This window comes from Streptosporangium sp. OZ121 (assembly GCF_051918885.1).
Lineage (GTDB): Bacteria > Actinomycetota > Actinomycetes > Streptosporangiales > Streptosporangiaceae > Streptosporangium.
On the sequence record NZ_JBPXMC010000022.1, the window covers coordinates 1 to 113,293 of the forward strand.

Here is a 113,293-nt window from a genome sequence, read left to right on the forward strand (position 1 = left end):
CTCTTCGGGGCCCTTTCCGGGAGCGTTCCGGGGTCTGTTGCAGGACTCTCTTCGGGGCCTTCCCAACAGGAAACTCCAACGGGAGACTCCCGAGATCTCATCATTCCCCGGACCGGAGAAGTCCCCAGGGGTGTTCGGCCGTCAGGCGGCTCAGCGGCACATGAGCCTTCCCGCCGTCGCGATCGCCTGCCCGGCCGCCGGGGAGTTGAGCTGCACCACCACCTGGCGTCGGCCGTCCTCGCTGCTCATGGCGACCCCCGAGTATCCGTAGATCATCCCGGAGTGGTTCCACACCCGGGTGCCGCACGGCAGCCTGTCGGCGAAGACGCCCAGGCCGTCCGCGCGCTTCAGCGCGGCCCCGGCCCCCTCGAGTAATCGCCTCGGCGCCGATCCCTCGGCGGGTTCACCACCGGACACGGCCTGTTTCCCGCCGAACAGTGCCTCGTAGAAGGCGCCCACATCCCCCGCGGTCGACACCAGCCCGCCCGCGGACCAGAAGATCGAGGAGTTCACGATCGTCGCCCCGGGACCGTCGCCCTGCCTGCCCGTGGCGAGCCCGGGTGGCCGTAGATCCCGCGGCAGTTCGGTGTCGCGCAGTTTCAGGGGCTCGGTGACGCGCTCGCGGAGCACCTCGGCGTAACTCTGACCGGTGACCTTCTCGATGATGAGACCGAGAAGGATGAAGTTGCCGTTGGAGTAGCGGTTCACCCCGCTTCTGCCCGGTCTGCCGCCGTAGCCGAGCAACTCCCGCGGCGGCCAGTCGCGCGTGTACATGCCGCCGTCGACGATGGCGTCCATGAAGCGGGAGTCGGTGAGATAGTCCGGTATCCCGCTGGTGTGGTTGAGCAGTTGCTCCACGGTCACCCGGCCGGCACCGGGAAGAACCCCGGGAAGCAGCTCGCCGAGCGTGTCGCGGAGGGTCAGCCGCCGCTCGCGTACCAGCTGGAGCGTGATCGCCGCGGTGAACGTCTTGGTGATGCTCGCGATCCGGAAGCGGTGGTCGACCCGCATCGGGGTGCGCGTCGCCGGGTCGGCGAACCCGGCGGCGGCCTCCTGGACCTTTCCGTCGTCACGGACGTGCACGACGGCCCCCGGGGAACCGGCCGCCGCCACCAGGTCCTCCGCGATCGCCTGGAGGGCGTAGGCCGAGCCGGCCGGGCCCGGTTTCGTGGGGGGATCCGGCCGCTCGGAGGGGGGCGAAGGGAGCGCGGGGCTCGTCGCCGAGGGAGAGGCCGGCGGGGCGGCGCCGGGCGCCGGGGCGCAGGAGGTCAGCGCAATCACCAGTGAGATGGCTTTGAGCCCGGCCGCGCGCATCCGGCGTTTCCCTTCTCGTTCCTCGTGTTCCTCGCCGGGACCGTCACTTCTCCTTGAGCGCGGGAACCTCGAGCGCGGAAACCTCCGCCTCCGGGCGGGAAGGACGTCAAGACGCTACAAGCGACGCGGCGAATGGGAAAGCCCGCCTGGTGGGGCCCGGTCTTCGGATGGAGGTCCGGTGCCGGCCGGTTCCGGTCTCGCCGGTCGGCGAGACGCCCGGCGGCCCGCGCTACCCGAGGTGCCACCTGGTGTGTCAATCGATGTCTTCCGGTACGCCACCTGGTGTGTCACCCGAGGTCTCGCTCGATGCCGCTCGACGTGTCGCCCGATGGGTGAACCAACGGTTCTGCCGATTATGAGCGAAACTTTCCGCCTTCTCAGCCAAAGTGCCCGCTGAACAGGCCCCGTGACCGTTCGTGGCGAGGCGGCCCGCTCGTTGGTCGGCGGGCCCGTAGGTCCGGCTGAGGACGGGTGCCGAGGCGGACCGTCTGAGGGTGTTATCTGCTCATATCGTTACAAACCAAGTCTGTTGCTGCGCCCTGGGAGGCGGCCACCCCGATCCATCAGGGAAGATCCACCATTCGGCGGTGTCCCGGGGCCCGGTGGACGGGGTCGCGCACCGGGGTGACTTCGGTCGTTGGTGGTAGAAAGTTCAATTGATCATGACAAAACTTCTTCCAAAAATGTCAGAAGGCGCGTAACTTCCACGCCAAGTTCTCTGCACAACATCAAGAGAGCGCAGTGAGTCGGCCGGCGGCGTTCGCGGGCGGATCTCCTCGAAGAGGTGATCCGCCGGGCGGGGCCCCGACCTGCGGCGGAAAGGAGTCGGCGGTCACTCGGCCGAGGCATCGGGGATCACGGGGCTCCATCCACCCACACGGAGGCAGGAAACCATGAGTGCACACGAAGAAGAGATCGACGAGGTCGCGGGCGCGCTGCGCCGCAGGCTCGGACTGAACCGCCGCCAGTTCCTCGCGGCCACGACGGGAGTCACCGCGGTGGCCGCCGTCTCGGCGGTGGGCCCGCTCGCGTCGGCCGCGTACGCCTCCCCCGGCGGCGACCAGGAGCGAGGCCAGGGCCACGGTCACGGCGACCGGAACGCCCTGGTGCCCGAGGCCAAGCGGGGCATCATCCTCTACACGGTTCGTGACGTGATCTCCCGCGACCCGGCGGCGAACACGAGCCTGCCGGCGGGCTTCCGGCGCGTGTTCGAGGAGCTCTCGCGGATCGGCTACAAGCAGGTGGAGTTCGCCGGCTACCGCCAGCACGCGAACGCCGAGGGCGGAGCCGACCTGGAGACCGTCGAGGGTGCCAGGCTGCTGCGCCGGTGGCTCGACGACAACGGGCTCAAGGCCCAGGGCAACCACGGCTTCATCCCCGGCTCGTGGCCGCTCACCGAGGCCGACCTCGACCGCTTCAAGCGGACGCTGGAGATCGCCAACATCCTCGGCATGGAGCACGTGGGCACCGGCGGCGACCCGACCAACAGCGCCTACAAGGCGGACTGGGACCTCGCCGCCCAGAAGTGGAACGGTCTCGGCTCGATCGCGTCGGCCGCCGGGCTCAAGCTGTACACGCACAACCACGACGCGGCGTACGGCTTCCTCCTCGACGAGGGCCCGCTCGACGAACTCGGCCGGCCCACCCGCTCGTCGGGCATCAGGAAGCTGGAGTACTTCCTGCGGATCACCAGCCGCAGGCACGTCTATCTCGAGATGGACATCTTCTGGGCGCACGTGGCGCAGTACAAGCACCGCTCGTACGTCGCGCGCGACGGCTCCACCCGGGCCGACATCTTCGACCCGCTGAAGCTGGTACGACAGAACGAGAAGCGCTTCCCGCTGTTCCACGCCAAGGACGGGAAGGCCAACACGGCGACCGGCAACGGCTACGACATGGTGCCGTTCGGCACCGGTGACATCGACTACCGCGCCTTCTTCTCCAAGCTGGACATCGAGCGGCGCCACAACCCGATGTACGAGCAGGACAACGCGCCCGGAGGGGCCGAGGAGCCGGGCCGCTCGCTCCAGTACTCCGAGCTCAGCTACAAGAACCTGGCCGCCCTGCGCCGCCGCCGCTGAGAGCCCGGCGGACGACCGGGCGAACTCCTCAGAAGCCCCTCGAAGAGCACCTCGGAAAAGAACCCGGAGACGGGTTCGGCGGACCGCCACGTGATCGAAGCCGTTGCCGCGGCACGCGTGGCGGCCCGCCCTGTCCTGACACCCCCCTGAAGAAGAGGCTCAGGAAGTTGAAGCGTACCCGCGCCATGCTCGGTGGAGCACTGGCCGCCCTGCTGTTCCCCCTGGCGGTGCCCGGCACCGCCCCCGTACAGGCCGATGCCGACGTCCTGGCCGCGCCCACGGACTGGTCGAACTACGAGAAGATCACGCTGACCAAGAACGTCGGCGAGCCGATCGACCTGGCGGTCCTGCCCGACAAGCGGGTCCTGCACACCGCCCGCAACGGCGACATCCGCCTGACCGACGGCAGCACCGGCGTCACCAAGGTCATCAACACGATCCCCGTCTACGCGAACTCCGAGGACGGCCTCCAGACGATCGCGATCGACCCGGAGTTCGCCGAGAACAAGTGGGTCTACGTCTACTACGCGCCCAAGACGATGACGGCGCCGTACCCGGAGACGACTCCCACCGGGTCGGCGCCCAACTCGCTGCCCGCGGGCGCGGACGAGTCGTACTGGAACCAGTGGAAGGGCTACAACCAGTTGTCGCGGTTCAAGTGGACCGGTGACGCGCTGGACCTGTCCACCGAGCAGGTCATCATCAAGGTCGAGGCGCAGCGCGGGCAGTGCTGCCACGTCGCGGGCGACGTGGACTGGGACGCCGCGGGCAACCTCTACCTCGTCACCGGTGACAACACCCCCGCGGGCACGCCCGGGGCCAACGGCATGGCGCCCAACAACGACGCCCCCGGGATGAACCCCGGGCTCGACGCGCGGCGCGGCGCGGGCAACAGCAACGACCTGCGCGGCAAGATCCTGCGGATCACGGTGAAGGAGGACGGCACCTACACCGTCCCGGCCGGCAACCTGTTCCCGCCGGGAACGGCCAAGACGCGTCCTGAGATCTTCGTGACGGGCGTTCGGAACGCCTTCCGGATGGACGTCGACGACGTGACCGGTACGGTCTCCTGGGGTGACTACGGCCCCGACGCCGGGGCGGCCGACCCCGCCCGCGGGCCCCTGGGCTACGTCGAGTGGAACGTCACCCCCATCGACAAGCCGATGAACAGCGGCTGGCCCTACTGCACCGGGAACAACTTCAACTACAACGACTGGAACTTCGCGACCTCGACGCCGCGCGAGTGGTTCGACTGCGCGGGAGGGCCGACGAACACCTCCCGCTGGAACACCGGCGTCGACAAGCTGCCGGCCGCGACCCCGGCGGACCTCTACTACGGCGACAACAACACCCACCAGCCCGCGGAGTGGGCCGGGCTCACCGACTTCGAGCCGGCGGGCGGCCAGGGGCCGATGGGCGGCCCCGTCTACCACTACGACGCGGCGAACCCGTCGACGACGAAGTTCCCGGCGTACTGGGACAAGAAGTTCTTCTTCGGCGAGTTCTCCCAGGACTACCTCGCGGCGTTCACCGTGACGGGGTCGGACGGACCGGTGACCAAGCTCGAACACTTCCTGCCCAACAGCGCGCTGACCACGGCGGCGATGCCGATCACCGACAGCCCGATGGACATCGAGTTCGGTCCCGACGGGTCGCTGTACGTGCTCGACTACGGCGACGGCTTCTTCCGCGCGAACCCCGACGCGGGCCTCTACCGCATCGACTACGCCGAGGGGAACAAGACGCCGCAGGCGAGGATCGTCGCCAAGCCGACGTCGAGCAGCGCCGCGCCGCTGACCGTCGCGTTCAGCGCGGAGACGTCCACCGACGCCGAGCCGGGCGCGCTGCGCCACGAGTGGGACTTCGACGGCGACGGGACCTTCGACGCCACCGGCGTGACGGTCTCGCACACCTACCCCGCGCTCGGGCAGTACGCCGCCAGGCTCCGCGTGACCGACGCGCAGGGCAAGTTCGGGCTCACCTCGACCGAGATCACCGTGGGCAACACCGCGCCCGAGGTGACCATCCAGACGCCGGGCAACGGCTCCTTCTTCGACTGGGGCGACGCGGTGCCGTTCCAGATCAAGGTCTCCGACAAGGAGGACGGCGACACCCCGGTGTGCGGCCGGGTGCAGTGGACCTTCGGCCTCGGCCACGACGCGCACGCGCATCCGGAGACCCTCGGTTCTGGATGCTCGGGAGCCTGGCCGACACCCGCCGACGCCCCCGAGCACGGCGAGACCGAGAACATCTTCGGCGTCGTCGTGGTGAGCTACCGGGACAACGGTGCCGGTGACATCCCCGGAGCGCTCGGCGACGCCACGCTCATCCTCAACCCCAAGGAACTGCAGGCCGAGCACGCGGACGCGAGCAGCGGCGTCACCAGGGTGGAGGACGAGAGCGCGTCCGGCCTGGCGAAGATCACGTCGTTCGACGCCGGAGACTGGCTCGCGTACGACCCGGTGAACCTCGCCGGCGTCACCGGCGTGAGGACCCGCGCCTCCGGTTCGGGAACGCTGTCCCTGCGCTGGGACTCGGCGACGGCGGAGCCGTTCGCCACCGTCACCGTGCCCGCCGGATCGGGCTGGCAGAGCGTGGACACCTCGCTCACCGGCGCCCCGACGGGCAGCGGGAAGCTCTACGTCACCTCTACCGGCGGCGTGGAGGTCGACGGGTTCACCTTCCAGGGCGGCGGGGTCTCCGACGAGACGCCTCCGACCGTGTCGGCCACGCTCGCCCCGGCCGAGCCGGGCGGGGAGAACGGCTGGTACACCGGCAACGTCACGCTGACGGTCACCGCGACCGACAACGGCACGGTGGCGAGCCGCCAGTACTCGCTCAACGGCGGCACGACGTGGCTGAACGCCAACAACCCGGTCACCCTGACCGCCGACGGCACGGCCACCGTGCGCTACCGGGCGACCGACAACGCGGGCAACGTCTCGCAGGTCGGCACCGTCACGGCGAAGATCGACAAGACCGCCCCGGTCCTGACCGTGAGCGGGGTGCAGCCCGGAAAGTACGGCGACTCCGTGTCCGTCACGCCCGTCTTCTCGGCGGCCGACGCGACGTCGGGGGTGGCGAGCGTGACGGCGGCCGTCGGCGACCTGCAGGTGGTCTCCGGCAAGCCGCTCGCCCTGTCCAAGCTGGCGCTCGGCGCGCACACGCTGACCGTCACCGCGAAGGACCAGGCGGGACACGTCACGAAGCAGACCGTCGCGTTCGAGGTCACGACCTCCTTCGCCGACGTGCGGAATCTCCTCGACCGTTTCAAGGCGGAGGGCTCGGTGCGGGGCGTCCTGCTCGGCGTCCAGCTCGACCAGGCCAAAAAGCACGCGGAGGCGGGAAGGAAGCAGCTCGCGATCGCCTCGCTGGAGGTCTTCGTGACGCTCGCCCGCCTCAAGCTCTGGGTGCCCGACACCGCGGCGCGTGACGTGCTCGTCCGGGACGGGAAGGCGCTGATCGCGCAGTTGCGCGCCCCGGCCGGCGGATAACGCGACAAAGCGGCGCGGGGGGAGAGCCGGGCAGGCTCTCCCCCCGCGCTCGGTTCCGGACCCCGGTGGGTGATCCTCCGGGGTCCCGGTCCTCGCTGAGGTTCTGGCCGCCAGGAACGGGCGGCGCGTCCGGTGGGTCAGTGGGGGGCGAGGTCGAGATCCTTGATCCTGGGGTCGCCCTCGTCGGCGAAGTAGTGGTCGGGCTGGGTGGCGTCGACGCCGTCGGAGGACTTCATGGCGCGCGCGATGACCGTGCCGAGCGCGGCGACGGCCAGGTTGACCGCGAGCGCGAGGATGCCCGCGTAGATCGTCATCTTGGTGTCCAGGCCCAGCTTCTCCAGCGGGAACGCCGACCCGGCGAAGTGCAGCTTGCCGGTGGCCGGGTTGCCGATGTTGTAGAGCAGGAGCATCCCGGCCCCCATGCCGGCGACCCATCCGGCGATCAGGCCGCTGCGGTGGAACCAGCGGGTGTAGAGGCCGAGCGCCACCGAAGGGAGCGTCTGCAGGATGATGACGCCGCCGATGAGCTGCAGGTCGATGGAGAAGCCGGTGTCCAGGAACAGGATGCACAGCACCGCGCCGACCTTGACGAGCAGCGAGGTGATCTTCGAGACACGGGCCTCGTCGGCGTCGCTCGCGTCCGGCTTCAGGTACTCCTTGTAGATGTTGCGGGTGAACAGGTTCGCCGCGGCGATGGACATGATGGCCGCCGGGACCAGCGCGCCGATGCCGATCGCGGCGTATGCGACGCCGGCGAACCAGTCGGGGAACATCTTGTCGAACAGCTGCGGCACGATCGTGTTGTTGTCCTTGCCGATGGGCTGGATGCCGGCCGCGATGGCCATGAAGCCGAGCAGCGCGATCAGGCCGAGCAGCAGGCTGTAGGCGGGCAGCGCCGACATGTTCCGCTTGATCACGTCGCGGTTCTTGGAGGCGAGGATGCCGGTGATGCTGTGCGGGTACAGGAAGAGCGCCAGCGCCGACCCCAGGGCCAGCGTGACGTACTGCAGCTGGTTGTTGGCGTTGAGCAGGATGCCGTCGCCGGGCGCGGGACTGGCGGCGAACTTCTCCTGGGCGGCGTCGAAGATCCCCGACCAGCCGCCCTCGATCTGGGCGGGGATCGCGAAGATCGCGACCAGGATCACGATGTAGATCAGCGTGTCCTTGACGAACGCGATCAGCGCGGGGGCGCGCAGGCCCGACTGGTAGGTGTACGCGGCCAGGATCGCGAACGCGATGATGATCGGCAGATGGCCGGTGATGCCCATCGACTTCAGCACGGCCTCGATGCCGACGAGCTGGAGGGCGATGTAGGGCATCGTCGCGACGATGCCGGTGATCGCGACCAGCAGCGCGAGCGTGGGGGAGCCGAAGCGGGCCCGGACGAAGTCGGCCGGGGTCACGAAGCCGTGCACGTGCGAGACCGACCAGAGGCGGATCAGCACCAGGAAGACGATCGGATAGACCACGATCGTGTACGGGACCGCGAAGAAGCCCATCGCGCCCGCGCCCCAGAGCAGGGCGGGCACCGCCACGAAGGTGTAGGCGGTGTAGAGGTCGCCGCCGACCAGGAACCAGGTGACCCAAGGACCGAAGTTGCGGCCGCCGAGCCCCCACTCGTCGAGGCTTGCCAGGTTCTCCGGGCGGCGCCAGCGCGCGGCCACGAATCCCATGCCGCTGACCAGCAGGAACAGTGCGGAGAAGATGATGATTTCTGTCAGGTGAGCTTCCATCGGGTCACCGCCGCCGCTTCGTCATCTGGTACACGATCGTGGTGCATGTGACACCGACCGCGATGAAGGCGAGCTGGAGCCAGTAGAACATCGGAAAGCCGAAAAGCCGTGGCTCATCGGAATTGAAGAGAAACGGGAGCAAAGGTAGGATGATCGGCACGATGAGCAGCCAGTTCCATGGGCTGTGATCGCTCCGGTTCCCGTTTGGAGTGGTCAACGCGGTCTCCTTGAGCTGGAGAAAGGGTGTCCGGGCAGGACCGTCCCCTTCGGCTGACCGGCAGCGTAATTACACGGCCGTTTCATTCAGGTCACCGAGCGCCGAGCGGCACCGGCGGCGCGACGAACGGTAGCCCGGCTCCTTCGTCGAGGTCGCCGGCGAGGTCACGGGGGTCATGCCTCCAGGGTGGGCCCACTTCGCCGACGGGATCCCACCGGTCACCGAATTCCCGGCGCGGCTTCCTTGACATGATCGAGCAAGTCCTCGTAAAGGCGTGACGGGTGAAGGCGTGTCACACAGCGCACGACGTGTTGCCCGGCGCGAGACATGTCACACAGCGTCCCGAGCCGCCGGTCGCGGTCTCGCGCGGCGCCGCCGGTCGGGCCTCACGTGCTCCGCCGGTGCGCGGGCTCAGACGGTCCTGTCGGCGGCGGTCCTCGGCTCGTGCCGTACGTCCTCCGGCAGGCCGAGGTCCCTGGTCCAGGCGGCGAACTCCACCAGGATGCCGTCGGGGTCCTTGAAATAGATCGACCGGACGAACACGCCCTCTCCCATGGCGGGCGCTATGCCGAACTCGCTGTCGTCGTGGTTGAGGATCACCCCGACGTCCACACCCTTGGCGATGAGCTTGTCGCGGTACTCCTCGATCCGGTCCGGGGCGACGTCGAGGGCGATGTGGTTCATCGAGCCGACCGCGGAGAGCAGCTCACCCCGGTCGGGCAGGTTCTTGGGCGCCGAGACGCCGGGAACGCCCTCGGGCGCGTCGGGGAACCAGAAGAACGCCAGCGCGTTGCCGCCGCCGCAGTCGAAGAAGAAGTGCTGCCCCCAGCCCATCGGCAGCTCGATCGTCTTGATCAGGGGCATGCCCAGAACACCGGAGTAGAAGTCGACCGTCTGCTTCATGTCCGAGCACACCAGCGCGAGGTGGTTGATCCCGCGCAGCTCGAACTCGGTGTTGTCCGCCATGTTCTCCTCGCTCCCTCGGGTAATGAACTGCTTATCACAGGAGATGGGAAGGCCGGGCGGGCGGCCGCCGGGAGGCGGCGGCGCGACCTGCCCGTACCGCTCACGGCCGCTCGGACACTTCGGGCAGCCGATGGCTCTCGCCCCTGGCCAGGTAGACGACCCGGTCTCCGTGACCGCTCCGCTCGACGTGGTCGCGGAAGTCGGAGAGCGGTGAGCTGAAGGCGCCGTAGTCGTCGTAGTGCACCGGCAGCACGTGGCGCGGCTTGGTCAGACGCACCCACTCGGCCCCCTGCCGGCCGTCCATCGTCACCAGCAGGAGGCCCAGCAGCTTCGTGCCGCCCAGGTGGACGACGCCCACGTCGACGTCGGGGAAGCGCCGCGGGATGGCGTCCAGTTCCCTCGCCATGAGCGTGTCGCCGCTGATGTGCAGGCGCAGGCGCACGCGGCCGTCCGGGCCGGAGAACTCCAGCATGCTTCCCATGACGGGAGGCAGGAGGAGATCCACCAGGCCGGGGCCGTGGCGCGCGGGCAACGAGGTGATCTTCACCGAGCCGGCAGGGTTCCGGAGCTCGTGGTCATGCCAGGTGGCCACGCCGACCGCCCCGCCGAAGCCCTGCCGCTTCAGCTTCCGCGCCGCGTGCGGCGTGGTGACGATCGGTGTGCTGTGGTCCAGCCCCTTGCGGGCCACCCGGTCCCAGTGGTCGCCGTGCATGTGCGAGAGGAGAACGGCGTCGAGGGGCGGGAGCCGGTCGACGCTCAGCGCCGGTTCGGTCAGTCGCCTGGTGAACAACCCGTAGCCCAGGTAGGCGTGCTGGCCGCGGTGCAGGAAGTTGGGGTCGGTGAGGATGGTGAACCCGTTGTAGCGGATGAGCGTCGTGGCGTTCCCGATGAACAGCACACTCGCCGCCTCCTGGTCGGACATGCCGCGGTCCCCCGTGTCGGATCGGTGGAATGGTCGTCGTGCTCGAATCCGGCAGGCCGCGCATCCGGCCGTCCCGGAACCGTCACGCCTGCCGGTGCTCTCCGCCGGTGGCCGGACCCCCGTCCGGCGGGCCGGCGTACGGTCCTACCGTGGCGTCACCAGGCGACCTTCAGGGACGACAGGCCGTACACGAAGCTGAAGGAGCGGAAGTGCGCGTCGGGTTCGATCGCGCGCAGCTCGGGAAAGCGCCTGAGCAGCGCGGGGAAGGCGATGTGCATCTCCATCCGCGCCAGCGGCGCGCCCAGGCAGTGGTGCACGCCGTGGCCGAAGGCCAGGTGGCCGGGCGCCCCCCGGGTGATGTCCAGCACCCCCGGATCGGACAGGAACGCGGGATCGCGGTTGGCGGCGAGCAGCGCGCACATCACCAACTCGCCGGGCCCGATCCTGCGGCCGGCGATCTCGACCTCCGTGGTGGTCGTCCTGAAGGTGCTGGAGTGGACGATGCTGAGCCAGCGCAGCAGCTCCTCCACCGCGGCGTCGACGAGCTCGGGTTCCTTCCTGAGCAGTTCCAGCTGGTCGGGGTGGCGCAGCAGGGCCAGCGTGCCCAGCCCGAGCATGTTGGCGGTGGTCTCGTGACCGGCCACCAGCAGCAGGCCGCCGATGCCGATGAGCTCGTCCGTCGTCAGGTCGTCGTGCTCGCGCACCAGCGTGCCGAGCAGCTCCTCCCCGGGATCGGCCTGGGCGCGGGCGACCAGCTCGGCCATGTAGGCGCGCGATTCCCGCTGCGCCGCCCTGCGCTCCTCGAGGGGCGCCGACACGTCGAGCAACAGGCCGGTCCTGCGCTGGAAGTCCGCCCGGTCGGTGTACGGCACGCCCAGCAGCTCGCAGATCACCAGGGAGGGGATCGGCAGCGCGAACGACGACACCAGGTCGGCGGGGGAGCCCGCGCTCTCCATCGCGTCCAGGTGGTCTTCGACGATGCGCGTGATCCGCGGCTCCAGCCGGCGTATCCGGCGGAGCGTGAACTCCGGCGTCAGTATCCGGCGCAGCCGGGTGTGCTCGGGGGGATCGAAGGCGAGCAGGTTGCCCGCGCGGAGCACGGCGAGCTCCTCCTCGCTGCTCTGGTCGCCGGGCAGCTGGAACGTGGTCGTCCGGGCGTTGCTGAACCGTTCCGCGTCGCTCAGCACCGCGCGCACGTCCTCGTGGCGGGTCACCAGCCAGGCGTCGACGCCGGGCGGTGTCCTGACGAGCCTGACTCCCTCCCCGTCCCGCATCGCCTCCAGCTCCGGATCGGGATCGAACTCGGCTCGCCGCATGTGCAGCGGTGGCGTCGGAGACTCGCTCATGGGACCCCCTGGATGACTCGCCGTTCTGGCCACTCCGAAAAAACGCTAGCAACCCATCGATTGCGCACAAAGGACCCCGAGGGCCGCCCGAGGTCTGTGTTGTGTCACTGACCAGCAACTACTTGCTCCGGCGGCGTCGTGCGCCGTGAGGCCCCCGGCCTGGAACCGGGACGCCCGCCGCCGGTTTCCCGGCGGGGTCGCCGGACACCGCGGTGCCCTTCTCGTCCTTCCCGCCGGCCGTTCCACGCCGCGCCGCGCCACGGCCTTCCGCCCCGGTCCGTGTCCCTCGGCCGGCGTGACGCGAAAACATGACAGTAGATGTCCTGTTTTCGCGTCACGCTGGCCTCATGACAAGAACGCTGGAAGGAAAGGTCGCCCTGGTCGCGGGGGCGACGAGGGGGACCGGCCGGGGAATCGCGGTGGAGCTGGGCGCGGCCGGCGCCACGGTCTACTGCACCGGGAGGAGCACACGGGAGCGGCGCTCGGAGATGGACCGGCCGGAGACCATCGAGGAGACGGCCGAGCTGGTGACCCGCGGGGGCGGTCACGGCATCGCGGTCCAGGTCGACCACCTGGACCCGGAGCGGGTGCGCGCCCTGGTGGAACGGATCAGGAACGAGCAGGGCAGGCTCGACATCCTCGTCAACGACGTCTGGGGCGCCGACCCGCTCACCGAGTGGCACGTCCCCGTCTGGAAGCACTCCCTCGACGACGGCCTGCGCATCCTCCGGCTGGCGGTGGACACCCACCTGATCACCAGTCACCACGCCCTGCCCCTGCTGATCGAGAATCCCGGGGGCATGGTGATCGAGGTGACCGACGGCACCCTTGAGTACAACACCGTCAACTACCGGCTCTCGGCCTTCTACGACCTGGCCAAGATCTCGGTGAACCGCCTCGCGTTCAGCCAGGCCCACGAGCTGCGCCCGCACGGCTGCGCGGCGATCTCGCTGACCCCCGGCTGGCTCAGGTCGGAGAGCATGCTGGAGCTCTTCGGCGTCACCGAGGAGAACTGGCGGGACGCCACCGCCAGGCAGCCGCACTTCGTGATCTCCGAGACGCCCGCCTTCACCGGCCGCGCGGTCGTCGCCCTCGCCGCCGACGAGGACCGGATGCGCTGGTCGGGCCGGTCGGTGTCCAGCGGGCAGCTCGCCCAGGTGTACGGCTTCACCGACGTCGACGGCAGCAGGCCCGACGCCTGGCGCTACATCGAGGAGGTAGAGAGCAAGGGCAAACCCGCCGACGCCACCGGCTACCGCTGACCACCACCGGGACCGGCACCGCGACCCCGGGCCGGGGCCACCGGCAGGGAGAACCGGCTGAGATCCCCGGCCGGGCCCTCAGCCGGGCCCCCGGCCGGGGTCAGCGGCCTGGCGCGCCGGCGTCGCCGGGGTCGCCGGTGTCGCCGGTGTCGCCGGGGCCGGAGGTGCCAACAGGGCCGGCGGGGGAGCGGGGGGAGGCGTACAGGTCACGCAGGCGGGAGGCCGCTTCGGCGAGGCGGGCCCGGAGGCCGGGCGGGTCGACGACCTCGGCCTCCGGGCCGAAGCGGAGGATCTGGCTGTAGGCGACCTCCGGTGACTCGACCGGCAGGCGGAACGTGACCCACCCCTGCCCGTCGGGCTCGCCGGCGGAGGCCAGGGCGGAGCCGAGAGCGGCGGGGTCGGCGACGGCGGGGAGCGCGCGGCGCCCGGCGGGGCTGAGCCGTACGGTGACGTGCGCGGTGAGCAGGGACCCGGCGAACCGCGCCGCCCTCTCGCCCCAGAACGCGGCCAGGTCGAAGGTCTCGTCCCGCTCGAAGCGCAGGCCGGAGTGGATCTCGACCTCGTCGAAGCGGTCGACCCGGTAGATGGCGAACCGGGTCGCCAGGTACCAGACCCCCGCCTTCAGCACGAGCCCGTACGGCTCCAGGCGCCGCCGGGCGGCCCCGGCCTGCTCGGACCGCCCGCTCTCCCCGGCCCGTCCGTCACGCTCGGTCCGCCCGCCGCGTTCGGCCTGTCCGGTTCCCTCGGTCCGCCGGGTTTCGCCGGGCTGACGGGGCTGGCCGGGCTGGCCGGGTTGTCCAGGCTGGTTGGTCTGTTCACCCGGCCGGGTGCGCGTGGCACGCCGGTAGAGGGCGGTGACCGGGTGGTCACCCCACACCGCCCTGGCCAGGGGCGCCAGCGCCGCCGGTGGGGGTCGCTCGCTCGCGAACCAGCCGGGGGCGTCCAGGTGGAAGCGCTGAGCCGCGGTCGCGGGGGCGTCGCGGAGGCCGGGGGAGAGCGCGGCGGAGGCCTTCAGCCGCGCCGTGGCCGCCACCTCGCCCAGTCCCATCTCCCGCAGCGCCTCCGGCACGCCCGACAGGAAAAGCGCCTCCGCCTCGGCGCGGTCCAGTCCGGTGAGCCGGGTGCGGTACCCGTCCAGCAGCCGGTAGCCCCCGCCCCGCCCGCGGTCGGCGTACACCGGCACGCCGGCCTCCGACAGGGCCAGCACGTCGCGGTGGACGGTCCGCTCGGAGACCTCCAGCTCCCTGGAGAGCTCCGCCGCGGTCATCCCGCCCCGGGCCTGGAGCAGCAGGACCAACGACATCAACCTGGCCGCGCGCACCCTCCGACCCTAGCCCCGGCGCACCCGCGGCCGGGCGCGGGGCACGGGCGGGACCGGGGTGAGGCCGCCCGGGACGGCCGGAGGCGGCCGGGCGAGGGCGGAACGGGGCCGCCAGGGCGGGAGACCCGGTCCGGTCAGGAGGGGACGAGGGGCAGCACGACCGCGGACGGGTGGGACGGGTCGTGGAAGATCTCGTGGTCGGTCGTGACCATCGCGCTGCCCGTGCCCAGCGGCTCACCGGTGCCGAGGTTGCGGGCGATCCGGGGGTACGCGCCTCCGGCGACGTGCACGCGGATCCGGTGGCCGCGCCGGAAACGGTGCCCGATCGGCCACAGATCCACCCGGACCCGGCGGATCCCGTCGTCCCCGGCGGGCGGGTCACCGGGGACCAGGCGGCGCACGCCCTCGCACACGTTGTAGGAGGCGCCGTCCGGGTGCACGTCGCAGACCCGGACCACCACGTCGGCGTGCCCGGTGCCCGTGCGCACGTACAGGTCGGCGAAGACCGGGCCGATCATCTCCGTGTCCCGCCGCAGCTCCGGGCCGGTGTAGACGAGCACGTCGCGCCGGGCCTCCAGCCTGCGGTTGTCGCGCGGTTCCGAGTTGCCCAGCAGGACCGGGCCGCCCAGCGCGGGCGTCGGGTGCGCGGGGTCGTAGCGGAAGCGGTCGGGCTCGGCGCCGTGCGGGCCGCCGGCGCCGCCAGGGCCTTCGACCGCATGAGGAGCGTCAGGGGCGTCAACGGCATGAGGGGCGTCGGGGGCGTCGGGGGAGAGGGCGAAGCCGGGACGCAGGTGCCAGCGCTGCTCCCGCACGCCGGGCACCGGCCAGTCGGAGTGGTCGCGCCACTCGTCCGCGCCCGTCACGTACAGCCTGACCGGCTGCTCGCGCAGCCCCGACGGGTCGCCGAGCAGATGCGCGCGGAACCAGGCGAGGGCCTCGGCGTTGGCCACCCGGCCGTGCCGCACGTCCGCGTGGTACCAGGGGCCGATCGTCAGGTACGGGCGCCGCCCCGCGGCCCGCATCGCCGCGTAGTCCTTGATCTGCCAGGGCAGGAAGACGTCGTACCAGCCGCCGACCATGGTGACCGCGGCCTCCACCTCGCCCACGGAGGCGGAGAAGTCGCGCCTGCCCCAGTAGGCGGCGGGATCGGCGTGGTGGGTCAGCAGATCCTGGAAGAACGGCATGCCCCTGCCCGCCGACAGCGTGTCCAGCTCCCCGAGCGGGCGCCCCGACAGGGCCGCGCGACGCGTTCTGCGCGGGATGAACAGGGCGCTCGCCCCGCCGAACGGCCGCTCCATGGAGGCGGTCAGCGTGGTCCACATCAGCGACGACTCCAGCGCGAACGCCCCGCCCACGTAGGCGGCGTCCCGGAACTGGGAGGCGGTCACCGAGGTGGACATGGCCTTGAGGTCAGGCCCGGCGAACGGGGCGATCGCCCACTGCGCGTACCCCAGGTAGGAGGGGCCGTGCATGGCCAGGCTCCCGCCGTACCAGTCCTGGGCGCGCAGCCAGGCCAGCGTGGCCAGCCCGTCGTCGTGCTCGTCGCCGAGCGGGTCGAGCAGGCCGCCCGAGCCGAAGCCCCCCCGGCAGCTCTGTATCACGACCTGGAACCCGTGCTTGGCGAACCCGCGCCCGAAGGTCCGCCCGAACACGCCGCGCCTTCCGTACGGGGAGCGGATCAGGATCGTGGGCGGGCGCACGGCGCCGGCCGGCGCGTAGCGGTCGGCCAGCAGGGTGACCCCGTCGGGCATCGGTACCGGCAGGTCGCGCTCGACCGTGACCCGGTGGACGGCCATTCGCGGCCAAGTGATCGTCCCCATGTGCTCTCCTCGCGCAGCCCCGTGATTACCCACTGGTAACAGAACAAGGCTCGCGATGGCCAGGGCTCGCCGGTGTGAGGCTCGTCATCCTCCGGTCCCGCCGGCTCCGTACGGGCGCCCGCCCCCTGGAGATCTTCACGGATTCCCCGCCGGTACGGGACCGGCGCGGTGTCACGTTGCATGATCGCGGTCACCGCCGGTACTCTGGCCACATGCGAGACCCGATTACCCTTCAGTGGTGGCGCCGCTTCTAGGCGGCGCAGGTTTCGCATTCGCGAGCAGACAGGCGGCCGCCCAGGGAGGCGGCCTTTTCTGCGTCCGCTCCCTCTGGGCATCAGGGACATCAAAAGGGGCGATACCGCAGTGGAGACGAGCCGATATACCACCGCAGGCGGCATAGGGGTCGAGGTCACCGCGTCCGACGTGCCCGAGACGGTGCTTGAGGACGTCGTCACGACGCTCGGCGAGCGCCGTGGCGGAGTGCTCTCCTCCGGGATGGAGTATCCCGGCCGCTACAGCCGATGGCACCTCGCCTACGTCGACCCCTGCCTGGAGATCGTCGCCAGGGGGCGCAGGATCTCCGCCCGCGCGCTGAACGCCCGGGGCAGGGTGGTCCTGCCCGCCGTCGTGTCCTGCCTGCTGGCGGCGGGCAAGCCCGTCGAGGAGCCGACGGCCGACCTCGTCGAGGTCTACGTGGCGGAGTCGGAGGACATCCTCCCCGAGGAGATGCGCAGCCGCCGTCCCACGGTCTTCACCGCGATCCGCGAGGTCATCGCCGCGTTCAAGGGCGAGAACGAGCACCTGGGCCTGTACGGCTCCTTCGGCTACGACCTGGCCTTCCAGTTCGAGCCGATCAGGCAGGTCCTGACGCGGGCCGCGGACCAGCGCGACCTCGTGCTGCACCTGCCCGACCGGGTGATGGTTATCGACCGCAAGAGGGAGACCAGCAAGGAGTTCCGCTACGAGTTCACCGTGGACGGCGTCTCCACCCACGGGCTCGCCCGCGAGGGGGAGGTCGTGCCGCTGACCCCGCCGCCGTCCGAGCTCCCGGCCGACCCCGAGAGGGGCTCCTACGCCAAGGTGGTGGCGGCGGCCAAGGAGAAGTTCGTCCGCGGCGACCTGTTCGAGGTCGTTCCCGGCCAGGTCTTCCACGCGCCCTGCACCGACCCGGCCGCCTTCTACCGGGGGCTGCGCAAGGTCAACCCGGCGCCGTACGAGTTCCTGTTCAACCTCGGCGAGGGCGAGCACCTGGTCGGCGCCTCCCCGGAGATGTACGTCCGGGTCAGCGGCGACCGCGTCGAGACCTGTCCCATCTCCGGCACCATCGCCCGCGGCGGCAACCCCATCGAGGACGCCGACGCGATCCGGACCCTCCTGTCCAGCGTCAAGGAGGAGTCGGAGCTGACCATGTGCACCGACGTGGACCGCAACGACAAGTCCCGCATCTGCGTGCCGGGGACGGTCCAGGTGATCGGCCGCCGCCAGATCGAGATGTACTCCCGGCTCATCCACACCGTCGACCACATCGAGGGCCGGCTGCGTCCGGAGTTCGACGCCCTCGACGCCTTCCTCACCCACATGTGGGCCGTCACCGTCACCGGCGCCCCCAAGACCTGGGCGATGCAGTTCATCGAGGACCACGAGGCCACCACGCGGCGCTGGTACGGCGGGGCGGTCGGCTACATCGGCTTCGACGGCTCGATGAACACCGGCCTGACCCTGCGCACCGCGCAGATCCGCGGCGGGGTCGCCACCGTCAGGGCCGGGGCCACGCTGCTGTTCGACTCCGACCCCGAGGCCGAGGAGCGGGAGACCGAGCTCAAGGCCAGCGCCCTGCTGGGCGCCCTGGCCGCGGTCGGCGCGGCCCCGCAGGAGCGGGCCGAGGCCGAGGTGGCCGCCACGCCGCCGGGAGAGGGGATGAAGGTGCTGCTCGTCGACCACGAGGACTCCTTCGTCAACACCCTCGCCGACTACTTCCGCCAGCAGGGCGCCGAGGTCGTCACGCTCAGGCACGGCTTCCCCGTCACGATGATCGACGAGATCGCGCCCTCCCTGGTGGTCCTGTCGCCCGGCCCCGGCTGGCCGTCCGACTTCGGGCTGCCCGCCCTGGTCGACGCCCTCTACGAGCGCGACCTGCCGGTGTTCGGCGTCTGTCTCGGCCTGCAGGGCATGGTGGAGCAGGCGGGCGGCACCCTCGAACTGCTGTCCTATCCCGAGCACGGCAAGCGCGGCCAGGTGCGGCGGCTGGGCCCCAGCGCCCTGCTCGACGGGCTCCCCGAGGAGTTCACCGCCGCGCGCTATCACTCGCTCCACGCCAAGCGGCCGGGCGTCGCCGGGTTCACCGCCACCGCGCTCACCCCGGACGGCGCGGTGATGGCCATCGAGGACGTGGAGCGACGCCGTTTCGCGGTGCAGTTCCACCCCGAGTCGATCCTCACCGCCGAGGGGGGCTCGGGAGCGAAGATCATCGCCAACGTTCTTCGCCTCTGCCGCAGGAACGGGTAAAGAACCCGTACTTCGCGCCCGGCGGTCCCGCCGGGTGACCCTAGAGTTCTCCCCGTCGTGGAGACCGCCGGGCGTAACGGGCCAGGACCGGCCGGTACGCCCAGCGGCGGGGGAGGAGCGGGCATGAGGTCGGACGGCGTGCTGCCCGTCGAGTTGCCCGACGCCGTACGGGAGGCGCTGCTGGCGCCGCTGGTCGACCACAACTGCCGCGGCGTGCGCCGCGACGAGCTGACCCGGGCCCGGTTCGAGACGCTGCTCACCGACGCGGAGACCCCCGCGCCGCCGGGCACCACCCACTTCGACACCCCCGCGGGCGCCGCGGTCCGCCGCTGGTGCGCCCCCGTTCTCGGCCTCGCCCCGCACGTGCCGCCCGCCGTCTACCTGGCCCGCAGGGCGGAGCTCGGCGCGGCGGAGGTGAACCGGCGGCTGCTGGGCGCCGCGGGGATCTCCACCTTCCTGCTCGACGGGTCCGGCGACCCCGGCGATTCCGGCAGGGAGGGCTTCGGCGGCTTCGAGAAGGGCCCCGGCGATGCCGAGGTGCTGCCACCGGCCGGGATGGGGCACGCGGGCGGCGCGGACACCGCGCGGGTCGTCCACATCGAGCGGGCCGAGGAGGAGGTCGCCGGCACCGCCGTCTCGGGCGCCTCCTACATCTCCGCCCTCGCCCAGGAACTCGCCGAGCGGGCCGTCCGCGCCGTCGCGCTGAAGTCGGTCACCGCCCACCGCTCCGGCCGGCCCCTCGAGCCGGCCAGGCCGAGCCGGGGAGCGGTGATCGCGGCGGCCACCCGGCGGCTGGCCTGCCCGGGGGAGGGGCTCACCGACCAGGTGCTCCTGCGCCACCTGCTCTGGACGGCGATCGACGTGGCCAGGGAGTACGGGCGGCCGCTGCAGTTCCACACCGGCCTCGCCCGTCATGCCGGCGGTACGCGCCACGGCGCCCACCCGGGGCGCGCCGGCCGCGCCACCTCCGGCGGTCGCGGCGCGTACGGCGGCCACGAGACCTACCGGGGCGGCGGTCACGGCGGCTTCGGCACCGCCGGGGGCGCCGGAGGTCTCGGACCCTCCGGAGGCCTCGCCGGTTCGGGCTGGGGTCCCGGCTCCGGTCCGTACGGCGCGGGCCCGGCGCCGCTGGCCGGCTTCATCACGGCGACGCAGCCGATGGGCGTCCCCGTCGTCCTGCTGCACTGCCACCCGTTCCATCGCCAGGCGGCCTATCTGGCGGGTACCCTCCCGCACGTCTACGTCGACGTGGGAGCGGCCCTGACCCGCAGCGCCACGGGGTCGGCCGCGGTCATGGCGGAACTGCTGGAACTCGTGCCGTTCCACAAGCAGCTGTTCGGTTCCGGCGGCCACGGCGTGGCCGAGACCTGCCACCTCGGGGCCCTGCACTACCGGCGCGGCCTGGCCGGGGCACTCGCCGCGCGACTGGCCGACGGCGAGTGGAGCGCCGCGGACGCCGCCCGGGTGGCGCAGATGATCGGCTCGGGAAACGCCCGCCGGATATACCGATTGTGACGGGTGCCCATCTCCGGGACGGCTGAGCCCCTGGAATACGATGAGGCGACTGTTGGTGCGACGAGGGGGAGCCAGTTGACGGGCGATGGGGCAGAGGCACGTTTTCTTGATGACGTGACCGTGGAGTTGGTCAAGCACAGTGCCTCCGACACCGACGTGCTCTGGGCCGCGCGGGTGTCGACCGCGGGGGAGCAGTCCCTGGAGGAGATCGGCAAGGACCCCGAGCGCTCCAGGGGGCTGATCAACTTCCTGATGCGCGACCGGCACGGCAGCCCCTTCGAGCACAACTCGATGACCTTCCTCGTCAGCGCGCCGATCTTCGTCTTCCGCGAATTCCACCGCCACAGGGTCGGGTGGTGCCTCGCCGGTGATTCCGAGATCACGCTGGTGAGCGAGAAGGGGCACCTTCGCCGGCGGACGATCGAGGAGCTGTATCGGCTCTGGCACCACGGCGTCGAGGACACCCTGCCCCGCGCCGGTGGAGGAGTGTCATGGCACAAAAGAGCGGGAAAGTGGAACGCCCAGGTCAAGCACATGAATCGGCTGCGCTACCTGGGGTTGTACGACACGCGCGAAGCCGCTGAGCAGGCGGTGGCCGCCTTCAGGGCGGAGCATCCCTCCAAGCGGTTGCGAAAGCTCGATTCAGTCCGCCGTAATCACGTCCGCTGCTATGACGAGACGACCTTGCAGGCGTCACGAGCCAGGATCCTGGACGTCATGGAGTCCGGAGTCAAAGAGCTCATTCGCTTGACCACCGCGAGCGGGCGGGAGCTCAGGTGCTCGGTGGACCACGCGGTGCTCACTCCCGACGGATGGCGGAAAGCCGGGGAGCTGGGGGTCGGGGACGCGCTGATGGCCGGGACCGCCGTTTCCCGCCCCTCCCAGGCGTTGATCCCTCCGAGCCTGCGCACCGGAATCGGCGTCTGGACCTCCATGCAGCGATTGCGGCTCATCGGGGAGACCGACACGTGTCATCTCTGTTCCGGTGAGTTCGCGAGAGAGGACCTGGCGCTCGATCATGTCGTTCCTGTCGCCGCCGACCTGCTGAAGGCACTCGACGAGAGCAATCTCGCGCCCGCCTGCCTGCCCTGTCACCGCAAGAAGAGCAACGCGGAGCAGGCGCTGGCCAGGCGCGGGGGAAAGATCTCCGTGGCCACACCGGATGTGATCACTTCGATCGAGGACGGTGGCGAGGAAATGACCTACGACCTTTCCGTTGAAGGTCCCTGGCACAATTTCCTGGCCAACGGGATCGTCGTTCACAACTCATACAACGAGGAAAGTGGGCGTTACCGGGAGCTTCAGCCTAATTTCTACGTTCCGGGGGCGGAGCGGAAGCTGGTCCAGGAGGGCCGGCCGGGCAAGTACGTCTTCGCCGAGGGCAGTGCCGAGCAGCACAAGATCGTCACTGAGGCGATGGAGTCGTCGTACCGGCAGTCCTACGCCGCCTACCAGGAGATGCTGGAGGCCGGGATCGCCAGGGAGGTGGCCAGGGCGGTGCTGCCCGTCGGTCTCTTCTCCTCGATGTACGCCACCTGCAACGCCCGCTCGCTCATGCACTTCCTCTCCCTGCGCACCAAGAACGAGCAGGCCAGGGTGCCCTCTTTCCCGCAGCGCGAGATCGAGATGGTGGCGGAGAAGATGGAGGCGGCCTGGGCGGAGCTGATGCCCCTCACGCACGCGGCCTTCGTGGCCGCCGGCAGGGTCGCGCCCTGAGGAGCCGCCGGGCGCGCGGGCCGGAGAGTTTTCCACCCGCCGCCCCCTCGGTTCTCCTCGGTCCCCGTCTCCTGTCCCCGCCGCTGGGCCCGGTGTTTCTCGGGGGCGGTCAGCTCGTGGTCTCCTGGCGGCGGGAGAGGGCGGGCAGGACGAAGATCTCGGCGCCCGGGGGCAGCGCGCAGTCGAGGCCGCCGAGGTGCCGGGCGTTCTCGCCGCAGACGAACATGCTGATGTGGCGCCGGATGCACCCGTAGTCGTCGCGGAGCCGCTGCTCCAGGGACGGGTGGGTGCGGCGGAGCATGTCGAGGGCGGAGCCCAGTGTGGGGTGGCCGTCGTCGTGGTCGGCGATGGCGAAGACGCGGATCTCGGTGGTCTCGCCCGCCCAGTGCCGGAGCGTGGCGGGAAGCATGAAGGTCACGAGCGTGACGGGTCTGGCCATCGGCTCAGCGCACCGTGTCGCGAGGGGAGGGCACGGCCGGGCGGCCCGGACCGGCCGGGGGCAGGGGACGGGTGTCGTCCTGACCTCGGCGGAGCCGCCGCCGGTGGAGGGGACCGGGGACGGGCGCGTGCGGGCGGACGGCTCCGGCCGGAGAGCCGGACGGGTGACGATGGCGGCGGACGGGTCCGCGCGGGTGGCGGTCGAGAGGTGGGCACGGGCTGGGAGGGGGGCCGTCGTGCATGACCATCTCCTTTCGGATTGGGCCTCATGCTGCCATGCCACGCCGTGTCTCGCCGTGCTCTATGAAATTTGCGTGATCAGTTCGGGGCGTTAGTCCCGATTGTCGTTCAGAGCTCGCCCTGCACGATGTCCCGGTGGATGTGCGGCAGCGGCATCCCGCCCCGCTGGAGCCTGCGGACCGTCTCGTTGACCATGGCGGTCGGGCCGCAGACGTAGGCCTCGTGGCCGGCCCACGAGTGGAACCGCTCCATCACCTCGGCCACCTGACCCCGCATGCCGTCGTACCCCGGTTCGCCGGAGACCACGGGCAGTACCCGCAGCCACGGGAAGGCGGACTCCATCCGTACCAGGTCGGTCAGGTCGTAGAGTTCGGCGGCGGTGCGGGCCCCGTGGAGCAGGTGGACGTTGGGGCGGCGTCCGGAGCCGATCACGTGCTCCAGGATCGCCTTGATGGGGGCCAGGCCGGTGCCGCCCGCCACGCACAGGATGTCGCGGCCCGAGTCGGCGGGCACCATGGTGCCCATCGGAGGGCCCAGCATCAGGGTGTCGCCGATCCGGGTGTGCTGGACCAGCGCGGTGGAGACCCAGCCGCCGGTGATCGCGCGGACGTGCAGGCGGACGGTGTTGTCGTCCCTGGGCGCGTTCGCGATGGAGAACGTGCGCCAGACGCGCGGCCAGCGTGCGGTCTGCACGTTGACGTACTGGCCGGGCGTGTAGGGCAGCTCCTGGTCGAGCCGCAGGGTGATCACCGCGATGTCCGGCGTGCGGAGCTCGTGGTCGATCACCTCGGCCAGCCACCAGGCGGGCGACACGCCCGCGTCCGACTCGGCTGATTCGATCATGAGATTGGCGGCGGCCGTGTACGCGGCCACCCACGCCGCCTCTATCTCGCTGTTCCAGATCTCGGCGGCGAAGCGCCTGATCGTGGCGAGGAGCGCGTTGCCGACCGCGGTGTAGTGCTCGGCGAGGACCCCGTACTTGCGGTGGTCGCGACCGAGCTGGCCGAGGAACGACGCGAGGCTGCCGGGGCTGTCCAGGCTCCAGACGATCCTGGTCAGCGCGCTGAACAGGCGGTCGCGCTGGACGTCCATCGCCGGGGGGAACATCGCCCGCAGGTGCGGGCTCTCGGCGAACAGGCGCCCGTAGAAGTACGCCGCGGCCTTGTCCGCGACGGGTTCGACGAGGGCGAAACTTTCCTTGACGAGATGCGGATTCAACGACATTTAACGAACCCACCCTAATTGATCGGATCAAAGTCCGATCATGCAGATCCACCTCCCTGACGGCTCCGGGTGACGAGCGACCGGGAGCCCCGGCTCACCTGGCCACTCGAATTTGAGTCTTCCATCACCATGTAGACGTCACAACCGTTTCTCAGCAATATGGTGGGAAATCTAACTATCCGTAATTGAAAAGTTATTTTGCGTGACCAACTAATTCCCGGCGATCGGCGTAAGCGAATAATAATCACGTTCCATTTGAATTAAGAGTTCACTGGTGGTAAGCCCTACGGTCATGGCGGAGTTCCAGCTCGCCGGGGGTGTGAACCGTCCTCGCGGTGAGAGTTGGGGACTCCTGGCGAGACGACACTGATACCTCGAATGTGTGACATGACCGAAATGGAGTGCGCCATGATAGGGGAGCTGTTGGAGATGGGATCGGTGCTGTCCGAAACAGGTGGCGCCACCTCGCGCACGCCCCCTGGAGAACGCATGCCCCGACCCTTGATCGGTATCACCACCTACCTCGAGGCCGCCCGCTGGGGCGACTGGGTCAGGGAGGCCGTCCTGTCGCCGCCCTCCTACGCGCGGGCCGTCGAGAAGGCGGGCGGCGCCCCGGTGCTGCTGCCCCCGCTCAACCTCGGCGGGATCGACGACTACGTCGGCGGCCTGTCGGGCGTGATCCTCGCCGGAGGGGGTGAGCTCGACCCCTCCCTCTACGGGGCCGCCCGCGAGGAGCGCGTCAGGGACCCCCAGCCGCACCGCGACCGCTTCGAGCTGGCGCTGGCCCGCGCCGCCGTCAAGGCCGACCTGCCGCTGCTCGCCTCGGGGCGGGGCATGCACGTCCTGAACGTCGCCCAGGGCGGGACCCTGATCCCCTGGCTCCCCGAGGTGGTCGACCACGGCCGCCACGCCGCCGCCCAGGCGCACCGCATCCAGATCAGCGTCTCCAGCAAGCTGGGCAAGACGGTGGGCGACACGGCCGAGGTGACCGCGCCCCATCACCAGGCCGTCAAGCGGCTGGGCACCGGTCTGCTCGCCGTGGCCTGGGCCGACGACCAGATCGTCGAGGGCGTCGAGCTGCAGGGGCGCCGGTTCTGCGTCGGGGTGCAGTGGAATCCCGGACGCGCCGGGGACAACCGGCTCATCGAGGCCCTGGTCGAGGCGGCCCGGCGGTGACGTCCGGTGGCGACGGCCGGCGGTGAGGCCCGGTGGCGACGGCCGAGGCGGCTCGGTGCTGAGGCCGGGCGGTGACGGTGAGGCCCAGCGGTGGCGACGATGCCCGGCGGTGACGCGCGTCCGGTGTTCCGCGACGCTCGGGGGGCCGTCGCGCGCGGGGTCACGCCGTGCGGGGATCCGGCGGGTAAAGTGCCGATCATGCCGTTGCACCCGCAGGCCGAGGCCTACCTGAAACTCTTCCAGACGGACCTCGGTGCCCCTCTCTCCACGCTCACCCCCGACATGATCGCCGAGCTGCGGACCCTGGACGCCTTCGCCGAGCAGCGCGGTCCGATCATTCCCCTCCCGACGGTCAGGGACGAGGTCGTCGGGGGCGTACCGGTCCGGGTCTACCGGCCCGAGGAGGGCGACGGTCCCCTCCCCGCGATCGTCTACCTCCACGGCGGGGGCTGGGTCTTCGGGAGCGTCGAGCGCAACGACGCCCTCGGCCGCGACCTCGCGGTGCGCAACGGGGCGGTCGTGGTCTCGGTCGACTACCGGCTCGCGCCCCACCACCCCTTCCCCGCGGCGGCCGACGACGCGTGGAGCGTCGTGCAGGACGTCTTCGCCCGTCCCGGCGCCTACGGGATCGACCCGGGGCGCGTCGCGGTCTGCGGTGACAGCGCCGGGGGCAACCTCGCGGCCGTGGCCGCCTGGCAGGCCAGGGACGCCGGGCTCGAACTGGCCCATCAGCTGCTCGTCTACCCGGTGGCCGACGTCGCCATGGACACCGGGAGCTACCGTTCCTACGCCACCGGCTTCGGGCTCGGCGCGGAAGAGATGGCCTGGTTCGTCGCGCAGTACGGCGGTGACCCGGCCGACCCCCGGCTGGCTCCGGCCCGGCTGGCCGACAAGTCCGGCCTGGCTCCGGCGACGGTGATCGTCGCCGAGTGCGACCCCCTCTGCGACGAGGGCGAACAGTACGCCGCCCAGCTCGCCGCGGCCGGGGTGCCGGTCGAGGTCAGGAGATACGAGGGGGCCATCCACGGTTTCTTCGGCCTGCCGGGCTTCTTCGACCAGGCGACCGAGGCACGCGAGTACGCCGCGGCCCGTCTCGCGGAGGCCTTCCGGTAGCCGGCCCTTTCCGGCCGGTCGATATCCGCCCGGCGAGCGGAGCCTTCCCGCGGGGTGTCTCCCGCGGGGCGGGGTCCGTGCCGGACATCCGCCGGGGACGCCGCCCGGACCCGTACGGCGGCGGCCGACCCGAGGCGGCGGCGCCCGGTCAGAAGCGCCCGTGCAGGGCGGCCAGGCCGGGCTCGAAGACCTGGTCGACGACGAACCTCCGCACCTTCGCCGCGTCGCCGGTCTCGAAGGTGGCCGACCACTCGACGAACGCCCTCCCGCTGTCGGTGACGGGGGCGACCCGGTAGAGCGCCCGGTAGTCACGGACCGGCAGCGGGCTCTCCAGGATCTCGTACGTCGCCGAGCGCGAGGCGTCGTCGAGGGTGAGCAGCCGCTCCCTGAAGACTCCGCCGGGGCCATCCAGCCTGCGCACCGCGCCCGGCCGGGAGCGCTCGCCGTCCTCGATCTCGCAGCCGGTGATCCCCGGCAGCCACTCCGCCAGGTTGCCGAAATCCCTCAGGTACTCCCACACCTCGTCGGCGGAGGCGTTGATCACTGTGCTGGCGTACGCGGACATCGGCTACTCCTCGTGCTGGCCTGTCGCCGAGGGTGATGCCCGCGCGCGCCGCCGGGTAATCAGGGCCACCGGATGATCGGGTCAGAAGCTCCTGGGCAGCCCGAGCACCTGGGTGGCCAGGTAGTTGAGCAGGAGCTCCTCGGTGACCGGGGCGACCTTGCCGATGCGGGCGTCGGCCAGCAGGCGGGCCACCGGGTACTCCAGCGAGTAGGCCATGCCGCCGTGCGTCTGGAAGGCGTGGTCCGCCGCCTCCCACGCGGCCTGCGAGGCGGTCAGCTTGGCGATGTTGGCCTCGGTGCCGCAGGGCAGCTGCCTGTCGAACAGCCAGGCGGCCTTGTAGAGCATCAGCCTGGCCAGCTCGATCTTCGCCTTGACCTGGGCGAGGGGGAAGGCGATGGCCTGGTTGGCGCCGATCGGGCGGCCGAAGACCTCGCGCTCCTTGGCGTACTGCACGGCCACCCGCAGCGCCACCTCGGCGCCGCCGAGCGCGGAGGCGGCCAGCAGGACGCGCTCGGGGTTGAGGATGTCCCACAGCACCAGCGCGCCCTGGTCGACCTCGCCGACCACGTTCCTCTCCGGGACCCGGAGGTCGTCGACGAAGACCATGTTGGACGGGGTGGTGTTGGCGCCCAGCTTCGGGATCGGCTGGAAGGACAGCTGCCCGGCGGCGACCGCCTCGGGGACGTTCACCAGCAGGACGGTCAGGCCGTTGGAGCGGGGTTTGGCCTCGGCGGCCGGGATGGTCCGGGTGACCAGGAGCATCCAGGTGGCGCGCTGCACGCCGGTGATCCAGATCTTCTGGCCGTTGACGACGAACTCCGCGCCGTCGCGGCGGGCGAAGGTGGAGATGCCCAGGGCGTTGGACCCGGCGTCGGGCTCGGTCAGCGCGAAGCAGGTCTCCACCTCGCCGGTGGCCAGCTTGGGCAGCAGTTCGTCGCGCTGCCACCGGCTGCCGTGCCTGGACAGGGTCATCGCGCCGAACCCGGGGGTGAGCACGTAGGTGAACGCCGAGCCGCCGGCCGAGCCCGAGGCCGACAGGGTCTCGGTGGCCACGGCCAGCTCCAGCAGGCCCTGGCCGCCGCCGCCGTACTCCTCGGGCACGGCCAGGCCGAGCCAGCCGCCCTTGGCCAGGTCCTGCCAGACCTCCTCGGGCCAGCGTTTCTCGCTCTCGCACCGCTGCCAGTAGTCCAGGTCGTAGCGGGCGCAGATGTCGCCGATGCCGCGTTGCACGGCGAGGGCGCTCTCGGGGAGGGTGAAGTCCACGATGATCAACTCCATTCTGGCTGCGGGCGCAATCGTAGAACGTAGTTCGGTATCTTCGTGGCGTCCCGGCCCCCGGCCCGCGGGATCAGGTCTCCCGGGAGGGATCCAGCCGCGGCCTGCGCGCGTGGTAGACGAAGGCCGGCGGCACGTTGCCCCACACCGTCCGGCCCGTGACGACCTCCTCGAAGGTGTCGACCAGGCGCCTCCTGAAGCGCCGCGCCGGAGGAAGGCGCTTGGCGAAGCTGTAGGCGAAGGTGGTGAAGGCCGTGTGCGGGCCCATGATCCCGGTGACCGCGCCCAGCAGGCGGGCCTGGGTCTCCTCGGAGAAGGCGGCCCAGGGGAGCCCGCTCACGATCGCGTCGGCCTGGGGCAGGCCACGCTCCTGGAGCAGCTGGGGCAGCCGTACCGCGTCGTCGACCACGACGTCCACGCCCGGGTTCCTGGCGGCGAGGAACTCGGCCAGCTTCGGGTTGATCTCGACGGCGATGTGGTGCCCCCGGCCGCCCAGCCGGCGCTGGATCTCCGCCGTGAACGCGCCCGTGCCGGGGCCGAGCTCGACGATCACCGGGTCGCCCCGGTGCGGGACCGGCGAGGCCACCGTCTCGGCGAGCCGCCGCGAGCTCGGCGCCACCGCTCCGACGGTGCCCGGCGAGCGGATCCACTGCCCCAGGAAGAGCGTGGTGTCATTGGTCATGGTTTGAAGGGTAGAGGGTACGGAAGCGCGGGCAGTACGCCCCCTGGTCGATCTTGGCGGCTCAGAGCCCCTCCACGGGCAGGTAGACCCGGCCGCCCTCGCGGGAGAACTCCTCCGACTTCTCCCGCATCCCGGCCTCCAGGGCCTCGGCGCCGGTCAGGCCGCGTTCCTCGGCGAACCTGCGCACGTCATGGCTGATCCTCATCGAGCAGAACTTCGGACCGCACATCGAGCAGAAGTGCGCGGTCTTGGCCGGGGCGGCGGGCAGCGTCTCGTCGTGGAAGGACCTGGCGGTCTCGGGGTCCAGGGAGAGGGCGAACTGGTCCTCCCAGCGGAACTCGAACCGGGCGTCGGACAGCGCGTCGTCCCATGCCTGCGCGCCCGGGTGGCCCTTGGCGAGGTCGGCCGCGTGCGCCGCGATCTTGTAGGTGATCACGCCGGTCTTCACGTCGTCCCTGTCCGGCAGGCCCAGGTGCTCCTTGGGCGTGACGTAGCAGAGCATCGCCGTGCCGTACCAGCCGATCATCGCCGCGCCGATGGCCGAGGTGATGTGGTCGTAGCCGGGCGCGATGTCGGTCGTCAGCGGGCCGAGGGTGTAGAACGGGGCGTCGGCGCAGAGCTCGCGCTGCAGGTCGACGTTCTCCTTGATCTTGTGCATGGGGACGTGGCCGGGCCCCTCGACCATCACCTGGACGTCGTGCGCGTGAGCGATCCTCGTGAGCTCGCCCAGCGTCCTGAGCTCGGCGAACTGGGCCTCGTCGTTGGCGTCGGAGATCGATCCGGGGCGCAGGCCGTCGCCCAGCGAGAACGCCACGTCGTAGCGGGCCAGGATCTCGCAGATGTCGGCGAAGTGCTCGTAGAGGAAGCTCTCGCGGTGGTGCGCCAGGCACCAGGCCGCCATGATCGAGCCGCCCCGGGAGACGATCCCGGTCCTGCGCCGCGCGGTCAGCGGCACGTGGGCCAGGCGCACCCCCGCGTGGACGGTGAAGTAGTCCACGCCCTGCTCGCACTGCTCGATCAGGGTGTCCCGGTAGATCTCCCACGACAGGCGGGCCGCGTCGCCGCCCGCCTTCTCCAGCGCCTGGTAGAGCGGGACGGTCCCGATCGGCACCGGGGAGTTGCGGATGATCCACTCGCGGGTGGTGTGGATGTTGCGCCCGGTGGACAGGTCCATCACCGTGTCGGCGCCCCACCGGATCGCCCACGTCATCTTGTCCACCTCCTCCTCGATGGTGGAGGCGACGGCCGAGTTGCCGATGTTGGCGTTGATCTTCACGAGGAAGTTGCGGCCGATGACCATCGGCTCGCTCTCGGGGTGGTTGACGTTGGCCGGGATGATCGCCCGCCCGGCGGCCACCTCGGCGCGGACGAACTCCGGCGTCACGCCCTCGCGGACCGCGACGAACTCCATCTCCCGGGTGACCAGGCCGCGGCGGGCGTAGGCGAGCTGGGTGACCGGCGCCCCCGCCGCGCGCAGCGGCCGGTCGCCGCCGCCGGTGAAGACCGCGTCGAGGGAACGCAGGTCGCGGGCCCAGGCGTCGCGGTCGCGGTAGCCGTCGTCGCCGGGGGCGCCGGGCCGGCCGCCGTACCGGACCGTGTCGCCCCGCTCCAGGATCCACTCCTCGCGCGGGCGCGGCAGGCCGCGGGTGACGTCGGTGGTCACGGACGGGTCGGTGTAGGGGCCCGAGGTGTCGTACAGCGTGACCGCGGTCCCGTCGGTCAGGCGCACCTCGCGCATGGGGACGCGCAGGTCGCCCTGGTAGATCTTGGAGCTGGAAATACGCGCGTCGGTCATCGCGCAAACTCCCTTCGCCGGCATTACCCGGAGCAGGTTCTGGCGGTCGGCGGCTGTCTCGGCCGTCCTCTCAGCCCGGTTCTCCGGGCTCCCGCGTTGGTCGAACGGAACGATAACGCGTATCCCCCGCGCCCACCATCCACTCGGCCGCATCCGACGCAGTAGTGTCACCATCAGGTACGGGGAGGGAGATCAGCCGGTGAATCCGGAAGCATCGGGGGCCGAGGACCGAATCTGGACGGTCCCCAACGCGTTGAGCCTGGCCAGGCTTCTGGGGGTGCCGGTTTTCCTGTGGCTGGTGCTGGGCCCGAAGGCCGACGGCTGGGCCGTCGCCCTGCTGATGCTGGCGGGGTTCTCCGACTGGCTCGACGGCAAGATCGCCCGTGCCTGGAACCAGACCAGCAGGCTCGGCCGCCTGCTCGACCCGCTGGCCGACCGGCTCTACATCCTGGCCACCCTGTTCGGCCTCGCCATGCGCGAGATCATCCCCTGGTGGCTGGCGCTGGCCATCCCGCTGCGCGACGTGATGCTGCTGGGCATCCCGATCATCCTGCGCCGCCTCGGGTACGGTCCCGCGCTGCCCGTGCACTTCCTCGGCAAGGCCGCCACGGCCAACCTGCTCTACGCCTTCCCACTGCTCTTCCTGGCCCACCATCCCTCCTGGTACGGCGAGGTGGCGGGGATCGTCGGCTGGTCCCTGGCCATCTGGGGCACCGGCCTGTACTGGTGGTCCGGGGTGCTGTATTGGGTACAGGTGCGTCAGCTGACAAGCGAGGCCAAACGCCTTAAGAGGTGATCTGTGAAGGCCGTCGTCATGGCGGGCGGGGAGGGGACACGGCTCCGGCCGATGACCGCGAACCAGCCCAAACCTCTCCTACCCGTGATCAACCGGCCGATCATGGAGCATGTGCTTCGCCTGCTGAAACGGCACGGCTTCACCGAGACGGTGGTCACCGTGCAGTTCCTGGCCGCCCTGGTCCGCAACTACTTCGGCGACGGCGACGAGCTCGGCATGAGCCTGTACTACGCCACCGAGGACACGCCGCTCGGCACCGCGGGCAGCGTGAAGAACGCCGCCGACCGGCTCCGCGACGACCGCTTCCTGGTCATCTCCGGCGACGCGCTGACCGACATCGACCTGACCGACATGATCCGCTTTCACCGCGAGAACGGCGCGATGGTCACGATCGGGCTCAAGCGCGTCCCCAACCCGCTGGAGTTCGGCATCGTCATCGTCGACGACCAGGGCAGGGTGGAGCGCTTCCTGGAGAAGCCGACCTGGGGCCAGGTCTTCTCCGACACCGCCAACACCGGCATCTACGTGATGGAGCCCGAGGTCCTCGACGAGATCGCGGCAGGGGAGTCCGTCGACTGGTCGGGCGACGTGTTCCCCAGGCTGCTGGAGCGCGGCGCCCCGCTGTACGGCTACGTGGCCGACGGCTACTGGGAGGACGTCGGCACCCACGAGAGCTACCTCAAGGCCCAGGCCGACGTCCTGTCCGGCCGGGTCAAGGTCGACATCGACGCCTTCGAGGTCTCGCCGGGCGTCTGGGTCGCCGAGGGGGCCTCGGTCGACGCCGACGCCGTCCTCAAGGGCCCCCTCTACGTCGGCGACTACGCCAAGATCGAGGCGGGCGCCGAGCTGCGCGAGTACACCGTGCTGGGCAGCAACGCGGTGGTCAGGGAGGGGGCCTTCCTGCACCGCGCGGTCGTCCACGACAACGTCTACGTCGGGCCCAGCGCCCACCTGCGCGGCTGCGTGATCGGCAAGAACACGGACCTGATGACCGGCGCCAGGGTCGAGGAGGGCGCCGTCGTCGGCGACGAGTGCATCATCGAGGCCGAGGCGTACATCTCCTCCGGCGTCAAGATCTACCCGTTCAAGACCATCGAGGCCGGGGCGGTGATCAACAACAGCGTCATCTGGGAGCCGCGCGCCCAGCGCAACCTGTTCGGCCCCCGGGGGGTCTCGGGGCTGGTCAACGTCGAGATCACCCCCGAGCTGTGCGTACGGCTGGCCAGCGCCTACGCCACCACCCTGAAGAAGGGCGCCTCGGTCATCACCTCCCGCGACTCCTCCCGCGCCGCGCGGGCGCTGAAGCGGGCCGTGATCAGCGCCCTGAACGCCAGCGCGATCAACGTGCTCGACCTGGAGGCGTCCCCGCTCCCGGTGGCCCGCTTCCACACCGCCAGGGAGAACGCCGTCGGCGGCATCGCGCTGCGCACCACCCCCGGCGACCCGCAGAGCGTCGACATCGTCTTCATGGACGAGCACGGCGCGGACCTGTCCCCGGCGGCCCAGCGCAAGCTGGACCGGGTCTTCTCCCGGCAGGAGTTCCGCCGCGCCTTCCCCGGGGAGATCGCCGAGCTGAGCTTCCCCGCCCGGGCGGTGGAGGACTACACGCACGAGCTGCTGCGCCTGGTCGACATCAGCGGGGTGCGCGACGCCGACATGAAGGTCGTGGTCGACTGCGCCGGAGGCACCTCCTCGCTGGTGCTGCCCAGCCTGCTGGGCCGCGTCGGGGTGGACGTGCTGACCGTCAACAACCGGCTGGACGACGCCTCGCCCACCGAGACCCTCGCCGAGCGCCGCCGCGACCTGCAGCGCCTGGCGGAGCTCGTCAGCTCCTCCAGGGCGGCCTTCGGGGTGCGTTTCGACCCGGTGGGGGAGCGGGTCGCGCTGGTGGACGAGAAGGGCCAGCTGATCAGCGAGGAGCGCGCCCTGCTGGTGGTGCTCGACCTGGTCGCCGCCGAGCGGCGCGGCGGCAGGGTGGCGCTGCCGGTCACCACCACCCGGGTGGCCGAGCAGGTCTGCAGGTTCCACGGCGTCCAGGCCGAGTGGACCTCCACCGCGATCGACGCGCTCACCGCCGCCGCCAGGGGGCCAGAGATGATCTTCGCGGCCGACGGGCGCGGCGGTTTCATCGTGCCCGAGTTCGGCCCCACGGTGGACGGCCTGGCGGTCTTCCTGCGCCTGCTGGGCCTGGTCGCCAGGACCCGGCTCTCGCTCAGCCAGATCGACGCCAGGATCCCCGAGGCCAAGCTGCTGCGCCGGACCGTGCCGACCCCGTGGGCCGCCAAGGGCGCGGTGATGCGCTCGGTCATCGAGGCCGCCGAGCACTACCGCATCGACACCACCGACGGGGTGCGGGTCGTCGCCGAGGACGGCAGCTGGACCCTGGTGCTGCCCGACCCGGCGGAGGCGGTCACCCATCTGTGGGCCGAGGGGTTCGACGTCGACTCCGCGCAGACCCTGATCGAGCACTGGGCGCGGGTGGTCGAGGAGGCCGCGGGCGGCTGACGGGACCAGGCCCCGGCGGGCGCGCCGCAGGCGCGGGAAGGCGCCCGGACGGGGGCCGTGGGCCGAGCGGTTGCCACAAACACAGCGCGGCGCCATGGACCGGGGACAGTGCCCCACTGTAACTTTGTCACCGACCGTACCCGCGGTTCAGCGTCAACCTTGACCTTCGCGCCTCATCACTGTATGTTGCGGCATTCGCAGTCCGAGAAAACACTTGAGAAGCGAAGAAGCGAGGCGCGCATCACTGAGCACCGTTGCCGCGTCTTCGCGGTAGGAGGCCGAGCCGATCGATGCCGAGCGTCTACTGCACGCAGTGCGGTCATGCCAATCCTGAGGATGCCCGTTTCTGTTCACGATGCGGGTCGCCGCTTACCAAAGCCGAGACCCCCGGAGACAGCACATCGACGATCTCCCTCTCCGGGATCGAGGCCTACGAGGCGGAGACAGGTGAGACGCTTCTCGCCGAACGGCAGGCCGTCGAGCAGTTGCCCCCGGGCACCGCGCTGCTGGTCGCGATGCGCGGCCCCAACGCCGGCAGCCGGTTCCTGCTCGACAGCGACCTGACCACCGTGGGCCGTCACCCCGAGAGCGACATCTTCCTCGACGACATCACGGTCTCGCGCCGCCACGTGGAGTTCTACCGGCGCGGCGGCGGGGTCTTCACCGTCCGCGACGTCGGCAGCCTGAACGGCACGTACGTGAACCGCGAGCGCATCGAGGAGGTCCCGCTGTACGGCGGGGACGAGGTGCAGATCGGTAAGTTCCGCCTCGTCTTCCTCACCCGCGGCGCCGCTGGAGGATGATGAGCTCGCAGGCCGCTCGTGCGCACATGAGCATCGGGGAGGTGCTCGCTCTCCTGCAGGGCGAGTTCCCCGATGTCAGCATCTCCAAGATTCGTTTCCTGGAGGGCGAGGGGCTGATCGAGCCGGAGCGCAGTCCCTCCGGATACCGCAAGTTCACCTACGCCGACGTCGAGCGGCTCCGTTACATCCTCAGCGAGCAGCGTGACCGCTACCTGCCGCTGCGCGTCATCAAGGATCATCTGGAGGCGGCCGACCGCGAGGAGCGCCCGGCCGCCAGGCCGCGCGCGGTCCCCGACGACGCGCCCCCCGAGATCCGGCTCACCCGCGAGGAGCTGCTCGCCGCCGCCGAGCTCGACGAGGAGACCCTCGCCGAGCTGGAGGACTACGGCCTGCTGGCCGCCGTGGCCCGCTACTACGACGCCGAGGCGCTGGCCGTGGCCCGCAGCGTCGGAGCCCTGGCCGCCTTCGGCCTGCGGGCCCGCCACCTGCGGGCCGTCAAGGCCGCCGCGGAGCGCGAGGCCGGCCTGGTGGAGCAGGCCGTCGCCCCGCTCCTGCGCCGCCGCGCCCCCGGGGCCATCGACCAGGCCGACGAGACGGCCAGGGAGATCTCCGGCCTGCTGCTGGAATTGCACGCCTCTCTGCTGCGTTCCGGCGTTCGTGGGGCCCTGGGCCGGTGAGAACCTGACCAGGCACTCGTACCCCCACGAGTGTTACGTTGAACAAACCGGTCGGAATCCAGCGAAGACGGAGCAGCCCGTGTTGCAGATGGAGGTCGTGGGCGTTCGAGTTGAGATGCCCTCCAACCAGCCGATCGTCTTGCTGAAAGAGACGCATGGGGAGCGTTACCTACCTATCTGGATCGGCATGACGGAGGCCACGGCGATCGCCATGGCCCAGGCCGAGGAACCGCCACCCCGGCCGCTCACGCATGACCTGTTCCGTGACGTGCTCGAAGGGCTCGGCGTCCGGCTGAGCACGGTCAACATCGTCGCCCTGCGCGACGGCATCTTCTTCGCGGATCTCGTGTTCTCCAACGGGGTCGAGGTGAGCGCGCGTCCCTCGGACTCGATCGCCTTGGCACTTCGCACCGGCGCACGTATCTTCGCGAGTGAGGACGTGGTCCGGGAGGCGGGGGTGATCATCCCGGACGACCAGGAGGACGAGGTGGAGAAGTTCAGGGAGTTCCTTGACACGATCACGCCCGAGGACTTCGGCCGCGCGGGGTAGGAATTTCGGTGCATTTACGCTTCACGACGCGCCGGGTGGGGTCGTTGACTGGACTTGGCCCCAGTCCTACGGTGCAAGTGAAACCCGCGGTCGTGCGTAAACCCCCAGATCAGGCCGTGGGATGAGAGAAAGCCGGAGGTCCGCGTGGCGGTCAGCAGCGGCGAGGGTAGAAACGCCGATCAGGATGACCCGGAACGGCGCCAGTCGGCACGTCAGCGCGCGGGTGAAGAGGGTCTGCTGTTCGACGGGCAACCGGTGAAGGTGCCCGCCGACATCGGCTACCGGGGCCCCACGGCCTGTTCCGCGGCCGGCATCACCTACCGGCAACTCGACTACTGGGCGCGCACCGGCCTGGTCGAGCCCACCGTGCGAGCCGCCCACGGCTCCGGCTCCCAGCGGCTGTACGGCTTTCGCGACATCCTGGTCCTCAAGGTCGTCAAGCGGCTCCTCGACACCGGTGTCTCCCTCCAGCAGATCCGCATCGCCGTGCAGCACCTGCGCGACAGGGGCGTCAACGACCTGGCCGGGATCACCCTGATGAGCGACGGGGTGAGCGTCTACGAGTGCACCTCGCCCGACGAGGTCATCGACCTCCTCCAGGGCGGTCAGGGAGTCTTCGGCATAGCACTGGGACGGGTGTGGCAGGAGGTGGAGGGCTCCCTCGCGGATCTGCCCGGCGAACGCGCGGAGTCGAGCGGGGGCCCTTTAGGAGATCATCAGGCCGATGAGCTGGCCCGTCGTCGCAGAGCACGACGAACCGGGTAAACTCGGACCTGCCACTGACCCTGTGCGGGAGAGACCCCGACCACGATCGGGGCGCCGAAGGAGCAACCTCCCCGGAATCTCTCAGGCACCCGGTACCGCACGGACGAGGCAACTCTGGAAAGCAGGCGCGCTCGCCAGGCGCGACTCACCGACGGTGCAAGCCTCCCGACAAGGGCAGGTGAAGCTCTCAGGTCACGACCCCGCACGACGGTCGTGATGACAGAGGGGGAGACCAGGCATACGCCCGCGCCCAGCGCCGGTCTCCACCCCGTCCCGGGAGGCTTCACCAATGACCGACCTGTCCTCGCTCAGCGAACTCGGCTCTCCCGCTTTCGCGACCCGTCACATAGGGCCGGACGACGCCGGCCAGACCCGCATGCTGGAGGCGGTCGGATTCGCCTCCGTCGCCGACCTGGTCGCGGTGGCCGTGCCCGAGGCGATCCGTTCCTCGGAGCGGCTGAGCCTGCCCCCGGCGGCCGGGGAGTCCGAGGCTCTCGCCGAGCTGCGGGTCCTCGCCGGGCGCAACACCGTGCTCACCTCGATGATCGGCCTGGGGTACCACGACACGATCACCCCGGGCGTCATCCGCCGCAACCTCCTGGAGAACCCGGGCTGGTACACCGCGTACACGCCCTACCAGCCGGAGATCTCCCAGGGCCGCCTGGAAGCCCTGATCAACTTCCAGACCGTCGTCTCCGACCTGACCGCCCTCGACGTCGCCGGGGCCTCCCTGCTGGACGAGGCCACCGCCGCCGCCGAGGCGATGACCCTGGCCCGCCGCGCGGGCCGCAGCCCCTCGAAGGTGTTCGTGGTGGACGCCGACGCGCTGCCGCAGACCAAGGCGGTGCTGCGCACCCGCGCCGAGCCGCTCGGCATCGAGCTGGTCGAGAGCGACTTCACCGCCGAACTCCCCGAGTGCTTCGGGGTGCTCGTGCAGTATCCCGGCGCCAGCGGCAGGATCCGCGACTTCCGCGCCATCGCCGACGCCGCCCACGCGCGCGGCGCCCAGGTGGTCGCCGCCGCCGACCTGCTGGCCCTCACCCTGCTGGCCGCGCCCGGCGAGCTCGGCGCCGACATCGCGGTCGGCTCCTCGCAGCGCTTCGGCGTCCCCCTCGGCTTCGGCGGCCCGCACGCCGCCTACATGGCGGTCCGTGACGGCCTCCAGCGCCAGCTGCCCGGCCGCCTGGTGGGCGTCTCCCAGGACGCCGACCGGCGCCCCGCGTACCGGCTCGCGCTTCAGACCCGCGAGCAGCACATCCGCCGCGAGAAGGCCACCAGCAACATCTGCACCGCGCAGGTGCTGCTCGCCGTGATCGCCGGCATGTACGCCGTCTACCACGGCCCCGAGGGCCTGCGCAGGATCGGCCGTCGCACCCACCGGCACGCCGTCGTGCTCGCCGAGGGCCTGCGCCAGGGCGGCGTCGAGGTCGTGCACGACACCTTCTTCGACACCGTGCTCGCCAGGGTGCCCGGCCGCGCCGAGGCGGTCGTCGCCGCGGCCCGCGACAACGGGGTCAACCTGCGCCTGGTCGACGCCGACCACGTGGGCGTCACCTGCGACGAGAGGACCGAGCTCCTCCACCTGGAGCAGGTCCTGGCCGCCTTCGGGATCAGCGGCGCCGTGCTCGCCGACCTCGACGCCGCCGCGCACGACGCGCTGCCCGCCGCGCTGGCCCGGGTCAGCGACTACCTGACCCACCCGGTCTTCCACAGCCACCGCTCCGAGACGGCCATGCTGCGCTACCTGCGCAGGCTCCAGGACAAGGACATCGCGCTCGACCGGTCGATGATCCCGCTGGGCTCCTGCACCATGAAGCTCAACGCGACCACCGAGATGGAGCCGATCACCTGGCCGGAGTTCGCCGGGCTGCACCCCTACGCGCCCGAGGACCAGGCCGCGGGTTACGTCGAGCTGATCGGGCAGCTGGAACGCTGGCTGGCCGAGGTCACCGGCTACGACGCCGTGTCGCTCCAGCCGAACGCCGGCTCCCAGGGCGAGTTCGCCGGGCTCCTGGCGATCCGCGCCTACCACACCGCCCGCGGCGAGTCGGGCCGCGACGTCTGCCTGATCCCCTCCTCCGCGCACGGCACCAACGCCGCGAGCGCGGTGATGGCGGGCATGCGCGTGGCCGTGGTCGCCTGTGACGACCAGGGCAACGTGGACGTCGACGACCTCGTCGCGAAGATCGACAAGCACCGCGAGCAGCTCGCCGCGATCATGGTGACCTACCCGTCCACGCACGGCGTGTACGAGGAGACGATCGTGCGGATCTGCGAGCTGGTGCACGAGGCGGGCGGGCAGGTCTACGTCGACGGCGCCAACCTCAACGCGCTGGTCGGCCTGGCCAGGCCGGGGGAGTTCGGGGCGGACGTCTCCCACCTGAACCTGCACAAGACCTTCTGCATCCCGCACGGCGGCGGCGGTCCCGGCGTCGGCCCGGTCGCGGTCCGCGCCCACCTGGCCGACTACCTGCCCGGCCACCCGCTGCGCGAGGGAACCGCGGTCGGCCCGGTCTCGGCGGCCCCGTACGGCTCCGCGGGCATCCTGCCCATCTCCTGGGCCTACATCCGGATGATGGGCGCCGACGGGCTGAAGGCGGCCACCGAGCAGGCCATCCTGTCGGCCAACTACCTGGCCCGCAGGCTCAGCCCCCACTACCCGGTCCTCTACACCGGCCGCGGCGGCCTGGTCGCCCACGAGTGCATCGTGGACCTGCGCCAGATCACCAAGGAGACCGGGGTGACGGTCGACGACGTGGCCAAGCGCCTCATCGACTACGGCTTCCACGCCCCGACCATGTCCTTCCCGGTGGCCGGCACGCTGATGATCGAGCCGACCGAGAGCGAGGACCTGGCCGAGCTCGACCGGTTCTGCGAGGCGATGATCGCGATTCGCGAGGAGATCGCGAAGGTCGCCTCCGGGGCGTACGACAAGACCGACAACCCGCTGCGCAACGCCCCGCACACGGCCGACAGCCTCGTCGCCGACGAGTGGGGCCACCCCTACAGCCGCACCGAGGCGGCCTACCCGCTGCCGTCGGTGCGCGAGGGCAAGTACTGGTCGCCGGTCCGCCGCATCGACCAGGCCTACGGCGACCGCAACCTGGTCTGCTCCTGCCCTCCCCTGGAGGCGTACGAGGACTGATCGCCGCGGGGCCCCGCCGGGATCGGAGGCCCGCGCGACCCTCGATATTCGCGGGGAATGCGACAGGACGGGGGGCGCCCCGAGTCGTTAGGCTCGGGGCGTCTCCGTATCCGGAAGGATCCTGCATGCCTGAGGTGGACACCCGTCCCTTGGACACCGCGCGAAGACTGGCCGAGGCGGGCGACCTCGACGGCGCCGCCGCGATCTTCGCCGAGCTGGTCGCCGATCCCCACGAGCCCGACCGGGCCCAGGCGGCGGTGGGTCTCGCGGTGGTGCTGGAGGAGAGCGGGGACGTGGCGGGTTCCCGCGCGGCCGCGCGCACCGCGCTGGCGACCGGGCACCCGGAGTTCGCCGCCCAGGCCGCCTGCCTGCTCGCGGGGAGCTTCGAGCGGGAGGACCTGGCCGACCAGGCCCGCGCCGCCTGGCAGGCCGCGCTGGGCGTCGGCCATCCCGCCTACGTCCCGCTGGCGCACATGGCCCTCGCCAGGCTCGCCACAGGCGCGGAGGAGGCCGAGCGGTCGCTGCGTGACGCGCTGGCCACCGCCGACCCGGAGATCGCTCCTCGTGCCGCCCAGCGGCTGGCGGAGGCACTCCTGGAGGAGGGCGAGCCGGGGGAGGCCGCCCAGGTGCTCCTGGAGGCGCTCGCGGTGCCAGACGCGGCCGAGGTGCCGAGGCTGCGGGTGATGCTCGGCATCGCTCACCTGGAGCTGGCGTGCGCGGAGTTCTCCGCCGCGATCGAGGAGGGCGGCGACGTCGAGACCGGCGCGCTGGCCATCGAGCTCCTGGCCCGCACGCTCCCGCTCAGGGGCCGCGACGAGGACGCCGAGCGCGTGTGGCGCTACGGCCTGGACAGCGCCGACGAGGATCTCGCCGGCGAGGTCCGCCTCCGCCTCGACCGGGACCTCTGAACCCGGGGCGCGCGGCGCGCCTCCCGGCCTCCCGGGTGAAGGCGCGATGCTCGTCGTGCCCGTGGGAGACCTCGCACGGGCACCGGCCTTCCCGGCGGCCTGGCCTCGCGGATTCCGGGCCGCCCGAGGCGGGGCCGGGCGGGACTTCTGGCGGGTGTCAGTCGCGCTCCCGCCAGCGGCTCAGGGCGTGGGCGAAGTTGATCGCCACGATTCCACCCCAGGCCAGCAGCAGCCCGGCGGTGCCGGAGGTCTGCGCCGCGATGGCGGTCAGCGGGATCCCGATGCCCATCGAACCGAGGGCGATCGGGATCGAGCTGTTCGAGTTCTTGCGCGACTTGGCCTTCGGCGCCCCGGAGGCGTGCATCTCGGCGCGCACCCGGTGGGCGATGGTCGCGTCCAGGCGTGACACGAACGACTCGATGAGGGCGGCCTCGTACTCGGGGCCGAGGTCGCGCCGGGCCTCGACGGTGGCACGCATGTCCTGGCGGATATCTTGATAGTCCTGCACGCTTCGATTGTTCCTTCACACCGGCCGCCAGGCATCAGTCAATAGGAGGAGATCCGTGTCCACCTCCGAGTCCACCCCTCCCGACGGCGCGTCCGCGCCGGGATCCGGGTTCCCGGCGCGCGCGGTCCCGCCCGTGGAGATCGCGACCCCGCACGGCCCGGCGCTGGTGGAGATCGACGAGGTGGCCGCCCCGCGTTTCCTGCTGGTGCTCACCCACGGCTCGGCCGGGGGAGTGGACGCCCCCGACCTGCTGGCCGTGCGGGACGCCGCGACGGCGATCGGCGGGACGGTCGCGCGGGTGCTCCAGCCGTTCCGGATGCGCGGAGCCCGCGCGCCGGGGTCGGCGGTCAAGCAGGACGAGGCGTGGGAGACGCTGGTGGCCGGGCTGCGCGGGCGCTATCCGGGGCTGCCGCTGGCGCAGGGCGGGCGGAGCAACGGGGCCAGGGTCGCGTGCCGTACGGCCGGGAGGGTCGGGGCCCGCGCGGTCGTCGCGCTGGCGTTCCCGCTGCACCCGCCGGGGAAGCCGGAGCGGTCACGTGCCGGGGAGCTGCGCGCGGCGGGTGTGGACGTGCTGGTGGTGAACGGAGACCGTGACCCGTTCGGCGTGCCCGAGGCGGCGGACGTCGCGCGCCTGGTGGTGCTGCCGGGAGAGGGTCACGACCTCGGGAGGAATCCCGCCGGGGTGGGCGAGGTGGTCGCCGAGTGGCTCGACACGAGGATGCGGCCGGGCTCGGTGGACCCGCTCAGCGTGACCGGTCGGGTGTGACGGGCCTCAGACCACGCCGGCCAGCGGCCGGTGCGGCTCGATGACGGCACCGTCCGGGAGGAGCTCGCCGGTGTCGTCGAACAGCACCACACCGTTGCAGAGCAGGCTCCAGCCCTGCTCGGGGTGGGCCGCCATGGTGCGGGCGGCTTCGCGGTCCAGCGCGTCGGCGGACGGACAGGACGGCTCGTGCGGGCACATCGGCGTGCCTCCGGATCTCTCGTGTCGGCTCGCCCGGGTCACACCGGGCACGGGTGGGCATCGGACATCCGGCGGCACCGTCACCGATGGGTCTCCGTTCCCACGTATGACGGGGACGAGCATCTGAATGTTGATATATGGCCGTGCGGTCCCTAACAGAACGGGAGCCGCACATCAAGCAGATCAAGTGTGCGATCGATCGCACCTTGGCGACATAGCCCGTTAGGACTGTTTGAGAACTGGTAAGGGGTCAGTCCGTCAGGGCTTTATCAGGGGATGTGACCTATAACACAGCATGCCTCATATAAGGACATTCGACCAAGTGCGACACGCCGCCAGGCGGGTAAACGATCGGTTACAAGTTGCTGACGTGCGCCGACGCGGGTTTTCACACCCCTGACCGTCCCTTACCGGGTCCGATGCGCTCACCGCGCGCCCAGGCCGGCCAGGAGCGCGTCCAGCCCGTGCTCGAAGTCGGCGTCCGCCCCCGGGCTGCCGCCTCCCCTGGACGGGGGACGCCAGGGCTCGTCCTCGTCGCCCGGGTCGCCCGGGGGCTCTGCCCAGCCCGACTGCTGCACCTCCACCGCCACCGCGCCGAAGACATAGGCCCGAAGGGCCCGTACCGCGCCCGCGGCGTCGGCCAGTCCCGCGTCGGCCAGCTGGTCGATCTGCTCCCTGATGGCGATCGCCGCCCTGCCTCTCGGCGGCTTGGTCAGGGCCAGGGCCAGCACCCCGGGATGCTCCCTCAGCGCGGCCCGGCTCGCCCGGCACCAGGCCCTCGCGCTGTCCTGCCAGCTCCCGCCGGGCTCGGCGTGGACGGTGGTGACGTGCTCGGCCAGCGCGTCCATCAGGGCGTCCTTGCCGCGCGGCAGGTGGTGGTAGATGGCCATCGCCTCCACCTGGAGCGCGTCGCCCAGCCGCCGCATCGTCAGGCGCCGGAGGCCCTGGCCGTCGGCGATGTGGAGGGCGGCGTCGATGATGCGCTCCCTGGAGAGCGGGACGGGAGGTCGCTTGGCAGGCATGGGAGGCATCCTGTCACCCCTCACCTTACTGCGTAAAGGACGGCGCGCCGGTCAGGGCGAAGGTTCCCCGGCCCCGCCCTGCGGCGAGGCGGCCGACGGCGCCGCACGGTGAGACGTACGGCGGCGCCGTACAGTGAGGTGGCCCGCGGTGCCGCACGGTGAGGTGGCCGGCGGCGCGAACCGCTTCGCGGGAGGCCCGGTCCCTGAGTGTGTGGGGCGGGGGCGGACCGCGTAGGCTACGAGCGGTGATCTGCCGGAGGAGACCGGCGACCGGCGAGAGAGGGAAGAAGATGGCGTTTTTCCGACCGCGCGTGAGCCGGGAGGCGGAGGTTCGTCACCACGCTGACCAGGAGGTCGGGAAGAGCTTCCCCGAGCTTCTGGAGAAGGCGCGCGAGGCCGAGGCCGAGGTGCGCCGGGCGCAGGCCGCCGCGGCCCCCGTGCAGGAGCTGCGGGCCGCCGGGCTGGCCTTCGACAGGGCGCTCACCGAGGCCCTGCGCGCGGCCGAGGCCAATCAGCGCGCGACGTTCGGGATCAGGTCGTACGACGACAGGATCCGCCGCCGCAAGGGCAGGGCCACCCCGAAGGGCGCCGAGTGGACCGCCGAGGTCAACCGCCTGCGCACCCTTCGCGAGCAGAACCGGCTGACCGGCATTCCCAGGGTCCCGCGCCCGGTCGCCGCCTCGGCCCGCTGATCTCCGTTCCCGGACCTCGTCCCCGGTCCTCACCGGGGCTTTCGGCCGCGGGTGCCCGGGCGCGGGTCTGATCCGCTCACCGGTCTCCACCCGGGGACCCGGTTCGAACGGCCTCTCGCCGCTCGTCACGCGTTCCCGTGACGGGCGGTTTCGCCGTTCCGGAACGGGCTGAGGGGAGGCGGTGATTCGGCCCTGATGGCCGGTCGTCGCGGCCCGGCCTCCCAATGTGGCAGATTTTAGGTTAGGCTTCCCTAATAAGATGCTCCGCCTCGGTGGCCTCTCCGGCCACTCCCTCAACGCCGTGACCAGGCACTTCGCTGAGGTGCACGCAGTTATGTCATTTTCGTCTGCCTTTTTCTCGCACCCGGACGGCTTCTCGCACCCGGACGGCTTCTCGCACCCGGACGGCTTCTCGCACCCGGACGGCTTCTCGCGCCCGGACGGCTTCTCGCATCCGGCGGGGGACGAGGGCCGCCGATCCCTGGGTGCGCCGGCGGGAGACTCCCGCGCCGCCCGCCTGCCCGCCCGCGCGGGCGGGCAGGCGGGCAGGCCGGGAATCCCGGTGCCGGGCGAGTCCACACGGCCGGGTTCGCCACCCGGCACACCCATGCTGGAGGTATCCGATGACCAACCCCTTCGACGACGAGAACGCGTCCTTCCTGGTGCTGGTGAACGCCGAGGGGCAGCACTCGCTGTGGCCCGCGTTCGCCGACGTCCCCCCGGGGTGGGAGATCGTCCACGGTGAGGACTCCCGCGCCGGCTGCCTGGCCTACGTCGAAGGCTCCTGGACCGACATGCGCCCCAGAAGCCTCGTCGCCGAGATGGGCGGCTGACCTCCTTCGAGATCTTCGAGGGCCGGTACGGGGACCGTCGCCCCGGTTCCCGTACCGCGCCCCTCGGGGAGGGGCGCCTCGCGCTCCCACCGGTCCCTCCGGGGGGCACTCCCCGCGGGGGCCGGAACACGCCGAAGGGCGCCACCGCGGACCGGGAGGTCTCGCGGTGGCGCCCTTCGGAACGGCCGGACGGCTCAGGTGGCAGGTGAAACCGTGCCGGCCGGACGGCCGGTCAGCTGGCCCAGTCGAGCAGCGGGCGGGTGTTGCTGGGGTGGCGGAGCTTGGAGAGCGACTCCTTCTCCAGCTGGCGGATGCGCTCGCGCGTCAGGCCGAGATACTTGCCGATCTCGTCGAGGGTGTGCGGCTTGCCGTCGACGAGGCCGAAGCGCAGGGCCATGATCTTGGCCTCCCTGGGGGAGAGGTTGCCGAGCACGCCGCGCAGCTGCTCGCCCAGCAGCTGGCGGTCGACGACCTCCGACGCCTCGGGCGAGTCGACGTCCTCGATGAGGTCGCCGATGGTGGTCTCGCCGTCCTCGCCGATGGTGGCGTTGAGGCTGATCGGCTGGCGGCTGGTGCGCAGCAGCTCCTCGATCTGGTCGGGGGTCTTGTCGAGCTCGACGCCCAGCTCCTCCGGCGTGGGCTCGCGGCCCAGACGCTGGTGCATGTCACGCTCGACGCGCGACAGCTTGGAGAGCATCTCCAGCACGTGCACCGGAAGCCTGATGGTGCGGGCCGAGTCGGCGAAGCCGCGCTGGATGGCCTGGCGGATCCACCACATGGCGTAGGTGGAGAACTTGTAGCCCTTGGTGTAGTCGAACTTCTCCACCGCGCGGATCAGGCCCAGGTTTCCCTCCTGGACCACGTCGAGCAGGGCCATGCCCCGGTCGGTGTACTTCTTCGCCACGGAGACGACCAGGCGGAGGTTGGCCTCCAGCATGTGGTCCTTGGCCCGGCGGCCGTCCTCGGCGATCCACTCCAGGTCGTCGCGCGCGGCCGCGGACAGGCCCGGGTCGGCCTCCAGCTTGGACTCGGCGTACAGCCCGGCCTCGATGCGCTTGGCCAGCTCGACCTCCTGCGCGGCGGTGAGCAGGGTGCGACGGCCGATCGACTTCAGGTAGGTGTGCACCGAGTCGCCCATGACGGAGGACTGGTCGTCGAGGTCGAGGGTCGGCTCGACCTCCACCTCGGCCTCCTCCGGCGGGTTCCACTCGTCGTCGAGCTCCGCCGCGGCGTCCTTGGCGTCCTTCGCGGTGTTCTTCGCGGCCCCGGTCTTCCTGGTGGGCTTGGCGGTCTTGAGGTCGCCCGCGGGCTCCGCACCGGTCGTGGCGGCGTCCGGGGCGCCGGCCGTGGTCTCGGTCTTCGCCGCCCCCTTCCTCGCGGGCGCGGCCTTGGCCTTGCGGACGGGGGTCTTGCGGGTGCTCTTGGCGCCGGACGCGGACAGCGCGGGCTCGTTCTCGGCCGCCAGGCTGACGCCCGCCTCGGTGAGCTCGCGCAGGATCGACCTGCCCTCGGTCGGGCTGATGCCCGCCTCGGCGAAGGCGTGGCGCAGCTCCGCGAGTGAAAGGTGGCCCTGGACTCGCCCTCGGTCAAGGAGCTGGTCGAGGGTCGTCGGGGCCTCAGATGAGGTCGCCACGGCGGTTGGGGGCATGAGGACACCTCCTCCATCACGGAGTCGTCTGAATTTACGGTCTGCTGGTCTTGGGGTGGGGCGGTCTGGGGGCCGCTCGGCGCACCAGTACCAATAACCCCAGGCAAGAACTTTCTGTTCCCGACCGGGCCCGGAAAATATGAGGGGCGGACCGCCTTCCCGGCGATCCACCCGCACGTGGGCGCCCGAGAGGGCCTATTCGATCACTTCCACGGGGCCCTCTTGCGCCGGGTCCGCGGAGCCTTCGAGCACGGGGCCGTCGACCATGGGCATCGGGAAGGGCTCCGCCTCCTCGAGGCGGTTCTCGCTCCAGTACTCGACGACCTTCCGGGGGTCGGGGTTGACCTCCCTGGACACCACGAAGTCCTCAGCGGGAGGGACGGGCGTGGTCGGGGACGGCTCCGGGGAGGGCGTTCCCGGCTCGCTGGGGGCGACCGGCACCGGCTCGGCCGACGGTTTCTCCGTCTTCCCGATCCCGCCCGACGCGGCGGCCGCCGTCACGGAAATGCCGCCGGCGAGGACCAGGCTCACGATTCCAGCCGAGACCCATGTCTTGCGGGTGACGTTCATCGGGCTTGTCCTTCCTGCTTCGGCTACCTGTTGGACGTGTCACGGCACCTTCACGGTTCCCGATCACGACCATAACGGAGAGTTTCGAGATCCGGCTTGCCATTGGCCAAAAGTGGTATTTCGGTCACAACGATCAGGTCGGCGGGGGCCGCGTAGGCGGGTAGCCGCTCCTTGGCGAAGGCGCGCACCTCGGCCAGGGACGGCGGGGAGGGCGAGACGACGACGGCCACCACCCGCTCGCCCCACTCGGGGTCGGGACGGCCGACCACCACGGCGTCGACGATCGCGGGATGCTCGGCCACCACGGCGGCCACCGCCGCGGCGACGACCTTCTCGCCCCCGGTGTTGATGACGTCGTCGGCCCGCCCCAGCACGCGCAGCCGCCCGCCCTCCAGGACGCCCAGGTCCGAGGTGAGGAACCACTCGCCGTCGCGGGCGGCCTCGGTGAGGTCGGGGCGCAGCCGGTAGCCGGAGAACAGCACGGGCCCGCCCAGGCGGATCCGGCCGTCGTCGCCGACGTCGACCCCCACCCCGTCGAGGGGCGCGCCGTCGTAGACGCACCCGCCGCAGGTCTCGCTCATGCCGTACGTGGTGATCACCCTGGCCCCGGCCGCGCGGGCCTCGGCGAGCAGGCCGGGGGGAGCGGCGGCGCCGCCGAGCAGGATCGTCCTGAACGCCGACAGGCGCTGGAGACGCGCCGAACTCACCTGGAGCAGCCGGCGCAGCTGGGTCGGCACCAGCGAGACGTGGTCCGCGCCGCTGGAGAGCACGGCCTCGGGGGAGAACCCGTCGTGCACGATCGGCTCGGTCCCGCCCAGCAGCGACCTCACCAGGACCTGCAGGCCGGACACGTGGGAGGGGGGCAGGCAGCACAGCCAGCGCTCGCCCGCCCCGGCCTCCAGGCGCCGCAGCGAGGCCGAGGCGGAGGCGAGCAGGGCCTCGGCGGACAGCTGCGCGCCCTTGGGGGCGCCGGTCGAGCCGCTGGTGGCGATGACCACCGCGACCTCGGCGGGCACGCCGACGCCGCCCTCGCGGCGGACCCCGTCGACGTGGGTCGGGCGCAGCGCGTCGAGCGTCGCCCGCAGCGCGGGGGCGGGCAGGGCGGGGGAGAGGGGCAGTACGGCGGGACCGTGGCCGTCCAGTGCCGCGCCGACGGCCCGGAACAGCTCCGGGCCCGGCGCCGACACCACGGCGTGCAATTCCCGTTGCACGGAAAGCCACTCCTCTTGCACAGGAATGGTCATCACAGTCGTAAGGTTAGTGCCGAATGCCGGACAACAGCCGGGGTGGTCCCGGTAAAGCGGAGAGGGTGAAGCCATCGTGAGCACGGAGCGGGTCGAGCCGGGCGTGGACGAGCAGGTGGTGGCGGAGACGGCCTCCGAGCGCGAAGGCGCCGTCGACTGGAAGAGGTCCGGGCAGTACGAGGACATCGTCTACGAGACCGGCGAGGGCATCGCCAAGATCACGATCAACCGTCCGGAGCGGCACAACGCGTTCCGCCCGACGACGCTCTTCGAGCTCAAGGACGCCTTCAACGTCGCCCAGGAGGACGCCGAGGTCGGTGTGATCATCTTCACCGGCGCGGGCGACAGGGCCTTCTGCTCCGGGGGCGACCAGAAGATCCGCGGCGACGACGGCTACGTCGACAAGTCCACCCCGCACGTCGGCCGGCTCAACGTGCTCGACCTGCAGGTCCAGATCCGCCGCTGTCCCAAGCCGGTCATCGCCATGATCGCTGGTTACGCCATCGGCGGCGGCCACGTGCTGCACGTGTGCTGCGACCTGTCCATCGCCGCCGACAACGCGGTCTTCGGCCAGACCGGCCCCAAGGTCGGCTCCTTCGACGGCGGCTACGGCTCCTGGCTGCTGGCCGAGACCGTCGGCCTGAAGCGGGCCCGCGAGATCTGGTACCTCTGCCGCCAGTACGACGCGCAGAAGGCCCTCGACTGGGGTCTGGTCAACGCGGTCGTGCCGCTCGCCGAGCTCGAGACCGAGACGGTCAAGTGGGCCAGGGAGATGCTGGACAAGTCGCCGCTGGCCCTGCGCATGCTCAAGGGCGCGCTGAACGCGGTCACCGACGGCGCCGCGGGGATGCAGCAGTTCGCCGGTGACGCCACCCTGCTCTACTACATGAGCGAGGAGGCGCAGGAGGGGCGCAACGCGTTCAAGGAGAAGCGCTCCCCCGACTTCGGCAGGTTCCCGCGCCGTCCCTAGGGGCGGCCGGCGACAGGTTCCGGCGCGGCCGTGGGCGGCGAGGGCACAGGCGAGGGCACGGTGCCCCGCCGCTCCCGGGGGCAGCGGGGATCCGAACGGACTCGGTCCCCGGGCGCGCCGCCCCGCGCAGGCGAGGGCGCTTTCGCGCGCCTCAGGACGGACTCACCCCCGGGTGCGGAGATAAGGAGGCGGTGCGGTGAATCCCGCGACCGCGCTCGCGACGGTGCTGGTCGACGAGCTGGCCCGCTGCGGTCTGACGGACGTGGTGCTCGCACCGGGTTCGCGTTCGGCGCCGCTCGCCCTGGCCGTGCACGCCGACAGCCGCCTCCGGCTGCACGTGCGGGTGGACGAGCGCTCGGCCTCCCACCTGGCGGTGGGCCTGGCCCGCCGCAGCGATCGTCCGGTCGTCCTGATCTGCACCTCCGGCACCGCGGCGGCCAACTTCCACCCGGCCGTCATCGAGGCGCACGAGTCGGGGGTGCCGCTGCTGGTGCTCACCGCCGACCGCCCGCCCGAGCTGCGCGACACCGGTGCCAGCCAGACCGTCGACCAGATCAAGCTGTACGGCACGGCCGTCCGCTGGTTCAGCGAGATCGGCGTGCCCGAGGACCGTCCGGGCCAGGTCGCCTACTGGCGGTCGACGGCCTGCCGCGCCTACCAGCGCGCGATGGGCCCGTACGACCCGGGGCCCGTCCACCTCAACGTGGCCTTCCGCGAGCCGCTGATCCCGGACGGCGACCCGTCCTGGTCCGAGTCCCTGGAGGGCGACGCCGCGGGTCCGTGGGTGCGCGCCAGGGTGGGCTCCCCGCCGGTGGCGCTGCACCTGCCGCCGACCCGGCGGGGCGTGCTGGTCGTCGGCGACGGCGCGACCAACACCCGCAGGTACGTGGCGGCGGCGGGCATGGCCGGGTGGCCGATCCTGTCGGAGCCCAACGGCGGCGCCCGCTACGGCGACCACGCGATGTCGGCCTACCACTTCCTCCTGGGCACCCCGGAGTTCGCCGACCGGCACCGCCCCGACGTCGTGGTCACCCTGGGCCGCCCGGGCCTGTCCCGGCCGCTGCTCAACTGGCTGAGACACGCGGGCGAGCACATCGTGGTCGCGGCCGACATGACCCGCTGGCCCGACCCGACCCGCTCGGCCACCCAGGTGGCCCAGGTGGTGGAGATCCCGGTCGCCGCGGGCGACGATGTGTGGCTGCACTCCTGGCGCCGCGCCGAGACGGCGGCCAGGGCCGCGATCGACGAGGTGCTGGACGGGTCGGGGCTCAGCGAGCCGCGCCTGGCCCGCGACCTGGCGGAGGCGCTGCCCAACGGGGCGCTGCTGTTCTCCGGCTCCTCCATGCCGATCCGCGACCTCGACCAGGCGATGCGTCCCCGGCGGGGCCTGCGGATCATGGCCAACCGGGGGGCGGCCGGGATCGACGGCGTGGTGTCGTCGGCGATGGGCGCCGCCCTCGCCCACAACGGCCCCTCCTACGCCCTGATGGGCGACCTGACCTTCCTGCACGACCAGAACGGGCTGCTCCTCGGCTCCCGCGAGCCGCGCCCCGACCTCTGCCTGGTCGTGGTGAACAACGACGGCGGCGGGATCTTCTCGCTGCTGCCCCAGGCCGCGCTGCGCGACCCCTTCGAGCGGGTCTTCGGCACCTCGCACGGGGTGGACCTGGGCTACGTGGCCGCCGCCACCGGCACGCCGTACACCTTCGTGGACGAGCCGGGCCAGCTGGTCAAGGCGCTGCGCGGCGAGGGGCTGCGCATGGTCGAGGTGCGCAGCGACCGGGAGTCCAACGCGAGACTGCACGCCGTGATGCGCGACGCGGCCCACGCCGCCGTCCGCGACGCCATGGCGTGACGCGCGTTCCCGGGGACACGCCGTGACGCGTGCCCCCGGGATCACCCGGTACGGCCGGCCGTGACGGCACGCCGTGCCGCCGTCCGTGTCGCCGTCCGTGTCGCCGTCCGCGCCGGGGTCCGTGCCGTCGTACGGCGAGGTCACGTGACGTCGCGGCGGAGCGTCAGCGCGCGGGCGGCGAGCACGGTCACCGCGACGTAGCCCGCGAACAGCAGCCCGCCGGCCCAGACGGGCAGCAGCTCGCCGCCCAGGGGCATGCCGCTCAGGGCGCGGGCGGCCCCGGTCGGCAGCCACCTGCCCAGATCGGGCAGGAAGCTGACGAGCAGGTAGTCGGCGTACATGAACCAGGCCAGCGCCACCGCCACCGCCGCCACCTGGTTGCGGATCAGGGCTCCCAGGCCCACCCCGAGCAGGCCGTACAGGACGACCGCGAGCGCCGAGCCGAGCAGGACCGCGGGCACCCGGGGGGTCCAGGAGGGGTAACCGGCCAGGCCGAGCATGACCAGGCCCGCGGCCAGCGTGACCAGCGCCGAGACCGTGGCGATCACCAGGCCGATGATCGCGTACGCGGCCAGTTTCGCCGTCACCACCCGGTCCCGCCCGGGGCTGACCAGGAACTGCCAGGTGATCGTCTGGTGGCGGTTCTCCCCGGCCATGCCGAGAACGCCGAGCAGCAGGGTGAAGACGTAGGCCTGCTGGGTCATGCTGTAGACGTTCTCGATCTGCGCGTCGAGCGGCGTCCCGCCGCCCTGCCCCATGAAGAAGACCATCAGTCCCGCCCAGGCCGCGCACAGCGGGGGTGCCAGGGCGGCCAGGATCCAGGTGGTGCGGCTCGCGCGCGCCTTGAGCAGTTCGGCGCGGATCAGGCCGTTCACGCGGTCACCTCCATGTAGAGCTCCTCCAGGTCGGTCTCCGGGGTGAGCGGGCCCTGCCAGGCGAGGCGCCCCGCCCGTACGACGATCACGTGGTCGGCGATCTGCTGGATCTCGGCGAGCACGTGCGTGGAGACCAGGACCGTGCGCCCCTGGTGGGCGTAGGCCCGCAGGAAGCCCCGCAGCCAGCGCATGCCCGTCGGGTCCAGGCCGTTGGCGGGCTCGTCGAGGATGAGGATCTCCGGGTCTCCCAGCAGGGCGGAGGCCAGGGCGAGGCGCTGGCGCATGCCCAGGGAGAAGCCCCCCACCCTGCGGCCGGCCGAGGCGGTGAGGTCGACCTGTTCCAGCACGTGCTCCACGCGCTCCGCGTCCAGTCCCGCGGCGAGGCGGAGCGCCTCCAGGTGCGTGCGGGCGCTCAGCCCCGGGTGGAAGGCCGCGGCCTCCAGTACCGCGCCGACCGTGGCGACGGGACGCTCCAGGTCGCGGTAGGGTCCGCCGTCGATGGTCGCGGTGCCCTCGGTGGGCGTGACCAGGCCGAGGATCATGCGCAGGGTGGTGGTCTTGCCCGCCCCGTTGGGGCCGATGAAGGCCGTGAGTGTTCCCCGTTCCACCGTGAACGACAGGTCGTCGACGGCTCGTACCCCGCCGAACGACTTGCCGAGGTGGGTGACGCTGATTGCTGACATGCCCTCGACGATGGCCCCGGGGCGGGTGGGTACGCACGGTCCCGGGGGTGGAACCCGCGACGTCCACCCGGGGGGAGGGCGCGGCGGCCGGAGGGTGGAGACGATCTCCACCCCGGGGCCCATGGTCCGCCGCCGGGGCCGTGGATAACGTGGCGCCGTGACGTTTTTCCGCCGCCCCTCGGTGCGCTGTCTCCTCGCCGTCGCGCTGGCGGGATACGTGCTCTACTGGCCGGTGGCCGCCGCGGTCGAGACGGGCTGGCCGGGCCTGCTCACGGTGCTCCTCGTCTGCGCCGCCACCTCCGGCTGCTGCGCGTGGGCACTGCTGAGCCGGGACGCGCGGCGCAGCGCCTGGCTGCTCGCCGCCACCCTGACCGGCGGGCTCGCCCTGCACGCGATCAGTCACTTCAGCGGCATGGGGTTTCTGTACCTCGTCCTCTACGCCGCGCCGTTCAAGACCCGCTTCTGGACGGCGGTGCTCCTGGTCGCGGCCGACATCGCCGGAACGGCGGCCGTGTCCTTCCTGATCGGGCTGCAGGGCTGGGAGTTGATGGGCAACGTCCTGGGCCTCACCTACGGCGTCATTCTCGTCTTCCTGATGCGATACGTGAAGACGACCAGGGAGCACGCCGCGGCGCTCGCCGAGGCGCGGGCGGGCGAGGCCGTGCTGGCCGAGCGGGCGCGGCTGGCCAGGGAGGTCCACGACATCCTGGCGCACTCGCAGTCGGCGCAGATCGTCCACCTGGAGGGCGCGCGGCTGCTGCTGGAGCAGGGCGGGGACCCCGCGGCGGCCCTCGACCGGGTCAACCGCGCCGTGCGGCTGGCGCGCGCCGGGCTGGAGGAGACCCGCCGGGCGCTCGACGCGCTGCGCGGGCAGGAGCTTCCGCTGGCCGAGCGGCTGGAGCGGCTGGCGGTGGAGTTCCGGTCGGTGACGGGGGCGCCCTGCGCGGTCTCGGTCACCGGGGACCTCGGCTCGCTGGAGGCGGGGGCCAGGCTGGCGGTGGCCAGGACCGCGCAGGAGGCGCTGACGAACGCGCGCAAGCACGCGCCGGGCGCCGCGGTGTCGGTGGCGCTGCGCCGCGCCGGCGCGTGGTGCGAGCTGGAGGTGCGCGACACGGGCGGCCCGCCGGGCCCGCCGGCGTCGCGGGAAGGGGGGTACGGGCTGGTGGGGATGCGCGAGCGGGCCGAGCTGATCGGCGGTTCGCTGGCCGCGCGGCCGGGCGCGGAGGGCTTCGAGGTCCTGCTGCGGGTCCCGGCGTGAGCCGTCCACGGCGCGGCGCCGCCACGGGGGCGGGTGCCGCGCCGTGGACGGCTCACGCCGGTGCCGGTACGGTACGCCCCGACGCGCCGGTGCCGCGCGACCGCGAGGCCGTCCCGGCGCGGGAGCGGCGCGGGGACGGGCGGGCGGGTCCGAGGGACGAGGTGGTCGAGGTGGTCGTGCGGGTGCTGGTGGCCGACGACCAGACGGTGGTGCGCGAGGGTCTGGTGCTGCTGCTGGGATTGCTGCCCGGCGTCGAGGTCGTGGGGGCCGCGGCCGACGGGCGGGAGGCGGTCGAGCTGGCCGGCTCGCTCGGGCCCGACGTGGTCCTGATGGACCTGCGGATGCCCCGCATGGACGGGGTGGAGGCGACCCGCAGGATCAGGGCGGCCCACCCGGACGTCCACGTGGTGGTCCTGACGACGTACTCCGACGACGAGTCGATCTTCGCCGCGCTGGGCGCGGGGGCGCGGGGCTACCTGACCAAGGACACCGACGCCGAGTCCCTGGCCTCGGCCATCGCCACCGTGGTCGAGGGCGAGGCCCAGTTCGACCCCGCCGTCCAGCGGCGGCTGGCCGAGGCGGTGGCCGGGAGCCGCCGCGCGCCGGGCCTGCCGGACGGACTGACCCGCCGGGAGAGCGAGGTGCTGGGGCTGATAGCGGCGGGCCGCTCGAACGCGGAGATCGCCGGGGAGCTGTTCATCTCCGAGGCGACGGTCAAGACGCACATCAACAACCTCTTCGCCAAGGCGGGACTGCGCGACCGGGCCCAGGCGGTGACCTACGCCTTCCGGCACGGCCTGGGCCCGGGCTGACCGGGACCGGACACCGGCGCCGGGGACGGCGGGGACGGCGGGGACTGCCGGGTGATGACTGTCAGGTCTGGGGATGTGGGGACGCCGTCACGGGGTCAGGGTGGATCGCGTACGGATTCACCTCGCGGGTGCCCGTCGAAGGGAAGTGCCATGCGACCTGACGTCAGTTTGACCGGCCACGAGACGGTGGCGGGTTTCGGCGACTACGCCGAGGCACAACGTGCCGTGGACCGGCTGTCGGACCAGAAGTTCCCGGTCGAGCACACGATGATCGTCGGAGTCGGTCTCCGGCTCGTCGAGCAGGTGCTCGGGCGGCTGACCTATCTTCGCGCCGCGGGGATGGGCGCGGCGACCGGAGCCTGGTTCGGACTGCTGATCGGCCTGTTCTTCGCGATCTTCACTCCCGGGCGGTTCCCCTTCATCCTGGTCCTGTGGGGCCTGATCTGGGGCGCCATCGCCGGAGCGATCTTCGGACTGGTCGGCCACGCGCTCACCGGGGGCAAGCGCGACTTCCTCTCGTCGAGCGCGATCGTCGCCGACCGCTACGAGGTGCTGGTCGCGGCCCCACACGCCGCCGAGGCGCGCAGGCTGCTCGACGTGGGCACGTCCCAGCAGATGCACCAGCAGATCTGACCGGACCGGCTCTGACCGGCTCTGACCGGCGTTTCCCGGGCCGGACCCGCACGAACGGGGCGCGGACGGCGCGGGCGGCATCGCCCGCGCCGCCGTCCCGTGCCCGCCGCCGGGCCGCTCGTCCGGCCGGATTCACCGGGTCCTGGTTTTCACCGGGCCCCGATCTTCATCGGGCCGGGTCTTCGGCGGGTCCGATCGAGGCGCGCGACCACAGGACCCGGGGACGCCGGGATGTCGCGGGCGAGGCGGCGGTGCCGTCCGGCGAGCGCCGGGGGCCACAGCGCACAGGAGGGCAGCATGCCTAAAGCAGTCGGAATCGATCTGGGCACCACCAACTCGGTGATCGCCACGATGGAGGGCGACAAGCCCACGGTGATCCCCAACGCCGAGGGGGCGCGGACGACGCCCTCGGTCGTGGCGTTCACCGACAACGGTGAGCGCCTGGTCGGGCAACTGGCCCGCCGCCAGGCGATCCTCAACCCCAAGGGGACGATCTACTCGGCCAAGCGCTTCATCGGCCGCCGTCACGACGAGGTCGCCAGCGAGCTGACCGCCGTGTCGTTCGACGTCGTCCCCGGGCCCGACGGAGCCGTCCGCTTCAAGATCAACGAGAAGCTCTACGCGCCCGAGGAGATCGCCGCGGCCGTCCTGCGCAAGCTCGTGGACGACGCCTCGAAGTTCCTGGGGGAGAAGGTCACCGAGGCGGTCATCACCGTGCCCGCGTACTTCAACGACTCCCAGCGCCAGGCCACCAAGGACGCCGGGAAGATCGCCGGCCTGGAGGTCCTGCGGATCATCAACGAGCCGACCGCGGCGGCCCTCGCCTACGGCCTCGACCGCCAGGAGAGCGAGACCGTGCTCGTCTTCGACCTGGGCGGCGGCACCTTCGACGTCAGCGTCCTCGCCATCGGGGACGGCGTCGTGGAGGTACGGGCGACCGCGGGCGACTCCCACCTGGGCGGCGACGACTTCGACCGGCGCATCGTCGACCACCTCGCCGACGAGTTCCAGCGGGACAACGGCATCGACCTGCGCCAGGACCCGCAGGCCCTGCAGCGGCTGTTCGAGGCCGCGGAGAAGGCCAAGGTCGAGCTGTCGGCGGTCACCCAGACGCAGATCAGCCTGCCCTTCATCACCGCGGACGCCTCGGGCCCCAAGCACCTGAACACCACGCTCAGGCGCTCGACCTTCGAGGAGATCACCGCCGACCTGCTCGAACGGTGCAAGGGGCCCGTCCAGCAGGCCATGGCCGACGCCAAGCTCACCGCCGACGACATCGACGAGGTGATCCTGGTGGGCGGCTCGACCAGGATGCCCGCCGTGCAGAACCTGGTGCGCCGGATGACGGGCGGCAAGGAACCGAACATGACGGTCAACCCGGACGAGGTCGTGGCGCTGGGCGCCGCGGTCCAGGCCGCCGTCATCAAGGGCGAGCTGAGGGACGTCGTACTGCTCGACGTGACACCGCTCTCCCTCGGCATCGAGACGCTCGGCGGGGTGATGACGAAGGTCATCGAGCGGAACACCACCATCCCGGCCCGCCGTTCCGAGACGTTCAGCACCGCCGAGGACAACCAGAGCGCCGTGGACGTCGTCGTGCTGCAGGGCGAGCGCGAGCGCGCCGCCGACAACCGTCCCCTGGGCCGGTTCCGGCTGGAGAACATCCGGCCCGCCCCGCGCGGCGTGCCGCAGGTCGACGTGACCTTCGACGTCGACGCCAACGGCATCCTGAACGTCTCGGCCAAGGACAAGGACACCGGCGCCGAGCAGCGCATCACGATCAGCGAGAGCTCGAACCTGGACACGAGCGAGGTCGAGCGGATGGTCGCCGACTCCGAGCGGCACCGCGAGGAGGACCAGCGGATGCGGCAGGTGGTGGACGCGCGCAACGAGCTCGACAGCGCCGCCTACCAGGTGGAGCGCCGCCTGACGGAGCTGGGCGACTCGGTGGCCGTCCACGAGAGGGCGCGGGCCGACATGCTGGCGCACGACGCCCGCGACGCGATCAAGCAGGAGGCCCCGCTCGACCGGGTCCGCTCGCTCACCGCCGAACTCCAGCAGATCTACCACAGCCTCGGCGCGGCCGGCTCCGGCGCCCAGGGGACCCCGGGGCCACAGGGGGCCCAGGGGGCCGCGGGCGGCCCGGGAGCCGCGGGGGCGACCGGTTCCCCGGGCGGCCGGGACGACGACGTCATCGACGCGGAGTTCACGACCGATGAGTGAGACACCCGGGCGTGGCCGGCACGTCCCGCGCCGTGACGGGGAGCCGCGCGGCGGGTACGACCCGCCCGGCCGGGAGCCGTACGACCGGGAGGACGACCGGGAGCGGGACGCCGGCCGGGAGGCGCGAGCCCACGACGGGCTCCCCGACCGGCTCCCCGACCGGCCCCCCGACCGGCCCCCCGACCGGCCCCCGGACCGGCACGGAGCCCGGGGACCTCAGGGCGCCCAGGGGTCAGAGACCCGGCGCGGTGGTCAGGAGGCGCGTGACCAGGAGGCGCGTGACCAGAGGCCGGAGGTCAAGGAGGGGCGCGGGTACGCCCCGGACACCCCGGACGACCTCCAGGAGCGCGTCCTGGAGCTCCAGGCCACGGTGGCCGATCTCCAGGACCGCTGGCGGCGCGCCCTCGCCGACCTCGACAACCTGCGCAAGCGTGTCGGCAGGGACGCCGAGCGGACGCGGTCGGACGAGCGGGCGCGGGCCGCCGGGGAGTGGCTGCCCGTACTGGACAACCTGGACCGCGCCCTGGAGCACGCGGAGACCGATCCCGGCTCCATCGTCGCCGGGATGCGGGCGATCCGCGACCAGGCGCAAGAGGTGGTGTCCCGCCTCGGTTACGCGCGCCGCGACGACACCGGGACCGTGTTCGACCCGGCCAGGCACGAGGCGGTGGGCATGCTGTCGCGGGAGGGCGTTCCCGACGGCACGGTCCTGCAAGTGGTGCGGCCCGGCTACGGGGACGGCGAACAGTTGCTGCGGCCCGCGCTGGTCGTGGTGGCCAAGGGGGCATGATGCCCCCCGACCGGGACTTCTACGAGATCCTCGGCGTGCGGCGGGGGGCGAGCCAGGAGGACATCCAGCGCGCCTACCGCAAGCTGGCGCGGGCCAACCACCCCGACGTCAACAAGGACCCGTCCGCCGAGGACCGCTTCAAGGAGGTCTCCGAGGCCTACAGCGTGCTGTCCGATCCCGGGACCCGGCGCCGCTACGACGCGTTCGGGCCGGAGTTCCGCCAGGTGCCCGACGACGTGGACCCGGAGACGTGGGCACGCGCCGGAAGCCGCGCGGCGGGCGCGGGCGCGGGCCGGGGCGGGACCGGGGCCCGGGGCGGGGGCGCGGGTTTCGGCGGCTTCCAGGAGGGGGTCGACCTCGACGACCTCCTCGAAGGGCTGTTCTCCGGCAGGAGAGGCCGGTCCGGCGCGAGCTGGGGGCCGATACCCGGCGCCGACCAGGAGGCCGAGATCGTCCTGACCGTGGAGGAGGCCTACCGGGGCGGGCCTCGCTCCATCACCGTCGGTTCGCGCGGGCTGCGGATCGACATCCCGCCGGGCGTCGTCGACGGGCAGCGCATCAGGCTGGCCGGGCAGGGCGGCAGGGGCGGCGACGGGGCGCCCGCGGGCGACCTCTACCTGATCGTCAGGATCGCCCCGCACCCCCGCTACCGGATGGAGGGACGCGACCTCCACGTCCTGCTCCCGGTCACCCCGTGGGAGGCGGCGCTCGGCGCCCCCGTCGTGGTCGACACCCCCGGGGGCGAGGCCAAGGTCAAGGTGCCGTCGGGGACGTCCAGCGGCAGGCGGCTGCGGCTGCGCGGCCGGGGGATGCCCAGCCGCGGCGACAAGGCCGGTGACCTGTACGCCGAGGTGCGGATCATGGTCCCGGACCGGTTGTCGGAGGAGGAGCGGCGGCTGTTCGAGCAGCTCGCCGCGGTCTCCGCGTTCGACCCGAGGAGGCGGCGATGACCCATCCGTTCCCGGAGCGCGGGACGCCCCGTCCTGACCCGCGCCCCGCCCGCCCGCCGGCGGACCCGGCGGGCGGAGAACGCGCCGGGCCCGCCGCTGGCGAGGGCGCGGCCTCCCACCGGCGGGAGACCCGGGGAGAGACCCGGCGGGAGGTTCGGGAGGAGACCGCGCGGGAGACGGCCAGGACCTACCAGCTGGCCAGGCCCGAACGCCTGGATCTGGAGACGTTCGCCAGGGCGACGGGAACCCATCCCGAGCTGGTGCGGCGCCTCGTCGTGCTGGGCGTGCTCGACGCCTGGACCGACGCCTCCGGGCACCTGTGGCTCCCGCCCTCCCAGTTGCTCACCATGGCGCGCGTCCGGCGGCTGCGGGCCGGGTTCTCGATCAACTACGCGGCGATCGGCCTCGTGCTGGACCTGCTGGACCGCATCGCCGACCTGGAGGCCGCCCAGCGCGGTCGTTCCCGACCCATCGGAGGCTCGCCGTGGACATGAACCAGCTGACACAGAAGTCGCAGGAGGCGCTGCACGACGCGCAGACCAAGGCCCTGCGTTTCGGGCACACGGAGGTGGACGGCGAGCACCTGCTGCTGGCGCTGCTCGATCAGCCGGAGGGGCTGACACCCCGCCTGCTCTCGTACGCGAACGTCGACACCGACCGGCTCAGGAACGAGCTGGAGGCGGAGCTGGGCCGGCGCCCCCGGGTGAGCGGCCCCGGCGCCTCGCCCGGCCAGGTCTACGTGACGCAGCGGCTCTCGCGCCTGCTGGAGACGGCCAAGCGGGAGGCCGACCGGCTGAAGGACGAGTACGTGTCGGTGGAGCACCTGCTCATCGCCCTGATCGAGGAGGGCAGCTCGGCCTCGGCCGGGCGGCTGCTGCACGAGCAGGGACTGTCCAGGGACGGCTTCCTCAAGGCGCTCACCGCGATCCGCGGCAACCAGCGGGTGACGTCCGCGATGCCGGAGGTGGCGTACGAGGCGCTGGAGAAGTACGGGCGCGACCTGGTGGCGGACGCCCTCTCGGGCAAGCTCGACCCGGTCGTCGGGCGCGACGCCGAGATCCGCCGCGTCATCCAGATCCTGTCCCGCAAGACCAAGAACAACCCGGTCCTCGTCGGCGACCCCGGGGTGGGCAAGACCGCCATCGTGGAGGGCCTCGCCCTGCGGATCAGCCACGGGGACGTGCCGGAGGGGCTCAAGGGCAAGACGGTCTTCAGCCTCGACATGGGCTCGCTGGTGGCCGGGGCCAAGTACCGGGGGGAGTTCGAGGAGCGGCTCAAGGCGGTGCTCAACGAGGTCAAGGCCGCCGAGGGGCGGATCCTGCTCTTCGTCGACGAGATGCACACCGTGGTGGGCGCCGGAGCCGCCGAGGGCGCCATGGACGCGGGCAACATGCTCAAGCCCATGCTGGCCCGCGGCGAGCTGCACATGATCGGGGCGACGACCCTCGTCGAGTACCGCAAGCACGTCGAGAAGGACGCCGCCCTGGAGCGCCGGTTCCAGCCGGTGATGGTCGACGAGCCGTCGGTCGAGGACGCGGTGTCCATCCTGCGCGGCCTGCGCGAGCGCCTGGAGATCTTCCACGGGGTGAAGATCCAGGACAGCGCGCTGGTGGCGGCCGTCGTGCTGAGCCACCGCTACATCTCCGACCGCTTCCTGCCGGACAAGGCCATCGACCTGGTGGACGAGGCGTGCGCGATGCTCCGTACGGAGATCGACTCGATGCCCGCCGAGCTCGACGAGCTCACCCGCAGGGTGATGCGCCTGGAGATCGAGGAGGCCGCGCTCGCCAAGGAGGAGGACTCCGCGAGCGGGACCCGGCTGGAGGAACTGCGCAGGGAGCTCGCCGACCTGCACGCCGAGACCGACGCCATGCGGGCGCAGTGGGAGGCCGAGCGGCACGCCCTGCGCGCCGTCCAGGCCCTGCGCGCGGAGATGGAGCAGGTACGCGCGGACGCCGAGCGGGCCGAGCGCGACTACGACCTCAACCGTGCCGCGGAGCTGCGGCACGGCAGGCTGCCCGAGCTGCTGCGGCGACTGGAGGCCGAGGAGGAGCGGCTGTCCGCCAAGCAGGGCACGTCGCGCCTGCTGCGCGAGGTCGTCACCGACGAGGAGATCTCGATGATCGTCTCCCGGTGGACGGGCATCCCGGTGAGCCGGCTGCGCGAGGGCGAGCGCGAGAAGCTCCTGCGGCTCGACCAGATCCTGCACGAGCGGGTGATCGGCCAGGACGAGGCGGTACGGCTGGTGGCCGATGCCGTCATCCGGGCCCGCTCCGGCATCAAGGACCCGCGCCGCCCGATCGGGTCGTTCATCTTCCTGGGACCGACGGGCGTCGGCAAGACGGAGCTGGCCAAGGCGCTCGCGGAGGCGCTCTTCGACACCGAGGACAACATGATCCGCATCGACATGAGCGAGTACCAGGAGCGGCACACGGTCAGCCGCCTCGTCGGCGCGCCCCCCGGCTACGTCGGGTACGAGGAGGGCGGCCAGCTGACCGAGGCCGTGCGGCGCAAGCCGTACTCCGTGGTGCTCTTCGACGAGGTGGAGAAGGCGCACGCCGACGTCTTCAACACGCTGCTGCAGGTGCTCGACGACGGCAGGCTCACCGACGCGCAGGGCAGGACCGTCGACTTCCGCAACACCGTCCTGATCATGACCTCCAACCTCGGCTCCGTTTACCTCCTCGACGGCGTCACGTCGAGCGGGGAGATCAAGCCCGAGGCGCAGCAGCAGGTCATGGCCGAGCTGCGCGCCCACTTCCGCCCCGAGTTCCTCAACCGCGTCGACGACATCGTGATCTTCAAGCCGCTCACCCCCGAGGAGATCGAGCGCATCGTCGGCCTGATGTTCGTCGAGCTGCGCAACCGCCTCGACCAGCGGGGCATCCGGCTGGAGGTCACCGAGGCCGCGCTGAGGCACATCGCCGAGCGGGGCTACGACCCCGTGTACGGCGCCCGCCCGTTGCGCCGGTTCATCGCCAGGGAGGTCGAGACGCGCATCGGCCGCGCGCTCCTGTCGGGAGAGGCGGACGAGGGAGCCGTGGTCCTGGTGGACCTCGCCGGGGACGAGCTCGCCGTGACCTACGGATGAGGAGGGCCGGTAATGCCACTAAATATCGTGCGATGCCGGAACTGTGGGAAGAAGCGGACGCCGGCGGGTGCCGCGCCGCGCGCGTGGGCGGAGGGCGCGATCACGCCGGTAGGTGAGAGGAGCGGCTGAGATGGACGCGCTCACCGAGACTCCGGACCACCAGGGGGCGTTTCCCCGCCTGGACGAGGCGCAGATCGCCACGCTCGCGGCCCACGGTGTCCGCAGGCCGGTCCGGACGGGTGAGCTCCTGATCAAGGAGGGTGAGGAGCACCCGGAGTTCGTCGTCATCCTCACGGGCAAGGCGGCCGTCGTCGAGGACGAGCGGGTCCTGTGGATCCACGGGCCGGGCCGTTTCCTGGGCGAGCTCGGGGTGATCACCGGCCGGAGGGCGTGCCTGACGTCGGTGGTCTGCGAGGCGGGCGAGGTCCTGGCGGTCCCCGTCGAGCGGCTGAGGAGGATCGTCACCCGCGACCGCGGGATCGGGGACCTGATCCTGCGGGCCTACCTCATCCGCCGCCCGCCGCTCACCGCCGGCGGGACCGGGCTCAGGATCATCGGCTCCCGCTACTCGCCCGGCAGCCGGCGGCTGCGGGAGCTCGCCGCCAGGAACCGGCTGCCGCACCGCTGGATCGACCTGGAGGAGGACGGGGAGGCCGAGGCGCTCGTCCTCAACCTCGGCGTCGCGCCGGACGAGACCCCCGTGGTGATCCTGGGCGGGACCCGGGTCCTGCGCAACCCCTCCGACGCCGAGCTGGCCCGCGCGACCGGACTGCCCGCCCGGCCCGCGCCCGGGGACGTCCACGACCTCGTCATCGTGGGAGCCGGTCCCGCGGGCCTGGCCGCCGCGCTGTACGGGGCGTCGGAGGGGCTGGACACGGTGGTGCTGGACGCGGTCGAGGCCGGCGGGCAGGCGAGCACCTCCCCCCGCGTCGAGAACTACCTCGGCTTTCCCTCGGGCATCTCCGGCGGAGAGCTCGCCGAGCGGGCCGTCATCCAGTCCAGGAGGTCCGGCGCCCGCTTCGGCGTCCCGGCCGAGGCCGTGTCCCTGGGGCGGATGGACGGCCACTACGACGTCGGGCTCGGCGAGGGAGGGCCCGTCAGGGGCCGCACGATCGTCATCGCCACCGGGGCGCGCTACCGCAGGCTCGACGTGCCGCGCCTGGAGTCCTTCGAGGGCAACGGCGTCCACTACGCCGCGACCGTGGCCGAGGCCGGATCGTGCGGCGGCGGCCCGGTGGTGGTCGTGGGAGGGGGGAACTCCGCGGGACAGGCGACGATCCTCCTGGCCGGGTACGCCTCGTCGGTGCGCCTGGTCGTCCGCGGCGGCGACCTGGGAGAGCGCATGTCGCGCTACCTCACCGACCGGATCGGGGACCACCCCCGGGTGGAGGTGACGCTCGGCACCGAGGTGCGGGAGCTCATCGGCGCCCGCACGCTGGAGGCGGTCCTCGTCGAGAACCGCCGCACGGGGGAGCGGACGCTCCTGGAGACGCGCTCCCTGTTCGTCCTCATCGGCGCCGACCCCCGTACGGGCTGGCTCCCCTCCGCCGTCACCCTCGACGACCGGGGCTTCGTCGTCACCGGCTTCGACGGCGGCCTGCCCCTGGAGACGAGCCTGCCCGGGGTCTTCGCGGTGGGCGACGTCAGGAGCCGGTCGGTCAAGCGGGTCGCCTCGGCCGTGGGGGAGGGGGCGACGGTGGTCCGGCTGATCCACGAGCACGTCGCGCGGGAGATGCCCCAGCACACGTCCCGCATGGTCCGCAGCCTCGCCTGACGGGGCCGCTCCCGCCCGGCCGCGCCTCAAGGGCGGGCCTCAGAGCGGGCGCCGGTGGCCGTTCTCCTCCGCCGCGAGCCTGGCCAGCTCGACCCGCGAGCGAATGCCCAGCTTGCGGAAGACCTGCCGCAGGTGGAAGGCGACGGTGTGCTCGCTGATGAACATCTGCTCGGCGGCGTGCCGGTTCGTCAGCCCCTGGGAGACCAGGTCGCAGACGGCCTGCTCGGTGCCGGTCAGGCTGGCCCACCCCGACACGGGGTGGTCGGTCCTGGCCCAGTGGCGGCGTCGCTCGCCCAGCAGCCGCAGCCTTCCCCGTACCCGCGCCGCGTCCCGGGCGGCCTCCACGGCCCCGTAGCAGGCCAGCGCGGTCTTCAGGCTCTCCACGGCCAGGTCCCGGCAGCCGTCGCCCGCGCCGAGCAGCACGCCGAGATCCTCCGCGGCCGAACCCCTGGCCCAGGGGTCGGCGTGCCCGGCCACCGCGCGGCCCAGCGCCTCGCGGTCACCCTCCCGCAGCCCTCGCGCGTGGTCGGCGGACGCCGACGGGCCGGGCAGGGCGGGGTTGCGCCAGGCGATGTCCTCGGCCGCGCCGACCACCGCGTCGGCCCTGCGCAGGTCGTCCACCGCCATCGCCACCCGCACCAGCCACGCCGCGGACGTGGGCTCGCCGGTCAGCACCCCGACGTGCCTGGGCAGCGCGTCGTAGATCCCGCTGAGCGAGCTCATTCCGCCCGCCGCGCCGTCGCGCGCCTCGCTGATCCGCCCGGCCGTCAGTTCCGACCGCAGCCGGGCGCACGGCGGTATGCCGGGTGCCGACCTGACCAGGTCCCTCTTCATGTACCTGATGGCCCCCGGCAGGTCGCCCGACCGCAGCGACGCGGTGCCGAGCACCGACAGGGCCGAGGAGGCCAGGAGCGGGGCGTCCAGGGTCCCGGCGGCGGCCAGGCCGGCCTCCCCGTGCTCGACCGCGCCGCCGAGCCGGCCCGCGGCCAGGGCCAGCCGGGCGCGCAGGACGGGGATCTCGGCGGCCCAGGCGGGCTCGCCCTCGGCGTCGGCCTCCTCGGCGGCGCTCTCCGTCGCCGACTCCGCCTCGTCCAGCAGCCGCAGGTCGATCAGCATCGAGGCCAGCACCGCCCTCGGCTGCCGGTGCCGGCCGCGGGCCGGTCGCCCCACGGCCTCGCGCGCCAGGTCCAGCCCCCGCGAGAGCGCGCCCTCGTCCCAGGCGAGCAGGGCCAGGTCCACGAGCCTCCCCGTCCCGCCGCCGCGAGGCGCGAGGGGCCGGCGGGCCCCGGCGGCGCGCTCGACCTGCTCCCGCAGGGCCCGCCGCACCGGTGACGGCACCTCGTCGACGATCGACCGCCACACCAGCTCGTGCCGGAACGCCAGCTCGTCGCGGGTGGCCACGAGCACCCCGGCCGCCAGCGCCTCCTCCAGCGGGGGAAGCAGCGCGGCCGGGGTCTCGCCGAGCATCTCGGCCACGTACGCCGGTGTGAACGAGCGTCCGAGCACCGCGACGGCCTCCAGCAGGTACCGGGTCCTGGTGCCGAGCTCGTCCAGGCGCCGCCGGACGGCGGTGTGCAGGCGCAGGGGCAGCACCGCCCCGGCGGGGGTGATCCCGGCCAGCCGGGCGACGCCGTCCTCGACCACGATGGCGTCCTCCTCGCGCAGCCCGGTGAGAAGCTCGGCGAGCAGGAGCGGGTTGCCGCCGGCCTGGGCGGCCAGCGCCGCCAGCCCCTCCCCGGGGGCCGCGCCCAGGATGTCGGCGGAGATCTCGGCCACCGCCCCCTCGTCGAGGGGGCACAGCACGATCCGGGTGGCCCCCTCCTCCTCCAGCAGGTCGAACAGCCGTCCCGCCTCGCCGCGTCCCGGGGTGTCGCGGCAGGCCAGCAGCCACGCCACGGGGTAGGAGGCCAGCCGCGAGGGCATCGTCCGCAGGGCCATCACCGTGGCGGGATCGGCCCACTGGAGATCGTCCAGCACCACCAGCAGCGGCCCCGAGGCCAGCCGCCGCTCCAGCGAGGTCCGGACCTGCTCGGCCAGCCACAGCAGCAGCCCCGGCCCGTCGGGGAAGGCGCTCCTGGTCACGGGTATCGAGGCCGTCGGCGACTCCTCGAGCGCGGCCAGCAGCGGTCCCAGCGGGGTCAGCCGTCCCAGCTCGTCGGCCCGCCCGCTCGCCACCGCCGTGCCCCGCGCGGTCGCGACGCTCGCGGCCTCGGCGAGCAGCAGCGACTTTCCCGTCCCCGGTTCGCCCTCGACGAGCATGACGCTCCCGGTCGCGGACGCGACGCCTCCCAGCAGGGCGAGGACCGCCGCCCACTCATCTTTCCGGCCGCGCATAGTCTTGTCTCGGATCTGGGGTCATACGGCGGGCTTCCTGAGCAGTGATTACGCATATGACATCCCCAAGGGACGAATCATCACGCGTCGGGCACTGTCGCGCGCCGGTGGTTTGGGACAGATTTGACCTCGGAGATCCCCGCCGCCGCCCCACCGTCACCCGCCCCGCCGCCACCCCGCCGGAGCCCGGCCGGCGTGCTCTCCTCGCCCGGTCAGCGCTCGATGAGCGTGACCTCCAGGGAGTAGTGCGAGGCGCGGTAGACGTGGGAGCCGTGCTCGACGGCCCTGCCCTGGTCGTCGTAGGTGGTGCGGACCATCGTGAGCAGCGGGGCCCCGCGCCGCTCGCCGAGCAGCCTCGCCTCGGCCGCCGTGGCCGCCCGCGCCCCCATGCGCTGGTTCGCCACGCGCATCCGCACCCCCGCGGCGCGGAGCATCTCGTACAGCCCGCGCTCCTGGAGGCCCTCGGCGGTCAGCGGCGCGAGCCCGGAGGGCAGCCAGTTGTGCAGCAGGGCCAGCGGCTCCCCGGCGGCGTAGCGGATCCGCTCCAGGCGGAGCATCTCGGTGCCGGGCGCGACGCCGAGGACGGCGGCGACCTCCTCCTCCACCGGGGCCGGCCCCAGGACCAGCACCCTGGTGGCCGGCTCCTGGCCGGCCCTGCGCAGGTCGTCGTAGAGGCTGGTCAGCTCGACGGAACGCTTGACCTGGCCGTGCACCACCTGGGTGCCGACGCCCCGCTTGCGCACCAGCAGGCCCTTGTCGACCAGATACCGGATCGCCTGGCGGACGGTCGGACGCGACAGGCCCAGCCGGTCGGCGAGCAGGATCTCGTTGTCGAGCCGCGATCCCGGGGGCAGGTCGCCGCGGCGGATGGCCTCGGAGATCTGCTCGGCCACCTGGAAGTAGAGCGGGACCGGGCTGGACCGGTCGAGATCGATGGCGAGCTGCGCCGTCATTCGCCCTCCCGGTTGACACGCCGCGCCGTCAGGCTAGCGGACATCAGAATGTCTTGACAAAAACCGGCCAGGGCTCGTCGAGGTGCCCGGCGGACGCGTACGGGGCCGGTGTCCTCGTACAGGATGGGAGGCGGTTCGCGCACCGGGTTCGCGTCGCCGGGTGCGCCTCATCGGGCTCGTACCACCGGGCTCGTACCACCGGGCTCGCGTCACCGGATTCACGCGCCGGATTCGCGTCAATGGAGGAAGCATGGATCAGAGCACCGCAGCAGATCTCTCCGCCGTCGCGGTCGAGGCCGCCCGCGCGGTGGGCGACCGGCTCCGCGAGGCGTTCAGGTCGCGTCCCGCGGTCGAGACCAAGAGCGACTTCCACGATCCGGTGACCGAGCACGACCACGCCGCGGAGGCGACCATCCGGGAGGTCATCGAGAGGCGCGTCCCGGGAAGCACGATCATCGGCGAGGAGGGCGGCAGCATGGGCTCCGGCGAGATCCGCTGGTACGTCGACCCGATCGACGGGACCGCGAACTTCGCCGCCGGGCTGCCGTTCTTCTGCGTGTCGATCGCCGCCGCCGTCGGGGACGAGGTGGTCGCCGGGGTGGTGTACGACCCGGTGCGCGACGACGAGTTCCGGGCCGACCTGGGCGGGGCCTGGTGCAACGGCGCGCCGCTGCGCAGCTCCGGTGCCGCGAGCGACCGGGAGGGGATGCTGCTGACCAGCTATCCCACCCCCTGGGAGCTGGCCGAGGTCGGGGAGGAGGCGCTGCGCAGGTTCGGCAGGATGGTGGAGGCGTTCGCCTCCACGCGCCGTCCCGGCAGCACCGCGCTCAAGCTGGCGCACGTCGCGGGAGGGTGGGCGGACGTCGCCTACGGCAGTAGGGTCAGTCCGTGGGACATGGCGGCGGGGTCGCTGCTGATCCGCCAGGCGGGTGGCGTCTTCATCCCGCTGGACGGATCGGTCTTCGAGCCCGGCGGCTACCTCGCCCATGTCGGAGGCTTCGACCTGGCGGGGTCGGTCATGAGCGATCTGCTCCTCCGCGGCCGCCCGGCCTGAGCGCCGGTGGGCGGGCGGGGGCACGGACGTGCCGGCGCGGGAGACTCCCGCGCGGGCGGGTTCCGCGTGTCGGCCACCACATTACCTATTGATCCTGTAGGAAATACAGGTAAAATGATTGTCTCGCCGTACGAAGGAGCCGCCATGAGCCTGGAGCCGGAGGCCGAGAGCCCGCTGGCCGCCGCGGTCGGGGCCGCGCGCTGGATCCGTTCGGCGGCGGTGGACGACGAGCGGGGGCGCCACTGGCGGGCCAACCCCGACCCCCGGGGCCGGGCCGCCATGCCCGACCACCCCCTGTCGCTGTACTCGGGGGCGGCAGGGATCATCCTGTTCTTCCTGGAACTCGCCGCGGCCACCGGCGACGACGGCTATCTGGACGACGCCAGGGCCGGCGCCCGCTACCTCGCCGCCACCTGGCGGGAGCAGGCGGACCTCTCCCTCCACCACGGCCTGGCCGGAGTGATGTTCGCCCTGGCCGAGGCCGGATGGGCCACCGGCGAGGGGGCCTTCGAGGTCGAGGCCGGCGCCGTCGCCGACCGCATCGTGCGCAGCGCCCGCCCCATCGACGGCGGCCTGGGCTGGACCGGTGACCCCGCGCAGCGAGGCGACGGCGGGATCATCCTCGGCCTGCTGCACGCCGCGGGCATCCTGGGGGTGCCCGCCTACCAGGAGGCCGCCGTCGAGGCCGGCGCCCGCATCGCCACGCTCGTCGTCCCCGGCCACCGCTTCGGCGAGGGCGCCTGCGCGGACCTGCCGCTGGACGCGGTCACCCCGGGCTTCCTGTCCGGCACCGCCGGGACCGCCTTCCTGCTGGCCCGCCTGTACGGCGTGACCGGCGAGAGCGACTTCCTCGGCGCCTCCCGCAGGGGGGCCGACTTCGTCCGCGCGGTCAGCACCGTGACCGAGCGGTGCGCGCTGGTGCCGCACCACATCCCGCAGGGCCGCGACCTGCACTACCTGGGCTTCTGCTCCGGCTCGGCCGGGGTCGCCCGGATGTTCTACGAGCTGCACCGGGTGTCGGGCGACGCCGGAGACCTCGACTGGGCCGAGCGGCTGGCCAGGGGGATCGTCCGCAGCGGCGCCCCCGCCGGCCAGAGCGGCGGATCCTGGAACTCGGCCTGCCAGTGCTGCGGCACCGCCGGTCTGGTGGAACTGTTCGTCGGGCTCTGGGCGGCGACCGGCCATCGCCGGCACCTGGAGTTCGCCCGCACGCTGGGAGAGAACCTGACCGGCCGGGCCACCGGCCACGACGGCAGGGGCACCCGCTGGTACCAGGCCTACCGGCGGCTGCGCCCCTGGGAGGTCACCGCCGACACCGGCTACATGGTCGGCGCGGCGGGGATCGGGGCCGCCCTCCTGCACCTGGACGCCACCGCCCGCCCGCAGGAGGCCCGGCGGCTCGTCCTGCCCCCGGACAACCCGTTCCCGGCCATCCCGCTGCCGAGCGCGACGCTCCGCCGGTCCTGACGGTCGTGAAAGGCACGTCCCCGCACCCTGTACGGTCGGGCATCGAGGCCTCCACCGGGCCCGGCGCCACGGGCACGTCTCCCGGCGCCGCCCCGGCACTCCGGACCGTGTCATCCCCCGGTACGCCCGATCGTGCCGATCCGGCCGTGGAGGGGCGGCGGCCGCCGGCGCCCCTCGCGCCGGAGGAACGAAGGACGATGTGCCCTTTGGCCGTCAAGGGGTGACAAAGCTCGTGATGATGATTGGTGATTCTCCGTGAGTGCTACCCAAGGCTTGCCTAATCTCGGTGTCGTGACAATCGAGGATTTCCTTCCCGACCCCGCCCGTTCCACCGTCGCGATCGAACCGGCGCAGCCGGGTGCCGGCCACTGGGCCGGTGCCCCGAGCGCCGTGGCGAGCGACGGCCTGATCTACCTCGCCTACCGGCTGCGCCGCCCCGTCGGCGAGGGCCGAGGCTACGCCGTCGCCGTCGCCCGCTCCACCGACGGCGAGCGGTTCGAGATCCTGCTCACGATCGGCAGGGAGGAGATGGACACCGAGTCGCTGGAGCGGCCCACCCTGATCCGCACGCCCGAGGGGCGCTGGAGGCTCTACCTCAGCTGCGCCACCTACGACACCAAGCACTGGCGGGTCGAGGTGCTGGAGGCCGACGACCCGTCCGGCTTCCGGGCCTCGCAGCGGCGGGTCGTGCTGCCCGGCGACCCGAAGACCGGCGTCAAGGACCCGGTGATCGTGCTGCGGGACGACGTGTGGCACCTGTGGGCCTCCTGCCACCCGCTGGACGAGGCCGACGAGGCCGACCAGATGGTGACCGACTACGCCACCAGCGCCGACGGCCTGGAGTGGACCTGGCAGGGCACCGCGCTCAGTGGCCGTCCCGGCACCTGGGACGCCCGGGGCGCACGGGTGGCGGCGGTCCGCTTCCTCGGCGACAGGGTGGTGGCCTTCTACGACGGCAGGGCCACCGCGTCGGAGAACTACGAGGAGAAGACCGGTGTCGCGGCCGGCACCGACCCGGCGGAGCTGACCCCGCTCGGCACCGAGCCCGTCGCGGCCTCGCCGTACGCGGGCGGCGGCCTGCGTTACCTGGACATCGTGGACCTGCCGGGCGGCGGGCGGCGGCTCTACTACGAGTACACCCGCGCGGACGGGGCGCACGAGCTCCGCACCGAACTGCGCTGATCACGGCACGGCCGCCCCGGCGCCGGTCACGGCACGGCCGCTCCCGGACCGGCCCGTCCGCGCCCGGGGCCGGCCCGCCGGTCCCGGGAGATCGTCCGGTGACGCCCGGGATCGCCCGCTAGGCCTGGGGGCGGCCGTTGCGCGCCTGGCGCTGGCCGTTGGGGCGGACGCCCACCAGCCCGCCGGAGCGCTCGCGGGGACGAAGCCAGTCGCTGAAGTCCTCCCCGGTCACCCGCTGCAGCAGTGCCACGTCCTCGGTGAAGTAGGAGATCAGCTTCTCCCGCTGGTCCCAGGTCAGCGGCTGGCGGGAGCGGGCCCGCTCCTGCAGCCTGCGCTCCAGCGGGTCGGTCAGCGCCACGCTCATCCTCGCCGGCAGGAACCGCCCCACGGACGATCCCACGCGCAGCGCCCGCGACAGCACCCGGTGCCCGCGGGTCGGCTCCGGGTGGGCGGTCACGTTCTCCCGGGGGACCTCGGTGACCACGCCGGTCTCCACCCCGAGGAAACGGAAGATCCGGTCGAGGGTTTCTGCGGGGCGGTCGACCAGGTCGCGGTAGCGGTAGACGAGCACCTGCTCGCGAGGGAAGATAGTGAACAGGTGTTCGAGCTGTTCACCGTACCTGCCGAGCCCGCGATAGTGCCAGAACGGGGCCCAGCCCGCCCTGATCCGCCGCTCCTCCTCGGCGCAGGCCCGCACCATGTCGCCGATCGGTTCCAGCCCGGCCGACCACAGGTGCGTCCAGTTGGAGTGGGCGCGCTCCACCGGGTCGCGCAGCACCACGATGAGCCTGGCGTCGGGGATGGCGGCCCTGATGCGCCGCTGCGCCGCCAGGTCGTAGAGATAGAACGGGGTCGACTCGCCGGTGAGCGTTCCCGGTGGCGCCGCGTCGAACAGGGCCTCGTAGTCCTCGCGTCTCCAGACGTGTTCGCGGTAGGTCTGCGCGTCGCCCGGTCCTCCCCTGGTCGGCGGAGGGCCGTCGCTGAGGAAGAACTTCGGTTCCTTCACCGGGGACATGAACAATCCCGGGTGCCTGGCCAGCGCGGCGTGCAGGGCGGTGGTCCCGGACTTGGGGGCACCGATCGTGAGGAAATTCGGCAGGGGCATCGTTATTACCCTTAATCCCTACTGTGATTATTGGTAAATATAGCTCCTTCTCCGGCGAAGGCAAGTGCCCGGCCGTGCGATCGCCGTGGTCCGAAGTGCTTCCCCGTCGCGGGGATTCCAGTCGTCGGCGCCTATCTCCAGGTCGTGGATGCGAAGGGTGCTGTCCCGTTCGGGGAACGCTGAGTTCTTTTCCGCTATTTCATCGCTGGGAAAGAGTTTTGTCGCGTTATGAATAAACAGGATACTCGTGCCGTATTTCAGATTCGAGCCTCCCGCGTACCTTCGCCCTCGCTCTCCCGCGCCCGGTGCGGTGTGCCGGCACGGCCTCCCGCCCGTGCCGCCGTCAGGCGGCCTCCCGCGGTGCCGTGACATACCGCTACATGCCATGACGTGCCCTTACCGTGCCGCGCCGTGCCGGGGTGGGCGGCGCGGACGCGCCGTCGGGCCGCGCGGCGGGCCGTGCCGGCACGCCGCGCCGACGAGCGGCGAAAGCCCCGGCCGCGGCGGCCGCGAATGTCATGGTGCGAAGGGGAACCCCGGTGCATGCGCGCCGTCGCCGCGATTTCATAAGTCCTAATGTCACGACAAATCATTGACATGTAGGTAATGCGTTGGTTACAAACCAGGGGCGAGGGAGATCCGGCGAGGCGACGCGCGGAGGTACCGATGAAGTGGACGACAGGGCTGGTCGCGGTGGCCGTGCTGGGCATCTCCGCCCTGACCGGCTGTTCGGCGGGGCAGGCCGGGGGGCAGCCCTCCGGAGAGACGTCGGGCGCGGCGAGCGGCCCCGCCCCGGCGGCCGGCGGCGGCACCTTCGCCGTCGTCACCCACGCGAGCGCCGGGGACGCCTTCTGGGACGTGGTCAAGAACGGCGCCGAGGCGGCCGGGAAACGCTACGGCGTCACCGTGACCTACCAGGGCGACGGCGACCCGGCCAGGCAGTCCCAGCTCATCGACCAGGCCGTCAGCCAGAAGGTCGACGGCCTGGTGGTCTCCATGGCCAACCCGGACGCCCTGAAGGAGTCCGTCGGCAAGGCCGTGACCGCCGGGATCCCGGTGGTCACCATCAACTCCGGCGGCGACGTCTCCCGCGAGTTCGGCGCGATCACCCACGTCGGCCAGTCGGAGGACGTGGCGGGCCGGGGCGCGGGGGAGAAGCTCAAGGCCGAGGGGGTCACCAAGCTGCTCTGCGTGATCCACGAGGCCGGGAACGTCGGGCTCGACCAGCGCTGCAACGGCGCGACCCAGGGACTGGGCGGCACCGTCGAGCGGCTCCAGGTGGACGTGGGCAACCTCGCCGACGCCACCTCCAAGATCAAGGCGAGGCTCCAGTCGGACACCTCCCTCAACGGCGTCCTCACCCTGAACCCCGCGGTGGCCGTCGCCGCCCGCGACGCCATCGCCGACGGCGGCTCGAAGGCGAAGCTCGGCACCTTCGACCTGTCGGCCGACGTGGTCGCCGCCATCGAGGACGGCGAGATCCTGTTCGCGGTCGACCAGCAGCAGTACCTGCAGGGCTGGCTGCCGATCACGTTCCTGACCCTTCACAAGGAGAACCTCAACACCGTCGGTGGAGGGCTCCCGGTCAACACCGGTCCCGGCTTCGTCACCAGGGACAACGCCGCGAAGGTGGCCGAACTGGCCGAGAGCGGCACCCGGTGACGGTGGCGGACGAGCGGCTGGCCGGGACCGGGGTCGCCCGCAGGCTGCTGATCAGGCCGGAACTCGGCGCGGTCGTCGGCGCCCTCGTGGTCTTCGCGTTCTTCGCGGGGCAGTCGGAGGTCTTCCGCTCGGTCGAGGGCATGGCCAACTGGCTGGACCCGGCCTCCACCCTCGGGATCATGGCGGTGGCGATCGCGCTGCTGATGATCGGCGGCGAGTTCGACCTGTCGGCCGGCGTGCTCACCGGCACCGTCGGCCTGGTCACGGTGATCCTCGCCACCCGCTACGACCTGCCGGTGTGGGCGGCGATGCTCGCCGCCCTGGCCGTGGCGCTGCTCGTCGGCTTCCTCAACGGCCTGGTCGTGGTCCGCACCGGGCTGCCCAGCTTCATCGTCACCCTCGCCACCTTCCTGATGCTCCAGGGCGTCAACCTGGGCGTCACCAAGGCCCTCACCGGGACCGTGCAGGTCGGCGGCCTGCGCCGGGCCGAGGGATACGAGGAGGTGAGGGCGGTGCTCGCCGGGACGATCCCGGTCGGCGGGACCGATTTCCGGGTGGCGATCCTGTGGTGGCTGGCCGTCACCGCCCTGGCCACCTGGGTGCTCACCAGGACCAGGGCCGGAAACTGGATCTTCGCGGTGGGCGGTGACGAGCGGGCCGCCCGCGCGGTCGGGGTTCCCGCGGAACGGACGAAGATCGCGCTCTTCATGACCACCGCCGCGGCCGCCTGGCTGGTCGGCTCGATCATGGCGCTGCGCTTCACCTCGGTGCAGGCGGGCTCCGGCGTCGGCCAGGAATTCGTCTACATCATCGCGGCGGTCATCGGGGGTTGCCTGCTGACCGGCGGCTACGGCTCCGCGATCGGCGCCGCCGTCGGCGCGGTGATCTTCGGCATGGCGGACAAGGGCATCGTCTTCGCCGGCTGGGACGCCGACTGGTTCACGTTCTTCCTCGGCGCCATGCTGCTGCTGGCCACGCTCGCCAACCGGTTCGTCCGCCGGTACGCGGAGGAGGTGAAGCGGTGACGGGAGACGAGACCGTGACGGACCCTGAGGCGGTGGCGGGCCGCGGGAGCGGAACGGATCGTGAGGCGGTGGCGGATCGTGTGGCGGCGACGGGAGACGAGACCGTGACGGAGGACGGAACGGACACCCCGCCCCTGCTGGAGGTCCGCGACGTGGGCAAGACGTTCGGCGGCGTGATCGCGCTGCGAGACGTCTCCATGCGGGTGCGCGCCGGGGAGGTGAGCTGCGTCCTCGGCGACAACGGCGCGGGCAAGTCCACGCTGATCAAGATCCTCTCCGGCGTGCACGCCCCCGACTCCGGCTCGTACCTGGTGGACGGCGCCCCCGCCGCCTTCGCCAGCCCCCGTGACGCGCTCGACAAGGGCATCGCCACCGTCTACCAGGACCTGGCGATGATTCCGCTGATGTCGGTCTGGCGGAACTTCTTCCTCGGCTCCGAGCCCGTGCTCGGCCGGGGGCCGCTGCGCCGCTTCGACGTGGCGGGGGCGAAGCGGACGGTCCGGGAGGAGCTGCGTTCCATGGGCATCGACATCCGCGACGTCGACCAGCCCGTCGGCACCCTGTCCGGTGGCGAGCGCCAGTCCGTGGCCATCGCCCGCGCGGTCCACTTCGGCGCCCGCGTCCTCATCCTGGACGAGCCCACCTCCGCCCTGGGCGTCAAGCAGGCCGGCGTCGTGCTGCGCTACATCGCCCAGGCGCGCGACCGGGGCCTGGGCGTCGTCTTCATCACCCACAACCCGCACCACGCCCACCCGATCGGCGACCGCTTCCTGCTGCTGAACCGGGGGGCGAGCCTCGGCGAGTACGCCAAGGCGGACATCACCCCCGAGGAGCTCACCTCCCTGATGGCGGGGGGCGCCGAGCTGGAGCAGCTCGCCCACGAGCTGAGCCGGGGCGGCCCTCCGGCCGGGCCGGCGGCACCGCCACCCCGGTGAACCGCGCCACCACACCCGTGAACCGTGGCGAGCCGGTCGAGCCAGGTGAGCCGCTCAGAAGTCGAAGGACTCCACGTGGATGCGGCGGCCCGGGACGCCCGCGCGGCGCAGGGCGTGGCGTGCCGCGACCGTCATCCCGGCGGGGCCGCACAGGTAGACGTCGTGGACGGCCAGGCCGGGGATGAGGGTTCGCAGGGCGCGCCCGGTCAGCGGCACGCTCCGCCCGCCGGACGATCCGGTCAGCTCGTCCACGGTGTAGTGGATCGTGGCGCCGCGCGCGGCGGCGATGGCGTCCAGCTCGTGGCGGAGGATCAGCTCCTCGTCGCGGCGCGCCATGTAGACCAGGGTCACCTCGCCGGGCAGCGTCTCGAAGAGCGCGCGCAGCGGGCTGATGCCCACGCCGCCGCCCACCAGCAGCACCTGGGGCCTGCGGCGCCGCGCGGCGGTGAGGGCGCCGTAGGGACCCTCGGCCCACACCCGGGTGCCGGGCCGCAGCCCGGCCAGCGCGCGGCTGTGGTCGCCGACGCCCTTGACGGTGATCCGCAGGAATCGGGCGTTGGCGGGTGCCGACAGCGAGTAGGGGTTGGCCGTCCACCACATGCCGGGGGCGAGGAACCGCCACCGGAAGAACTGGCCGGGTTCCGCGCCCAGCTCGTCCAGGTGCTCGCCGGTCAGGTAGACCGACACCACGGAGGACGACTCCCGGCGCACCTCGGCGACCCGGAGCCCGTGGCGCAGGGCGCGGTGGACGGGGGTGAGGAAGCGGTACCAGACCAGCAGGGTGGCGACGGACACGTACAGCGCGTACCAGAACAGGCTCATGACGACGCCGCCGGCGAAGTCCGGGCCGGTGAGCTGGTGACCGAACCCGAGGAAGACGGCCGCGTAGGTGACGAAGTGCAGGTAGTGCCAGGTCTCGTACCGCATCCGGCGCCGCACCTCGCGCACCGAGACGACCGCGACGCCGACGAGCAGCAGGAGGGCGACCGTCGCCTCCAGCATGGCCGGGCCGTCCAGGACCAGCCCCGCGATCGCCTCCGGCGCGCCCGCGCCGGACCGCGCCACGTGGGCCGCGACGGCGAACAGCATGTGGGCCACCGACAGGACGACGGTGTGACGGCCGCCCGTCGCGTGCCAGCGGGCCAGCCGGTCGGTCCCGACCCCGCGGTCCAGCGCGGGAACGCGGGCCATCAGCCCCAGCAGGACGGCGCAGGCGTAGCCCGCGAGCAGGCCGGTGAGCCTGCCCGCCCAGGCCAGTGCCCCGGTGAGCCCGGAGACCGAGGTCAGGTCGGACCAGCACGTCGCGGTCGCCGCGACGGCTCCCGCGTAGACCAGGGCGAGGACCAGGGACGGCCGCGCCCGGCGCGCGGGCGGGCGGGCGGGGACCCTGCGCCGCCGGGTACGCGTGCCGGCGTGCGGGCGCGTACCGGAGTCGGGGGCGGCGCCTCTCACGGCTCCAGCCGGGTGAGCTGGCCGCCGTGGGTTTTCTCCAGGGCGGCGGCGAGCGCCCTGGTCTCCTGGTCGGCGCCGGATTTCTGCTCGCTCTTCGCGACCAGGACGGACTGCGTGAGGTATTCGCGCGCGTCCTTGGTGAAGAGCCGGTCGAACGCGGCGCCGTCGGCCCGCTTCAGGGCCGCGAAGTCGTCGGGAATCACCATGCCCGGGATGTCATGCCCCTCGTGCTCGTTGCTCTCCGGCACCCCGGACCGCCGCAGCAGGTCGCGCAGTTTCCGGAGTGTCGTACGGCGATCGGCGACGTGCTCCTCGGCGAACCGCTCGAGCCTCGGATCGGAGGCCTTGCCGGGGGCGAGTTCGAGCAGGCGTACCGCCTGCTCGGTCATCGGGATCATCAGTTGCAGCCACGCGATGTCCGTGGGGTTGAAGGAGCCCGACGCGCTTCCGGTCGGTGTGGGGAGCGCGGCGGGGCCGCTTCGCGCCGGCGGGTGGTTCGCGGCCGAATGGGTCTGGGGCTCGGCGGCGACACATCGCGAGACCAGCAGGACGGTGAGCACGACGAGTACCGACGCACCGACCGTGGACGCCTTCATGCCGCTCCTTCGCTCGCCGTCCCCGCGGTGAGGCGAGGCCCGGTATGCCGGGCCTCGCCCCGTTCAGGTCAGACGGTACGCTTCCGCCCGAAGACGGTCACCTGCCGTCTCAGGGGGTGCCGTCGGCGCCGCACTCGACGATCGGGCGGATGCGGTCGCGCACGCACGCCGGCACCGTGCTGAGCAGGACATACAGTCCTGAAGCGGTGTCACCACGCGCCTTCCCGGTGCCATCGTCGCGAGCCTCCTTCGCCGTCACGCCCGGCGCCGGGCGTGTTCTGCTCCTGCACAGGAGACCGGCGGGGGGACGGGCGACAACACAAACTTAAAAAAAGACCGGAGAAAAATTTTCGTTGTCCGTCTGACCTGCCGCCGGTCTCCATGGTGGGGGCTCGTCGGTCTTCCGCTATGAGGAGTTATGGAGAGAATCGTCCCTGCCCCGCGCCCGGCGTTGCGCGGGGACGACGAACCGTCGACGGCGACAGGAAGCGGAGTGCGATGCTCGGAACCGGTAGGGGCGGACCCGACTCGGCGATGGTGGCCGCCGCGCGCGACGGAGACCAGCAGGCGCTGGACGCCCTGGTGGCCGATTCCCTCCCGCTCGTCTACAACATCGTCGGCCGGGCGCTGAACGGCCACTCCGACGTCGACGACGTGGTCCAGGAGACGTTTCTCCGGGTCGTCCGTGCCCTGCCCGACCTGCGCGATCCGCAGGCGTACCGGTCCTGGCTGGTGGCCATCGCCGTTCGCCAGGTGCGCGACCACGAGCAGGACCGCAGGACCACCCAGCACCGCAGGGCCGACCTTGACACCGCCGAGGAGATGCCCGACCCCGCCTCCGACTTCGCCGCCGTGACCATCCTGCGGCTCGGCCTCACCGACCAGCGCCGCGAGGTCGCCGAGGCCACCCGCTGGCTGGACGGCGACGACCAGGCGCTCCTCGCCCTGTGGTGGCTGGAGGAGACCGGCGAGCTCGATCGCGCCGACCTCGCCGGAGCCCTCGGCCTGTCGGGACGCCACGCCGCCGTACGCGTCCAGCGGATGAAGGAGCAGGTCCAGACGGCGCGCACCATCGTGCGGGCGCTGCGCGCCGAGTCCGGATGCCCCGAGCTGCGCGCCCTCACCGCGAACTGGAACGGCACCCCCAGCCCGCTGTGGCGCAAGCGCTTCGCCCGGCACATCCGTGACTGCGCCGTCTGCCAGGGGCGCACGGCGGGCCTGCTGCCCATCGACCGCCTGCTCAGCGGGCTGCCGCTGCTGCCCCTGCCCGTCGGCTTCGCCCTGCACCACCTCCAGGCCGTTCCCCCCGCCGTCGAGGCGGTGGCGCACGCCACGACCTGGGGGGCGTCCCACGGTTCGCACGCCCTCGAGACGACGCGGCCGGGCCTGCTGGCCTCGCTGCCCCCGGCCCCGATCACGATCGGCGGCGCGGCGGCCGTCGTCGTCACGAGCGTCCTGATCTTCGGGCAGCTCACCGCCCCCGCCCCCGAGCCCGCCCCGCCGCTCGCCGTGCCCACGAGGACGGCCTCGCCGCCCTCGCCCCCGCCCCTGCCGTCGCCTCAGTCGGCGAGCGCCACGCCCGAGCCCTCCCCGTCTCCCACCCCCAGCCGCAAGAAGGCCACCCGCGCCCCTACCCCCACGCCGACCCGGACGCCGCCGCCCGCCTCCGTCGCGAGCTCCCCCAGGAAGGGCGTGGGCGTGTGGAAGATGCCCGGCCTCAGCACGGCCTTCGCGAAGTCCGGCGCGAGCTGGTACTACACCTGGTCCACGAGCCGCGAGGGGATCACCGGCCCCAGGGCCGACGGGTTCGTCCCGATGATCTGGGGAAAGGGCAGCGTCACCCCGGAGAACCTCGCCCAGGCCAGGAGCGCCGGACCCTACCTGCTCGCCTTCAACGAGCCCGACCTGCCCCAGCAGGCCAACATGACCGTGGAGGAGGCGCTGTCGCTCTGGCCGAAACTCATGTCCGCGGGCCGCGTGCTCAGCAGCCCCTCCGTCGCGTTCGGCGCCGACACCCCGGGCGGCTGGCTGGACCGCTTCATGGCCGGCGCCAAGGAGCGGGACTACCGCGTCGACTTCATCGCGCTGCACTGGTACGGGGCGGACTTCCGCACCCAGCCCGCGGTGAGCCAGCTCAAGTCGTACGTCCAGGCCGTGTACGAGCGCTACCGCAAGCCGATCTGGCTCACCGAGTACGCCCTCATCGACTTCTCGAACGGCACCCGCTATGCCAGTGACGCCCAGCAGGCCGCGTTCGTCACCGCCTCCACCAAGATGCTGGCCTCCCTGCCGTACGTGCGGCGCTACGCCTGGTTCGGCCTGCCCTCCTCCGACACCGAGCCCAACAGCGGGCTGTTCCGCCACGACGGGACCGTCACCCGCGCGGGCCGCGCCTTCCAGGCGGCCCGCTGACCGCCCTGTCCGGGGGCGGCCGGCGGGTGGATAGCCTTGCCGGGTGCCCGACCCGTACCTGACTCCGCAGGACATCACGGAACACGAGATCGAGATCAAGCGCTCCCGGTTCCTGTGCGCGGTCGGCCCGGCCTCCTCGGAGGAGGCGGCGAGGGAGTTCGTCGCCACGCGCAGGCGGCGCCACGGTGACGCCACGCACAACTGCTCGGCGTACGTGATCGGCGGCGACCGCCTGGTCCAGCGGGCCGACGACGACGGCGAGCCCGGCGGCACCGCCGGGACCCCGATGCTGGAGACCCTGCTGCGCCGGGGCGTCGCCGACGCGGTGGCGGTGGTCACCCGCTACTTCGGCGGGGTGAAGCTCGGCGCCGGGGGACTGGTCCGGGCGTACGGCTCGTCGGTCGGCAAGACGCTGGACCTCACGCAGCTGGTCGAGATGGTGCCCGCCAGGGTGATGACCGTGACCGTGGACCACGTCAGGGCCGGGCGGCTGGAGAACGACCTGCGCGCCTCGCCGTACGAGGTCAGGGAGGTCGTCTACGGAGAGGAGGTCGGCTTCCGCGTCGCGGTGCGCGAGCGGGACCTGCCCGCCTTCCCCGGCTGGGTCGCCACGCTGACCGCGGGACAGGCCGGGATCGAGCCGGGCGAGGCGATCCACCTCAGGGGCGCCTGACCCGCGCCTGGCCCGCGCCGGATTCACGCCCGGCTCTCGCCGGGTTTCTGCCCGACCCGTGCCCGATCCGCGCCGGGTTCGGGTGGGAACCGGGGATCCTTCCCCGGGAGGACCCCGGATACGCGCCGGCCCCGGGGGCGGCGAATGTGGGATGGGTCACACTCGGTGCTGGGCGACGGCGCCGATCGGCGGCCACGGCCGCCCGTCCCCGGGCCGTGAGGGGCCCGGCGGGCGGCACCACCGTCCCCGTCCTGACCTCTCGATATCTCGCTGACGTGCGGGAATCTCGGAAAACGCCCGGCCGTCACGGTCGCGCCGCGGGCGGCTGTGGTTTTCCGCAGCCGCGCTCTGCGGCGCGTGCCAGGCGAGGCGGGGAGCGTTCCGCATCCACACCGTACGCGGCTCTCCGTAGCCTTGTCCCTATGAGTTCACCGAATGTCGACGGGATCGCCGGATGGGCGATCAACCTTATGGAAACCCTGGGCGCGCCCGGGGCGGGGCTGGCGATCGCACTCGAGAACCTGTTCCCGCCCCTGCCCAGCGAGGTGATCCTGCCGCTGGCCGGGTTCACCGCGAGCAAGGGGGACATGGGGCTGTTCGACGCCGTGCTCTGGACGACCATCGGATCGGTGGTCGGCGCGCTGGCGCTGTACGCGGTCGGGGCCCTGCTGGGCCGGGAGCGCGTGGTGTTCATCGCCTCCAAGCTGCCGCTGGTCAGCGTATCCGACATCGAGAAGACCGAGGTGTGGTTCGCCAGGCACGGCAGGAAGACCGTCTTCTTCGGCCGGATGATCCCCATCTTCCGCAGCCTCATCTCGATCCCCGCGGGGGTCGAGCGCATGCCGATCCTGATCTTCACCCTCCTCACCACCCTGGGCAGCCTCATCTGGAACACGGCCTTCGTGATGGCGGGGTTCCTGCTCGGTGAGCAGTGGGATCTGGTCGAGCGCTACATGGGGGTGGTGTCGAAGGCGGTGCTGGGCATCGTGATCCTCGCCGTGGTGGTCTTCATCGTGGTGAGGCTGTCCGACCGGCGCAAGGGCAGGCACCACGCGTAGTCGTGGACGCGCCGAAGGGCCTGCCGGGTAGCGGCGGGGTCCGCGCCCCGGTCTCCTTCCCCGGCCGTTCCCCCTCCTGTCCCGGCGGGCCCTTTCCCGTTCGTGACACGCCCGCCGGCGTCGTCCGGGCCCGGCGGCCGGTGGGTGATCTGCCGGCACCGGTGATCAGGGTGGTCATCGCGACGTCCCCTCTTCGGAGGAAACGAGCTCGTCGATCAGGGCGAAGAAGGCCTGGATTCCCGGCAGGTTGCCGCCCTTGGCGCGGGAGGCCGCGAAGTCGGCCGGCGAGCGCCACTCCACGATGTCCAGCCATTCGCCGTCGGGCAGCTGTACGAGCCTGGCGCCCAGGAACCCGTCCCGGTCGGACTGGAAGTCCGCGATCATCCCGCTGCGGGCGGCCAGGAGGTCCGCCGCGCGCTCCGGGGAGACGCGGAACCTGGTGATCTCCACTGTCGTCGTCATACCATGACAATATGGTCAAAATTACAGACAGTCAAAATTGGTGACTAAATGGAAGGCGTGCGGTGTCCAGAAGCGAGCGCAAGCGGGAGCTGCCCGACCTGGGGATCCTGTCCGGCCGGACGCTGTTCAGCCTGCAGAAAGAGCTGTTCTCCCGGCTGTCGGAGCTGGGGCACGCGCAGGTCAGGCCGCGGCACGGGGCCGTGCTGGCCTACCTGGACGTGGAGGGCAGCCGGGCCTCCGACCTGGCCGCGCAGTCGGGCCAGCACAAGCAGGTGATCGGCAACCTGGTGGACGAGCTGGTGGCGCTCGGGTACGTGGAGCGGCGGCCGGATCCCGCCGACCGCAGGGCCAAGCTCGTCGTGCCCACCGAGCTGGGCCGCGACCACATGGTGAAGTCGGACGCCGTCCTCGTGGAGATGGAGGCCGAGCACGCGCGGGCGGTCGGCGAGGAGGCGTACGCGGAGTTCAAGCGCGTCTTCCGGCTGGTCGCCGAGCGCCAGGCCGGGACGAAGTGATCGTTGCCGGCCCCGCGGCGGGCCGGGAACCTCCTCCTGTGCCCGCCATCGCCGCCGGCGTGTTCCGGACGCCCCCGGATCAGGGCGACGCCGATCCGGCGCGCCGCCGGTAGCGCGAGCGGGCCAGGTCGTGGGCCGTGCGAAGCAGCTCCCGGACCGTCGTTTCCGTCCGCGGCCCCGGGTTCACCACGGCCAGCCAGCCCAGCGTGCCGTACACGGGGTGCGCCATCACGGAGTCGGCTTCGCTCGGGTCGGCCTCGTCCGTGGCCGCGTCGCGCGGCTGCCGGCCCGTCCAGCCGGTGAAGGCGTCCTTCCCGGCGGAGACGTTCAGCCGGAAGACGCCGGGACGGTTCAGCCGCGACAGCTCGTCGCCCGGGTAGTCCTTCGTCACGATCGTCGCGAAGGGCTGGGTCGCCGCCGGGACCTCGCCGTCGGGCGCGTAGTAGAAGAACGTGTCGCCCCAGCTGATCTCGGGTGAACCGTCGCCGCGGGCCGGCCGGAGGGTCACAACCCCGTCGAGGCCGGTGAGGAATTCGATGATCTCGTCGATACTCATGTGTTGTAGCGTGTCATTCACGTGCTTGTGGAGACTTTGTCCCGAACACGCCGAGGTGGACGGGTGAGAAGTCGCAAAACAGCTAGTATGCGGACGATCGATGTCGCGCGGCATGCCGGGTGCTCCGTCCAGCAGGTGCGCAATCTCGAGCGTGACGGGGTGCTGCCTCCGGCGGCGCGCACCGGCGCGGGATACCGGATCTACGACGAGGCGCATCTGCGTTCCGCGGTGGCCTATCGGGCCCTCGCGGACGGCGCGGGACCGGCCGAGGCCAGGAGGATCATGCGCGCGGCGCACGCCTATCCCGCCTCGGACCTGCTCGCCCTGCTCGACGCGGCACACGCCCGGCTCGACACCGAGCGGCGGGAACTCGAGCTGGCCCGGGAGGCCGCCGCGACGATCTCCGGGGAGTCGATCGGCGACGTACGCCCCTCGGACGTGATGGGCGTCTCCGAGCTGGCCGGCGCGCTCGGTGTGCGCCCCTCGACGTTGCGGCACTGGGACGCGGAAGGTCTCGTCGTGCCCCGGCGAACCTCCCCGGGAGGACCGCGACGGTACTTCCCGGACGATGTCCGGGACGCGCGGATCGTCCATCAGCTGCGCATGGCCGGCCATCGCGTCTCCTCGCTCCGGGCCCTGATGCCGGAGCTGCGAGGCGCCCGCCGCTGGGACGAGGTGATGGCCACGCTGGCCGCCAGGGACGCGAGCGTCGACGCCCGGTCGAGAGCCCTCCTCGACGGTGCCGCCGCACTCGGCGCCCTGCTTCCGCCGGCGGGGTGAGACCCGTGCTCGTGCGTCCCCGCGGCTTCCGGCAGGGTGTGGTTTTCCGCAGCCCCGAAACGGCCACGTACCCCATTCCGGCCATGTCCCGATCGTTTGTAGCCTCTGGGGCATGTCAGATGGGCCGGTTGGACCGATGGAAGGCCTCCGGGCGCCGGGTGCGGGGCCGGTGATCGCGCCGGTGCACCCGGCAGTCCCGGTGCCCGCGGGCGCCGGGCCGATCGAGCGGCACGGGGGCGGCATGCGTCCCGCCGCTGAGGGGCTGCGGCTGCTGTGCTCGGTGGTCCTCGGGGCGGTCACCGCCCTGCTCGGCGTCGTGTTCCTGCCGCTCGCGCTGCCGTTCGCCGGTCGTCCGGCCGTGCGGGGGGCGGCCCGGCGGCTGGCCGTGCTCGAAGCCCGCCGCCTGCGTCTCGATCCCGCCGCCCTCGGACTCGACGCGGACCGTCCGGACGGGCGGGAGTTGCGCTACCTGGCGGCCAGGGTGCCGGTGGGCGTGCTCGGCGGCCTGGTGGTCGCCCTGCTCGTCATCGGGGCCGGGGTGGCCGTCGTCCTCGCCTGGTTCTGGGGGAGGGGCCTGCCGGTCGACGGCATGGCGCCGAGCGTGCCACTGCTCGCCTACGCCTTCCTGGCCGGTCTCGTCCTGCTGTTCCTGGACCTGTCGGGCCTGGTGGGGGTGCACACGCTGGAGCGGCGGCTGGCCGTACGCATGCTCGGAGCCGATCCCACCGAGGCGCTGCGGCGCCGCATCGCCGAGCTGGCCGAGAGCCGCGCGGGCGTGCTGGCGGCCGTCGACTCCGAGCGGCGCAGGATCGAGCGGGACCTGCACGACGGGCTGCAGCAACGGCTGGTGGCGCTGTCCATGCTGGTCGGGCGGGCGCGCAGAGGACGCTCCGAACTGCTCGCGCAGGCGCACGAGGAGGCGCAGCAGGCGCTGGCCGAGCTCCGCGAGGTGGCCTGGCGGGTCTACCCGTCGGGGCTGGACGCCCTCGGGCTCGCCAACGCGCTGGCCGGGGTGGCCGAGCGCTCCGGCGTCCCGGTCAAGGTCGTCTGCGAGCTGTCCGCACGGCCGCCGACGGCGGTGGAGACGGCGTCGTACTTCGTGGTCAGCGAGGCGGTGACCAACGCGGCCAAGCACGCCCGCGCCACCACGATCACCGTCGAGGTTCGCGAACGCGACACAATGGTCGTCGTGCGGATACAGGACGACGGCGTGGGCGGGGCGAGCGCGGCGGGTGGCGGCCTGTCGGGGCTGGCGCGGCGGGTGGCCGCGCTGGACGGCGGCTTCCGCGTCGACAGCCCGCCCGGCGGGCCCACCGTGATCACCGCGGAGCTCCCGTGCGGGTGATCCTGGCCGAGGACTCGACCCTGCTGCGCGAGGGGCTGGTCCGGCTGCTGCTGGAGGAGGGCCACGAGGTGCCGGCCGCGGTCGGCGACGGCGAGGCGCTCGTCGCCGCGGTCGCCGAGCACCGGCCCGACGCGGTGGTCGCCGACGTGCGGATGCCGCCGACCCACACCGACGAGGGGCTGCGGGCGGTGCTGGAGATCCGGCGCCGCCACCCGGGGACGCGCGTGCTGGTCCTGTCGCAGTACGTCGAGAAGCGCTACGCCACCGAGCTGATGACCGGTGACGTGGACGGGGTGGGCTACCTGCTCAAGGACCGGGTGGCCCAGGTCGCCGACTTCCTCGACGCGCTCGACCGCGTCGGCGCGGGGGGAGCGGCCTTCGATCCGGAGGTGGTACGGCAGCTGCTGGCCAGGACCACCCACGCCGACCCGCTGAGCCGCCTCACCTCCCGCGAGCGCGAGGTGCTCGACCACATGGCGCAGGGCCTGACCAACGCCTCCACCGCCGAGCGGCTGCACGTCTCCCAGAGCGCCGTCGAGAAACACGTCAACGCGATCTTCGACAAGCTCGGCCTGCTGCACGTCACCGGCTACAGCCGCCGCGTCCTGGCCGTGCTGCGCTACCTCGGTTCCTGAGCTCGCGTTCCGGCCTCCGGCGGGGCGGCACGGCCCGCGATGCCCGGCGACCTCGGGTTCCCCACCGCCACGACAAGGTCCACGGTGCGCTTGGGCCCTCGCCGAACGTGCGAACGCCCGGCCCAAGGTGCGTTTCAGGGCGCTCCGCAACGTCGGCGAGTGCCCCGGGAAGATCGGTGGCATCGTCGACGCGGCGCTCGTACGGGCCGTCGCTCCTTGGTCAGGCGACCCTGATGTCTATCTGCGGGGAGTGCTTCGGGTCCATCCAGCGCAGCAGCCGCAGCAGTTCGTCGACCGGCAGGCTGACGCAGCCACTGGTGGGCCCGCCGTTGCTGACGTGGAGGAAGATCGCGCTACCCAGGTGAGGTGTGCGGTCCTCGGTGTTGTAGGCGATCACGGCGCCGTAGTCGTAGGCCGGGGGGTTCATCATGTCCTCGGGAGTGGTCCCCGGATCGGCGTGGCGGGCGTCCACCCATGTGTTGTAGAGGGGACTGGCGGAATCGTCGTTCCACTTGTCGTGGGAGAGCGCCTGCCGGTAGGGGAATCTCACACCGGGATCGGGTTTCACCCCGAACATGAAGTCGAACCCGTACGTGCCGGACGGGGTGCGCCCGTCGCCCTCCCGCTTCTGGCCCGGCGGGGCGATGCCGCTCTCCCCGACGTTCGCCGTCCACGGCCCGTACGCCCTCACCCAGCGGCCGTTCTTCGCGGTGTAGGCGACCAGCGTGGCAGTGCTCCTCTGGTAGGCGTCGGCCGTCACGGTGATGAGCTGCCGTCCCGGCGACGGGGGTGGCAGGGCGGCGGTGGTGGAGGCGGAGGCGGCACGGGCACCGAAAAGCCCGCCGAAAGCCATGACGAGTGCGAGCAGAGCGGCGCTCACGAGGGAGGCCGTTCTCAAGTCCGCGGGCGATCTCCGGTCAACGTTGTCCATACGTGCAGGTTAGCCAGGTGAGAGGCGTGCTCGGGTGGCTAAGGGCCAGGTCAGAGCCTTGCTCATGTTGGATGCCTCGCTCGCGCGGGACGTTCTCGGTCACGTCGTGCGGTGATGTCGACCCCGGCTCACATCCGGTCGGGGCTCATCGTCCTGTGCTCCCGCGCTGTCGAAACGGTCGCCGGTGGCTCCCACCGTGGCACGGCACCGGGAGATCTCGGCGCGAAGGCGTCATCGTCCGTTCTGGGAGAAGTGCTGGTAGTCCTTCGAGGTCGACCATGATCCGCCCCAGCCCCAGCCGATCTTCTCGAACGCGCGCACCACGTTGTCACCGGGGTTGATGACTCCTGGCCGATCCAGGGGACGCCGGACGTAGCCCTTCGCGTTCGGGGGATCGACGGTGCCGCCCGGATAAGGATGGATGTAGGGGTTCTCTCGGGTGTTGACATCGATTGCCAGGCCGTAGGCGTGTTGCGACCAGTTGCCGGTGGTCCCGACGCGCCGGCAGTTGAAGGCCGAGGTGTTGTCCGCCGCCATGGAGGCGTCGTCGCTGCCCTTGTAGACCTCCACCGGCTGCATCCGCCGAATGGGGAATCGCTGACCGTACAGCTTCCTGAAGACCGAGACGACCTGGTCGGCCACCGATTCGTTGATCACCATCTTTCCCGTATGGGGTCTGCCGTCGAAGCCCCAGTAGGTCATGCTGATCATCCTGAGGTCGTCGGGTTGCACCGGGCATCCCCGCCGCCAGGAATACCGGAGCTGGTCCGGGGACACCGGCGTCACCGTGGCGGTGAACGCCTGTGATGCGCCTGGGGCGGGGGTCGCCGTCGGGGACGCCTGCGAGGTGCCCGGGGCAGGAGTCACCGGCGGGGACGCCGCGACCGTCACCGCGGCGACGCCGGTCACGCTGAGTAGAGCGAGTGCCGCCGCGGCCGACGTGTGGCGTGGAATGAATGCCATCTCCCCAGACTAGAACCCTCGATCTGCCTGCTCTCATCCATACCCCGCCTTGACGAGGTGCCGGGAACCCGCGCGGACGGCGCCTACGAACCGTAAGGGGCGAAAGACGATCCGCGGGCTTCCCTGGCGGAGGAGAGGCCGCTGAGGCCGGTTACCGCAGCGCGGTTTTGGCCGACGCCGCTACGGGTTGTCGACGGTCGTGGGCATCGGCCGTGGCATCACAGCCCGGTCGAGACGATGCCGGATGTCGAAGTCGCCCGGTGGGAGAAAGGGCGCTTCGGGCTGGCACGCGTTCTTGTCGGTGCCACAGGGCATGATCGGCTGATGCCGGAGAACAGCGCTTCGATCGCGGCCTTCCGGGACGCTTCCGCCGCCTCCTTCGACGAGGAGGCCGACCACGGCCTTCGCGATCCAGGAGTCAGGGCCGCATGGGCGGAGCGTCTGCGGTCGTGGATGCCTGATCCGCCCGCCGACGTCCTGGACCTGGGGTGCGGCACCGGCTCGTTGTCCCTGGTGCTCGCTGAGCAGGACCATAGGCCGGTCGGGGTGGACCTCGCGCCGCTCATGGTCGAGCGGGCCCGGCGCAAGCTCGCGGAGGCCGGCTTCGACGCCGTGGTGATGGTGGGCGACGCGAGCGATCCGCCCTTGCCGGGGCGTGACAAGCCATGGGTGGTTCGATCACCGTCGTTCCGGATGCAGGGATCGGCGGTTAGGGTCGGGGAATGGCCGGCCGGCGATGGGTTCCCCCTGAGATCTGGTACGCCTCGTTGTCGACGGCGTATGCCGCGACGGGAGGATGGATCACCGACGCGTCGGATCGGATTCTCCTTGTCAAACCCAATTACCGGCCCTTCTGGCTCTTTCCCGGTGGAGCGCTCGACGCCGGCGAGTTTCCCCACGAAGGGTGCGCCCGCGAGATCCGTGAAGAGCTGGGAGTGGACCTCAAGGTGGGTCCGTTGCTGGTCGTCGACTGGGTTCCGGCCCGAGACGATCGGCCCCGCCCGCTCATGTACTTCCTGTTCGACTGCGGGGTCCTGAGCGAGGATCGAATCAAGCTGCAGCATGACGAGCTCGACGAGTACAGGTTCGTCTCGGTCGATGACGGCCTCACGATGGTGGACCGTGCCGCCGCACCTCGGCTCACGGCCGCTCTCCGGGCGCGCCGGACCGGACGTACCGAATATCTGCCCGCACCGGTTCTGGGTGACGGTACGCCGCCATGAAGTGTTCTTCTTCCGCGTGAAAAAGCGCGTCCGGCAAGCCGGCGAGGGGGACGGGTGAAGCCGGAGCGTCAGGGCCGGAGCGGGTCCTTGTCGGCGGGGGAGAGGTCGCTGGGCCAGAGCCGGTAGACGTTGAGGCGCGTCTCGTAGTACTTGTCCGTCTCCCCGACCCACTGCATGCCGATGCGCTTGGCCGTTCCCGCGCCGCGGTCGTTGTTCACCCGGACGACCGCGACGAGCTCGTGGGCGCCGATGGAGAACGCCCACGCGGCCAGGGCGCGGCCGGCCTCGGTGGCGTAGCCCTTCCCCCAGGCGTCGGGGGCGAGCTGCCAGCCGATCTCGATGTCCTCCTCGTCGGGCGGCAGGTATCGCAGGGAGAGGCCGCCGACGACTCGCTGGTCGGAGTTGCGGACGATCGCCCAGCGGCCCAGCGGGGGCGTGAGGGCGCTGCGGCTGCGGGTCCAGGACTCCAGCGTGGCGCGCATCGCCTGCTCGCCTTCGAGTTGCGTCATGGCCGGGGACAGCCACCGGGTGACCTCCGGGACGCCGTAGATGTCGAGGGCCTCAGCGGCGTCGTCGGGACTCCAGTCACGCACCGTGAGACGGGCGGTGGTCAGTAGGGCCATGTTTTCCTCTCCCTGACAGAGTTGACCGGCCGTACGGCGACGAGAGGCGCCGAGCTGGAGAAAATATCGTTTTCTTGCCGGAAATGTCCGATGTATTGCCCTTGTGAGAGTACGCCTATTCGCCGGGTGACGGCCAGGCCAGGCGGGAATCGACCGGCCCCGGGCCCCCGTGTCCCCGCGAGCGGTCACCCGCCGTGACCTCCCGACCTCTCCCAGAGGCGGGTCAGCGGTGCCGGCGCCCACCAGGCCCATCCGCCCAGCAGCCGCATGCCGGCCGGCAGCAGCAGGACCCGCACGATCGTCACGTCCACCACCACGGCGATCACCAGGCCGACACCGGCCATTTTCATGAAGGTGATGCCGGACGCCGCGAAACCGCCGACCACGACGCAGAGCAACAGGGCGGCGCTCGTGATGATCCCGGCGGTGCGCTGGAGCCCGACGGCCGTCGACTCGACGGGGTCGCCGGTCCTGACCCACTCCTCGCGGATCCGGGAGAGCAGGAACACCTCGTAGTCCATGGCCAGCCCGAAGGCGATGGCCACGATGAGCACCGGGAAGTTCACGTCGATCGCGCCGACCGGGACGAAGCCGAGGGTCCCGCTCAGCCAGCCGTCCTGGAAGATCAGCTTGATCGCGCCGAACGACGCCGAGAGCGACAGCAGGTTCAGCAGCACCGACTTCAGGGGCAGGACCACCGACCCGAACGCCACGAACAGCACGAGGAACGAGACCGCCGTGACGTACAGGGCCATCCACGGCAGCCGGGTGACCACCATGTCGACGATGTCGACCCGGGAGGCGGGCATCCCGGTCAGCAGGGCCGTCGTGCCGGGAGGCGGCGGGATCGCGCGCAGGTCCTCGACCATGGTGCGGGCCTCGCGGGACATCGGGTCGGCCGAGTAGCCCAGGGTCACCCGCGTGAGGTCGCCGTGGGTGCCGGTGACCGTGGCGTCGTCGACGTGGGGGACCTCGCCGAGCTCCCGCACGTAGCCGTCGGTGGCGGGACCTCCCCGCACCACCGCGGTCATCCTCCTGGTGGGGTCGGCGGGAAAACTCGCCGCGAGCTCCCGGGTCACCACGCGCGCGTCGGCGCCCGCGGGCAGCACCCACTCGGCCGGGCGGGCCCAGTTGACCCCCAGGAACGGCAGCCCGAGGCCGAGCAACGCCAGCACCACCCCCGCCGTGACGAGCCGGGGCCGCCGCATGACCCCGTGGGCCACGCGGTACCAGCGGTCGCCGGTGCGAGGCCGCCGGGGCGCGCGCGCTCGCAGCCGCAGGCCCGCGTACCGCAGTACGGCGGGCAGCACGGTCAGCGAGGCGAGCACCGCCATGAGGGTGACACCGGCCCCCGCGTAACCCATCGACCGCAGGAACCGGGACGGGAAGAGCGCCAGCCCGCCGAACGACAGGGCGACGGCCAGGCCGGAGAAGGCGATCGTCCGGCCCGCCGTGCCCATGGTCCGCTCGATCGCCTCGTCCACCCCGTACCCGTGCCGCAGTTCCTCGCGGTAGCGGCCGACCACGAGCAGCGCGTAGTCGATCGCGAGGCCCAGGCCCAGGATGGTGACCACCTGGATGGCGAAGGTGGAGATGTCGAGGAAAAGGGTCACCAGGCGCAACAGCGCGAGGGAGCCGAGGACCGCGCTGAAACCGACGAGCAGCGGCAGGGTCGCGGCGAGCAGGCTACGGAAGACGACGACCAGCAGGATCAGCAACAGCGGCACCGACAGCGCCTCCGCGACCAGGAGGTCCCGCATGGTCTGCCGGTTGACCTGGTCGGTCATCGAGGTCACCCCGCCGAAGCGCACCGTGAGCCCCGGGACCTCGAAGTCCTTCTGGATCGCGCGCAGCCGCAGGACCCTGGCCTGGTCGTCGCCGGAGTCGAACTGGACGCCCACGTAGGTCGCCCGCCTGTCACCGGAGACGAACCCGGCCGAGCCGGTCGACCAGTAGGAGTCCAGCCTGGTCACGCCGGCGCGCGGCACGGAGGCCAGGGCCCTCTTGACGGGCTCGGCGAAGGCGGGGTCGTCGACCGTGAGCGTCTCGCTGCGATAGAGGACCACGACGTCGTCGGCGTGGCGGCCGAGGGGGCCCGCCAGGAGCGCGTCGGCCGCGACCGACTCGCTTGCGGGGTCGTCGAATCCCGCGCCGCCCCCGAGCCTGCCGAACACGCCGGTGCCCCACACTCCGGCCAGCGTCGCGAACAGCAGGGTGCCGGCGACGATCCACAGCCGGCGCCGGACGGCGAATCTACCAAGAGCCGCGAACATCGCACTCCTTTTATGGATAGCGGTAAGCACTACTATCGATAGTGAAACTATCCATGAATGACGAAACGCTGGCAAGTGGATGCCCGGACCACGTTCCCGGCCGGTGGGACCGCGGCCCTGCGGAGCTCCGGTCACCGGCCGTCACCGGATGCGGCGAGTGGTGGTACTCATAGGGGGCGGAGAGCGAGGAGGATCATGCGGATCGGAGAGCTGAGCAGGCGGAGCGGGATCCCGGTCCCCACGATCAAGTTCTACATGCGCGAGGGGCTCGTCTCCCAGGGAGAGCGGACCGGTCCCAACCAGGCGCGTTACGACAGGGAGCACCTCAGGCGAATCAAGCTCGTCCGGGCGCTGGTCGAGGTCGGCGGGCTCTCCATCGCCGCCGCCCGCGAGGTCCTGCGGCTGATGGATTCCCAGGGCGCCGACCTCGACACCCTCGGCAAGGCGCAGTACGCCCTCACCCCCCGCAGGGAGCAGCCCGCGGCGGACGACGAGGCCGGGGAGTGGGCGGCGCGGCAGGTGGACGAGCTGATCGCCGAACGGGGATGGGCCGTCAAGTCCTCCAACCCGGCCAGGCGGACCCTCGCCGACGCTCTCGCGGCCCTCCACCGCCTCGGGCAGGACGACTTCCTGCCTCTCCTTCGGGAGTACACCGCGACGACCGAGCGGCTGGCCTCCGTCGAGGTCGACGCCCTCCTGGAGCGGCCCGATCTGATCAGCATGGCCGAGGCGGTCGTCGTCTGGACCGCCGTCGGCGACGCCGTCCTCGCCTCCCTCAGGCGCCTGGCCCACGAGGCGGAGACGACCAGGAGGCTGACCCCTCCCGGGGACGGGGACGCGCGGGAAGGGTGACCGGTCCCTCCGGGGCGGAAAACACCCGGCAGGGGTGTCCGGTCTCCCCGGAGCCGGAGACGCCTGGGGGTGACCGGCGTCAGCCCTCCAGGGCGTACTGCATCACGCGGAGCTTGGCCTGGGCCTCCGCGAGCTCGGAGGCGGGGTCGGAGTCGCCCATGATGCCGCAGCCGGCGAACAGGCGGGCTCTGGGGCCCTCGATCTGGGCGCAGCGCAGCGCGATGCCCCACTCCCCGTCACCACGCGCGTCGATCCAGCCGACCGGCCCGGCGTACCCGGCCCGGTCCATGCCCTCCAGCTCCCGGATGACGCCGAGTGCCGCCCCGGTGGGGGTGCCGCCGACGGCGGCGGTCGGGTGCATGGCCGCCACCACGTCCAGGACAGAGGCCCCGTCCGACAGGCGCCCGCTCACCGGGCTGGCCAGGTGCTGGACGTTGGAGAGCACCAGGAGCTCGGGCTCCTCGGGGATCTTCAGCTCGGCGCAGAGCGGGTCGAGCGCCTCGCGCACCGACGCGACCGCGCAGGCGTGCTCGTGGCGGTTCTTCTCCGAGGTGAACAGGGCCGTGCCGCGCGCCACGTCGTCGGCCTGGTCGGCGCCCCGCGCGATCGTGCCGGCCAGCACCAGGGACTCGATGGTCTCCCCGGTGCGCCGGACCAGCAGCTCGGGGGTGGCGCCGACCAGCCCGGCGCAGGAGAAGGTGTAGCACTCCGGGTAGCGCTCTGCCAGGCGGGCCAGCAGCAGCCGGACGTCGATCGGCCGCTCCGCGACGGCGGTCAGGTCGCGGGCCAGCACGGTCTTCTCCAGGTGGCCCGACCTGATCCGCCGGACGGCCCTGGCCACGGCGTGCTCCCACTCGGGCGCGGTCAGGCTGCCGTCGCCGTACCGGATCCTGCCCGGGGTGCGGAGCGGGGTGACCTCGTCGAGCCGCCGCTCGCCGACGGTGGTCAGCCAGGCGCGGCCGTCGCGGCGGGCGAGGATGGTCTGGGGGACGACGAGGACCGAGCCGCGGGCCTCCGGGTCGAAGGTGAACGAGCCGAAGGCGACGGGGCCCGAGCCGGGCGCCACCACGTCGTCGTCGACGTGCGCCTCGCCGAAGAGATCCGAGAGCCGGTCACGGGCCCAGTCGAAACGCCGGGGGCCGGGCGGCACGGCCAGGCGGATGGCCTCACCCCAGGCGACCAGGCCCTCCCCGTGCCTGACCCAGGCGTAGGGGGCGGTCTCCGGCAGTCGTGCGAACAGGTCACCGGGGTCGTCGACGGGGGTGGTCGTCACCACGAGAGGACGGGTTGATCCGAGCGCTACACTCACCCCCGCCACTCTATGCGGGAAACTGAACGTGTTCGACGGCGGTTCTCCCGTCAGCACACCCGCCACGCGGTGTCAAGAAAACCAAGGTACTCGGTCAACGGGCCGTACTGTCCTGGCCTGCGGTGATACATCCGAAGCAGACGCGATCTCTCAGCGGAGGTGTCATGCTTCGCACGACTGTGACAGCACTCACAGGGCTGGGCGCCCTCACGACCGCCTGGCTGGTCCCGGCCGGAACCGTCCAGGCGGCGCAACCCTGGCGGCCGGTGGTCATGGCCGCGCTCGGCGACTCCATCAGCGCCGGGTTCAACGCCTGCGGCTGGTACCTCACCTGTACCTCGCGCTCCTGGTCCACCGGTGACCACCAGAGCGTCCGGAGTCAGTACGTGAGGCTGCGCGCCCTGGACGCGGCCGTCGCCGGGCACAACGTGAACCTCGCCGTCCCCGGCTCCACCAGCGCCGACCTCGCCGGGCAGGTGGCCCGCGCGGTCGGCAGGCGTGCCGACTACGTGACGGTGCTGGTCGGCGCCCAGGACGCCTGCGTGTCCGAGGAGCGGCGGATGACCCCGGTGGCCGTCTACGAGCGGCGGGTGGCCGAGGCCCTGGCGCTGTTCCGGGCCGGGCGGCCCGGCGGCCGGGTGTTCGTGGCGAGCATCCCCGACATCAAGCGGCTGTGGCAGATCGGCAAGGGCAACCCGGTGGCGCGCGGGTTCTGGGCGGTGGGCCGGATCTGCCCCACCATGCTGGCGCGGCCCACCTCGACCTCGGCGGCCGACCGGGCGCGCCGCGACCGCGTGCGCGCCCGGGTGGCCGCCTACAACGTCGCGCTCGCCAGGGTCTGCGCGGCGTACGGCCCCGCCTGCCGGTTCGACGGCAACGAGGTGTTCAGGCAGCGGTTCACGGTCGGCCACCTCAGCAAGTGGGACTTCTTCCACCCCAACGCCGCGGGCCAGAAGCTGATCGCGGAGAAGACCTACGCGATGATGCGCGACTGGCTCACCGAGGACGCCACGGCACCCGTCCCCGCTCCCACCCCGGCCCCGGTGCCCGCCCTCTGACCCCGTCCCGTCCCGGCGCCGGCGGCTCAGAGCCAGCCGTTGTGCCGGGCGGCGCGGGCGGCCTCGATGCGGTTGCGGGTGCCGGTCTTGCCGATCGCGGCGGACAGGTAGTTGCGTACCGTGCTCTCCGACAGGTGCAGCCGCCGGGAGATGTCGGAGATCGTCGCGCCGTCGACCGCCGCGGCCAGCACGTCCCGCTCGCGATCGGTCAGCGGGCTGGCACCGGCGCTCAGCGCGGCGGCGGCCAGCGCGGGGTCGATCACCTTCTCGCCCGCCAGGGCCCGGCGGATCGCCGCGGCGAGCTCCTCCACGGGGCCGTCCTTGACCAGGAACCCCGCGGCGCCCGCCTCCATCGCCCGCCGCAGGTAGCCGGGCCTGCCGAACGTGGTCAGGATCAGCACCCGGCAACCCGGCAGCCGGTCCCGCAGCCCGGCCGCGGCGTCCAGGCCGCTGCTCCCCGGCATCTCGATGTCCAGCAGGGCGACGTCGGGACGCGCGGTGAGCGCGGCGGGCACGACCTCGTCGCCCCGGGTGACCGTGGCGACGACCTCGATGTCGTCCTCCAGGTCGAGGAGCAGGGCCAGCGCGCTGCGCATCATGCCCTGGTCCTCCGCCAGCAGCACCCTGATCAGGGGAGCGTCAGGAGCGCTCACGGGAGCGTCACCCTCAGCAGGAAACCGTCGCGGTCGCGGGTCTCCAGGGTCCCGCCGAGCGCGACGACCCGCTCGGTCAGGCCGCGCAGGCCGTTGCCGAAGGGGCTCCCGCCACGCCCCCGGCCGTCGTCGCGGATCTCCAGCATCGTTCCCTCCAGGGTGATCTCGCAGGTGCGGGCGGCGCTGTGGCGGACCACGTTGGTCACCCCCTCCCGCACGGCCCAGCCCAGCAGGGCGTCGGCCTCCGGTGCCGGCCGCTCCCCGGTGACGGTGACGGTGGCGGCGATGTCCGCGTCGGCCAGGACCGTACGCGCCGAGGCCAGCTCGGCGGCCAGCCCCCGGCCACGGTAACCGGTGACCGCGGCCCGCACCTCGGTCAGCGCCTTCCTGCCGACGGCCTCGATGTCGGCGGCCTGCCGCGCCGCCGCCTCGCCGTCGCGGGGGGCCAGCCGCCGTACGGCCTCAGCCTTGACCACCATCACCGACAGGGTGTGCCCGAGCAGGTCGTGCAGGTCGCGGGAGAACCGCAGCCGCTCCTCGGCCACCGCGGCGCGGGCCAGCTCCTCGCGGGTCTCCTGGAGCTCGGCGATCACGGAGAACAGTTTCAGGACGATGCTGACCACCAGGCCGCCGGTGGCCGTGCCCCAGGTGGCCAGGGAGATGCTCGCCCAGCTCGCCCCCGCGCGCCACATCACCACGACCAGCGCGAGCGTCAGGGTCGTGAGGAGGAGGTAGACGGACCTCCCGCGCAGCACGGCCCCGCAGGCGATGGTCATCAGCGGCGCGAGGTAGAACCAGTTGTGCGCGAACCCCGCCAGCAGCAGGAAGGCCACCACCAGCAGCCCGGCCAGCACCACGGCCGCCGCGCGCCGCCGGTCGCGGAAGGACAACCGGATGCACAGCACGTACAGGACGGCGAAGGCGGCGATCCCCAGCGCGGCGGGCGGCACCGGTCGCACCTGCCCCGCCACGAGGTCGCTGATCGGGGGGTAGACGAGCAGCAGCCACGGGTAGAAGGCGAGCTCGCCCGGCCCTCCCCGCCTGGCCCTCCCCGGCTCTCCCGGTTTCACCGTTTCAGGTCCTCCCCGGCCCGCCGCCTCCGGCGCCTCGGACTTCGCCGCCTCCGGCACCCCGGGTCTCCCCTGCCTCCCCTGCCGCGCCTCTCGCGGCCCTTCCGGCTTCCCGCTCACCCGGCCACTCCTATCACGCGGCTCACCCCACGCGCCCGGACCGGCGGTAGCCGTGTACCGCCAGGATCCCGAAGGCGACCAGCCAGCCGGTCAGCATCAGCGCCGTGCCAACCTCGGGTGCCTGCCCGAAGGCGACCTTCCGCGACAGGTCGGCGTAGCCGAAGCTCGGCGTCCACTCCGCGACGGCCCGCAACCAGGAGGGGAAGGCCTCGGCGGGCAGCCACAACCCTCCGATGACGGCCATCGACATGTTGGCCGCGATGTTGAGCACGGCGGCGGTCTGGCCGCTGAACAGGTAGCCGAAGGCCAGGCCGAGCAGGTTGAAGGGCAGCGAGCCGGCCCAGAGCAGGAGCACGATCGAGATCCACTGCCAGGTCTCCATCCGTACCCCGTTGAGCAGCGCCGCCGACAGGGACACCCCGATGATCACGGGCAGTACCACGAGCATGCCGGTGGCCGCCTTGCCCGCGACCACCCGTGCCGGGGCCAGCGGAGTGATCCGCAGCTGCCGCAGCCAGCCCGCCGACCTGTCCTCGGCGATGCCGCCGCCGTTGTTGAAGGCCGAGCCGATCGCGCCGAAGGCGGCCATGTTGACCATCAGGTAGAGGGCGGCCAGGACGCGGTCGTCGCCCGTCACGCCGAGGTTGGTGAAGAGGAGGTACATCGTCACGGGCATCGCGAAACCCATGATCACGTATCCCGGGTCGCGGAGGGTCCTGGTGAACTCCAGGCGGATGTAGCCGAGCATCACGCCTCCACCTCCGTCAGCGCCGTCGCCCCGGGGGCCGGCTCTGCCGGCTCTGTCAGCTCTGTCAGCGCGATGAAGGCGTCCTCGAGCGCGGCGGGGACGACTTCGAGGTCTCGTACGGCTCCCGCCGCCGCCAGCGCCACGACGGTGGCGTCGGCGTCGCGGGTACGCAGGTGGGCCCGCCCACCCCGGATCTCGGCCGAGACGACCCCGGGCAGGCGTTCCAGCGAGGCGGCCTCCCCGGTGGCGGTGACGCTGACCGTGGACAGCGCGACCAGGCGCTTGATCTCCCTGCTGGTACCGTCGGCCGCGATCCGGCCCCGGTCGATCACCACCACCCGGTCGGCGTACTCGTCGGCCTCCTCCAGGTAGTGGGTGGAGAACACGATCGTCTTGCCGCGCGCGGCGAACGCGCGCATGCTCTCCCAGAACTCCCGCCTGGCCCGCACGTCCAGCGCCGCGGTCGGCTCGTCCAGCAACATCAGGTCGGGGTCCCCGGCCAGCGCCAGCGCGAAGCGGACCCGTTGCGCCTGGCCGCCCGACAGCCGTTCCATCCTGCGGCCGGCCAGCCCTTCCAGCCCGGCGGTCGCCAGCACCTTCTCCAGCGGGAGTGGCGACCGGTAGGTCCCGGAGACGAAACCGACCAGCTCGCGGACCGTGGTCCGGGGAACGAGGCCGCCCTCCTGGGGCATCGCCGCCAGCCGCCCGCTCCGGACCGCGTTCTCGGGGGAGCCACCGAAGACGCGCACCGTCCCGGAGCCGGGGGCCAGCAGCCCGAGCAGCAGCCCGATCGTGGTCGATTTTCCCGCGCCGTTGGGGCCGAGCAGGGCGACGGTCTGCCCGGCGGGAATGTCGAGGCTGAGGCCGTCCACGGCGCGCACCGCCCCGAAACATTTGGTCACGTCCCTGAGGGACACCGCGTCGTTCGCGTCGTTCGTCATGGTGAAGACGCTACGGAGAGCACACGAACGACGACAGATCCATTGATCCGGAGCCGTCCGTGACAAATGTCCTGCGATCCCCGCGCCGCCCGATCCTCCGGCCCTCCCGGAGTCCGGAGGTGCCTCGCGGTGCCCCGCGGTGTACGGCGGTGTATCGCGGTGCCCCGCCCTCCTCTTCTCCCAGCCCGCCGGCTTCTCTCAGCCCCCCAGCGCGGCCAGCGCGGCGGCGGTCTCCTCCGGCCTGGAGACCATCGGCCAGTGCCCGGTCGGCACCGCGACGAAGCTCCACTCGGGCCCGGCGAGCGCGGAGAAGAAGGGGTGACCGGAGGCGATCATGGCGTGTACCTGCTCCAGCGGGAACGAGCAGGTGACGAGCGTCTTGGGCAGCGCGTCCGTGTCGCCCTTGAGCACCAGGGGCCGGGTCATCGTCCCGTACGGCTGCGGGGTCGCGCGGGAGGCGAGCCACTCCCGCTCGGCCTCGCCCAGTCCCTCCAGGCCGGCCCCGGCCTCCTCCTGCTCCTCCCAGGAGGGGAACGGGTAGCGCACCCCGTCGCCCCGCTCGGCGACCCGCCTCTCGATGAACGCCCGCCACTCGGGCTCGTGGAGGTCCAGGTGGGTCATTCCGTCGGCCGTCGGCCCGCTCTCGACGTAGACGATCCGGGCGACGCGCTCGGGGATCCGGTCGGCCGCGCCGGTGACCGGGGCGCCGGCCCCGCTGTGGGCGACGAGGATCACCTCGGTCAGGTCCGCGAAGACGATGGTGTTGACGATGTCCTGGATGTGGGTCTCCAGGTCGACCTCGGGGCCCGCCAGGTGAACCCTGTCGCCGAGGCCGGTGAGCGTGACCGGGTGGACGTCGTGCCCGGCCTCGCGCAGCGGCCCGGTGACCTTCTCCCAGGCCCACGCGCCGAGCCAGAAACCGGGGACCAGGACGTACGTGCTCATGATGTCTCTCCTCTGTTCGCCTGGTCTCACCCTAGAATCGAATCAGGACAGTATCGGTCCTGATTTTGAGGGGAATCCAGATGACCGCCGCCCGGGTGCTCGCGCTGCTGGAGTTGCTGCAGGCCGTCCCCGGCCTGACCGGCCCCGACCTCGCCGCCAGGCTGGAGGTGGACGAGCGCACGGTCCGCCGCTACGCGGTGAGGCTGTCGGAGCTCGGGGTGCCGGTCCAGGCCGAGCGGGGCCGCCACGGCGGTTACCGGCTGCTGCCCGGCTACAAGCTCCCGCCGCTCATGCTCACCGATGACGAGGCCACCGCCGTGGTGCTGGGGCTGCTGGCCGGGCGGCGGACCGGGCTGGCGGTGGGGGAGGCCGCGACCGAGAGCGCGCTGGCCAAGATCCAGCGGGTGCTCCCGCGCCCGCTGCGCGAGCGCGTCGACGCGGTGTCGGAGACGCTGGGCCACACCCGGAGCGCGCCGCCGAGGACGAGCACCCCGAAGGCGGGACCGCTGCTCGCCCTCGCCGGCGCCGCCCGGCGCCGGGTCACCGTCCGGCTGGCCTACCGCTCCTGGCGCGGCGACGCCTCCGAGCGCGATCTCGACCCGTACGGCATCGTCTTCCACTCCGGCCGCTGGTACGTCGCCGGGCTCGACCACGGCAGCGGGGAGATCAGGACGTTCCGGGTGGACCGGGTGGCGGGCGCCGTGCACACCGAACGGGGCTTCCAGGTGCCCGACGGCTTCGACCCGGTGGCCCACGTGGTCGGGTCACTGTCGGCGGTGCCCTACCGGTACGAGGTCAGGGTGCTGCTGGAGACCACCTTGGAGGAGGCCGCCGCGCGGATCCCCGCCGCCACGGCGACGCTGGCGGAGACCTCCGGCGGGGTGCTGCTGGACACCAGGGCCGAGCGGCTGGACGGGATGGCGCAGATGCTCGCCGGGCTCGGCTGGCCGTTCGTCGTGATCACTCCCGCCGAGTTGCGCGACGAGGTCAGGGCACTGGCCGCCCGCCTCGTCGCCTCCGCCGACGGCACCCCGCCCTGACCCCATCCTGAGCCCGGCCCTCGCCGGTCATCTTGGTTGTTTCGGCTGCAAGGTCGTAGCGTGCGCCTGGCCGCCGGCAGCCACGCGCGGGCTTCGCGCGGGTTCCGTGCCTCCTGGTCACGGCGAGTCGTGAAACAGCCGAATGTGGGCCGCGTGCCCGCCGATCCCGCCGATCGAACGGTGAAGAACCGCGCCTATCCTGTCCACATGCCGATCACGGACGAGGAACTGGCCGTCGCGGCAGCGCGATCGGGAGCCGCTGTCGTAAGAGCCATGTACGGTGCGTCGCTGGAGCGTTTCGAGAAAACCGCGACCGACTTCGCCACATCCGCTGACATCGACGCGGAGACCGCCGTTCTTGACGTCATCCGCGCCGCCCGGCCGGACGACGCCGTGACGGGCGAGGAGAGCGGACGCGCCGGCTCGGCCGGAGCGGAACGCATGTGGCTGGTCGACCCCTTGTGCGGCACGCTGAACTACGCCGCGCGCACCACGCTGGTCGCGGTGAACGTCGCCCTGCGCGTCGGCCGGGACCTCACGGTGGCCGCCTCGGCCGACCCGTTCGCCGACGAGGTGTTCTGGACGGACGGCGATCGCGCCCACGTCCGCCGCGGCGGCGTGGACGAGGAACTCGTGCCGTCGTCCGAGTCGCGGCTGGTGGACCTCAACCTCGACCCGCCGTTCCCGAACGAGCCGGGCTTCCGGGCGGTCCGGCTGCTCGCCGACCCCGGGTTCGCCGAGCGCTTCCACCCGCGCGTCCTGTCCACCACTCTGGCGCTGGCCTGGGTCGCCGCCGGCCGGCGAGCCGCGTACGTCACCGACGGCCATCCGCGGGACAACGTGCACTTCGCCGCCGGGATCGCGTTGTGCCAGGCCGCCGGGTGCGTGGTGACGGGCATCCACGGCCGGCCGCTGTACACCGGCGCGGGCGGGCTCGTCGCGGCGGCCGACCACGAGACGCACGCCGCACTGCTTGAAATGATCGGCGATCAGTCCCCCGCGGCTTTGTGACCACCGGTGGACCTTCTGCGTCACACGGTGATGCTCTAACGAGCGGTCGAGAGCGCGTCGAGTCGTTCCAGTGTCGCTGTCATGCTGACGATCCACACCCTGCCGTCGTCCATGTTCTTTCGAGTCTTTTCGGGGACACGGGAGCAGTCGTAGGTGTGCGTCACGGTTGTGGCGTTGGCTCCGTCTGGAGTCAGGGTGAACCCCCATCGATGGCCCCAGCGTGCGGACGAGCTTTCAGGAAGGGAGTCGGGGTGGCCGAGCCCCGCTTCCGGTTCCCAGGCCAGGCGTCGGTTCGTCTCGTACTCAACTATGTGGTTGATCATCTCGTAGTCACCGAGCTCCCGATAGTGCATCTTCACCGTGAACACGTCTCCGACACCGGAGACGACCTGAGGGGAAACAGCGCCGCGCAACATGCCGGAGCCATCGAGTTCGATGTGTTTGGCCGGGTCCGTCAGGATGTCGAAGATCCGGGACGCAGGCGCTGGGATTCGCCGTGACACCGAAACCGGTTCGATTTCACTCTCTGTCATCGCAATGTCCTCTGCATCATGTTTGACTTATATAAGTTTATGCTGAAATATTTATCGAGCACACGTTCTAGGCTTTCGGCGAATCTGGCGCCGGAGCCGCCGGCGAGCAGGCCGCCCCCGTGGCCGGGGGCATCCTCGTCTCTCACACCCCTGCCAGGAGTTCACCCGATGTCGCAGAAGATCACTACTTTCCTGATGTTCCAGGGCACCGCCGAGGAGGCATTGACGTTCTACACGTCGCTGTTCGACGACGCCGAGATCCTCGCCATCGCCCGCTACGGCCCCGAGGGGCCAGGCGTGGAGGGCAGCGTGCAGCACGCCACGTTCACGCTGGCGGGCCGGGAGTACATGGCCATCGACAGCAACGTGCAGCACGCCTTCGGCTTCACCCCGTCGATCTCGCTGTACGTGCAGTGCGAGTCGGAGGCGGAGATCGAGCGCCTGTACGCGGCGCTGTCGGAGAACGGCCAGCCGCTGATGCCGCTCGGCTCCTACGGCTTCAGCAAGCGCTTCGGCTGGACCAACGACCGCTTCGGCGTCTCCTGGCAGCTGAACCTCGCCTGATCCCCGCCCCCGCCCCCATCGTGACGGATCCCCGCCCCCGCAGCGGGATCCGTCACATGCGAGCACGTGGCCGTGCGTTCTCATGCGTTCTCGTACGTGCTCACGGCGTCGTCGCTCAGTTCTCCTTCGGTACCTCGTTCTCCCGCAGGACCTCGCGCAGCCGGGGTGCGAACCCGTCGGGGTCGTCGGCGAAGGCGATGTGGCCGCCGGGAAAGTACGTCGGCTTCGTACCGAGCGCCGCGGCGAGCGCGGTCGACGCGTGGTCGCAGAGCTGGCCTGCCGACTCCTCCCCGATACCGACCACGACGGAGCCCGGCCCGGCACGCAGGGCGGCGATGTCGGGCTCCCAGCGGGTGGTCGCGCGCATCTCGTGCAGGAACCAGAAGCGCTCGTCCGCGGCCTCCTGCGGATCGGGCTCGGCCGGCGCCTCCGCGGGACCGCCCGCCGGCTCCTGGGACTCGGGCATCGGGATGTTGGCGTTGATCATGAACTTGGCCCAGGCGCCCGCGACGTCGCCGGAGACGTAGGTGGCGACGATGTCCTCGACCGCGGCGTCGCGCTTCTCAGGGTCGTCGAGCAAACGGTTCAGCGGGGGCTCGTGCGCGATCACGATGCGCACCTGCTCGGGGTGGGCGACGGCGAGCGCGAGCGCGGTGACGGCGCCGCCGCTGGAACCGAAGACCGCGGCCGGACCGGCGTCGAGGTGGGTCAGGAGCCGGGAGAGGTCGTCGGCGCGCATCTGCGGGGTCGAGTCCTGGCCGGGTTCGTCGAGGGTACTGCGGTTGACGCCCCGGGGGTCGGTGGTGAGCACGGTGTGGTCGTCGGCGAGCAGGCCGGCCAGCGGCGCGAAGTGCGCGGCGTGCATCGGGGCGCCGACGAGCACCACGAGGGGCCCCTGACCCCGTACCTCGTAGTAGAGCGTGGCGTCGGGGACCTTGAGGTAATCGGCGGTGACGATCGTCGCGGGGTTCATGGCAATCTCCTGGAGCGGTCTGGGACAGCGCTGTGGTGCTCAGAGGGGAAGACTTCCGGCGTGAGGCAGAATCGTCGTTCGTGAGGAAGATTTCTTCGTGGTCAGTGGGCGAGGCGGCGGAAGACGCCGGGGACGCCGGCCCGGTCCGGGCGCGTGACGGTGAGGACGCCCTGACCCGGGCGCGTGGCGCGGGCCCGCGCCCGGAGCGTGGCGCGGAGACGGACGCGGACACGGAGACGGACGCGGACATGGACCCGGTGCGGGCGCGTGACGGTGAGGACGACCTGACCCGGGCGCGTGACGGGGACGACGCCGCGTTCACCCGCCTCGTGGAGCCGTTGCGCCGCGAGCTGCACGCCCACTGCTACCGCATGCTCGGCTCCGCCCACGACGCCGACGACGCCCTGCAGGACGCCCTGCTGCGGGCCTGGCGGGGACTCGCGCGCTTCGAGGGCCGCGGCTCGTTGCGCTCGTGGCTCTACACCGTGGCCACCCGCGCCTGCCTGGACATCGTCGCCACCCGGGGCAGGCGGGCACTGCCGATCGACCTCGGCCCCTCCAGCGAGCGCGCCGTGCTCGGCGACACCCCGCTGACCGACGTCGCCTGGCTGGGCCCCTACCCCGACGCGGGCCTCACCGACGATCCGGCCGGTCCTGGCGCACGCTACGAGCAGCGCGAGGCCGTCGAGCTCGCCTTCGTCGCGGCCCTGCAGCACCTGCCGGGCAACCAGCGGGCGGCGCTGCTGCTGTTCGAGGTCCTCGGCTTCTCCGCCGCCGAGATCGCCACCATGATGGACACCACCACCACGTCGGTGAACAGCGCCCTGGCGCGGGCGCGCAAGGTCGTCGCGGACAAGGTCTTCCCCCGCACCCAGCAGCCGACGCTGCGGAAGATCGGTGACGCCCGGGTACGGGAGATCGTCGCCGGTTACTCCTCCGCGCTGGAACGCGGGGACGCCGACGCCCTGGTCGCGCTGCTGACCGAGGACGTCACCTGGTCGATGCCGCCGATGGCGCACTGGTACCGCGGCCTGGAGGCCGTCACCGACTTCGCCGTGCGGGTCCCGCTGACCAGCTGCGGAAGCTGGCGGCATCTCCCGGCCGGCGCGAACGGCCAGCCCGGAGTGGGCTGTTACCGCTGGGACGAGGACGCCGCCGCCCACCTCGCCTGGTCGGTCAACGTGTTCACCCTGCGCGGCGAGCGGATCGCCGGGATCACCTCGTTCATCGGCTCCGACCATTTCGTCCGCTTCGGGCTGCCCGCCTCGCTGCCCTGAGCCCGGCGCGCGCGCCACGGTCCGGGTGCGGCGGCGCGGGTGGTTCAGCTGAACCGCTGATCGAGGTGAAACGTCACCTCGGCGCCGGCCTGGTCCTTGCCGATGAGCTTGCACAGTGCCGCCCTGATGGGAAGCCAGTGCGGACCGTTGCCCGACGGCATGAGGGTGGCGGTGAACGGGTGGCCGTCGATCGTCCCGCCGACCTTCACGGCCCGCCTCGTCCCGAGGAGTTCGGCGGAGCTCGGCACGGTCACGAAGGTGGCGAAGGCTCCGTCCTTCTCGATCGGCGCGGTGAAGGTGTGGTCGAGCGGCTGCGCGGGCTTCTGCGCGGGCATCTTCGTCTCCTCGGGTGGTGATGGCCTGTCGAAGAGGGGACTCCCGTGATGGCAGGGAATCGTCGCTCGTGGGTGAGAATTCTCCGGAGTCCTCACCTCATCGGCGACAGGAGTGACGTGATGGATCGACACCGTCGGCGGACCCTCCGCAGGAGAGGGGGGTGGCTGCTCGCCCTGCTCGGCGCGCTGATCGTCGCCGCACTGGCAGGGGTCGCGGTCGCCTTCCCGTCGGTCGCCGCCACGACCTGTCCCGGCTGTTACGGAATGGAGCGGATCAGGCCGGGCCTGTACGTCGAGCCGGACCTGCCCGCGGCGCGGCAACGGCAGGTGGCGGAGGTGGTCGACGCGGCCGCCCGGCGGGTGGAGGACTTCTACGGCGGGCGCGAGAGCTCTCCCGCCGTGCTGGCCTGCGTGACCAGCGCGTGCTACCGGAGAATCGGCGGGGGAGGGGAACGGGGGATCGCGGTGCTGAGCCGCACGGTGATGCTGTCGCCGCGCGGCATCGACCCGGTGATCGCCTCGCACGAGATGTCGCACGTCGAGCTGCACGCCAGGCTCGGATCGCGGCGGGTCCCGCAGTGGTTCGACGAGGGACTCGCCGTCCTGGTGTCCGGCGATCCGCGCTACCTGGCCCCCGAGACGGCCCGCGACCGGTGCCTGGTGGACTCGAAGGAGGCGCTGCCCGCGACGCTTGAGGACTGGCTGCGTGTCGCCGGTGCCGACCAACGGCTCTACGCCAAGGCCGCGTGCCGGGTGAGCCGCTGGGCCGAGGCGAACGGCGGGCGGCAGGCCGTGCTCGAACTGATCGGGCACGTGGCGGGCGGCGGCGAGTTCCCGGCGGCCGGATCGGCCGGCGCCCCCTCCTGACCGCGCGAAAGGGCGCGAACGGGCGTGAACGGGCGCGGCGGCGCCGGGGCGGCGCCTTCCCTCGGTCCATGAACCGCGACCGTGATCGCCGCGGCGCCGGACGGTCCCTTCCCCCGGCCCGTGAACCGCGGAAGGGGCGCGGCGGCGCCGGACGACGCCCCCGCCGGCCCCGACCGGCGACCGGAGGCCGCGTGCCGGGCCGTCCGCCACGCTACTCGCTACGTCGCGCCCGATGCGCCGCTCTCCGATCTCTCCCCGCTCTCCGGTCGTTCCCCGGCCTCGGCGACGCGTTCCTCGCTCCACAGCCGCCGCATCTCCGGGCAGCTCTCCAGCAGCTCGCCGAGCGGGCCCTGGCCGGCGACCCGGCCACGGTCGAGGACGACGACCTGGTCGGCCCGCTCCAGCGCCGCCTGCCGGTGGGAGACCACCAGCAGCGTTCCCGGGCCGCGCCCGTCGCGGGCGGCATCGGCGATCCGGTCCCAGAGCAGCCTCTCGGTCTCCACGTCCAGGGCCGACGACAGGTCGTCGACGACGAGCAGGTCCGGCGCCCGGACCAGCGCCCGTGCCGCGGTCGCCCGCTGCGCCTGGCCACCGGACAGCCGTACGCCACGGGGACCGACGACCGTGTCCATGCCCTCGGGCATCCCGGCCAGGTCCTCCTCGAACGCCGCGAGCTCCAGCGCCAGGCCGAGCCGGTCGTCGTCCACGGACCTGCCCAGGAGCAGGTTCTCCCGCAGCGACTCGGAGAACAACCGGGGGACCTGGCCGGCGTACGCCGCGCGGCCGGGGACCAGGAACGTCCCCGGGTCGTCGACGGGCCGGCCGTTCCAGGTGATCGTCCCGGCGTCCAGCGGTACCAGGCCGAGCAGGGCGCGTACCAGGGTCGTCTTGCCCGAGCCGACGGCGCCGGTGATCACCGTGAACGACCCCCGCGCCACCCGCAGGTCGACCGCCCGCACGCCGCGGCCGCTCCCTTCGTGGCGCACGGTCAGCCCGCGCGCCTCGACGACCCGGAGCGGGTCGCCGTGATCCGGCGGCGACGGGGCGGGAGGCGGCTCCCGGTGGAACCAGACGTCGCCGCCGCGCGACAGGTCGCCGGCGTCCTCGTGCGGCGCCATCAGCCGGGTGAGCCGTCCGGTGGCGACCGCCCCCTGGGGCAGGCGGTGGAGGATCGCGCCGACGGTGCGCGGCAGCGCCGTCAGCCAGCCGACGTAGGTGGTGAACAGCGCGAGGTCGCCCACCGTGAAGTCGCCGCGGCGCATCGCCGGCGCGCACAGGAGCAGTACGAGACCGGTGCTGATCTCGACGGCCGCGCCCGTCGCGGCGGCGGGCATGTCGGTCGCCAGCCGGTCCCTGACGGCGGCGTCGCGCCGCCCGCGGTTGTGCTCGCGCAGCCGCTCCAGCACCGCGTCCTCGGCCCCGGCGGTCTTGATCGCCAGCACGCCGGCGAAGGTCTCGCCGATGTGGGCCGTGACGGCCGCGCCGAGCACCCTGGCACGGTGGTGCAGCCGCCGGATCACCTCGTTCAGCAGCCGGCTCAGCGCGCCGACCGCGATCATCGGCACCACCAGCACCAGGGTGATGACGGGATCGACGGAGGCCATGATGACCAGGGCGGCGCCGCCGAAGAGAGCCGAACCGGCCAGCGGGACGCTCTCGTCGGTGAGGTTGACCAGGTCGCTCACGTCGTCGCGGAAGCGGGCGACCGCCTCGCCCGGCGAGTGCGGCAGCCGGGTCGCCGCGGGCCCGCGCGCGGTGAGGATCGAGCGCAACGCGTTGGCCCTCAGCAGGGTCGCGGCGGCGGTCCACCAGTAGACCCCGTAGGACCACGCGACGACGAGCGCCAGGCCGCGGACCACCTCCACGCCCACGAACGCCGCGCACAGCCACAGCGACTGCTCCAGGCTCGCGGCGCGCTGCCCGCCGATCTGGTCGAAGAGCCGCTGCAGCACCAGCCCGCCGGCGAGCGGGATGACGCTGACCGGCATCCACAGCAGGGCGCCGATCAGGTAGCGGCGCAGGTCGAAGCGGGCGAGGCGGCTGGCCACCAGCGTCACGGGCCTCACCGGAGCACCTCCGGGGCGTCCAGTGTCACGGGCTTGATCGGACCCCCGGAGGCGTCCGGCGTCACGGGCCTCATCGGCCCACCCCCGCGACGTCCAGCATCCGGGCGAACCGGCTTCGCGGGTCCGCGACGAGGTTTTCGCGGTGGCCGTACTCGACGACCCTGCCCCGGTCGATGACGGCGATCTTGTCCACCCGGGACAGGGAGGAGAGCCGGTGCGCGATGAGCACGCCGGTCCGGCCGGCGAGCAGCCGGTCGACGCTCTCCTCGACGCGCCGCTCGGTGGCCGGATCGAGCCGGCTGGAGGCCTCGTCGAGCACGACGAGCCCGGGGTCGGTCAGGAACGCCCGCGCCAGCGCGAGCAGCTGTGCCTCCCCGGCCGAGACGCCGCTTCCCCGGCCGCTTCGCGAACCGCCGCCCAGCTCGGTGTCGAGCCCGTCGGGCAGGGTGGCCAGCCAGTCGCCGAGGCCGACACCGGCCAGGACGGCGCGCAGCCGGTCGTCGCCGGCGAGTGGCCTGAAGAGGGTGAGGTTGTCCCTGACGCTGGCGGCGAAGAGCTGCACGTCCTGGGTGACCACGCACATCCGTGCGCGTATCGACGCGGGATCGACGTCCCGCAGGTCCAGCCCGCCGACCCGGACGGCGCCCTCGGTCGGGTCGTACAGGCGCAGCACCAGCCGGGCGACGGTCGTCTTGCCGCTGCCCGTACGGCCCACCAGGCCGAGCGTCTCGCCCGGCGCCAGCGTGATCGTGACGTCGGACAGGACCGGCTCGTCGTCGTCGGCGTACGCGAAACCCACGTTTTCGAGGCGCAGGGCGAGCGGCCCGGACGCGGGCAGCGGCAGCGGGTCGGCGGGCGCGGGGAGCGTGCGCCGCTCGGCCAGCAGGTCGCCGATGCGCGCGATGCCGGCCAGCGCCGCCTGGTACCGCCTCAGCTGGTCGATCAGCCGCTCGAACGGCACGCGCACCATCTGCGTGTACTGGAAGAGCAGCACGGCGGTGCCGACCGTGAGCGTCCCGGACTCCCGGGTCCACACGGCGAGGCCGAGCACGATCGCCGTACCGGCCGCGAACGCCACCGCCGTGCCCGCGAGGATGCCGGTCCCGATCCGCGCGTCCCGGAACTCCGCGCGGTACAGGGTCGCGGAGGCCCGGTGGAACCGGTTCACGACGTGCTCCCCGGCGCCGTTGGCCCGGATGTCCTCCACACCGGCCAGCCGTTCCTCGAGACCGCCGAAGAGGGCCGCGCTCTCCGCCCGCGAGCGGGTGGCCGACGGTACGGCCAGCCGCTGCGCGCGGGCCATGCCGAACCCGATCAGCGCGCAGTACGCCAGCAGCACGCCGCCGAGACGCGCGTCGACGGTGAACACGACGACGAGCACCCCGGCCAGGAGCAGGAGGCCGGTTACGACGTCCAGCAGGAAGGCGACGACGAACTCGGCCACGGCGACCACGTCGCCGTCCACCCGCTCGATCATCTCGCCGGGTGTGCGCCGGCCGTGGCAGGCCATGTCGAGGCCGAGCGCGTGCTCGGCGAGCCTCTCTCGCAGCCGGTTCGTGCCGTCCCAGGCGAGACGGCTCGCCAGCCAGGCGGTGGCCAGGCGGGCGGCCTGCCCGGTGACGGCGAGTGCGAGGTAGCCGAGGGCGATCAGCGTGAGGTGACGGGTGCTCGCGCCGCCGATCGCGTCGTCGACGAAGCGACGGGTGAGCTGGGGCGCCGCCAGCGGCAGCGCCGTCGCGGCGGCGACGGCGGCGGCGAGGGTCACGGCGGAGCGGCGTCCAGGGCGAAGGTGGCGCAGGACGGCGCGCCGGGCGGAGCCGCCGGGACCGGGAGCGGAGTGCCGGGTGAAGGTGTCGTGGGTGACGGTGCCGGGAGCGGTCATCGGCCGGACCCGCCCCCTGACGCGCGGCGGGTCTCACCGCCGATCGCGTCGGCGGCCCCGGCGGCGTGGAGCGGCCGCTCGGTCAGGCCTGTCTCAGCGGCGTCTCCACGCGCCGGAGCCCCTGGGGTGAGCGTTCTCACTGAGCGTCATGTCCTCTGGATAGGTGGGAGTTCCCTTCTGGATGAACATGAACGCTTCGCGCATTTCCTTCTCCTTGATCGATCGGCCGTCACCGGCAGTCCAGCAGAGGGCCACCCGGGAGGGCAACCGATTTGCCGGCCGGCGGAGGCCGGGGAGGACGCGGCCGGCGGTCCCTACCGTTCCCGGTAGAGCACGAGGTGTTCGTGGTAGAGCACACCGTCGCGGACGTCGCCGGTGGCCGTGAAGCCGGTGTCGTCGACGTAGTCGATGTGATCGCCGGTGACGGTGTAGCGGCCGGTGTAGGCGCGTTCGCGACCGTCGCGCTCCTCCTCGTACCGGCCGTCGGGCAGGAGTTCCTGCCGGATGCGGCCGTCGGCGGTCACCCACATGCCCACGTGGGGATGAACACCGGCGCCGCGGGCCGGTGCCCTGCCGGGCTCGGGGCTGGGACACGCGGCGGTCAGCATGGTGAGCAGGCCGAGCGCGAACAGCACGTTCGGTTTCATGGGAGTCGCCTTCCTCGTCGGGGTCGCGGGATGTTCGCCGCTGACAGGTCCGAGTCTGTCCAGATCGCCCGGAGGGAAGAAGGCCGCCGGTTTCCTGGGAGTGTCACACCCAGGAAGACGCGCGTCCCGGCAGGAGCTCGTGGCGGCCGGTACCGGCGTCCACCCGCCCGAGACCGCGGGCGCGGACCTCGTCAGAGTCCCTCTCGGCCGCCGGGGTCCCACGGCCGGCGTCCGGCGAGGCCGGTTGCGGCCAGGGTGCCCAGCAGGGCCAGCGCCTCAGCCGACGGGGAGCCCGGCTCGGCCTGGTAGGTGACCAGGCACTGGCCGGGCGCGCCGGCGATGAGGAGGGCCTCCCTGGCCAGCCGGAGCTCGCCGACCTCCGGGTGGAAGAGGCGGGCGCCGCGGCGCGGGACCGGGCCGGACGCCCGCCCGGCCCACAGGCGCCGGAACGGCGGGCTCTGGACGGACAGCTCGCCCACCAGCTCCGTCAGGCGCTGCTCGCCGGGTGCCGTGAGCACGGTCTCGCGCAGCTCGGCCACGGCGGCGCGGGCGGCGGCGTCCCAGTCGCGGAAGAACTCCCGCCCCGCCGGATCGAGGAAGATCATGCGCAGCAGGTTGTCGCCGTGGGCGAACCGGTCGTGCAGCGCGCCGGCGAGCGGGTTTCGCGCCAGTACGTCCTGCGACCGTCCCAGCACGTACGCGGGGACGTCCGTCCAGCCGCGCATGAGCCGGAGCACCTCCGGGGCCACGCGCTCTCTGCGCGCCGGGCGCCGGCGGCAGGCGGACGGGTGGGCCAGCCGGTGCAGCTCGGCCACGGCCGGCTCGTCCAGCCGCAGCGCACGGGCCAGGCTCTCCAGGGTCTGCCGGGTGGGATGGAGCTCACGTCCCTGCTCCAGGCGGGTGTAGTGGCCGAGGCTCAGGCCCGCGAGCCGGGCGACCTCCTCCCGGCGCAGCCCGGGTACCCGGCGGCGGCCCTGTGCCCGCAGCCCCGCCTGCTCGGGGTGCGTCGACGCGCGGTGGCCACGCAGGAACTCCCCCAAGGTCGTGTCGCCACCGTTCATGGAATCGAGGCTAGACGAGAGGGACGGCCAAGGGATCGCCACAGCCAGGGCGTACTTTTCCTAGGAAAGTCCCCCTGGCGCGGTCATGTCATGGAAAACCCGAAATTCATCATCTAATCTGACAAAATGCCCCAAAGTACACCCTTGGGGGAGTTTCTGCGCGCCCGCCGTGAAGCTCTCACACCACAGGACGTCGGCCTGCCGGAGTACGGGCGCCGCCGGGTGAAGGGGCTGCGCCGCGAGGAGGTGGCGATGCTGGCGGGCATGAGCAGCGACTACTACGTACGGCTCGAACAGGGCCGGGAGTCGAGCCCGTCGCCGCAGGTGGTCGAGGCGGTGGCACGCGCCCTCAGCCTGGACGAGGAGGCCGCCGAGCACCTGCGCCGCCTGGTCCAGCCGGCCGCCCGGCGTCGAGACGCCGCCGATGACCGTGTCAGCCCGCGGCTGCTGCGGCTGATGGACGACTGGCCCGCCTCGCCGGCGTTCGTGCTGGGCCCCGCCCTGGACATCCTGGCCGCCAACACGCTCGCCACCGCCCTTCACGAGGGGTTCACCGCCGGCAATCTGGCCCGCATGGTGTTCACCGACCCCGCGGGGCGGGAGTTCTACCGGGACTGGGAGCGGGCCGCGCACTCCTGCGTGGCCGAACTGCGGGCCGCCTACGGCCACGACCCGGAGTCCGCGCGCATCAACCGGCTCGTCGAGGAGCTCAGCTCGGCCAGTCCCGCGTTCGCCGGCCTGTGGGCCCGCCACGAGGTGAGGGAGAAGACGCAGGATGTCAAGCACCTGCGACATCCGCGCGTGGGCGACCTGGACATCCAGTTCTTCGCCTTCACCGTCAACGGCGCCCCCCACCAGCAGCT

98 protein-coding genes, 1 pseudogene and 2 riboswitches (1 of these 101 cut by a window edge) are annotated in these 113,293 nt (G+C 72.1%); of the genes and pseudogenes, 53 read left to right on the top strand and 46 right to left on the bottom strand.

What is annotated here, in order from left to right:
- Positions 1-150: 150 nt before the first annotated feature.
- Positions 151-1,314 (bottom strand): serine hydrolase domain-containing protein, encoded by a 1,164-nt coding sequence (locus ACTOQ1_RS30490; protein ID WP_440071411.1) that lies wholly within the window; start codon positions 1,312-1,314, stop codon positions 151-153.
- A gap of 893 nt (positions 1,315-2,207) precedes the next feature.
- Here ACTOQ1_RS30490 and ACTOQ1_RS30495 point away from each other — a divergent pair.
- On the top strand, positions 2,208-3,395 hold the full coding sequence (locus ACTOQ1_RS30495; protein WP_440071412.1) for a sugar phosphate isomerase/epimerase family protein: 1,188 nt from the start codon (positions 2,208-2,210) through the stop codon (positions 3,393-3,395).
- 167 nt (positions 3,396-3,562) lie between these two features.
- Positions 3,563-6,889, top strand: a complete 3,327-nt coding sequence (locus tag ACTOQ1_RS30500) for a PQQ-dependent sugar dehydrogenase (protein WP_440071413.1) — start codon at positions 3,563-3,565, stop codon at positions 6,887-6,889.
- 137 nt (positions 6,890-7,026) lie between these two features.
- Here the strand turns inward: ACTOQ1_RS30500 and mctP are convergent, their stop codons facing one another.
- The 5 genes from mctP to ACTOQ1_RS30525 all read right to left on the bottom strand — a co-directional run bounded on the left by mctP (position 7,027) and on the right by ACTOQ1_RS30525 (position 12,073).
- Complete coding sequence (gene mctP, locus ACTOQ1_RS30505; RefSeq protein WP_440071414.1) at positions 7,027-8,622, bottom strand: monocarboxylate uptake permease MctP; 1,596 nt, start codon at positions 8,620-8,622, stop codon at positions 7,027-7,029.
- Positions 8,623-8,626: 4 nt separating this feature from the next.
- Complete coding sequence (locus ACTOQ1_RS30510) at positions 8,627-8,839, bottom strand: DUF3311 domain-containing protein (RefSeq protein ID WP_440071415.1); 213 nt, start codon at positions 8,837-8,839, stop codon at positions 8,627-8,629.
- A 411-nt stretch (positions 8,840-9,250) separates the two neighbouring features.
- On the bottom strand, positions 9,251-9,805 hold the full coding sequence (locus tag ACTOQ1_RS30515; RefSeq protein WP_386160614.1) for a VOC family protein: 555 nt from the start codon (positions 9,803-9,805) through the stop codon (positions 9,251-9,253).
- 100 nt (positions 9,806-9,905) lie between these two features.
- On the bottom strand, positions 9,906-10,727 hold the full coding sequence (locus ACTOQ1_RS30520) for an MBL fold metallo-hydrolase (RefSeq protein WP_440071416.1): 822 nt from the start codon (positions 10,725-10,727) through the stop codon (positions 9,906-9,908).
- Positions 10,728-10,882: 155 nt separating this feature from the next.
- Positions 10,883-12,073, bottom strand: coding sequence for a cytochrome P450 (locus ACTOQ1_RS30525; RefSeq protein WP_440071417.1), 1,191 nt, complete (start codon positions 12,071-12,073; stop codon positions 10,883-10,885).
- A gap of 347 nt (positions 12,074-12,420) precedes the next feature.
- On the opposite strand from ACTOQ1_RS30525, the gene ACTOQ1_RS30530 reads away from it, so the two are divergent.
- Positions 12,421-13,335 carry an SDR family oxidoreductase gene (locus ACTOQ1_RS30530; RefSeq protein WP_440071418.1) on the top strand — a complete coding sequence of 305 codons (915 nt, stop codon included), beginning with the start codon at positions 12,421-12,423 and terminating at the stop codon, positions 13,333-13,335.
- A gap of 100 nt (positions 13,336-13,435) precedes the next feature.
- On the opposite strand, the gene ACTOQ1_RS30535 is transcribed toward ACTOQ1_RS30530, so the two are convergent.
- The gene (locus ACTOQ1_RS30535; protein ID WP_440071419.1) at positions 13,436-14,656 is read right to left on the bottom strand and encodes a helix-turn-helix transcriptional regulator; all 1,221 of its coding nucleotides are present in this window, start codon (positions 14,654-14,656) and stop codon (positions 13,436-13,438) included.
- Positions 14,657-14,790: 134 nt separating this feature from the next.
- The gene (locus tag ACTOQ1_RS30540; RefSeq protein ID WP_440071420.1) at positions 14,791-16,476 is read right to left on the bottom strand and encodes a CocE/NonD family hydrolase; all 1,686 of its coding nucleotides are present in this window, start codon (positions 16,474-16,476) and stop codon (positions 14,791-14,793) included.
- Positions 16,477-16,839: 363 nt separating this feature from the next.
- On the opposite strand from ACTOQ1_RS30540, the gene ACTOQ1_RS30545 reads away from it, so the two are divergent.
- The 3 genes from ACTOQ1_RS30545 (at position 16,840) to thyX (ending at position 22,212) form a co-directional block, all read left to right on the top strand.
- Positions 16,840-18,981 carry an anthranilate synthase component I gene (locus ACTOQ1_RS30545; RefSeq protein WP_440071421.1) on the top strand — a complete coding sequence of 714 codons (2,142 nt, stop codon included), beginning with the start codon at positions 16,840-16,842 and terminating at the stop codon, positions 18,979-18,981.
- A gap of 123 nt (positions 18,982-19,104) precedes the next feature.
- Positions 19,105-20,496, top strand: a complete 1,392-nt coding sequence (locus tag ACTOQ1_RS30550; RefSeq protein ID WP_440071422.1) for an amidohydrolase — start codon at positions 19,105-19,107, stop codon at positions 20,494-20,496.
- A gap of 114 nt (positions 20,497-20,610) precedes the next feature.
- A complete protein-coding gene (thyX, locus tag ACTOQ1_RS30555; protein WP_440071423.1) occupies positions 20,611-22,212 on the top strand; it encodes an FAD-dependent thymidylate synthase in 1,602 nt (533 codons plus the stop codon).
- A gap of 109 nt (positions 22,213-22,321) precedes the next feature.
- Here the strand turns inward: thyX and ACTOQ1_RS30560 are convergent, their stop codons facing one another.
- Both ACTOQ1_RS30560 and ACTOQ1_RS30565 read right to left on the bottom strand, forming a co-directional pair.
- Entirely contained in the window at positions 22,322-22,651 is a 330-nt protein-coding gene (locus ACTOQ1_RS30560; protein WP_350977370.1) for a hypothetical protein, read from the bottom strand.
- Between the two features lie 347 nt (positions 22,652-22,998).
- Positions 22,999-24,114: a globin domain-containing protein gene (locus tag ACTOQ1_RS30565; RefSeq protein WP_440071424.1), complete on the bottom strand. Its 1,116-nt coding sequence runs from the start codon at positions 24,112-24,114 to the stop codon at positions 22,999-23,001.
- Positions 24,115-24,603: 489 nt separating this feature from the next.
- On the opposite strand from ACTOQ1_RS30565, the gene ACTOQ1_RS30570 reads away from it, so the two are divergent.
- On the top strand, positions 24,604-25,290 hold the full coding sequence (locus ACTOQ1_RS30570) for a gamma-glutamyl-gamma-aminobutyrate hydrolase family protein (protein ID WP_440071425.1): 687 nt from the start codon (positions 24,604-24,606) through the stop codon (positions 25,288-25,290).
- A gap of 198 nt (positions 25,291-25,488) precedes the next feature.
- Positions 25,489-26,403, top strand: coding sequence for an alpha/beta hydrolase (locus ACTOQ1_RS30575; protein ID WP_440071426.1), 915 nt, complete (start codon positions 25,489-25,491; stop codon positions 26,401-26,403).
- A 148-nt stretch (positions 26,404-26,551) separates the two neighbouring features.
- Here the strand turns inward: ACTOQ1_RS30575 and ACTOQ1_RS30580 are convergent, their stop codons facing one another.
- From ACTOQ1_RS30580 to thiC, 4 genes are all read right to left on the bottom strand, one after another.
- Positions 26,552-26,968, bottom strand: coding sequence for an SRPBCC family protein (locus tag ACTOQ1_RS30580; RefSeq protein WP_440071427.1), 417 nt, complete (start codon positions 26,966-26,968; stop codon positions 26,552-26,554).
- 81 nt (positions 26,969-27,049) lie between these two features.
- On the bottom strand, positions 27,050-28,231 hold the full coding sequence (locus tag ACTOQ1_RS30585) for an acyl-CoA dehydrogenase family protein (protein WP_440071428.1): 1,182 nt from the start codon (positions 28,229-28,231) through the stop codon (positions 27,050-27,052).
- Between the two features lie 85 nt (positions 28,232-28,316).
- On the bottom strand, positions 28,317-28,925 hold the full coding sequence (locus ACTOQ1_RS30590; protein WP_440071429.1) for a class I SAM-dependent methyltransferase: 609 nt from the start codon (positions 28,923-28,925) through the stop codon (positions 28,317-28,319).
- 61 nt (positions 28,926-28,986) lie between these two features.
- Complete coding sequence (thiC, locus tag ACTOQ1_RS30595) at positions 28,987-30,720, bottom strand: phosphomethylpyrimidine synthase ThiC (RefSeq protein ID WP_440071430.1); 1,734 nt, start codon at positions 30,718-30,720, stop codon at positions 28,987-28,989.
- A riboswitch (TPP riboswitch) is annotated at positions 30,713-30,825 on the bottom strand. It overlaps the preceding gene by 8 nt.
- Positions 30,826-30,919: 94 nt before the next feature.
- Here thiC and ACTOQ1_RS30600 point away from each other — a divergent pair.
- The 8 genes from ACTOQ1_RS30600 (at position 30,920) to ACTOQ1_RS30635 (ending at position 40,869) form a co-directional block, all read left to right on the top strand.
- Positions 30,920-31,516 (top strand): CDP-alcohol phosphatidyltransferase family protein, encoded by a 597-nt coding sequence (locus tag ACTOQ1_RS30600; RefSeq protein ID WP_440071431.1) that lies wholly within the window; start codon positions 30,920-30,922, stop codon positions 31,514-31,516.
- Positions 31,517-31,519: 3 nt separating this feature from the next.
- Complete coding sequence (locus ACTOQ1_RS30605; protein ID WP_440071432.1) at positions 31,520-34,021, top strand: sugar phosphate nucleotidyltransferase; 2,502 nt, start codon at positions 31,520-31,522, stop codon at positions 34,019-34,021.
- A 290-nt stretch (positions 34,022-34,311) separates the two neighbouring features.
- The gene (locus tag ACTOQ1_RS30610) at positions 34,312-34,824 is read left to right on the top strand and encodes an FHA domain-containing protein (RefSeq protein WP_329079681.1); all 513 of its coding nucleotides are present in this window, start codon (positions 34,312-34,314) and stop codon (positions 34,822-34,824) included.
- Positions 34,825-34,850: 26 nt separating this feature from the next.
- The gene (gene ftsR / locus ACTOQ1_RS30615) at positions 34,851-35,501 is read left to right on the top strand and encodes a transcriptional regulator FtsR (RefSeq protein WP_440071433.1); all 651 of its coding nucleotides are present in this window, start codon (positions 34,851-34,853) and stop codon (positions 35,499-35,501) included.
- 79 nt (positions 35,502-35,580) lie between these two features.
- Positions 35,581-36,051 (top strand): bifunctional nuclease family protein, encoded by a 471-nt coding sequence (locus ACTOQ1_RS30620; protein ID WP_326639501.1) that lies wholly within the window; start codon positions 35,581-35,583, stop codon positions 36,049-36,051.
- Between the two features lie 144 nt (positions 36,052-36,195).
- Positions 36,196-36,816: a MerR family transcriptional regulator gene (locus ACTOQ1_RS30625; RefSeq protein WP_440071434.1), complete on the top strand. Its 621-nt coding sequence runs from the start codon at positions 36,196-36,198 to the stop codon at positions 36,814-36,816.
- A 15-nt stretch (positions 36,817-36,831) separates the two neighbouring features.
- Positions 36,832-36,924: riboswitch (glycine riboswitch) on the top strand.
- A 181-nt stretch (positions 36,925-37,105) separates the two neighbouring features.
- Complete coding sequence (gcvP, locus tag ACTOQ1_RS30630) at positions 37,106-39,961, top strand: aminomethyl-transferring glycine dehydrogenase (RefSeq protein ID WP_440071435.1); 2,856 nt, start codon at positions 37,106-37,108, stop codon at positions 39,959-39,961.
- Positions 39,962-40,086: 125 nt separating this feature from the next.
- Positions 40,087-40,869 carry a hypothetical protein gene (locus ACTOQ1_RS30635; protein ID WP_440071436.1) on the top strand — a complete coding sequence of 261 codons (783 nt, stop codon included), beginning with the start codon at positions 40,087-40,089 and terminating at the stop codon, positions 40,867-40,869.
- A gap of 157 nt (positions 40,870-41,026) precedes the next feature.
- Here ACTOQ1_RS30635 and ACTOQ1_RS30640 read toward each other — a convergent pair whose 3' ends face one another.
- Positions 41,027-41,377 (bottom strand): hypothetical protein, encoded by a 351-nt coding sequence (locus tag ACTOQ1_RS30640; protein WP_440071437.1) that lies wholly within the window; start codon positions 41,375-41,377, stop codon positions 41,027-41,029.
- Positions 41,378-41,510: 133 nt separating this feature from the next.
- Between ACTOQ1_RS30640 and ACTOQ1_RS30645 the strand changes: the two genes are divergently transcribed.
- On the top strand, positions 41,511-42,143 hold the full coding sequence (locus tag ACTOQ1_RS30645) for an alpha/beta hydrolase family protein (protein WP_440071535.1): 633 nt from the start codon (positions 41,511-41,513) through the stop codon (positions 42,141-42,143).
- Between the two features lie 6 nt (positions 42,144-42,149).
- On the opposite strand, the gene ACTOQ1_RS30650 is transcribed toward ACTOQ1_RS30645, so the two are convergent.
- Positions 42,150-42,341, bottom strand: coding sequence for a DUF5999 family protein (locus tag ACTOQ1_RS30650; RefSeq protein ID WP_329094021.1), 192 nt, complete (start codon positions 42,339-42,341; stop codon positions 42,150-42,152).
- 425 nt (positions 42,342-42,766) lie between these two features.
- Entirely contained in the window at positions 42,767-43,363 is a 597-nt protein-coding gene (locus ACTOQ1_RS30655; RefSeq protein WP_440071438.1) for a TetR/AcrR family transcriptional regulator C-terminal domain-containing protein, read from the bottom strand.
- Between the two features lie 290 nt (positions 43,364-43,653).
- Here ACTOQ1_RS30655 and ACTOQ1_RS30660 point away from each other — a divergent pair, with 290 nt between their 5' ends.
- Positions 43,654-44,055 carry a hypothetical protein gene (locus ACTOQ1_RS30660; RefSeq protein ID WP_362695838.1) on the top strand — a complete coding sequence of 134 codons (402 nt, stop codon included), beginning with the start codon at positions 43,654-43,656 and terminating at the stop codon, positions 44,053-44,055.
- Between the two features lie 623 nt (positions 44,056-44,678).
- Positions 44,679-44,888, top strand: coding sequence for an MbtH family protein (locus ACTOQ1_RS30665; protein WP_440071439.1), 210 nt, complete (start codon positions 44,679-44,681; stop codon positions 44,886-44,888).
- 232 nt (positions 44,889-45,120) lie between these two features.
- Here the strand turns inward: ACTOQ1_RS30665 and ACTOQ1_RS30670 are convergent, their stop codons facing one another.
- From ACTOQ1_RS30670 to ACTOQ1_RS30680, 3 genes are all read right to left on the bottom strand, one after another.
- On the bottom strand, positions 45,121-46,536 hold the full coding sequence (locus ACTOQ1_RS30670; RefSeq protein ID WP_440071440.1) for an RNA polymerase sigma factor: 1,416 nt from the start codon (positions 46,534-46,536) through the stop codon (positions 45,121-45,123).
- 195 nt (positions 46,537-46,731) lie between these two features.
- The gene (locus tag ACTOQ1_RS30675) at positions 46,732-47,106 is read right to left on the bottom strand and encodes a hypothetical protein (protein WP_440071441.1); all 375 of its coding nucleotides are present in this window, start codon (positions 47,104-47,106) and stop codon (positions 46,732-46,734) included.
- A 50-nt stretch (positions 47,107-47,156) separates the two neighbouring features.
- Positions 47,157-48,317: an AMP-binding protein gene (locus ACTOQ1_RS30680; protein WP_440071442.1), complete on the bottom strand. Its 1,161-nt coding sequence runs from the start codon at positions 48,315-48,317 to the stop codon at positions 47,157-47,159.
- Positions 48,318-48,468: 151 nt separating this feature from the next.
- On the opposite strand from ACTOQ1_RS30680, the gene menB reads away from it, so the two are divergent.
- Positions 48,469-49,320: a 1,4-dihydroxy-2-naphthoyl-CoA synthase gene (gene menB / locus ACTOQ1_RS30685; RefSeq protein ID WP_440071536.1), complete on the top strand. Its 852-nt coding sequence runs from the start codon at positions 48,469-48,471 to the stop codon at positions 49,318-49,320.
- Between the two features lie 196 nt (positions 49,321-49,516).
- Positions 49,517-51,175: a 2-succinyl-5-enolpyruvyl-6-hydroxy-3-cyclohexene-1-carboxylic-acid synthase gene (gene menD / locus ACTOQ1_RS30690; RefSeq protein ID WP_440071443.1), complete on the top strand. Its 1,659-nt coding sequence runs from the start codon at positions 49,517-49,519 to the stop codon at positions 51,173-51,175.
- A 140-nt stretch (positions 51,176-51,315) separates the two neighbouring features.
- On the opposite strand, the gene ACTOQ1_RS30695 is transcribed toward menD, so the two are convergent.
- Positions 51,316-52,050: an ABC transporter permease gene (locus tag ACTOQ1_RS30695; protein WP_440071444.1), complete on the bottom strand. Its 735-nt coding sequence runs from the start codon at positions 52,048-52,050 to the stop codon at positions 51,316-51,318.
- Positions 52,047-52,733, bottom strand: a complete 687-nt coding sequence (locus ACTOQ1_RS30700; protein WP_440071445.1) for an ABC transporter ATP-binding protein — start codon at positions 52,731-52,733, stop codon at positions 52,047-52,049. Before ACTOQ1_RS30700 ends, ACTOQ1_RS30695 begins: the two co-directional genes overlap by 4 nt.
- Before the next feature lie 157 nt (positions 52,734-52,890).
- Between ACTOQ1_RS30700 and ACTOQ1_RS30705 the strand changes: the two genes are divergently transcribed.
- The 9 genes from ACTOQ1_RS30705 to ACTOQ1_RS30745 all read left to right on the top strand — a co-directional run bounded on the left by ACTOQ1_RS30705 (position 52,891) and on the right by ACTOQ1_RS30745 (position 64,264).
- The gene (locus ACTOQ1_RS30705) at positions 52,891-53,991 is read left to right on the top strand and encodes a sensor histidine kinase (RefSeq protein WP_440071446.1); all 1,101 of its coding nucleotides are present in this window, start codon (positions 52,891-52,893) and stop codon (positions 53,989-53,991) included.
- Positions 53,988-54,803, top strand: a complete 816-nt coding sequence (locus tag ACTOQ1_RS30710) for a response regulator (protein ID WP_440071447.1) — start codon at positions 53,988-53,990, stop codon at positions 54,801-54,803. Before ACTOQ1_RS30705 ends, ACTOQ1_RS30710 begins: the two co-directional genes overlap by 4 nt.
- Positions 54,804-54,953: 150 nt before the next feature.
- Positions 54,954-55,436, top strand: coding sequence for a general stress protein (locus ACTOQ1_RS30715; RefSeq protein WP_440071448.1), 483 nt, complete (start codon positions 54,954-54,956; stop codon positions 55,434-55,436).
- A 297-nt stretch (positions 55,437-55,733) separates the two neighbouring features.
- Positions 55,734-57,659 carry a molecular chaperone DnaK gene (gene dnaK, locus ACTOQ1_RS30720; protein ID WP_440071449.1) on the top strand — a complete coding sequence of 642 codons (1,926 nt, stop codon included), beginning with the start codon at positions 55,734-55,736 and terminating at the stop codon, positions 57,657-57,659.
- Positions 57,652-58,449: a nucleotide exchange factor GrpE gene (locus ACTOQ1_RS30725; RefSeq protein WP_440071450.1), complete on the top strand. Its 798-nt coding sequence runs from the start codon at positions 57,652-57,654 to the stop codon at positions 58,447-58,449. Before dnaK ends, ACTOQ1_RS30725 begins: the two co-directional genes overlap by 8 nt.
- Positions 58,449-59,399 (top strand): DnaJ C-terminal domain-containing protein, encoded by a 951-nt coding sequence (locus tag ACTOQ1_RS30730; RefSeq protein WP_440071451.1) that lies wholly within the window; start codon positions 58,449-58,451, stop codon positions 59,397-59,399. Before ACTOQ1_RS30725 ends, ACTOQ1_RS30730 begins: the two co-directional genes overlap by 1 nt.
- The gene (locus ACTOQ1_RS30735) at positions 59,396-59,893 is read left to right on the top strand and encodes a chaperone modulator CbpM (protein WP_440071452.1); all 498 of its coding nucleotides are present in this window, start codon (positions 59,396-59,398) and stop codon (positions 59,891-59,893) included. The genes ACTOQ1_RS30730 and ACTOQ1_RS30735 overlap by 4 nt, the downstream gene beginning before the upstream one ends.
- Positions 59,890-62,490: an ATP-dependent chaperone ClpB gene (clpB, locus tag ACTOQ1_RS30740; RefSeq protein WP_440071453.1), complete on the top strand. Its 2,601-nt coding sequence runs from the start codon at positions 59,890-59,892 to the stop codon at positions 62,488-62,490. The genes ACTOQ1_RS30735 and clpB overlap by 4 nt, the downstream gene beginning before the upstream one ends.
- Positions 62,491-62,620: 130 nt before the next feature.
- A complete protein-coding gene (locus ACTOQ1_RS30745) occupies positions 62,621-64,264 on the top strand; it encodes an FAD-dependent oxidoreductase (protein WP_440071454.1) in 1,644 nt (547 codons plus the stop codon).
- A 39-nt stretch (positions 64,265-64,303) separates the two neighbouring features.
- Here the strand turns inward: ACTOQ1_RS30745 and ACTOQ1_RS30750 are convergent, their stop codons facing one another.
- Together ACTOQ1_RS30750 and ACTOQ1_RS30755 are read right to left on the bottom strand one after the other, a co-directional pair.
- Positions 64,304-66,598 carry an AAA family ATPase gene (locus ACTOQ1_RS30750; protein ID WP_440071455.1) on the bottom strand — a complete coding sequence of 765 codons (2,295 nt, stop codon included), beginning with the start codon at positions 66,596-66,598 and terminating at the stop codon, positions 64,304-64,306.
- Positions 66,599-66,810: 212 nt separating this feature from the next.
- Positions 66,811-67,551 carry a GntR family transcriptional regulator gene (locus ACTOQ1_RS30755; RefSeq protein ID WP_440071456.1) on the bottom strand — a complete coding sequence of 247 codons (741 nt, stop codon included), beginning with the start codon at positions 67,549-67,551 and terminating at the stop codon, positions 66,811-66,813.
- A gap of 250 nt (positions 67,552-67,801) precedes the next feature.
- Here ACTOQ1_RS30755 and ACTOQ1_RS30760 point away from each other — a divergent pair, with 250 nt between their 5' ends.
- The 3 genes from ACTOQ1_RS30760 to ACTOQ1_RS30770 all read left to right on the top strand — a co-directional run bounded on the left by ACTOQ1_RS30760 (position 67,802) and on the right by ACTOQ1_RS30770 (position 71,254).
- A complete protein-coding gene (locus ACTOQ1_RS30760) occupies positions 67,802-68,605 on the top strand; it encodes an inositol monophosphatase family protein (RefSeq protein ID WP_440071457.1) in 804 nt (267 codons plus the stop codon).
- Between the two features lie 144 nt (positions 68,606-68,749).
- Positions 68,750-70,072, top strand: coding sequence for a lanthionine synthetase LanC family protein (locus tag ACTOQ1_RS30765; protein WP_440071458.1), 1,323 nt, complete (start codon positions 68,750-68,752; stop codon positions 70,070-70,072).
- Positions 70,073-70,363: 291 nt separating this feature from the next.
- The gene (locus ACTOQ1_RS30770; RefSeq protein WP_440071459.1) at positions 70,364-71,254 is read left to right on the top strand and encodes a hypothetical protein; all 891 of its coding nucleotides are present in this window, start codon (positions 70,364-70,366) and stop codon (positions 71,252-71,254) included.
- A gap of 118 nt (positions 71,255-71,372) precedes the next feature.
- Here ACTOQ1_RS30770 and ACTOQ1_RS30775 read toward each other — a convergent pair whose 3' ends face one another.
- The gene (locus ACTOQ1_RS30775) at positions 71,373-72,359 is read right to left on the bottom strand and encodes a sulfotransferase family protein (RefSeq protein WP_440071461.1); all 987 of its coding nucleotides are present in this window, start codon (positions 72,357-72,359) and stop codon (positions 71,373-71,375) included.
- Between the two features lie 666 nt (positions 72,360-73,025).
- Between ACTOQ1_RS30775 and ACTOQ1_RS30780 the strand changes: the two genes are divergently transcribed.
- From ACTOQ1_RS30780 to ACTOQ1_RS30790, 3 genes are all read left to right on the top strand, one after another.
- Positions 73,026-74,021 carry a sugar ABC transporter substrate-binding protein gene (locus ACTOQ1_RS30780; RefSeq protein WP_440071462.1) on the top strand — a complete coding sequence of 332 codons (996 nt, stop codon included), beginning with the start codon at positions 73,026-73,028 and terminating at the stop codon, positions 74,019-74,021.
- Complete coding sequence (locus tag ACTOQ1_RS30785) at positions 74,018-75,046, top strand: ABC transporter permease (RefSeq protein ID WP_440071463.1); 1,029 nt, start codon at positions 74,018-74,020, stop codon at positions 75,044-75,046. The genes ACTOQ1_RS30780 and ACTOQ1_RS30785 overlap by 4 nt, the downstream gene beginning before the upstream one ends.
- Positions 75,047-75,126: 80 nt before the next feature.
- Entirely contained in the window at positions 75,127-75,981 is an 855-nt protein-coding gene (locus ACTOQ1_RS30790) for an ATP-binding cassette domain-containing protein (protein WP_440071537.1), read from the top strand.
- A gap of 54 nt (positions 75,982-76,035) precedes the next feature.
- On the opposite strand, the gene ACTOQ1_RS30795 is transcribed toward ACTOQ1_RS30790, so the two are convergent.
- Positions 76,036-77,433 (bottom strand): ferredoxin reductase family protein, encoded by a 1,398-nt coding sequence (locus tag ACTOQ1_RS30795; protein WP_440071464.1) that lies wholly within the window; start codon positions 77,431-77,433, stop codon positions 76,036-76,038.
- On the bottom strand, positions 77,430-78,029 hold the full coding sequence (locus tag ACTOQ1_RS30800; protein WP_440071465.1) for a DUF305 domain-containing protein: 600 nt from the start codon (positions 78,027-78,029) through the stop codon (positions 77,430-77,432). The genes ACTOQ1_RS30795 and ACTOQ1_RS30800 overlap by 4 nt, the downstream gene beginning before the upstream one ends.
- A 498-nt stretch (positions 78,030-78,527) precedes the next feature.
- On the opposite strand from ACTOQ1_RS30800, the gene ACTOQ1_RS30805 reads away from it, so the two are divergent.
- The 3 genes from ACTOQ1_RS30805 (at position 78,528) to ACTOQ1_RS30815 (ending at position 82,172) form a co-directional block, all read left to right on the top strand.
- Positions 78,528-80,441 (top strand): sigma-70 family RNA polymerase sigma factor, encoded by a 1,914-nt coding sequence (locus ACTOQ1_RS30805; protein ID WP_440071466.1) that lies wholly within the window; start codon positions 78,528-78,530, stop codon positions 80,439-80,441.
- A gap of 43 nt (positions 80,442-80,484) precedes the next feature.
- Entirely contained in the window at positions 80,485-81,114 is a 630-nt protein-coding gene (locus tag ACTOQ1_RS30810; RefSeq protein WP_440071467.1) for a YigZ family protein, read from the top strand.
- 422 nt (positions 81,115-81,536) lie between these two features.
- On the top strand, positions 81,537-82,172 hold the full coding sequence (locus ACTOQ1_RS30815; protein ID WP_440071468.1) for a DedA family protein: 636 nt from the start codon (positions 81,537-81,539) through the stop codon (positions 82,170-82,172).
- 174 nt (positions 82,173-82,346) lie between these two features.
- Here the strand turns inward: ACTOQ1_RS30815 and ACTOQ1_RS30820 are convergent, their stop codons facing one another.
- The gene (locus tag ACTOQ1_RS30820) at positions 82,347-82,634 is read right to left on the bottom strand and encodes an antibiotic biosynthesis monooxygenase family protein (RefSeq protein WP_440071469.1); all 288 of its coding nucleotides are present in this window, start codon (positions 82,632-82,634) and stop codon (positions 82,347-82,349) included.
- A gap of 62 nt (positions 82,635-82,696) precedes the next feature.
- Here ACTOQ1_RS30820 and ACTOQ1_RS30825 point away from each other — a divergent pair, with 62 nt between their 5' ends.
- Positions 82,697-83,149, top strand: coding sequence for a MarR family winged helix-turn-helix transcriptional regulator (locus tag ACTOQ1_RS30825; protein WP_440071470.1), 453 nt, complete (start codon positions 82,697-82,699; stop codon positions 83,147-83,149).
- Between the two features lie 79 nt (positions 83,150-83,228).
- On the opposite strand, the gene ACTOQ1_RS30830 is transcribed toward ACTOQ1_RS30825, so the two are convergent.
- Positions 83,229-83,705 (bottom strand): DUF6194 family protein, encoded by a 477-nt coding sequence (locus ACTOQ1_RS30830; RefSeq protein ID WP_440071471.1) that lies wholly within the window; start codon positions 83,703-83,705, stop codon positions 83,229-83,231.
- An 87-nt stretch (positions 83,706-83,792) separates the two neighbouring features.
- Here ACTOQ1_RS30830 and ACTOQ1_RS30835 point away from each other — a divergent pair, with 87 nt between their 5' ends.
- The 3 genes from ACTOQ1_RS30835 (at position 83,793) to ACTOQ1_RS30845 (ending at position 86,465) form a co-directional block, all read left to right on the top strand.
- Entirely contained in the window at positions 83,793-84,485 is a 693-nt protein-coding gene (locus tag ACTOQ1_RS30835) for a MerR family transcriptional regulator (RefSeq protein WP_440071472.1), read from the top strand.
- Positions 84,486-84,666: 181 nt separating this feature from the next.
- Positions 84,667-85,830 (top strand): histidine kinase, encoded by a 1,164-nt coding sequence (locus ACTOQ1_RS30840; protein ID WP_440071473.1) that lies wholly within the window; start codon positions 84,667-84,669, stop codon positions 85,828-85,830.
- Positions 85,821-86,465 (top strand): response regulator transcription factor, encoded by a 645-nt coding sequence (locus ACTOQ1_RS30845; protein ID WP_440071474.1) that lies wholly within the window; start codon positions 85,821-85,823, stop codon positions 86,463-86,465. The genes ACTOQ1_RS30840 and ACTOQ1_RS30845 overlap by 10 nt, the downstream gene beginning before the upstream one ends.
- Positions 86,466-86,685: 220 nt before the next feature.
- Here ACTOQ1_RS30845 and ACTOQ1_RS30850 read toward each other — a convergent pair whose 3' ends face one another.
- A complete protein-coding gene (locus ACTOQ1_RS30850) occupies positions 86,686-87,396 on the bottom strand; it encodes a L,D-transpeptidase family protein (RefSeq protein ID WP_440071475.1) in 711 nt (236 codons plus the stop codon).
- A 231-nt stretch (positions 87,397-87,627) separates the two neighbouring features.
- A complete protein-coding gene (locus ACTOQ1_RS30855; RefSeq protein ID WP_440071476.1) occupies positions 87,628-88,359 on the bottom strand; it encodes a M15 family metallopeptidase in 732 nt (243 codons plus the stop codon).
- Positions 88,360-88,812: 453 nt separating this feature from the next.
- Between ACTOQ1_RS30855 and ACTOQ1_RS30860 the strand changes: the two are divergent.
- Together ACTOQ1_RS30860 and ACTOQ1_RS30865 are read left to right on the top strand one after the other, a co-directional pair.
- Positions 88,813-89,046, top strand: a pseudogene (locus ACTOQ1_RS30860) (class I SAM-dependent methyltransferase); the annotation flags it as partial.
- A 35-nt stretch (positions 89,047-89,081) separates the two neighbouring features.
- Complete coding sequence (locus ACTOQ1_RS30865; RefSeq protein WP_440071477.1) at positions 89,082-89,582, top strand: NUDIX domain-containing protein; 501 nt, start codon at positions 89,082-89,084, stop codon at positions 89,580-89,582.
- Positions 89,583-89,650: 68 nt separating this feature from the next.
- Here ACTOQ1_RS30865 and ACTOQ1_RS30870 read toward each other — a convergent pair whose 3' ends face one another.
- Complete coding sequence (locus ACTOQ1_RS30870; RefSeq protein ID WP_440071478.1) at positions 89,651-90,205, bottom strand: GNAT family N-acetyltransferase; 555 nt, start codon at positions 90,203-90,205, stop codon at positions 89,651-89,653.
- A 185-nt stretch (positions 90,206-90,390) separates the two neighbouring features.
- A complete protein-coding gene (locus ACTOQ1_RS30875; protein WP_440071479.1) occupies positions 90,391-92,478 on the bottom strand; it encodes an MMPL family transporter in 2,088 nt (695 codons plus the stop codon).
- Positions 92,479-92,673: 195 nt separating this feature from the next.
- Here ACTOQ1_RS30875 and ACTOQ1_RS30880 point away from each other — a divergent pair, with 195 nt between their 5' ends.
- Positions 92,674-93,330 carry a MerR family transcriptional regulator gene (locus ACTOQ1_RS30880; RefSeq protein ID WP_440071480.1) on the top strand — a complete coding sequence of 219 codons (657 nt, stop codon included), beginning with the start codon at positions 92,674-92,676 and terminating at the stop codon, positions 93,328-93,330.
- Between the two features lie 79 nt (positions 93,331-93,409).
- Here the strand turns inward: ACTOQ1_RS30880 and ACTOQ1_RS30885 are convergent, their stop codons facing one another.
- Entirely contained in the window at positions 93,410-94,639 is a 1,230-nt protein-coding gene (locus tag ACTOQ1_RS30885; protein WP_440071481.1) for an isochorismate synthase, read from the bottom strand.
- 179 nt (positions 94,640-94,818) lie between these two features.
- Between ACTOQ1_RS30885 and ACTOQ1_RS30890 the strand changes: the two genes are divergently transcribed.
- The gene (locus tag ACTOQ1_RS30890) at positions 94,819-95,697 is read left to right on the top strand and encodes an SGNH/GDSL hydrolase family protein (protein WP_440071482.1); all 879 of its coding nucleotides are present in this window, start codon (positions 94,819-94,821) and stop codon (positions 95,695-95,697) included.
- A gap of 26 nt (positions 95,698-95,723) precedes the next feature.
- Here ACTOQ1_RS30890 and ACTOQ1_RS30895 read toward each other — a convergent pair whose 3' ends face one another.
- The 5 genes from ACTOQ1_RS30895 to ACTOQ1_RS30915 form a co-directional block, all read right to left on the bottom strand.
- Positions 95,724-96,329, bottom strand: a complete 606-nt coding sequence (locus ACTOQ1_RS30895) for a response regulator (RefSeq protein ID WP_440071538.1) — start codon at positions 96,327-96,329, stop codon at positions 95,724-95,726.
- A gap of 17 nt (positions 96,330-96,346) precedes the next feature.
- Positions 96,347-97,420, bottom strand: coding sequence for a sensor histidine kinase (locus ACTOQ1_RS30900; RefSeq protein WP_440071483.1), 1,074 nt, complete (start codon positions 97,418-97,420; stop codon positions 96,347-96,349).
- Positions 97,421-97,562: 142 nt separating this feature from the next.
- On the bottom strand, positions 97,563-98,288 hold the full coding sequence (locus tag ACTOQ1_RS30905; RefSeq protein WP_440071484.1) for an ABC transporter permease: 726 nt from the start codon (positions 98,286-98,288) through the stop codon (positions 97,563-97,565).
- The gene (locus ACTOQ1_RS30910) at positions 98,288-99,229 is read right to left on the bottom strand and encodes an ABC transporter ATP-binding protein (protein ID WP_440071485.1); all 942 of its coding nucleotides are present in this window, start codon (positions 99,227-99,229) and stop codon (positions 98,288-98,290) included. The genes ACTOQ1_RS30905 and ACTOQ1_RS30910 overlap by 1 nt, the downstream gene beginning before the upstream one ends.
- Positions 99,230-99,427: 198 nt before the next feature.
- The gene (locus tag ACTOQ1_RS30915; RefSeq protein ID WP_440071486.1) at positions 99,428-100,174 is read right to left on the bottom strand and encodes an alpha/beta fold hydrolase; all 747 of its coding nucleotides are present in this window, start codon (positions 100,172-100,174) and stop codon (positions 99,428-99,430) included.
- 80 nt (positions 100,175-100,254) lie between these two features.
- On the opposite strand from ACTOQ1_RS30915, the gene ACTOQ1_RS30920 reads away from it, so the two are divergent.
- Entirely contained in the window at positions 100,255-101,214 is a 960-nt protein-coding gene (locus ACTOQ1_RS30920) for a helix-turn-helix transcriptional regulator (protein WP_440071487.1), read from the top strand.
- Between the two features lie 207 nt (positions 101,215-101,421).
- Positions 101,422-102,225: an inositol monophosphatase family protein gene (locus ACTOQ1_RS30925; protein ID WP_440071488.1), complete on the top strand. Its 804-nt coding sequence runs from the start codon at positions 101,422-101,424 to the stop codon at positions 102,223-102,225.
- A gap of 35 nt (positions 102,226-102,260) precedes the next feature.
- Here ACTOQ1_RS30925 and ACTOQ1_RS30930 read toward each other — a convergent pair whose 3' ends face one another.
- Positions 102,261-102,758, bottom strand: a complete 498-nt coding sequence (locus tag ACTOQ1_RS30930) for a hypothetical protein (protein WP_440071489.1) — start codon at positions 102,756-102,758, stop codon at positions 102,261-102,263.
- 168 nt (positions 102,759-102,926) lie between these two features.
- Here ACTOQ1_RS30930 and ACTOQ1_RS30935 point away from each other — a divergent pair, with 168 nt between their 5' ends.
- On the top strand, positions 102,927-103,322 hold the full coding sequence (locus ACTOQ1_RS30935; RefSeq protein WP_440071490.1) for a VOC family protein: 396 nt from the start codon (positions 102,927-102,929) through the stop codon (positions 103,320-103,322).
- 115 nt (positions 103,323-103,437) lie between these two features.
- Here the strand turns inward: ACTOQ1_RS30935 and ACTOQ1_RS30940 are convergent, their stop codons facing one another.
- Positions 103,438-104,295: an alpha/beta fold hydrolase gene (locus tag ACTOQ1_RS30940; protein WP_440071491.1), complete on the bottom strand. Its 858-nt coding sequence runs from the start codon at positions 104,293-104,295 to the stop codon at positions 103,438-103,440.
- Between the two features lie 80 nt (positions 104,296-104,375).
- Here ACTOQ1_RS30940 and ACTOQ1_RS30945 point away from each other — a divergent pair, with 80 nt between their 5' ends.
- Positions 104,376-105,572, top strand: a complete 1,197-nt coding sequence (locus ACTOQ1_RS30945) for a sigma-70 family RNA polymerase sigma factor (RefSeq protein WP_440071492.1) — start codon at positions 104,376-104,378, stop codon at positions 105,570-105,572.
- Between the two features lie 44 nt (positions 105,573-105,616).
- On the opposite strand, the gene ACTOQ1_RS30950 is transcribed toward ACTOQ1_RS30945, so the two are convergent.
- Positions 105,617-105,907 (bottom strand): DUF1905 domain-containing protein, encoded by a 291-nt coding sequence (locus ACTOQ1_RS30950; protein WP_440071493.1) that lies wholly within the window; start codon positions 105,905-105,907, stop codon positions 105,617-105,619.
- A gap of 120 nt (positions 105,908-106,027) precedes the next feature.
- Between ACTOQ1_RS30950 and ACTOQ1_RS30955 the strand changes: the two genes are divergently transcribed.
- A complete protein-coding gene (locus tag ACTOQ1_RS30955; RefSeq protein WP_440071494.1) occupies positions 106,028-106,774 on the top strand; it encodes a hypothetical protein in 747 nt (248 codons plus the stop codon).
- A gap of 218 nt (positions 106,775-106,992) precedes the next feature.
- On the opposite strand, the gene ACTOQ1_RS30960 is transcribed toward ACTOQ1_RS30955, so the two are convergent.
- The 4 genes from ACTOQ1_RS30960 to ACTOQ1_RS30975 all read right to left on the bottom strand — a co-directional run bounded on the left by ACTOQ1_RS30960 (position 106,993) and on the right by ACTOQ1_RS30975 (position 112,430).
- Positions 106,993-108,840, bottom strand: a complete 1,848-nt coding sequence (locus ACTOQ1_RS30960; protein ID WP_440071495.1) for an ABC transporter ATP-binding protein — start codon at positions 108,838-108,840, stop codon at positions 106,993-106,995.
- 70 nt (positions 108,841-108,910) lie between these two features.
- Positions 108,911-110,722 carry an ABC transporter ATP-binding protein gene (locus ACTOQ1_RS30965; RefSeq protein WP_440071496.1) on the bottom strand — a complete coding sequence of 604 codons (1,812 nt, stop codon included), beginning with the start codon at positions 110,720-110,722 and terminating at the stop codon, positions 108,911-108,913.
- A 314-nt stretch (positions 110,723-111,036) separates the two neighbouring features.
- Positions 111,037-111,369: an Atu4866 domain-containing protein gene (locus ACTOQ1_RS30970; protein ID WP_440071497.1), complete on the bottom strand. Its 333-nt coding sequence runs from the start codon at positions 111,367-111,369 to the stop codon at positions 111,037-111,039.
- A gap of 191 nt (positions 111,370-111,560) precedes the next feature.
- A complete protein-coding gene (locus tag ACTOQ1_RS30975; protein ID WP_440071498.1) occupies positions 111,561-112,430 on the bottom strand; it encodes a helix-turn-helix domain-containing protein in 870 nt (289 codons plus the stop codon).
- A 144-nt stretch (positions 112,431-112,574) separates the two neighbouring features.
- Here ACTOQ1_RS30975 and ACTOQ1_RS30980 point away from each other — a divergent pair, with 144 nt between their 5' ends.
- Positions 112,575-113,293 carry the 5' portion of a helix-turn-helix transcriptional regulator gene (locus tag ACTOQ1_RS30980; RefSeq protein ID WP_440071499.1) on the top strand. The gene runs 112 nt beyond the window's last position, so the window shows 719 of its 831 coding nt (coding positions 1-719); its start codon is at positions 112,575-112,577; its stop codon lies beyond the right edge, outside the window.

Excerpts from the sequence above, each read along its gene's own strand:
- ACTOQ1_RS30730 (WP_440071451.1), top strand. The coding sequence starts at position 58,449 with ATGCCCCCCGACCGGGACTTCTACGAGATCCTCGGCGTGCGGCGGGGG.
- ACTOQ1_RS30635 (WP_440071436.1), top strand. The coding sequence starts at position 40,087 with ATGCCTGAGGTGGACACCCGTCCCTTGGACACCGCGCGAAGACTGGCC.
- mctP (WP_440071414.1), bottom strand. The coding sequence starts at position 8,622 with ATGGAAGCTCACCTGACAGAAATCATCATCTTCTCCGCACTGTTCCTG.
- ACTOQ1_RS30925 (WP_440071488.1), top strand. The coding sequence starts at position 101,422 with ATGCCGATCACGGACGAGGAACTGGCCGTCGCGGCAGCGCGATCGGGA.
- gcvP (WP_440071435.1), top strand. The coding sequence starts at position 37,106 with ATGACCGACCTGTCCTCGCTCAGCGAACTCGGCTCTCCCGCTTTCGCG.
- ACTOQ1_RS30525 (WP_440071417.1), bottom strand. The coding sequence starts at position 12,073 with ATGAGCGAGTCTCCGACGCCACCGCTGCACATGCGGCGAGCCGAGTTC.
- ACTOQ1_RS30875 (WP_440071479.1), bottom strand. The coding sequence starts at position 92,478 with ATGTTCGCGGCTCTTGGTAGATTCGCCGTCCGGCGCCGGCTGTGGATC.
- ACTOQ1_RS30660 (WP_362695838.1), top strand. The coding sequence starts at position 43,654 with ATGGCGTTTTTCCGACCGCGCGTGAGCCGGGAGGCGGAGGTTCGTCAC.
- ACTOQ1_RS30495 (WP_440071412.1), top strand. The coding sequence starts at position 2,208 with ATGAGTGCACACGAAGAAGAGATCGACGAGGTCGCGGGCGCGCTGCGC.
- ACTOQ1_RS30610 (WP_329079681.1), top strand. The coding sequence starts at position 34,312 with ATGCCGAGCGTCTACTGCACGCAGTGCGGTCATGCCAATCCTGAGGAT.
- ACTOQ1_RS30870 (WP_440071478.1), bottom strand. The coding sequence starts at position 90,205 with ATGGCCCTACTGACCACCGCCCGTCTCACGGTGCGTGACTGGAGTCCC.
- ACTOQ1_RS30835 (WP_440071472.1), top strand. The coding sequence starts at position 83,793 with ATGCGGACGATCGATGTCGCGCGGCATGCCGGGTGCTCCGTCCAGCAG.
- ACTOQ1_RS30755 (WP_440071456.1), bottom strand. The coding sequence starts at position 67,551 with ATGACGGCGCAGCTCGCCATCGATCTCGACCGGTCCAGCCCGGTCCCG.
- ACTOQ1_RS30765 (WP_440071458.1), top strand. The coding sequence starts at position 68,750 with ATGAGCCTGGAGCCGGAGGCCGAGAGCCCGCTGGCCGCCGCGGTCGGG.
- ACTOQ1_RS30675 (WP_440071441.1), bottom strand. The coding sequence starts at position 47,106 with ATGAACGTCACCCGCAAGACATGGGTCTCGGCTGGAATCGTGAGCCTG.
- ACTOQ1_RS30965 (WP_440071496.1), bottom strand. The coding sequence starts at position 110,722 with ATGACCGCTCCCGGCACCGTCACCCACGACACCTTCACCCGGCACTCC.
- clpB (WP_440071453.1), top strand. The coding sequence starts at position 59,890 with ATGAACCAGCTGACACAGAAGTCGCAGGAGGCGCTGCACGACGCGCAG.
- ACTOQ1_RS30550 (WP_440071422.1), top strand. The coding sequence starts at position 19,105 with ATGAGGTCGGACGGCGTGCTGCCCGTCGAGTTGCCCGACGCCGTACGG.
- ACTOQ1_RS30655 (WP_440071438.1), bottom strand. The coding sequence starts at position 43,363 with ATGCCTGCCAAGCGACCTCCCGTCCCGCTCTCCAGGGAGCGCATCATC.
- ACTOQ1_RS30565 (WP_440071424.1), bottom strand. The coding sequence starts at position 24,114 with ATGTCGTTGAATCCGCATCTCGTCAAGGAAAGTTTCGCCCTCGTCGAA.
- ACTOQ1_RS30880 (WP_440071480.1), top strand. The coding sequence starts at position 92,674 with ATGCGGATCGGAGAGCTGAGCAGGCGGAGCGGGATCCCGGTCCCCACG.
- ACTOQ1_RS30775 (WP_440071461.1), bottom strand. The coding sequence starts at position 72,359 with ATGCCCCTGCCGAATTTCCTCACGATCGGTGCCCCCAAGTCCGGGACC.
- thiC (WP_440071430.1), bottom strand. The coding sequence starts at position 30,720 with ATGACCGACGCGCGTATTTCCAGCTCCAAGATCTACCAGGGCGACCTG.
- ACTOQ1_RS30920 (WP_440071487.1), top strand. The coding sequence starts at position 100,255 with ATGACCGCCGCCCGGGTGCTCGCGCTGCTGGAGTTGCTGCAGGCCGTC.
- ACTOQ1_RS30575 (WP_440071426.1), top strand. The coding sequence starts at position 25,489 with ATGCCGTTGCACCCGCAGGCCGAGGCCTACCTGAAACTCTTCCAGACG.
- ACTOQ1_RS30780 (WP_440071462.1), top strand. The coding sequence starts at position 73,026 with ATGAAGTGGACGACAGGGCTGGTCGCGGTGGCCGTGCTGGGCATCTCC.
- ACTOQ1_RS30745 (WP_440071454.1), top strand. The coding sequence starts at position 62,621 with ATGGACGCGCTCACCGAGACTCCGGACCACCAGGGGGCGTTTCCCCGC.
- ACTOQ1_RS30805 (WP_440071466.1), top strand. The coding sequence starts at position 78,528 with ATGCTCGGAACCGGTAGGGGCGGACCCGACTCGGCGATGGTGGCCGCC.
- ACTOQ1_RS30905 (WP_440071484.1), bottom strand. The coding sequence starts at position 98,288 with ATGCTCGGCTACATCCGCCTGGAGTTCACCAGGACCCTCCGCGACCCG.
- ACTOQ1_RS30760 (WP_440071457.1), top strand. The coding sequence starts at position 67,802 with ATGGATCAGAGCACCGCAGCAGATCTCTCCGCCGTCGCGGTCGAGGCC.
- ACTOQ1_RS30950 (WP_440071493.1), bottom strand. The coding sequence starts at position 105,907 with ATGCCCGCGCAGAAGCCCGCGCAGCCGCTCGACCACACCTTCACCGCG.
- ACTOQ1_RS30735 (WP_440071452.1), top strand. The coding sequence starts at position 59,396 with ATGACCCATCCGTTCCCGGAGCGCGGGACGCCCCGTCCTGACCCGCGC.
- ACTOQ1_RS30490 (WP_440071411.1), bottom strand. The coding sequence starts at position 1,314 with ATGCGCGCGGCCGGGCTCAAAGCCATCTCACTGGTGATTGCGCTGACC.
- ACTOQ1_RS30865 (WP_440071477.1), top strand. The coding sequence starts at position 89,082 with ATGGCCGGCCGGCGATGGGTTCCCCCTGAGATCTGGTACGCCTCGTTG.
- ACTOQ1_RS30725 (WP_440071450.1), top strand. The coding sequence starts at position 57,652 with ATGAGTGAGACACCCGGGCGTGGCCGGCACGTCCCGCGCCGTGACGGG.
- ACTOQ1_RS30800 (WP_440071465.1), bottom strand. The coding sequence starts at position 78,029 with ATGAAGGCGTCCACGGTCGGTGCGTCGGTACTCGTCGTGCTCACCGTC.
- ACTOQ1_RS30515 (WP_386160614.1), bottom strand. The coding sequence starts at position 9,805 with ATGGCGGACAACACCGAGTTCGAGCTGCGCGGGATCAACCACCTCGCG.
- ACTOQ1_RS30750 (WP_440071455.1), bottom strand. The coding sequence starts at position 66,598 with ATGCGCGGCCGGAAAGATGAGTGGGCGGCGGTCCTCGCCCTGCTGGGA.
- ACTOQ1_RS30570 (WP_440071425.1), top strand. The coding sequence starts at position 24,604 with ATGCCCCGACCCTTGATCGGTATCACCACCTACCTCGAGGCCGCCCGC.
- dnaK (WP_440071449.1), top strand. The coding sequence starts at position 55,734 with ATGCCTAAAGCAGTCGGAATCGATCTGGGCACCACCAACTCGGTGATC.
- ACTOQ1_RS30815 (WP_440071468.1), top strand. The coding sequence starts at position 81,537 with ATGAGTTCACCGAATGTCGACGGGATCGCCGGATGGGCGATCAACCTT.
- ACTOQ1_RS30560 (WP_350977370.1), bottom strand. The coding sequence starts at position 22,651 with ATGGCCAGACCCGTCACGCTCGTGACCTTCATGCTTCCCGCCACGCTC.
- ACTOQ1_RS30910 (WP_440071485.1), bottom strand. The coding sequence starts at position 99,229 with ATGACGAACGACGCGAACGACGCGGTGTCCCTCAGGGACGTGACCAAA.
- ACTOQ1_RS30580 (WP_440071427.1), bottom strand. The coding sequence starts at position 26,968 with ATGTCCGCGTACGCCAGCACAGTGATCAACGCCTCCGCCGACGAGGTG.
- ACTOQ1_RS30700 (WP_440071445.1), bottom strand. The coding sequence starts at position 52,733 with ATGTCAGCAATCAGCGTCACCCACCTCGGCAAGTCGTTCGGCGGGGTA.
- ACTOQ1_RS30715 (WP_440071448.1), top strand. The coding sequence starts at position 54,954 with ATGCGACCTGACGTCAGTTTGACCGGCCACGAGACGGTGGCGGGTTTC.
- ACTOQ1_RS30955 (WP_440071494.1), top strand. The coding sequence starts at position 106,028 with ATGGATCGACACCGTCGGCGGACCCTCCGCAGGAGAGGGGGGTGGCTG.
- ACTOQ1_RS30930 (WP_440071489.1), bottom strand. The coding sequence starts at position 102,758 with ATGACAGAGAGTGAAATCGAACCGGTTTCGGTGTCACGGCGAATCCCA.
- ftsR (WP_440071433.1), top strand. The coding sequence starts at position 34,851 with ATGAGCATCGGGGAGGTGCTCGCTCTCCTGCAGGGCGAGTTCCCCGAT.
- ACTOQ1_RS30540 (WP_440071420.1), bottom strand. The coding sequence starts at position 16,476 with ATGGGGACGATCACTTGGCCGCGAATGGCCGTCCACCGGGTCACGGTC.
- ACTOQ1_RS30935 (WP_440071490.1), top strand. The coding sequence starts at position 102,927 with ATGTCGCAGAAGATCACTACTTTCCTGATGTTCCAGGGCACCGCCGAG.
- ACTOQ1_RS30970 (WP_440071497.1), bottom strand. The coding sequence starts at position 111,369 with ATGAAACCGAACGTGCTGTTCGCGCTCGGCCTGCTCACCATGCTGACC.
- ACTOQ1_RS30855 (WP_440071476.1), bottom strand. The coding sequence starts at position 88,359 with ATGGCATTCATTCCACGCCACACGTCGGCCGCGGCGGCACTCGCTCTA.
- ACTOQ1_RS30650 (WP_329094021.1), bottom strand. The coding sequence starts at position 42,341 with ATGTGCCCGCACGAGCCGTCCTGTCCGTCCGCCGACGCGCTGGACCGC.
- ACTOQ1_RS30665 (WP_440071439.1), top strand. The coding sequence starts at position 44,679 with ATGACCAACCCCTTCGACGACGAGAACGCGTCCTTCCTGGTGCTGGTG.
- ACTOQ1_RS30670 (WP_440071440.1), bottom strand. The coding sequence starts at position 46,536 with ATGCCCCCAACCGCCGTGGCGACCTCATCTGAGGCCCCGACGACCCTC.
- ACTOQ1_RS30590 (WP_440071429.1), bottom strand. The coding sequence starts at position 28,925 with ATGACCAATGACACCACGCTCTTCCTGGGGCAGTGGATCCGCTCGCCG.
- ACTOQ1_RS30850 (WP_440071475.1), bottom strand. The coding sequence starts at position 87,396 with ATGGACAACGTTGACCGGAGATCGCCCGCGGACTTGAGAACGGCCTCC.
- ACTOQ1_RS30830 (WP_440071471.1), bottom strand. The coding sequence starts at position 83,705 with ATGAGTATCGACGAGATCATCGAATTCCTCACCGGCCTCGACGGGGTT.
- ACTOQ1_RS30915 (WP_440071486.1), bottom strand. The coding sequence starts at position 100,174 with ATGAGCACGTACGTCCTGGTCCCCGGTTTCTGGCTCGGCGCGTGGGCC.
- ACTOQ1_RS30940 (WP_440071491.1), bottom strand. The coding sequence starts at position 104,295 with ATGAACCCCGCGACGATCGTCACCGCCGATTACCTCAAGGTCCCCGAC.
- ACTOQ1_RS30530 (WP_440071418.1), top strand. The coding sequence starts at position 12,421 with ATGACAAGAACGCTGGAAGGAAAGGTCGCCCTGGTCGCGGGGGCGACG.
- ACTOQ1_RS30520 (WP_440071416.1), bottom strand. The coding sequence starts at position 10,727 with ATGTCCGACCAGGAGGCGGCGAGTGTGCTGTTCATCGGGAACGCCACG.
- ACTOQ1_RS30975 (WP_440071498.1), bottom strand. The coding sequence starts at position 112,430 with ATGAACGGTGGCGACACGACCTTGGGGGAGTTCCTGCGTGGCCACCGC.
- ACTOQ1_RS30820 (WP_440071469.1), bottom strand. The coding sequence starts at position 82,634 with ATGACGACGACAGTGGAGATCACCAGGTTCCGCGTCTCCCCGGAGCGC.